Source organism: Corynebacterium sp. AOP36-E1-14, from assembly GCF_052377495.1.
Lineage (GTDB): Bacteria > Actinomycetota > Actinomycetes > Mycobacteriales > Mycobacteriaceae > Corynebacterium.
Window position 1 is genome coordinate 57,672 of the sequence record NZ_JBQSWV010000001.1, and the last position, 113,248, is coordinate 170,919.

Consider the following 113,248-nt stretch of genomic DNA (forward strand, 5'->3'; position numbering starts at 1 on the left):
CGTAGCGGCGCACCACCCCCACGGTGTGGGTGGGTGCCACGTTCCAGCTCTGCGGCGGGAAACCGTCCGGGCCGACCAACCCGACCTGTTCGCCGAGCAGGCCGGACGTGGTCTCCAGCAGGGTCTCGGTGGTACTGAACATCACGTAACGTCCGCACATGACACCGAAACTACCTCCGCTCACCCACCTGCGCCCCGCGGCGTGGGATAATGGCGCCCATGACCGCCGAACTGTGGCCTGCTCCCGTGGCCTCCTCCCCCGTGTCCGCGACCGTGTCCGTCCCCGGGTCGAAGTCGATCACCAACCGCGCCCTCGTCCTCGCCGCGCTGGCGGACGCCCCCAGCGTGATAGGCGGGGCCCTGCGCAGCAGGGACACCGACCTGATGGCCGACGCCCTGCGCGCGATGGGTGCCTCGGTCACCGCCGACGGTGACACGTTCACCGTCGTCCCCGGCGGGCTGCACGGCGCCGAACTGGCGTGCGGCCTGGCGGGCACCGTCCTGCGTTTCCTGCCGCCGGTGGCGGCCCTGGCCGACGGCGAGGTGCTGTTCACCGCCGACGACGCCGCGCAGAAGCGTCCGATGGGCGCCACGCTGGAGTCCCTGGTGGCGCTGGGTGCGGACGTGACCGGGTCCGGCGACCCGGCACGTCCCCTGCCCTTCCGCGTCTCCGGACACGGCGGGCTGCGCGGCGGCGTGGTGGAGATCGACGCCTCGGCGTCCTCCCAGTTCGTCTCCGGGCTGCTGCTGTCCGGGGCGCGGTTCGACGAGGGGGTCACGGTGGTGCACACCGGCACGGCGATCCCAAGCCTGCCGCACGTGGAGATGACCGTGGAGATGCTGCGCGAGGCCGGGGTGCGGGTGGACACGGAGTTCAACCGCTGGACGGTGCACCCCGGGCCGGTGGCGGGACGGCACTGGGCGGTGGAGCCCGACCTGTCCAACGCCACACCGTTCCTGGCCGCCGCGGCCGTCACCGGCGGCACGGTGCGCATCCCGGACTGGCCGGCGACGACCTCCCAGCCCGGCGACCAGTTCCGGGTGATCCTGCAGGACATGGGCGTGGAGGTCGAGCACCACACGCACTCCGGTGTGCTGGAGGTCCGTGGCGACGCGGACACGCCGCTGCAGGGCATCAGCTGGGACCTGCACGACGTCGGCGAGCTCACCCCCACCGTCGCCGCACTGTGCGCGCTGGCGGAGGGCCGCAGCCACCTCTACGGCATCGCCCACCTGCGCGGGCACGAGACCGACCGGCTCGCCGCACTGCAACGCGAACTGTCCTCCCTGGGCTGCGGGGCCACCCAGACCGACGACGGCCTGGTCATCGACCCGCAGCCGTTGACCGGCGGGGTGTGGCACACCTACGCCGACCACCGCATGGCCACCGCCGGCGCGGTGCTCGGCCTGGTCACCGACGACGTGCTCGTGGAGGACATCGCCACCACCGCCAAGACACTGCCAGACTTCGACCTGCGCTGGACGCAGATGGTCGAGGGCTGAGCGCGACGATGGCACGTTCCAGCGGCAGGCGCCACTACGACGAGTCCGACATCCGCGTGCGCCCCGGCAAGGGCACCCGGCCGAGGACGAAGGACCGGCCCGACCACAAGGGTGCGCAGACCGGCATGGTCGTGACCCGTGACCGGGGACGCTGGGGGGTCGTCGTCGACGGGGCGTCGCCGGAGACCCCGCCGGCGATCTGCATGCGCGCCCGCGAGCTGGGACGCACCCCCGTGGTCGTCGGCGACCGGGTCGCCGTGGTCGGCGACACCTCCGGACGCGACGGGACGCTGGCCCGCATCGTCCGGCTGGAGGAGCGCTCCACGGTGCTGCGGCGCACCGCCGACGACACCGACCCCTATGAACGCATCGTGGTGGCCAACGCCGACCAGCTGCTCATCGTCACCGCGGTGGCGGACCCGCCGCCGCGCTCCGGGTTCGTGGAACGCGCGCTGATCGCCGCCTTCGTCGGCGGTCTGCGTCCGGTGCTGTGCCTGACCAAGACGGACCTGGCCGACCCCACGGCCTTCGCCGCCGAGTTCGAGGCGCTGGACGTGGAGGTCATCGTGGGCGGGGTCGACGACCCCCTGGACCCGGTGCTCGACGTGGTCACCGGGCACCTCACCGCCCTGATCGGTCATTCCGGGGTGGGTAAGTCCACCCTGGTCAACCGGATCGTGCCGGACGCCCGCCGCGAGACCGGTGTGGTCTCCGGCGTGGGCAAGGGACGCCACACCTCGACCCAGTCCGTGGCGCTGCGCATCCCCGGGGACACAGGGGACGCCGGGGACGCAGGCTGGATCGTGGACACCCCCGGCATCCGCAGCTTCGGCCTGGCCCACGTTGACCCCGACCAGGTCATCGGCGTGTTCGAGGACCTCGGCGCGGTCATCGAGGACTGCCCGCGCGGTTGCACACACGCCGGTCCGCCCGCCGACCCCGAGTGCGCGCTCGACACCCTGACCGGCGCGAGCGCCCGTCGTGTGGCCGCCGTACGCTCCCTGCTGACCGCGCTGCGCAGCAACAACGAGTGGGAGATGTGACTCGCCGACCTCCTACGGCCGGCCGAAGGACCTGCTGAACATCTGCCCGGACAGCACGAGCTCCTGGGCCGGGGCGAGCCGCTCGCTCTCGTAGGACGCCAGGGTGTCCGGCAGCGTGGCGGCGGTGGCGTCGGCCATGTGGCGGGCCAGCGCCGCGGCGTCGTCCAGGGACGTGGCGAACCCACGGCCGGTCATCGGCGTGGGCACGTGGGCGGCGTCGCCGAGGATCACCATCCGTCCGTTGCGCAGACGGTCCGGCACGTACTCGTTGATGGGGGTGCCGAGGAAGTCGGTGCGCGAGAGGCAGTCCTCGATCGCGGCACGCCACGGGTGCGGCCAGCGCAGACCGGCCTCGCGGACGAGGTCGGCGAGCACGTGCTGGTCGACGTCGTGCCCACGCAGGGTGTGGTGGGTGACGTTGCCGCGCACGGCGCCGGTCTCGCGGAGCACGTGGTTGCGCGAGTTGTCGTACCAGCCCCAGCCCAGGCGCCGCTCCCCCGGCTCGGTGGACCCCTCGGGGCTCGCCAGCGGGTAGCCCAGCAGCAGGTTGTCGCCGCTGTCGCGGATGTCGAGCCCGCCCGGCCACGGGCCCGTGTAGTCCAGGTCGCTCTCCTTGGCCACGCCGAGCCAGAGCACGTAGCCGGCGAACTCGGCGTCCGGACGGTCGGGCGCCACGGAGGCGCGCACCAGGCTCCGGTAGCCGTCGGCGCCGACGAGCAGGTCGCCGGTGTAGGTCTCGCCGTCGTCGGCGCGGGCCCACGCCCGTTCGCCCTCCTGGCCGACCTCCACCGCACGGGTGCGGTGGTGCATGTCCATGGTCGGCAGACCCTCGGCCACCTGGCAGAGTCCCTCGTAGAGGCCCTGCCAGGTGGCCGGGACCTCACCGTGGGCGCGTGCGTCGACCGGGCCCGCCATCCGCACGGCGGCACGCGCCTGCTCCGGCCCGAGGATCGACCTGAGGTCGTCCTCCCTGACCAGCAGGGACGCGCCGGAGGGGCGGATCCTGTCGGCCCGCTCCAGCATCGTCACGTGGTGGCCCTGGCGTGCCAGGGAGATCCCGGTCATCAGACCGGCCAGGGATCCGCCGACGACGACGATCTTCAGCGCCTCCCTGGCCTGCATCGCCCCTGTGTCCGCGTACTTACCGTGCTTGCGTAGCATCGCAGCCTCCTGCGCATTCGTGGTCTCGGCGACCTCCGCTGGCCGCAACCCCCTATTTTATCCCGGCCGGCGGTGACAGGCCCGTGGCCAGCACCGGCGGCTATGCCCCGCTATTTTTGTTTATTCAAAGTTGTGAAGTCTCAAAATTAGCGGTAGCGTGGCGGCATGCGCACAGACACGACAGCACCCTGGGCAGAGCAGGTGAGACAACTGGGCCTCCGGGCGACCCCGGGCCGGATCGCCTCCCTGCAGTACCTGCGGCAGCACCCGCACAGCACGGCGGCCCAGGTGCACGCCGGCATCCGCACGGAGCTCCCCTCGATCTCCATGCAGTCGGTCCACAACGTCGTCAACGATCTGAGCGCACGCGGTCTCCTGCGTCGCATCGACCTGCCCGGCTCGGGCGGCGCACGCTACGAGACCAACCTGGAGGACAACCACCACCACATGCAGTGCGTCGTGTGCGGACGGCTCGAGGACGTCGAGTGCGTCGTCGGCCACGCGCCCTGCCTGACCCCCGCCGAAGGCCACGGGATGCACACCGTGCTGTCGGCGGAGGTCACCTTCCGGGCCATCTGCATGGACTGCGCCCGCACGAACGACCCCGAGAACACCCACAACGAGAACACCCACTCCCCGATCCACACTCAGGAGAAGACCGATGACTGACCCGATTTCCGGTTGCCCCGTCGCCCACGGCGGACAGGACCCACAGGGCGGGCACGCCCCGCAGGAGGCCCAGGCCGAGCGTAACGAGGCCGACGGCGCCCGTCTGCCGCTCCCCACCGAGGGCAACGCCAACCAGAGCTGGTGGCCCAAGCGCCTCAACGTGCGCCTGCTGGCCCACAACCCGCAGGAGGTCCGGCCCACCGACGCCGGCTTCGACTACGCCGAGGCGTTCAAGCAGCTCGACCTCCCCGAGGTGAAGAAGGACATCGAGCACGTCCTGACCACCTCCGAGGACTGGTGGCCCGCCGACTTCGGGCACTACGGTCCGCTGATCATCCGCATGGCCTGGCACTCCGCCGGCACCTACCGCTCCCACGACGGACGCGGCGGTGGCGGCGCCGGTCAGCAGCGCTTCGCACCCCTGAACAGCTGGCCGGACAACGTGGGCCTGGACAAGGCCCGCCGCGTGCTGTGGCCCGTGAAGAAGAAGTACGGCCAGAACCTCTCCTGGGCCGACCTGATGATCCTCGCCGGCAACGTCGCCCTGGAGTCCATGGGCTTCGAGACCTTCGGCTACAGCGGTGGCCGCGAGGACGTGTGGGAGCCGGAGGACGTCTACTGGGGCTCCGAGACCGACTGGCTGGGCACCAACGCCCGCTACGGCGGCACCAACGAGACCACCCGTAAGCTGCAGAAGCCCTTCGGCGCCACCACCATGGGCCTGATCTACGTGAACCCGGAGGGTCCCGAGGGCCACCCGGACCCGGCCGCCGCGGCACACGACATCCGCGACACCTTCGGCCGCATGGGCATGGACGACGAGGAGACCGTGGCGCTCATCGCCGGCGGCCACACCTTCGGCAAGACCCACGGTGCCGCCCCCGACAACGAGGAGAACGTCGGCGCCGACCCCGAGGAGGCTCCGCTGGAGCGTCAGGGCCTGGGCTGGGAGAACCACAACGGCTCCGGCAAGGGCGACGACCAGATCACCTCCGGCCTGGAGGTCACCTGGACCTACCACCCGACCCGCTGGGACAACGAGTTCTTCCACATCCTGTTCGCCTACGAGTGGGAGCTCACCGAGGGCGAGGGCGGCCACTACCACTGGCGCCCCATCGACGGCGGCGGAGCCGACATGGTCCCCATGGCGCACTCCGACGGTCGCCGCGAGCCGCGCATGCTCACCACCGACATCGCGCTGCGCGTCGACCCGGCCTACGAGAAGGTCTCCCGCAAGTTCAAGGACGACCAGGCCGCGCTCAGCGACGCCTTCGCCCGCGCCTGGTTCAAGCTGACCCACCGCGACATGGGCCCGAAGTCCCGCTACATCGGCCCGGAGGTCCCCTCCGAGGACCTCATCTGGCAGGACCCGCTGCCCGAGGCCGAGGGTGAGGCCATCACCTCCTCCGACGCCGAGGCGATCAAGAAGAGCGTGCTGGACTCCGGACTCAGCGTCTCCCAGCTGGTGAAGACCACCTGGGCCGCCGCGTCCACCTTCCGTGGCACGGACTTCCGTGGCGGCGTCAACGGTGCCCGCATCCGCCTGGAGCCGCAGCGCAGCTGGGAGGCCAACGAGCCCCGTCAGCTCGCCGGTGTCCTGGAGGCCCCGGAGAAGATCCAGAAGGACTTCAACGAGGCCAACGCCCCGCGCCACCTGTCCCTGGCCGACCTGATCGTGCTCGCCGGCAACGCCGCCGTCGAGAAGGCCGCCGCGGACGCCGGTGCGGAGATCACCGTGCCCTTCCACGCGGGCCGCGTCGACGCCTCGCAGGAGCAGACCGACGAGCACAACTTCAGCTTCCTGGAGCCCCTGGCCGACGGTTTCCGCAACTACCAGAGCGCCGACCTGGACATCCCCGCCGAGCACCTGCTCGTCGACAAGGCCGACCTGCTGGGCCTGACCGCCCCGCAGATGACCGCCCTCGTCGGTGGCCTGCGCGTCCTCGGTGCGACCTTCGGTGACACCGACCACGGTGTGCTCACCGACCGTCCCGGCGTGCTCAGCACCGACTTCTTCGTCAACCTGCTGAAGCTGGGCAACGACTGGGTCGCCACCGACGCCGACTCCACCGTCTTCGCCTGCACCGACGCCTCCACGGGCGAGCAGAAGTGGACCGGCACCCGCGCCGACCTGGTGTTCGCCTCGAACTCCGAGCTGCGCGCCCAGGCCGAGGTCTACGCCAGCGACGACGCGAAGGAGAAGTTCGTCAAGGACTTCGTCGCCGCCTGGACGAAGGTCACCGAGGCCGACCGCTTCGACCTGCACCGCTAGTCCGACCTGAGTTAGAGACAGACGAGACAAACGAAAGAAGGCCCGTCCGTTCCGGAAAATTCCGGAAGGGCGGGCCTTCCCCGTGCGCCAGGGGCGAGACAGGCGCTACATCAGGTCGACGAGGACCCCGAGCTCGCGGGCGTCGTACCAGCTCATCAGGTTGTCCTCGCAGTCGCCGAGGGTGATCTCTGCGTCCTCGTCACCCAGGTCGGCGGCGTCGACGATCTCGATGGCCGCGGCCGTCGCCGGCTCATTGCCCTCGTCGTCGACGTGGATGGCGGCGAGCTGCTCCACCGACACCAGTGACGGGTCCAACCGGACCACGGACTCACCCTTGTCCGGCTCCGGGGACGCCGCGGCGTCCTCCAGGTCGACCGAGACAACGACGCGACGGTGCGGGAAACGCTCCTCGTCGCCGATGCCGAGCAGACGCAGGGAGGCGCGGGCGGCCTCCAGGAACGCCGCGTAGGACATCTCCTCGTCGTCGCCGGCGGTGTAGTACTCGCGCAGGGCCGGGGTCAGGGCGAAGGCGACGCCGGAGCGCACGGGCATCTGCCCGTCGCGGGCGAGGCCGCCGAGCATGTCGAAGGTCGCGGGGATGAAGACGCGCATCCTAGTAGGTCCCTTCCAGTCCGAGCAGCCCGGAGATCTCCACGATCGCCCGGTCGAACTGCTGGTAGTACACACCGATCAGACCGGACTCCACCGCGCCCTTGACGTTGAGGATCGAGTCGTCGACGAGGATGCAGTCGCTGACGTCGACCTCGAGACGGTCGGCGGTGATCATGAAGATCTCCGGGTCGGGCTTGTCCACGCCGACCTCACCGGACAGCACGACGGTGTCGACGTAACCGGCCTCCTGCCACGTGCGGATCGGGTCCGCACAGGGGCCACCGGGGTCGTTGGAGAGGATCGCCGTTCCGAAACCCGCGTCCTTGGCCGCGGTGAGGACCTTCCGCCACCGGCGGCGGTCCTCCTCCGCTCCGTCGAGGACGCCACAGTAGTCCACAATCAATGCTCGCATACCTCACATTGTGCCACGCCGGGCGCTATCATCGTCGAGCATGGGGGCTCTACCGGGGAACACCGACGCGACGACACCGCCGACACACGGCAGGAGGGCCTACGTCCCCGTGCCCGGGTTGGTGTATCTGCGCCGTCCGGGCCGTCACGCGGTGCCGGTCACGCAGGACGCACCGGCGTCTGAGGCGGCACCGGTGCAGGACGCCGCGTCGCGGCGTCCCGGTTCCGCCGTCAACGCACGGGTCGCCATGCTCGTGGGCGTCTGGCTCGAGGTCGTCGACGGTCGCCGACCGGTCTCCGCGCTACGTAAGGGACCGTTCTCCCCGCGGGTCACCGAGGACCTGCGGGGGAGGATGCGCCAGGCACTCCCCGCTGCGGCACGGGTGTCTGGGGCGTCCGGTGCACCGTCCTCCCCCGCCGTGCCCTCACGTGTGCTGAGCGTGCACCTTCCCCCGACGCACCCCGAGCGCCTCACCTTCACCGCCAGCGTCCTGCACCACGAACGGGTGCGCGCCGTCGTCGGCCACCTGGCCCGCTACGAGGGCAGGTGGCGCGTCGAGACCGTCACGATGGTCTGACCCTGAGGAACTAGCCGCCGATGATGGTCTTCGGCACCGACTTCTGCTGCTCCTGCTCCTGGGAGGTGCGGGTGTCGGCCGGGTCGTCCACGTTCAACGGTCCCTCGGCCTGCTCCGGCTCCTTGGACTTGAGCTGCTTGCGCACCAGGAAGAGCTGACGGATCGTCTCCTCCTTGATGCCGTCGTTCATCCGGCCGAACATGTCGCCGCCCTCGCGCTGGTACTCGACCAGCGGGTCGCGCTGGGCCATGGCGCGCAGCCCGATGCCCTCCTTGAGGTAGTCCATCTCGTAGAGGTGCTCGCGCCACTTCTGGTCCACCACGTTGAGCACCACGCCGCGTTCCATGCCGCGCATCTGCTCGTCGCCGCCGACGGAGGTGACGGACGCCTCCAGCTCGTCGTACAGCTTGTGGGCGTCCTCCTGCAGTGCGCGCAGCAGCTGCGAGGCGGTGAGCTCGCCGGCCGAACCGTACTCCGTGCCGTCGATCAGCTCGGTGGAGGTCACCGACGGACCGTAGAGGGAGTCCAGCGCGGTCCACAGCTCGTCGAGGTCCCAGTCCTCCACGTAGCCCTCGGCGGTCGCGCCGTCGACGTAGGCGGCGAGGGTGTCGTCCATCATGGTGCGCACGTTGGAGGCGATGTCCTCGCCCTCCAGGATCTGGCGGCGCTCACGGTAGATGACCTTGCGCTGCTCGTTGAGGACCTCGTCGTACTTCAGGACGTTCTTGCGCATCTCGAAGTTGGAGTTCTCCACCTGCGACTGCGCGCCCTTGATGGCGTTGGTGACCATCTTCGAGTCGATCGGCATGTCGTCCGGCACGTTCAGCCGGGTCATGAGGTTCTCCATGGTCTGGCCCACGAAGCGGGTCATCAGGTCGTCGCGCATCGACAGGTAGAACCGGGTCTCGCCCGGGTCACCCTGGCGGGCCGAACGGCCACGCAGCTGGTTGTCGATACGACGCGACTCGTGGCGCTCGGTGGCCAGCACGTAAAGACCGCCGACCTCGGAGACCTTCTCGGCCTCCTCCTTCGACTTGGCACGGGCCTTGACGATCTCCTCGTCCCAGGCCTCCTGGTAGGCCTCCGGGTCCTCGACCGGGTCCAGACCGCGCTCACGCAGGGTGAGGTCGCAGATGATGTCCGGGTTACCGCCGAGCACGATGTCGGTACCACGACCGGCCATGTTCGTCGCCACGGTCACGGCCTTGAGCCGACCCGCCTGGGCGACGAACTCCGCCTCCTTCTCGTGCTGCTTGGCGTTGAGCACGTTGTGGCGGATGTGCCGGGCCTGCAGCAGCTTCGACAGGTACTCCGAACGCTCCACCGAGGTGGTGCCGACCAGCACCGGCTGGCCCTTCTCGACACGCTCGGCGATGTCGTCGGCCACGGCCTCGAACTTCGCCTCCTGCGTCTTGTACACCAGGTCGATGTTGTCGTGACGCTGGTTGGGCTTGTTCGTGGGGATCGCCGCCACGTCCAGCTTGTAGATCGACTTCAGCTCCGCGGCCTCGGTCTCGGCCGTACCGGTCATGCCGGCCAGCTTGTCGTACAGGCGGAAGTAGTTCTGCAGGGTCACCGTGGCCAGGGTCTGGTTCTCGTTCTTGATCTCCACACCCTCCTTCGCCTCGATGGCCTGGTGCATGCCCTCGTTGTACCGGCGGCCGTCGAGGATGCGGCCGGTGAACTCGTCGACGATGACGACCTCACCCTTACGCACGATGTAGTCCTTGTCGCGGGTGAACAGCTCCTTGGCCTTGATGGCGTTGTTCAGGTAGCTGACCAGCTGCGAGTGTTCCGGGGAGTAGAGGTTGTCGATGCCGAGCTGGTCCTCGACGAACTCCACACCCTCCTCCTTGACGCCCACGGTCTTCTTCTTCGGGTCGACCTCGTAGTGGATGTCCAGCGTCATCTTCGGCACGATCCGGGCGAAGGCGGTGAACCACTGCGAGGAACCCGACACCGGACCGGAGATGATCAGCGGGGTACGTGCCTCGTCGATGAGGATCGAGTCGACCTCGTCCACGATGGCGTAGTTGTGGCCACGCTGCACCAGGTCGTCCAGCGAGTGCGCCATGTTGTCGCGCAGGTAGTCGAAGCCGAACTCGTTGTTCGTGCCGTAGGTGACGTCCGCGGCGTAGGCCTTGCGACGGTCCGTCGGACGCTTGCCCGACAGGATCACGTCGGTGTCCAGGCCGAGGAACCGGTGGACACGGCCCATCCACTCCGAGTCACGACGGGCGAGGTAGTCGTTCACGGTGACCACGTGCACGCCCTTGCCGGACAGCCCGTTGAGGTAGGCGGGGAGGACACAGGTCAGGGTCTTGCCCTCACCGGTCTTCATCTCGGCGACGTAGCCCCAGTGCAGGGCCGCACCACCCATGACCTGGACCTTGAAGTGCTTCTGGCCCAGCACCCGCCAGGACGCCTCGCGCGCGGTGGCGAAGGCATCCAGCAGGATGTCGTCGAGGCTCTCACCCTTCTCGAGCCGGGCGCGGAACTCAGCGGTCTTACCCTGCAGTTCCTCGTCCGTGAGGGCGGCGTACTCGTCCTCCTTGGCGATGACCTGGTCGGCGACCGCGGACAGTCGCTTGACGGCGCGGCCTTCACCGAGGCGGAGAATCTTCGAAAGTCCTAGCACGTGCTGCTCGTCCCTTACCTTGTGTTGCACCTGTGGGGTCTTGCCTGAGGCACTCGCACGGCATTTTTGCCCGGGCGCGGTGACGCACCCTGCGAGATCAGTCTTTCAGTCTACCTCCGACACCCTGTCTTGCACAGTGCTCCCGTCCGGCGCCCCGGTCACGGGGACGAACGACGGCGGGCACCGCCGGGGTGGAGAACCACCCCGACGGTGCCCGCCGCGTAGGACGTCCCGCTACTCCTGCGGCCCGTCACTGAGGGCGATCAGACCGTAGTCGTAGGCCCGACGACGGTAGACCACCGACGGACGACCCGTCTCCTCGTTGACGAAGAGGTAGAAGTCGTGTCCCACGAGCTCCATCTCGCTGAGCGCGTCGTCCACGCTGATCGGGGTGGCAGGGTGCTCCTTCTCACGCACGACCCGACCGGGCTGGAACTGCTCGGCGTACGGGTCCTCGTCGAACTGGCCCGGGTTGGTGGCGGCCTCGCGCTCCGCCTCCTGGACCAGGTCCGCCGTCGCCTCGCCCACGGAGACCGGTGCACGGTGGCCGGACCGGGCGATCTTGCGGCGGGCCTTGACCTTGCGCAGGGACCTCTCCATCTTGGCGATGGCGGCGTCCAACGCGGCGTAGAACGAGTCCTCCTTCGCCTCCGCACGGGCGATGTGGCCCTTGCCGGAGGCGGTGATCTGGATGCGGTCGGACTCGTCGGTACGACGCGGGTTGCGCTCGTGCTGGAGCTCCACATGGAAGTACGTGAGAGTCGGGTCGAGCCGTTCCACCTTGGCGAGCTTGGCGTTCACCCGCTCGGCGAAGTGCTCAGGGATCTCCACGTTACGGCCGGTGATCTCCACCTGTGCCTCCGGAGCAGCACCCTCTGCCGTGATGTCCTGCTGGTTCTGGACGGTCATACTCATCCTCCCGGTCTCCGAGCCGCCTGCCACCGGTGAACCGGATTGTCCACCGAGCACATTCCTGGCGACATCTTCCCTCCCGATAGTACCGACGATCCGGGGCTCGCGGTGGGCCGTGGGGGCAGCTACGGGGGCAGCGGCTGGACAGCTACGGGGACACCCCCACCTCACGCCTGCGCAAGCACCACCGCCACCGCGGGAACCACCCCGCGGGCGGCCAGCGCGGTGGCGAAACGTGCCACCGTTGCCCCGGTGGTCGTGACGTCGTCGACGATGCACGCGACCGCCCCGGGTGTCCTGAGCAGACGCCCCGCGCGCCGCACGGCGACGTCGTCGATGTGCAGGTTGGACGCGATGTTCGCCTGCCGCTCACCACGTCCCAGCCCCACCGAGTCGCGGGTGCCGGACGCCAGCGTCGCCGTGGCCACGACGTGGGTCCCCCCGCCCAGGTCGCGTGCGGCGACGACGGCGGACCGTTCGACGACGCACCCGCCGCGGTCACGCGCCGCCCGGCGCGTCGTCGGTGCCGGCAGCAGCACCACCGGCGCGAGACGTGGATCGGTGACCAGCCCCCGTGCGACCAGGTGCCGGACGGTGCCGGCGAGCACCGCACCCGCCACCTGCACCGCCTCCGGGCGCAGGTGCTCCTTGGCCGCCAGGACGACCCCGCGGTACGCCCCACCGTAGGGGCCTGCGGCGAAGACCGGCGGCGAGGCCGTGTCCGCCACCCGCGTCGGCTCACCGCGCAACTGCAGCGCGCAGACCCGGCACAACGCCACCCCGGCCACCGCCCGGGGCGTCCCCGCCCTGCCGCAGGCCAGGCAGTCCTCCCGCCACACCAGGCCGGTGAGCTCCCCCAGCAGTTCCCCCATACGCCCCCTACTTCGTCAGGACCGGGACGGCGCGGGCACCCTGCAGCGCCGGCACCTCGCGCCAGAACCTGGCCTCGGAGTCCCCGACGTCGAGCTGCAGCATCGCCCGCGAGTCCAGGATGTACTGGATGCGTCCGGCCGACCCCACCGCCACGACCGGCGCGGTGATGTTCCGGCTCGACAACGGCGTCGCCTCGGACCCGTCGACGGTGACGACCCACACCGGGGCGTCGTTGGCGCGGGTGCCGACCAGCAGCGTCCCGTCCTCGCGCCAGTCCACCGACAGGGCGGTGTCGCCGACGCGCTGACCGACCTCCATCGGCGTGCCGAGCACGATCTCCCCGTCCTCGTCGTGCTGCAGCACGGCGACGAACAGACGGCCGTTGATCAGCATCGCCGTCCGGGTCCCGTCACGCGAGACGGTGAACACGCTGATGCGCGGGTCGTTGATGTCGAGGGCGTCCAGTGAGGAGGTGTCCACCGTGGACTCGTCCATCTGGATGCCCGAGCCGCTGGGCACCAGCCGGTGGACGCGGCGGCCGTCGGCGACCACGTAGAGACTCTGCGAGTCGCCGCTCCACGACGGACGCGACAGCGAGCGCGCGGACATCACCGTGACCGGGTCGCCGCCCACGTCGCCGACGAGCAGCGAGCGCTCACCGTCGCCGCGGCCGCTGACCGCCGCGATGCGTCCGTCCGTCCGGCACGTCGCCGCGGACTCCAGCTCGCCGGAGGACGTCCACCCCGGCAACGTCTCACCGGAGTCGCCGTCGACCTCCACCAGGGCGCCGTCGCGCAGGGCGCGCAGCGGCTCGTCGACCGTCGCCTCCGGGTCGAAGTCCGAGACGTCGGACAGCGTCCACTCCTCCCGGCCGTCGTCGGTGATCGACATACCGTCGGCGAGGATCCGGTACGGACCGCGCACGTCGGACTTCGCCAGCGTCCAGACCAGCTGGGCGGCGAGGACCTCCCGGTCGTCGACGGAGAGGTCCGTGATGCCGGTGACGTCCACGGTGAACGTCCCGTCCTCCTCCACGGCGGCCTGGATACCGTTACCCGAGGGGAACGCCGTCTCCACGGCGTTCTGCAGCTGGTTGCGCGGCCCGCCGGCCAGCAGGGACACCAGGGAGAAGCCGATGTTCTCCTGACGGTTGTAGATCCACCGCCGGTCCGGGACCAGGAAACGCTTCGTGGGGTCGAGGTAGTAGAGGTCGTGGGCCTGGTACGCGCCGACGAAGTCGCTGCGGTCCAGCACCACCCCGTCCGGCAGGTCGGAGAGCCGCCAACCGGTGTCGCCGCGCTCCAGCGTCACCTCCTCCTCGTACGGGCTGTTCTCCGGCTGGTACACGCCGCCGGAACCCAGCCGCCCGACCACGGTGCCCCGCACCACGTAGGTCACCTCGTCGCCGGAGACCCCGCCGGTGGCGTTGAGGTCCAGGCGGTCGAGGATCAGCGTGGAGGTGCTGTCCTCCCAGCCGTCCGCCGCGGAGGCCGTGAGGAACTCCTTGGCCGCCTGCCGGTTGTTCGCCTGGTAGGTCGAGGCGAGGTAGAAGTCCCGCAGCAGCAGGTCCGGCGGCTGCTCCTCCGAGGGGGTGGGCAGGTTGCTGGCGTCCGGCGCCGAGACGTAGGACGACACCGCCTCCGGTGTCGACTCCCCCGGCAACGTCGTGCACGCCACCAGCCCGCCGGCCAACGCCGCCGTGCCCAGCAGCGCCACCACCTGGCGCACCGCGTCAGTTCTTCGCATCGTCTTCACCGTCATCACCTGACTCCTCACCGTCGGGGCCGAACGCCGAGTCCATGTCCTCCGCCTCCTGCAGGGCCGTACGAAGCTCCTCCTCGGTCAGCCCCTCGAAGGCGCTGAGGTCCACGTCCGAGGACCCCACCGAGCCCGCCGTCACGTCGACCGAGTCGAAACGGTCCGCCGGGGCCGGTTCCTCCTGCTCCACCTCGGGAGCCGCGCCGGGAGCAGCGTCGGACGCCACGTCCACGACCCCGGCTTCTCCGGCCTCTGCGGCAACGTCCGTCACCACCATCTCGGTGACCTCCAGCGGCAGCGGCGAGGTGCGGACCTCCTGGCCGGGACGGCGCGGCAAGGTCAGCCGGAAGCAGGCACCCACACCCAGCTCGCCGGTCGCCTCCAGGCGTCCGCCGTTCAGCTGGGCGTCCTCCTTCGCGATCGCCAGCCCCAGGCCGGTACCGCCGGTCTTGCGCTCACGCGAGGGGTCGGAGCGCCAGAACCGGTTGAACACCAGGTCCGCCTCGCCGGGCTTCAGCCCCATCCCGTGGTCCACCACCGTCACCGCCAACGACTCCGCACCGACCCGCATCGTGACACGCACCGGACGTCCCTCGCTGTGGTCGATGGCGTTGGCCAGCAGGTTACGCAGGATACGTTCGACCCGTCGGGAGTCGACCTCCTCCATCACCGGCTCGTCCGGCAGGTCCAGCTGGATCTCGCTGCCGACCTCCTCGGCCAGGGCACGCAGCTGCCCCATCGTGGACTTCACCACGCCACGGACGTCGATGAGCTCACGCGACAGGTTCGCCACACCGGCGTCGTGCCGGGAGATCTCCAGCAGGTCACCGAGCAGCATCTCGAACCGGTCCAGTTCGGCGTTCATCAGCTCCGAGGCCCGCCGGGTCACCGGGTCGAGGTCCTCCGAGTTCGCGTGGATCAGGTCCGCGGCCATACGCACCGTGGTCAACGGGGTGCGCAGCTCGTGTGAGACGTCCGAGGTGAACTGCTGCTGCAGCGAACCGAACTCCTCGAGCTGGCGGATCTGGTACGACAGGTTCTCCGCCATCTCGTTGAAGCTGATCGCCAGACGCGCCACCTCGTCCTGCCCGTCGACCGCCATACGCTCACGCATGTGGCCGGCGGCGAAACGCTCGGCGATGCGCGAGGCGGTGCGCACCGGCACCGTGAGCTGCTGGGAGAACACCCAGGCGATGACCACGAGCAGCACCATGAGCACCACGGCACCGGCGAGCAGGAGCCCGCGCATCAGCGCCATGGTGGACTCCTCGTTGTCCAGCGGCATCACCAGGTACAGCTCCAGGCCCTGGATGTCCGACTCCACCGGGGACCCGATGACCAGGGCCTTGAAGGAGCCGCCGGAACCGTCCACGGTGGTGTACTGCACCGAGACCTGCCCCTGACGCACGAAGTCACGCAGGCTCTCCGGCACCGGGTTGACCTCCGGGCTGGAGATGTCCCCGCCGGTCAGGTCCGAGGCGATGATCACCGGCTCGTAGACCGTGCCGGTGGAGCCCTGCTCCGAGTCCGCGGTGCGGTCACTCAGCGCGGCGCGGGCGTTGTTGATCCTCAACTGCGGCGACGACGCCGAGTCGGTGTTGCGGATCTGCTCCTCGACGATGCTGCGGGCCCGGTCGATCTCGTCGGTGGCGGCGTTGTACTTGGCGTCCAGCAGCTGCTGGCCGACGAAACTGGTCAGCACGAAACCCAACGCCATGATCACCAGCAACGACGAGGCGAAGACACTGCCGATCACCCGCAGCTGGATGGAGGTGCGCCAGCGCTGGGCTAGCTTCTCGGAGAACTTGCGGGCGAACTGCACCGGGCGGCGCAGGAAGATGCGCATCGCCTCGACCACGCCGATGTCGCCGAGCTCGCCGCGAGGCGCACGACGCGGGTCGGCCTCACCGTCGCCGCCCTGGCGGTCGGAGCGGCCGCGGCCGCGGCGTCCGTCCCCGTCCTTCGCGACGGGCAGGACGTCGCGACCCAGGCGGCCGGCCTCGGTCGCGCCGTCGGCGGCGCCGTCGCCGGCCTCGCCGGACTGGCCGGACTGGCCGGGCTGGCCGGGCTGGGCGTCCAGGGCGTCCGGCACCGTCTCGCCGACCTGAGCGTCCAGGGCGCTCTCGGCGTCCTGCGGGTTCCGGGCGCTGTCCCGTGACTTACGTGCCATGGGTCCGGTGTCCTACTCCCCGGTCTTGTAACCGACCCCGCGGACGGTCTGGATGATCGTCGGGTTGTCCGGGTCCTTCTCCACCTTCGAGCGCAACCGCTGGATGTGCACGTTGACCAGGCGGGTGTCGTTGGACTTGCGGTAGCCCCACACCCGCTCCAGCAGCTCCTCGCGGGCGAAGACCTGGCGCGGCCGGGAGGCCAGGGTGGTCAGCAGCTCGAACTCGATCGGGGTCAACGAGATCGGCTTACCGCGACGGATCACCTGGTGGCCGCCGAAGTCGATGGTGAGGTCGGCGACCTTCACCGACTCCGGGACCTCCTCCGGGGTGCGGCGCAACCGCGCGCGCACCCGGGCGACCAGCTCCTTGGGCTTGAACGGCTTGGGGACGTAGTCGTCCGCGCCGGTCTCCAGGCCCAGGACGACGTCCACCGTGTCGGTCTTCGCGGTGAGCATCACGATCGGCACCGCCGAGAACTCCCGCACCGCGCGGCACACGTCGATGCCGCTCATGCCCGGGAGCATGAGGTCGAGCAGGATGAGGTCGGGGTGCTCGTTCTCCGCGGCCTCCACGGCCTGCGGCCCGTCCCCGACGACGACCGTGTCGAAACCCTCGCCCTGCAGGACGATGGTCAGCATCTCCGAGATTGCGGGGTCGTCGTCGACGACGAGAACTTTCTCTGCCATGGGGATCAGTCTGTCACAAACCATCCTGGTTGGTAGCAGGTCCTCCCCCCTCAACGCGCTCCTAGCCGTCGGTGGAGGGGTCCTCGACGAGACCGTCCACCAGGTCACTGACGGCCTGCTGCAGGTCCGCGGGGTCGCCGGAGTTGTCCAGCGTCCACCAGGGCGAGCGCCACTGCGCCGCCGCCAGCGCGCGGTAGGCCGCCAGCGTGCGCGACTGCAGGTCACCGTCGCGTTCATAGGCGTCGGCGGCACGGTCGGCGTCCTGCTCGGCACGCCCGGCGACACGCCCGGAGGCCACCTCGTCGGGCACGTCGACCAGGATCTGCACGTCCGGCACCGGCGCACCCAGCCCGTCGAACTCCAGCTCGTCGACCCAGGCCACGACCTCACTGTCCACGACGTCGGCCTCCACCACCCCCAGGCGGGCGGCGGAGTAGGCAGCGTTGGACGCCACGTAACGGTCCAGCAGCACCACATAGCCCTCGTCGTCGAAGTCCGCGAGCTCCCCGGCGACCTCCGCCCGGTCGAGGGCGAACAGCGTCGCCATGCCGTGGACGGAGTCGACGAGGTCACCCATGCCGCCGTGCAGGGCGGCGGACGCCAGCTGCGCGTGGACGGACTGCTCGTAGCGGGGGAAGGCCAGCTTCGCCACCGGGATCTCCCGGGAGAGCAGCTCAGCCTCCAGGGCGGTGACGCAGGTGTTCTTACCTGCGCCGTCGATGCCCTCGAACGCGATGATCACGGTGGCGGTCCCCTCTAGTAGCGGTAGTGCTCGGGCTTGAACGGACCCTCGACGTCCACGCCGATGTACTCGGCCTGCTCCTTGGTCAGCTTCGTGAGCTGACCGCCGAGGGCCTCGACGTGGATGCGGGCGACCTTCTCGTCCAGGATCTTCGGCAGACGGTAGACCTCGTTGTCGTAGCGGTCGCCGTCGACGAACAGCTCGATCTGGGCGATGGTCTGGTCGGCGAAGGAGTTCGACATCACGAAGCTCGGGTGGCCGGTGGCGTTGCCCAGGTTGAGCAGGCGTCCCTCGGAGAGCACCACGATGCTGACGACCTCTGCGTCGGCGGCGTCGGTACGCGGGAAGGTGAACTCGTCCACCTGGGGCTTGATGGTGGTGCGGCTGACGTCCGTACGGTGCAGCAGCGAGGCCATGTCGATCTCGTTGTCGAAGTGGCCGATGTTGCCGAGCAGGGCGTGGTTCTTCATCTTGCGCATCTGCTCGAAGGTGATGATGCCCAGGTTGCCGGTGGAGGTGATGACGATGTCGGCCTCGCCGATCGCGTCGTCCACGGTGACCACCGGGAAGCCGTCCATCAGTGCCTGCAGGGCGTTGATCGGGTCGGCCTCGGTGACCTTCACCCGGGCACCCTGGCCCTTGAACGCCTCGGCGACGCCCTTGCCCACGTCACCGTAGCCGCAGACGAGCACGGCCTTGCCGCCGACGAGCATGTCGGTGGCACGGTTGATGCCGTCCAGCAGGCTGTGGCGGGTGCCGTAGCGGTTGTCGAACTTGGACTTGGTGACCGCGTCGTTGACGTTCATCGCCGGGAACGGCAGGGTGCCCTGCTCGGCGAAGTGGTAGAGACGGTGCACACCGGTGGTGGTCTCCTCGGTGACGCCCTTGACGGACTTCGCGGCCTCGCTCCAGCGGGAGTCGTCCTCGCCGAAGACGCGGGCGAGCATGCCCAGGAAGGCCTGGTACTCGTCGGAGTCCTCGTCGGTGGGCTCCGGCACGATGCCGTTGCCCTCGAACTCGCTGCCGGTGATGACGGCCATGGTGGCGTCGCCACCGTCGTCGAGGATCATGTTGGGGCGCACGTCGCCCCAGGAGAAGATCTGCTCCAGGCACCACCAGTACTCGTCGAGGGTCTCACCCTTCCACGCGAACACCGGGACGCCCTGCGGGTCCTCCGGGGTGCCGGCGCCGACGACCACGGCGGCGGCCGCCTCGTCCTGCGTGGAGAAGATGTTGCAAGACGCCCACCGGACCTCGGCGCCGAGGGCGGTGAGAGTCTCGATGAGCACGGCGGTCTGCACCGTCATGTGGATCGAGCCGGCGATGCGGGCGCCCGCCAGGGGCTGCTCCTCGCCGTACTCGCGACGCAGCTCCATCAGGCCGGGCATCTCGTACTCGGCGAGGCGGATCTGGTGACGACCCGCCTCCGCGAGGGAGAGGTCCCGGACCTTGAACTGGAGCGGGGTGCCGTTGGCGCCGGTGCCGTCGTGGGTGTCGACGGTCGGTGCGACGAAGTCTGCCATGGGGTGATTGCTCCTCGAAACGTCAGGAATGTACTGGGGTGTACTGGATGGTGGAAGTTGCCGGGCTACCTCCGGTCAACCCTATCCCCCGCAGGCCGTGCCCGGCGCACGGAGGGGTCTGCTGGCCCGGTCGCCGGCCCGGTGTCAGCTGAGTGCTTCGACGACGGTCTCCAGACCGTCCGGCGCCTCATCGCCCGCGGACTCCAGTTCGCGGTCCAGCACCTCGAGGGCGACCTCCTGGAGGTCGTCCGGGCACTGCCCGATGCCCTCACGGATGAAAGGGTGCTCGTCGGCGACGGTGGCCGAGGTAAACGGCGCCCCCGACCAGATGGCGGCCACGGTCGCCGCGCACAGTCCGTTGATGTAGTCGGGGTCCACCCCCCGGCCGGCGGCTCCGCCGGCGTCCGTGTCCAGCGCGAGGGCACAGGCGTCCCTCAGACCCTCGGCAAGCGCCTCCCCCTCCAGGTCGTCGCAGTCAGCGAGGAACTCGGTGTTCGTGTCGTCGGCGAAGACGGTCTCGTCCCAGGTGCTCATGTCTCATTTCCCTCTCGTGGTCGTGTCCTGCCACCGAGCGTAGTCGGCGGCGTCCGGTCGCGACAGACGGACCACCCGCCTCCCCGCGCGGTCGGCGCGGGCGGTGCCCGTGGGTCCGATTTCACGGGCGCTCGGCCGAAAAATCACGATTTCGTCTCGACGTCACGATCCAGGAAAAGCGGCGAACGACCGGCGATTCTCGCGGAGACGCCCATCAAAACCCCACGACAAACACAGGTTCCCGTGAAGTTAGGTAACGTTCGGGTCTTTCATGGCGTTAGATACGGATGATAGGGTTACGGCAGATTGTGATCTAACCGTGACATTCCAGTGCCACGCCATCACGCCACGGACGACGACCCCGGACGGAAGGAGGGACACCGTGGACTACGAGCTCGAACCCGAACGACAGGACGAGGAAGCCTCGGCCACCGACGGCGGGACCACCGAACACCACGAGTCTCTGCTGCGTGACGAAGCCGCGCGGGCCTCGCGCGCCAACCGCATCCTGGGATCCTTCGTCGTCGCCGGCCTGGCCGCCGCCGCGATCCTCGCCGTCGTCACCTGGCAGAACGTGTCCCCGGGTCACGACGACGACCGCGCCGCCGTCGAGGAGGCCGCCGCCGGCGACAACCTGTCGTCGTCCACCTCCCCCTCCGCCCCGACCACGGGGAACTCCGGCACGTCGGAGACCGACCTGCCGGACTACGGGCGCGGCGAGGACGACCCCGCCGGTGACTCACGCGCCGACCTCGCCACCCCGCTGACCGCGGACCGGTACGCACCGCCGAACGCCTGGAGCGGCGACGAGTTCGTGACGCCCCGCGCCACCCCGGACGACGGCGGTACCGACGACTCCGGCGACAGCGGCAACTCCGGAGACGCCGGGGGAACTGACGACCTGGACGACTCCGGGGACACCGGCGACAACGCAGGTGAGGAGACGCCCACGGACGACGGCGGTGTCTCGCAGCTGCCCTCGCTGACCGACCTCCTGCCGTCGCTCAGCAACCTGCCGGACATCCCCGGGGAGACCGACGGGTCCACCACCGGCGAGCCCTCCGAGTCCACCGACACCGGCGAGCCCTCGGAGTCCACTGAAACTCCCGCACCGTCAGAGCCGTCAGAGCCGTCTGAGCCTTCGGGGACGACCGCGCCAGACAACTCCGGGGAGAGCTCCGTCTCCCCCACGAACGAGGGCGCCGGCGACGACAACGACGACGAGGAGACCGGGGACACCACCGGTGGCGACACCGACCAGTCCGACTCGGTCACCGACACCACCGGCCCCACCCCCTAAGACAAACGCCGAGAAAACAGCGCGGCCCGGCCCTTCGAGGACCGGGCCGCGCTGCGTATGTCTGCGGTGTCAGCCGACCGAAGCCACGAAGAACTGGCCGGAGTCACCGGAGGCCACCGGCCGCGCCGTGACATCCGACGACGAGGCCGGCACCCACGCCGCCTGACCAGCAGCGAGCACCACTCCCCGCCCGTCGGCGCCACCGACCTCCACCGAGCCCTCGGTGGCCAGGACGATCGACGGCCCCTGAACGTCCACCGTGGAACCGTCCACCGCCCGCAGGCGGAACTCCGGCACCGGCACGATGAACGTCCCGTCCTCCCGGGGGCGCTGCACCGGGTCCGGGGTCGCGGAGAAGTCCACGACCTTCATCAGCTCCGGCACGTCCACGTGCTTGGTGGTCAGCCCACCGCGAAGCACGTTGTTGGAGTTCGCCATGACCTCCACGCCGGTGCCCTTCAGGTAGGCGTGCAGGTTGCCGGCTGCCAGGAACAACGCCTGCCCCGGTTCCAGGACCACATGGTTGAGCAGCAACGACACGAGGATGCCCGCGTCGCCCGGGTGCTGCTCCGACAGGTCCAGGGCGGCCTGCGCCGGGCCCGCCATCCACGCCTCGGCCGTCCCCTCGTCGACGGCGGCGATGAGTCGACGGCAGGCGTCGAGCACCGCGTCGATCAGCTCCAGCCGCCGCTGCGGCGGCAACGAGATCCACGTGGTCACCAGGGCGCGCAGCCCCTCCGCGTCGCCAGCGACGCCGCTGAGCAGGTCGGTGTAGCGGTCCAGCTCGGGCACGCCCAGGGCGGCCAGCAGCGCGCGGGTGCGCTCCACCGGACGGAAACCGGCGAGCGCCTCGAAGCGGGTCAGGCCGACGAGCAGCTCGGGCTTGTGGTTGTCGTCCTTGTAGTTGCGGCTCGGCGAACCGAGCGGCAGGCCAGCCTCGTTCTCCCGGGCGTAGCCTTCCCGTGCCTGGTCCAGCGTGGGGTGCGCCTGCAGGCTCAGCGCCTGGTCGGCTGCGAGCAACTTGAGCAGGAACGGCAGGCGTCCGCCCGTCGCGCTGTCCCCCAGCTCAGAGTCGGGGTCTGCGGAGATGCGCTGCAGCAGGTCGGCGCTCTCCCCCGGACGCGCACCCGGGAGCGCGCTGGGCGCCTCGGGGTGGGCGCCGTACCAGAGCTCCGCCTCCGGGTGCGGGCTCGGGGACGGCCGTCCCGTGAGCTCGGCGAGCGCGGTCCTCGAACCCCAGGCGTAGTTACGCAGGCTGCCCTCCATCAGGGCGACGCCGGACGTGGACGTGCCGTCGAGGACCTGCTTCGGGGACGTCTCAGGCACGGATCACCGCCAGTGCCTTGTCCACGATCTCCTGGACACGGCCGGTGGTGGCCGCCTCGACGTTGAGCCGCAGCAGCGGTTCGGTGTTCGAGGCACGGATGTTGAACCAGGACCCGTCGGCCAGCTCCACGGTGACGCCGTCGAGGTCGTCGGTGGAGGACGTCTCGTCGGCGAAGGCCTCCACGACGGCGGCGGTGCGCCCGTCCTGGTCGGCGACCTCGGAGTTGATCTCGCCGGACGCCTCGTAGCGGCCGTAGGCCTTCTTCAGCTCGGAGAGCGGACGGTCCTGGCCGCCCAGAGTGGCCAGCACGTGGAGCGCGGCCAGCATGCCGGAGTCGGCGTTGAAGAACTCGGAGAAGTAGTAGTGGGCGGAGTGCTCGCCGCCGAAGACGGCGTTCTCCTCCGCCATCTGCGCCTTGATGAAGGAGTGCCCCACCCGGGTGCGCACCGGGGTGCCGCCGTGCTCGCGGACGATCTCCGGCACCGCCTTCGAGGTGATGAGGTTGTGGATGATCGTGGCACCGGGGTGGTCGGCGAGGTAACGCTCGGCGATGATGCCGCAGATCGCCGACGGGGAGACCGCGTCGCCCCGCTCGTCGACGATGAAGCAGCGGTCGGCGTCGCCGTCGAAGGCCACACCCAGGTCCGCGCCCTGCTCCACGGTGAACTTCTGCAGGTCCACGATGTTCTCCGGGGCCAGCGGGTTGGCCTCGTGGTTCGGGAAGTTGCCGTCGAGCTCGAAGTAGAGGTCCTTGACGGTCACCGGCACCCCGGAGTCCTCGCCGAGGACGGCGGGGACGGTGAGCCCGCCCATGCCGTTGCCGGCGTCCACCGCCACGGTGAGCGGGCGGATGTCCAGCGGCACGAGGTCGTGGAGGAAGGCGGCGTAGTCGGCCAGCACGTCCTTCGTCGTCCCGGCGCCCGCCGCGCCGTCGTAGGACGGGACGCCGGCGACGAGCATGTCGGTGATCTCACCGAGGCCGGTCTTCTGGCCGACTGGGCGTGCGCCGGAACGGCACAGCTTGATGCCGTTGTAGCGCGCGGGGTTGTGGGAGGCGGTGAACATCGCCCCGGGGCAGTCCATGCTGCCGGAGGCGTAGTACAACTCGTCGGTGGAGGTCAGTCCGAGGGAGACGGTGTCGAGCCCCTGGCCCCGGACCCCCTCGGCGAAGGCCTCGGAGAGCTCTGGTGAGCTGTCGCGCATGTCGTGGCCGATGACGACCGTCGCGGCACCCTCCCCCCGCATGAGCAGGCCGAAAGCGGCCCCCGTGTCGCGCACGAGGTCTGCGTCGATACCGTCGCCCACGACGCCACGCACGTCGTACGCCTTGATGACGGAGGCGATGGCCTCCCGGTCTCGCTGTGTCATGTCAACTCTCCTGGTGTTCTTCTCGGATCATTCGCCGTCGTAGCGCACTGCGCGCAGATGACGCTGGGGGGCTCGTCCCGGCAGGTTCCGCCGTGAGGGGTGATGGCCGGACGGTTGCGGGATGTCGGTGCGGCGCACGACCCGGGACACCGGGTGCCGCTGTGCCGACGTGAGCTTGTCGATGGCGCTCTCGACCGGGTAGCCGTTGTCGCTCCCGGACTCGAGTGCCGCGGCGAGGGCCTGCATCTCCTCGTCGGTGAAGTCCTCGTCGGTGATGTCGTCGGCGATGTCGGGGACACCGCCGGCGTACGAGGCCGCCTGCACAGGTTCCTCCGGGAACAGATCCTCCGTGCGCTGCAGCCCCCACCCTTCGGGGACGGTCAGTCTGGAGAGATGACGGTCGCACAGATCCCAGCTGTGCGGATCGTCCCCGGGCTCCAGGGGGTTGACGGTCGCCGTGCGGGCGGCATAGTTGTAGCGCAGGGTGGCGATCGCACGGGACCCGCAGCCGGGCCTGGAACACTGTCGGTAGTCAGTCACGGAGACCATCCTAGTCCCGGAGACCACCGTCGCGCCGGACGAGCCGACCCCGCCTGTCGGACCCGGGGACGCGCCGCGGTCAGGTCTAGGATCGTGGACATGACGCGTCCCTCCACACCCCGGTCCCCCTCCCCGGACCGTTCCGCGCCCCGGGCCCTGGCCAGGGACACCCGCGGGCACGGCCTGCGGGGCGTGCTGATGCCGCGGCTGCCGCGCTACGCCACCCGCGCGGAGCTCTTCGACACCGCGGTGCTGGACGCCTACGCGCCGGTGCTCGAGCAGTTCGGTGACCGGCTGAACGGGCTGGACGTTGCGATCGACCTGGTGCCCCGCATGCGCCTGGAGTCCGCCACCGCCCACTGGTCGGACGAGGTCGCCGCCGACGGTCAGGTGCCCCTGGGCCGGCTGGTCCCCGCCGGCGTGGACGAGACCGGGTCCCCCACCCGTCCCCGACTGATCATCTTCCGGCGGCCCATCGAGCAGCGCTCGGCCGACCGGCTGGAGACCGAGGACTGGCTGCGGTTCGTGATCGCCCGCCTGGTCTCGACCTACCTCAACGTCGAACCCGAGGTCATCGACCCCGGGTTCAGCTGGGAATGAGCGGCAGGGTCGGACTCAGCCGAGCCGCTTCTTGAGACGGCGGCGTTCGCGCTCGGACAGCCCACCCCAGATACCGAAACGCTCGTCGTGCTCGAGTGCGTACTCGAGGCACTCGTCGCGCACGCCGCAGGCCCGGCAGATGCGCTTGGCCTCGCGGGTGGAGCCGCCCTTCTCGGGGAAGAACGCCTCGGGGTCGGTCTGGGCGCAGAGAGCCTGCTCCTGCCAGTCCTGCTCCACCGCGTCGAAGAGGAGGTCGAAGTCCTCCGTCAGATCCGAGAACGCGCTGGGCGTGAAGTCGTCGATTCCGCCGCGGAGCAGGTCGGGGAGTTCCCCTGACGCCCCAGTACCGCCTGCGCGGCTGGAACGGACCTCGTCGCCGTCCACGGCTGCGGACCCCTCTGAGAAGGGACCACGAAAGGCGTCCGCCGGGTTGTCCACCGTTGTCTCCTCACTGAAATCCGCCGTGCCGGTCTTCCACCGGCCTCTTCCTACAGGAAAGATTACACACGGGTAATTCCATAGCGTCAACCTTTCGCTGACGCCGGTAGATCCCATCCGTCACATGAGTCACACGCGTAACGGTATGCGGGCCCCGGAGCGCATTCACAGCGTCCTGACAGACACGACATGGGGAGAATCAGGCGAGGTTAACCACTACATATAGACGTCAGGGGCCGGAATCCGGCCCCTGAGACACAAGATATCGAAATATTTTCGTTCAGCCCGAGCCTGCCCCGTACGGGGGTCAGACGTCGCTGGAGTAACGCAGGCCACCGTCCGGCAGCACGACCCCGGGCCACACCCGGGCACCGCCCTGAAGTTCACAGCGCGCACCGACGACGGCGCCCTCGCCGACCACGGTGTCGCGCAGGTGGGCACGGGCGCCGATCCGGGCGCCGGCGGCGACCACGCAGCGCTCCACCGTCGCGCCCGCCTCGATCTCCACACCGTCGAAGACCACCGAGGTGTCCACGCGGGCACCCGCGCCGATCTCCGCACCGCGGCCGATGACCGTGCCGCCGAGGAGCAGCGCCCCGCCGGCGACGGCGGCGGACTCGTCGACGAGCGCCTCGCCGTTGCGTCCCGCCAGCAGCGGTGACGGGGCGATCCCGCGCACCAGGTCCGAGGACCCGCGCACGAAATCGTCCGGCGTCCCGAGGTCACGCCAGTACGCCTGGTCCACGTGACCGTAGAGGCGACGCCCCTTCACCAGCAGGTCGGGGAAGACGTCACGCTCCACGGAGACCACACGGCCCTCCGGGATGGACTCGATGACGTCGCGCTGGAAGACGTAGCAGCCGGCGTTGATCTGGTCCGTGGGCGGATCCTCCGCCTTCTCCAGGAACGCCTCCACCCGGCCGTCCTCCGCGGTGGGGACGCAGCCGAAGGCGCGCGGGTCGGCGACCCGCAGCAGGTGCAGGCTCACGTCCGCGTCATTGTCCACGTGGGTGCGCAGGACCGCGTTGAGGTCCGTGCCGCCCAGGATGTCGCCGTTGAAGATCATGGCCCGGTCGTGCCGCAGCTTCGACAGCACGTTACGGATGCCGCCGCCGGTGCCGAGGGGAGAGTCCTCGACAACGTACTCGATCTCCAGGCCCATCTCGGAGCCGTCACCGAAGTGCTCCTCGAAGACCTCGGCCTTGAAGGAGGTGCCGAGCACGACGTGGGTCATGCCCGCCTCACGGATCCGGCCGAGCAGGTGCTGCAGGAACGGGTAGCCCGCCACCGGCAGCATCGGCTTCGGGATGGAGTTGGTCAGGGGCCGCAGACGCGTTCCCTTGCCGCCGACGAGGATGACCGCGTCGGTGTTGGCGGCGAGGTCGGAGTTGACGTCCGCAGCGGTCTCAGGGGTCGTGTCAGGGGTCGAGGGTGAGGGATTGTCTCGTTCGTCACTGTTCACCCTTGGGAGGTTATCCGATCGAACGCAGTTCCGCCGTCAACGGCGCGCCCGCTTCGCCAGTGCGACCGCCACGGCCCCCCTGAGCCTCAACCCCGCCCACAGCGCCGCGCGCACCGGCGCCTGCCACCACGCCGACAACCGGTCCGCCTGGAAGCGGTAGGCGCTGTCGTGGTGCGCCGGCAGGGTGATCTCCGGGTGCTTGCCCGCCGAGTGCCCCTTGGCATGGGTGATCTCCGCGGACGGGGTGAACACGTTCTCCCAGCCCGCCCGGGTCAGGCGGTCGCCCAGGTCCACGTCCTCCATGTACATGAAGTAACGCTCGTCGAAGCCGCCCACGGCGTCGAAGGCCTCCCACCGCAGCAGCTGGCACGACCCCGACAGCCAGCCGGACGTACGCTCCCGGTTCATCACCGCGTCCGCCAGGTAGCGGCGGGTGAACGGGTTGCCCTTCCACACCGGTGCCAGCAGCGCGTGGCCGATGCCCGCGCCCAGGGTCGGCACCGAGCGTGCCGAGGGGTACACCGTGCCGTCGACCTCACGGATCAACGGGCCCACCGCCCCGGCACGCGGGTGCCGGCGGGCGGCCTCGACCATGCGGTCGATCGCACCCTCGTCGAAGACCACGTCCGGGTTGGAGATCACCAGGAACTCCCCGTCGATCTCACCGGCCTCCCGGCGCGCCCGCAACGCCTCCACCCCGGCGTTCATCCCGGCGCCGTAGCCGATGTTGCCGCCGGTACGCAGCAGCTCCACGCCCTCGCGGGCGGTCGCCGCCTCAGGGGCCCCGTCGGTCGAGCCGTTGTCGGCCATGACCACGACCGCGCCCTGTCCGGACGCGGCGGGCACGGAGTCCAGGAATCGGGTGAGGTACTCCCCCGGCGAGTAGGTGACGGTGATGACGGCGATCGGTTTCACGGGAGTTCACCCTAGTCGATAACCGGCCCCGAGACCCCGTCGCAACGCATCGCGCCAGTCCGGTGGCGTGCGCCCGGTGCGCGTGGACCATGCCTCCAGGTCCAGGACGGACCACGGGGGACGCGCCGCCGGCGTGGGCCACTCCTGGGTGGTGCACGGGCTCACCCTCGCGGGGTCGTGGCCGGTGCAGCGGAAGACCTCGCGGGCCAGCCCGCACCAGGACACCGGCTCGCCGGAGTTCGTGAGGTTGAGGATCTCGGGCGCGGGGCCGGCGCCTACCTGCTCCCCTGCCAGGGCCCACAGCTCCGCGGCCAGGTCCGCGGCGAACGTCGGACGTCCCACCTGGTCGTCGACGACCTTCGGGTCCACGCCGTTGTCGGCCAGGGTGGCCATCACCGAGACGAAGTCTCGTCCGGGGGCCTCGGGTCCCGACCAGACCCACGAGGTGCGCACCACGGTGCCGCCGGCCTCGAGCACCGCCAGCTCGCCCTCTCGTTTCGTCCGGCCGTACTCGTTGGCCGGCCACATCGGGTCGTCCGGACGCCAGCCTCGTCCTCCCTCGGGCGCGGTGCCGGAGAAGACGTAGTCGGTGGAGACGTGGATGAACCCGACCCCGGCGTCGCGCGCCACCCGGGCGAGTTCGCCGGGGGCGACGGCGTTGACCGCCTCCACGGTGGCGCGGTTCGCGTCGTCCTCCGCGCCGTCCACGTCCGTCCAGGCGGCCGTGTTGATGATCACGTGCGGCGCGTCCCCGTGGGGCGCGCCACCGGCCAGCAGGGCCCCGGCCGTCCCGCGGAAGGCCTCGGTCCCCGCGGTCGAGAGGTCCAGGTCCGCGCGGGACAGACCCACGCCCCCGAGCGCCACGAGACACCGTCCGACCTGGCCCTGTGCACCGGTCACCCATACCGTCACTGTGCGTGAACCTCCTGCGTGCCGGGCGCGGACACCGATGTGCCTGCGGCGTGACCCGGTACTACGATCGGGCACCGACTCTACGCTGGCCGGCCCCTGACCGGCCGCTCGCGCGGGCGCGTGTTCGCGACGTGATCCGGGCAACCACCGTGGTAACTAGTAGAGTCCCCCCTATCTTGTGTACATATCGACGAACCCCGCCGAAAGGTCTGGAATGAGCGACGCTGACAGGTCTCCGCGCAACGACCGTGGAGACGCCCCCCGTCACGGCGGTCGGCACCACCGCCGCGACGAGGTGGCCCCACGGGCCGAGAGGCCCCGTCAGACCGGACAGTCCAGCCAGACCGGGCCGGACGGCCAGCCGCGGCGGGCCCGTCACAGCCGGCCCTCCAACGGCAGGCAGACCGAGGGCACCAATGCAGGACGCTCCTCGCGCACCGTCGCCGGTGCCGCCACCGGCACGGCCGTGGCCGGGCACCGCCAGCTCGGTTCGACACCGGTCAAGGTGGTTCTCGCCCTGCTGTCGGCGATCATGCTCGTCGGCGGAGGCTTCGCCCACGCCTTGTTCGGCAACCTCAACTCCGACATCAGCCAGGCCGGCGGCCTTGACCTCGGCGACCAGGCCGACGGTGCCACAGACATCCTGCTGGTCGGCATCGACTCGCGCACCAACGCCCGCGGCGAGCCCCTGACCCAGGAGCAGATCGACACGCTCCGCGCAGGTGAGGAAGAAACGACCAGTACAGACACGATCATCCTGATCCGCGTGCCCAACGACGGTTCCTCGGCGACGGCCGTGTCCCTCCCCCGCGACACCTACGTCGACGGCGGCTCCGAACTGGGCAACCAGAAGATCAACGCGATCTACGGTCAGACGAAGTTCTACAAGGAGGAGGAGCTCCAGGAGAAGGCTGTCAACTCCGGCGAGACCCCCGACGAGCAGGAGATCGAGAACGAGTCCTCGCAGGCCGGCCGCGAGGCACTCATCAGCACGGTCGCGGACGTCACCGGGATCACCGTCGACCACTACGCCGAGGTCGGTCTGATGGGCTTCGTGAGCCTCACCAACGCCGTCGGCGGGGTCGACGTCTGCCTCAACAACGCCGTCGACGAGCCGCTCTCCGGCGCGAAGTTCCCCGCCGGCGAACAGACGCTGAGCGGGCCGGACGCCCTGAGTTTCGTCCGCCAGCGCCACGACCTCCCCCGCGGCGACCTGGACCGCATCACCCGCCAGCAGGTCTACATGGCGAGCCTGGCCAACAAGGTGCTGAGCACCTCCACGCTGACCAACCCGTCCGCCCTGAGCAAGCTGCGTAAGGCCATCGAGGACTCCGTGGTCCTGGACGAGGGGTGGGACGTGATGGGCCTCGCCACCCAGATGCAGAACCTGACCGGCGGCAACGTGACCTTCCAGACCATCCCGGTGACCAGCATCGACGGCACCAGCGACGACGGGCAGTCGGTGGTGACCATCGACAAGAACCAGGTCCACAGCTTCTTCGACGACCTGCTCGGTGACGACTCCGACAGCGACTCCGAGGATTCCGACGACTCCGACTCCGAGGACTCCGCCAGCGACATCGAGGACTACGAGCCCTCCGAGTCCACCGTCTCGGTCTACAACGCCAGCGGTGTCAGCGGGCTCGCCGCCCGCGTGGGCGACCTGGTCTCCGGCGCCGGCTACGGCATGGGCGAGGTCGGCAATGCCGACGAGACCGGCATCTCCGAGAGCCAGGTCAACGTCGCCGACGAGAACGACCCTGCGGCACGGGGCCTGGCCGACCAGCTCGGCGGGCTGACCGTGGTCGAGGACTCCAGCCTGGAGCCCGGTGAGATCAGGGTGACCCTGGCCGGCACCTACGACGGCCCCGGCACCTCCGAGACCGGTGTCGACGAGCCGCTGCCCGCCGTGGGCGAGTCCGGCTCCTCGGGCGGCTCGGGCAGCTCCGACAACGTGGGCACGCCCGGCGAGGACGCCACCGGTGGCGACGTGCTCGGCGAGAACGAGAGCGCCGAGGGCAGCGATTCCGGTGACTCCGGGACCGTCGGCAACACCGGCACCCCGGAGCAGTCGGACGCCACCAGCGACCGTGGCGCGATCGACGCCGGCGGCGACGGCCCGATGTGCATCAACTGATCCGCCGCCGGCGTCAGTAGCGCCGCGTCCGCACGGTCGGGGCGCAGGACGCCACGGCGTGGGGGATCGCCTCGGCGATACGGCTCGCCGACGTCGGGGCGTGCCCCGCCGGGGTCCGGGCCGACAACTCGGCGGCCACGGCATGCAGCACCACCGCCTGGGGTGCCGGGAAAGCAGCCTTCCACCGGGGACGACGCCCGTCACCGTCGTCCGGCAACGAGGGACGTCCCTGCGCTGCCTTCGCTTCGTCACCGAACATCGCCTCTCTCTCCGCGGCCAGGGCCCCGAGGATCCCGGAGAGCACGTCCCCGGAACCCGGGGTCGCCCCCCAGGACGATCCGGCGTCGATGCAGGACACCGCCCTGCCGTCCGTGACCAGCGTGCGCCGGCCCTTGAGCAGCACCGCGCAGTTCAGCGCATCCGACAGCGCCACGACCGCGCCGATGCGGTCCTCGTCGGGGTCGGGGACCTCGGGGAACACCTCGGCCAGCCGGCGGAACTCTCCGGCGTGCGGGGTCAGCAGCGTGGCCGCCGGGGCCTCGTCGCGCAGGGCCCGCCCCTGCAGCGCGGTGCGCAGGTCCCCACGTCCGGCGAGCAGGGTGATCGCGTCGGCGTCGAGCACCAACGGTTCCGGGCGGCCGAGCAGTTCGGCTAGCTCACCGGCGGCGTCCTCCCCGGTGCCCCTTCCTGGTCCCGCCACCCAGGCCTGCACGCGGCCGGTGCGCGCCACGCCCGGCGACCACACGACCTCGGGGCAGGCCCGGACGACCTCCGCTGCGGCTGTCTGCGCTGCTTCTCCCCCGCCCAGCCCCACGTAACGCACCATCGAGCTGGTCGTGCGTACCGCCGCCGTCGTGGTGAGCACGCCCGCCCCCGGGTACACCGCCGAGCCGGCGCACACTCCGACCACCCCGCCGGAGTACTTGTCGTCGTCGGGGCCGGGCTCGTGCGCACCGTCGGCATGGGCGCGTCCGATCCCGTTAAGCAGCAGGGTTCCGGAGACGTCGTACTCCTCGTCCATGGGGCGTTCGCACCCCGGGGTCACCGCGCGCACGGTGGTCACCGACAGTCTGGCCCTGTCCCGCACGGTCCCGGACAACCCCGCGGAGATCGTCCGCTCCGGATCCAGGCCCGCGTCGGCGAGCAGCACCTGCCCGCAGTAGGCGCTCACCGCGTGCGCCCGGCGCAGCCCACCGAAGGTGACGGTCACGTCGGCGATGACGTGCGCCGGCACCCGGGTCCGCGTCAGCACCGTCAGTCCCGGCATGTTCCACTCCTCGGCACGGGGGTCCGGCGGGTCCTCCACGTCGACCATCGCCGGGGTGGCGCCGGTGTCCGCGGCGATCCCGGAGGGCACGTCCACGGCGAGAACGGGCACGAACCAGGCCGTGGCGTAGGCGAACAGCACCGCCGGCCCCTGCGACAGACCGCCGTCCCCGCCGATGCCGAGCACCCCGTCGACGACCAGCCGGTGGTGCGAGGGACGGCGCCACACACTGTCCACCTCGACCACGGTGCCGCCGGCGGCGAGAAAGGCGTCCAACGCGGGTCGGTGCACCCGCCCGTCGCGTCCGAACAGGACGGCGTCCACCGACCATCCCTCGGCCGCCAGCTCCGCGGCGGCGTACAGGGCGTCGCCGCCGTTGCCGCCGCCACCGGCGGCGACCAGGACCCGGTCGTCGGCGCTGAGCCGGTTGTCGCGGGCGAGCATCACCCGCGCGGCCTGCGCCACGGCCGACGCCGCCGAGCGCATCAGCGCGTCCGGCCCGTCCTGCGCCTCCAGGAGCGGACGCTCCGCGGCGCGGACCTCCCCGACGGTGAACACCTCACCCTGCAGACTGCCCGGGACCTCGTAGTTTCTCGGCGACGCTTCCTGCTGACTCATACCCACACGCTACGGCCCGGTAATGTCTCTTCGCATGGACACCACCGCCGTACCCTCCCCCGCCAAAGTGGAACCTGCCGTGCGCACGCCCTGGCGGACGTGGGTCTCGGTGACCCTGGTCGGGTACGCCGGGGTCATCCTGGCGCTCACCACGCTGAAGTCCTTCTACACCATCGGGCTGCTGTGGAAGCCGGAGAACCAGCGGGTCCGCCAGCTGCGTCTCGTGCCCTTCGGCATCATCGAGGACTCCTCGACCACCTTCGGCTGGGTCTTCGACATCCTCGGCAACCTCGCCCTGTTCGTGCCGCTGGGCATGATGCTGATGGTCCTGTCCTGCCGGTGGAGGTGGACGGTGGGCATCGCCGCCCTGTTCAGCCTGGGCATCGAGGTCTCGCAGTACGTGTTCTCCCTGGGACGCTCGGACGTGACCGACCTGATCTGCAACACCGCCGGTGCCGCCCTCGGCGCCTGGATCGCCTGCTGGTTCGCCTCGCGTCCGGTGTGGTCGAAGAGGTGGCAGACCGTACTCACCGCGGCCGTGGGGCTGGCGGTGCTGGTCTTCGTGGTGCTGGTGATCCTGGGCCCGGCGCTCGGCGACCCGGACAAGGTCGTCGGGTGACCGGACGCTACCGCTAGTGTGGTCGCCATGGATCTGCTGTCCCCCTTCCTCGCGACCGACCCCGCCTCCCCCCGCCTGACGACCTACACGGACGCCGGGCGCATGGAACTCTCCGCCGCCACCCTGGCCAACTGGGCCGCCAAGGGCGGCAACCTCATGGCTGGTGAGCTGGGGCTGGGCCCCGGTGACGTGGTCGTGGTGGACGCACCGGCGGACTGGATGCCCGCCGCCATCGTCGTCGGCTGCTGGCGGGCCGGGGTCGCGGTGTGCTCACCGGACGCGCCCGCCGCGGCATCGGCGGCCGCGGTGGTGACCACGGACCCGGATGCGCATCCCGACACAGACGCCGAGATCCTCCAGCTCTCCACCGACCCCTTCGGACGCGGCGTTGCCGAGGCCGGCGGGGACGTCGACTTCGGGGTCACGGACCTCTCCCCGGAGCTGCGGGTGCAGGGCGACCGCTACGCCGGTCCGGAGACCGGCGGTCGAGACGGCGCAGAGACCGTGCTGCTGCACGCCTCGGACGGTTCGGAGGTGACCGGGGCGCAGCTTCGTGAGCGCGCCGCGCAGCGCTTCGAGGCCGGCACCCGGGCGGTCACCGGCGCGTGGGCGGACACAGACGGCCTGGTCGACACCCTGCTCCCCCTGTTCGTCGGCGGCTCCGTGGTGGCCTCCACCGACGACGCCGCCGAGCGGCTGCGTCACCTCGCCGAAACCGAGCGCGGCACCGTCACTCCGCGGTGATGACGCGGGTGACCAGGTCGCGTGCCTGGTCGAGCGCCTCGTCCTGGTCGCCCAGGAGGAACCCCTGGACCATGTAGGGGGCCATGTACTCGCCGGTCTCCAGGGCGAAGTGCAGGGTGAGGTTCAGTTGGTCGCCCTCCCCGGCGCCTTCGCCCTCCGCCGGCTCCGGGGTGCGCACGATGGTGTAGACCAGCAGGTCACCGGACGGGGTCTCCCCGGCGTCGACGTCGACGAGTTCGGCGTCCGCCTCCTCCAGCGCCGGGCGGATCCCCGAGATCACGTCGTCGCGGTCGACCGGCATCATCTGCCCGTCGAGCGGGGCGAGGGTCACCGCGGCGAAGCTCGACGCCGTGCGGTACCCGAAGGCCACCGTGCCCGGCGCGTCCTCCGGCACGGTGTCCAGTCCCTGCCAGTGCTCCGGAAGGGTCAGTGTGCGGCCGGTGTCCCCGATGCTGATCTCCATGGGGCACACGCTACCGGACGTCGGTGCGCGCGTTGCGCCACAGTCCGAGACCGGTCATGACAACGACCCAGCCCACGAGGATCACGTAGCAGCCGACGGTGCTCACCCCCAGATCGTAGGGGTCGGCGCCGTAGGCCAGCTGTCCCTGACGCAGTCCCGGGGCCAGGGCGGCGACCGGACGCAGCCACTCGTAGTATGCCGTGCCCATGGCGATCATGCCCTCGATGACCATCAGCCAGACGATCGGCAGCGCGACCGCACCGACCTGGCTGCGGATCACCGCGGCCAGACCCACGGACACGGCGGCGAAGACGACGCTGCCCAGCAGGCTCGCACCGAACTGCGCGACGCCGGTGCCGAGCTCCGCGGTCCCGCCGAACACGAGCCCCGCCACCAGGGCCAGCGCCGTACCCACCAGGTAGGTCACGGCGGTGAACACCATCGTGACGACCACCTTCGCCAGGATCCAGAGGGAGCGGTCGGACTGGGTGAGGAACGCCTGGGCGTGCATGTTGTTGCGGATGTCGCCGGCGGTGGTCGCGGCGGCGAAGATGATCGCCACGATCTGGAAGATCATCGCGCCGGCGGAGAGCAACGCCCAGTCCACGACCTGGTCGGGGGCGTCGGCGAAGATCATGAACAGGGCGACCGGGGCGGACAGCGAGCCGACCATCAGGATCGTGTAGACCACCGACGAGCGCATGCTCAGGACCTTGGTGGTCTCCGAGCGCAGGGCGTTGAGCAATGAGGTTGGTGTTGGCATGTCTGTCTAGTTCCTTCCGGTCCGGTATTCCTGGGCCCCGGACGTCGCCTCGAGGAAGCGGGCCTCCAGGTTGTCGTGCTCCACACCCAGTGCGGTGACCGGGATGCCGTTGGTGAGTGCGGTCTCCGCGACGGCGCGACGTACCGTCGCGTCCTTCGCACCGTCGGGGACGGCGACGGTCAGGACGACGTCCTGCGCGCCCGTTCCCGCCCCGGCCTCGAAACCAGCGCTGCGCAGCGCCTCCGCCAGGACCGTCGCGGAGCGCGCGTCCACGGTCTCGACCGACACGCGGCTGCCGCCGGCGAGGAACTCCTCCATGGAGTACTCGCCGATCAGCTCGCCGCGGCCGATGACCACCAGCCGGTCGGCGGTGAGCTGCATCTCCGAGAGCAGGTGCGAGGACACCAGCACCGAGCGTCCCTCCGCGGCCAGCGCGCGGATGGTGTGGCGCATCCAGCTCACGCCCTCCGGGTCGAGGCCGTTGACCGGCTCGTCCAGGATCAGGTGTGCCGGGTCACCGAGCAGTGCGCCGGCCAGGCCGAGGCGCTGCTTCATGCCGAGCGAGTAGCCGCCGACCTTCTTGCCGCCCACCGCGGACAGGCCCACCAGCTCCAGGCAGGCCTCCACCCGGGAGTCGGGGATGCCCGCACCGCGGGCCAGGACGCGCAGGTGCGAGCGTCCGCTGCGCGCGGGGGTGAACCAGGACGCCTCCAGCAGCGCGCCGGCCACCGACGGCTTGTCGGCGACCTTCGCGAACGGTTCCCCGTCGAACAGTGCCTGACCTGCGGTGGGACTGTCCAGCCCCAGCATGCAGCGCATCGACGTCGACTTCCCCGACCCGTTGGGCCCCAGGAAACCGGTGACCGCGGCGTCCGGGACAGTGAACGTCAGGTCCTTCACGGCGTCCTGCCGTCCGTACCTCTTCGTCAAACCTTCTACTGTGATCATGGCTGACAGTCTGCCTCCTGCGACCGTCGTTCGCATCGTGCCACGGTATGAGATCCGCCCCCGTGCCGGTCCTCCAGCTCAGTCCTCCGGCTCAGTCCTCCAGCACGCGCACCGGGTCTACCAGCCCGTTGCTGAAGGCGAAGAGCACGGCGTGGACCCGGTCGCGCGAGTCCGTCTTCGCCAGGATCCGCCCCACGTGCGTCTTCACCGTGGGCAGGGAGACGAACAGCCGCCGGGCGATCTCCGGGTTGGAGTAGCCGCGGGCCACCAGCACGAGGATCTCGAGTTCACGCGGGGTCAGCGGGTCCGGAAGGTCCAGGGCCGCGGCGGCCGCGGCGACGTCCAACGGGGCGGTCTCGGGGTTCGTTTCGGGGGCCGCCCCTCCCCTGACCTGGCGCAACAGCCGCGCCGTCGCCTTCGGCGAGATCACCGCCTCCGCCTCCCCCACCGTGCGCACGGCGTCGATGAGCTCCTCCGGGTCGGCGTCCTTCAGCAGGAAGCCGCTGGCGCCGGCGGTGATCGAGCCCATCACGTACTCGTCGTTGTCGAAGGTGGTCAGCACCACCACCCTGGTCGGCTCACCGGAGGGGCCCGCGACCCCGGCGTCCACGATCTGCTTCGTCGCGGCGATGCCGTCGAGCTCGGGCATCTGCACGTCCATGAGGATCATGTCCACCGGCTGCCGCGTGGCGAGACGGACCGCCTCGGCCCCGTCGACCGCCTGCCAGAGCACACTGATGTCCGGCTGCGAGTCCAGCACCATGCCGAACCCCGCGCGCACCAGCTGCTGGTCGTCGGCCAGTCCGACGGTGATCGTGTGTTCGCTCATGCTCTCCCGTGCTCCTCGTACCTCATACCTTGTGCCCCTGGTGGACAGTGCGCTCAGATGCCGAGCACCACGTCGACCCGCCAACCGCCGACGTACGTCGCCGACGCACCCCATTCTGCCGTGCCCCCGTGGATCCTGGCACGTTCACGCAACCCGACCAGCCCCTGCCCGTCGGACCCGCCACCGTCGATGAGCCCGGTCCCCGGCGCGTTGTCCACGGTGAGGTGGATCTTGCCCGGCACGTTCCAGTCCACGAGCACCCGGGCGCGGGTCGGCCCGGCGTGCTTGAGGATGTTGGTCAGGCACTCCTGCACGGTGCGGTACACCGTGAGACCCGTGGCGACGTCCACGTCGACGGGCACGCCGAGGACCTCGTAGTCCACGGTGAGGCCGGAGCGGCGCGCGTCGTCCACCAGGCCCGGCACCCCTGCCACCCCGGGCAGGGCGGTGGTGTCCCGGGTGGTGTCGCCGGCGCTCCCGGCACCGACACCTGCGCCACCGTCACTGCGCAGGACGCTGAGCAGCTGGCGCATCTGCGCCAGCGCGTCGCGTCCGGTGGCGCTGATCGTGTCGAGCGCCTCGATGGCCTTGGCCGGGTCCTGACGTCCGGCGTAGCGCCCGCCGTCCGCCTGCGCGATGACGGCGGTGAGCGAATGGGCGACGATGTCGTGCATCTCCCGGGCGATACGCGTGCGCTCGGTGACGGCGGCGAGCTCCGCCCGCGCGGCGAGTGACTCCATGCGCTGGTACTGGCGACGCGTGGTCAAGCCCAGCTGCCAGAACAGGCCGATCGAGATCACCGCGAGCAGGGCCAGCACCACACACATCACCAGGAGCTGGACCAGCGGCGGACTGTACTGCTCCACCGCGGGGTCGACGGTGGCCGCCGACGCGCCCCATGCCTTGCCGAGGCCGGACACCACACTGACGACCACCACGGCGACGACCGAGCCTGCGACGAGGAACACCAGCCACATGCGTCGGCGGCGCCGGACGAACGCGGAGACGAACCAGGCCTCGTAGCAGACCACGAGGTAGGCCAGGAGGTAGATGCCGGAGAGGCTGACACCCGCGGCGAGCAGCCCCACGGCGACCATGGCCAGCCCCAGCTCCGCACGCCACCGCTGCACCAGCAGCCCGACGAACACCAGGGTGTAGCCGACCACGAGTATCCAGGCCGGCACCGGACTGCCGAAGGAGAAGGCGTTGCCCGCGTCCAATGCGCCGAACAGGAAGAACACGGCCGACTGGATGACGAGTTGGAGCCACAGGCCCCGGTCGCGCCAGAACGGCCCCCGCTGGGCCTGCGGGGCTCTCGGCGCCCGGGGGCGGGTTGTCACGGCGACTTCCGGCTGTTCCATCACGCTCTCAGATCCTACGGCAGTCCCCACCTGCGACGGATCGTCCTGCGGTATGATTCCCCACCATGGCCGACGTCGAATTCTCGCATGTGGACATCCGGTACCCGGGTGCCGAGTCCCCCACCGTCCCGGACCTCAACCTCGCCATCGGCGACGGCGAGTTCCTCGTGCTCGTCGGGCCGTCCGGCTGCGGAAAGTCGACGATCCTGCGCTCCCTCGCGGGCCTGGAACCCACGAGTGCGGGCGCGGTGACCATCGGCGGGCGCGACGTGACCGGTGTCGAGCCCGGTGACCGGGACATCGCGATGGTCTTCCAGGACTACGCCCTCTACCCCCACATGTCGGTGCGCGAGAACATGGCGTTCGCGCTGACCATCGCCAAGCGGCCCAAGGCCGAGATCGCCGAGCGTGTGCAGCACGCCGCCGACCTGCTCGACCTGGGTGACTACCTCGACCGCAAGCCCAAGGACCTCTCCGGCGGTCAGCGGCAGCGCGTGGCGATGGGCCGGGCGATCGTGCGTGAGCCTCAGGTGTTCCTCATGGACGAGCCGCTGTCGAACCTGGACGCGAAGCTGCGCGTGCAGACCCGCGCCCAGATCGTGAAGCTGCAGCACGACCTGGGCGTGACCACGGTGTACGTGACGCACGACCAGGTGGAGGCGATGACCATGGGCGACCGCGTGGCGGTGCTCAAGGACGGACGGCTGCAGCAGGTCGACACACCGCAGAGGCTCTACAACGAGCCGGTCAACGCCTTCGTCGCCGGGTTCATCGGCTCCCCGGCGATGAACCTGCTCGTCCTGCCCGCCGGGCAGGACGAGCTGGCCGGTCTCGGCGTCCGACGGCCCGACGGGGTCACCGGCGAGCTGCTGGTGGGGGTGCGTCCCGAGCACCTGGTGGTCGGCGCCGGGCAGGACGGTCTCGGCGGCACGGTGTCGCTGGTCGAGGAGCTCGGCGCGGACTCCAACGTCTACGCCGACACCGCGGCCGGCCAGGTGACCGCGAAGTCGCAGGCGCAGGCACCGGAGCTCCCGCGCATCGGGGGGAGCGTCTCGTTCACCCTCACCGACACAGCCCGGGTGCATTTCTTCGACGCGGTGTCCGGTCGGCGGGTGAGCTGACACCCCCGTTGCACCCCGGATCCGGTGCGCAGATACTACACTCAACCGAAGAACCCGCCCGGCGGCGTGCCTCGCACCTCCCGCCACGGTGGGGGTGACGTTTCATCAGTTGAGTTCCGTCGGCGGTGGTCGTGCGGAGCCGTACCTACGTAGAAAGGTTCGGGCCATGGCCAACCTCTCAAAGAAGATCCTGGCCGGTGTCTCGGCCGTCGGGCTCAGCGCAGCGCTGGTGTCCTGCTCCTCCGACGACGGCGGCGACGGGGGGAACGGGGGCAACGGCGGTTCCGACGGTCACGGCCCCATCACCTTCGCGATGGGCAAGAACGACACGGACAAGCTCCGCCCCATCATCGACAAGTGGAACGAGGACAACCCGGACGAGCAGGTCACCCTCCAGGAGCTCGCCGGCGAGGCGGACGCCCAGCGTGACACGCTCGTGCAGTCCCTGCAGGCCGGCGCCTCCGACATCGACGTGATGGCCCTCGATGTGGTCTGGACCGCGCAGTTCGCCGCGCAGGGCTGGCTCGCCCCGCTGCAGGACGACCTCGAGGTCTCCACCGACGGTCTGCTGGAGGCCACCGTGGACTCCGCCACCTACAACGACGTGCTCTACGCGCTGCCGCAGAACACCAACGGCCAGCTGCTGTACCGCAACACCGACATGGTGCCCGAGGCCCCGGAGAACTGGGACGACGTGGTCTCCTCCTGCGAGGAGGTCACCGACGACAACAACGACTGCCTGATCACCCAGCTCAAGCAGTACGAGGGACTCACGGTCTCCACCGCCGGCTTCATGAGCGGCTGGGGCGGCGGCATCCTCGACGAGAACGGCGACGTCACCGTGACCTCGGACGAGTCCCGCGAGGGCCTGCAGGCCCTGGTCGACGCCTACGAGGACGGCACGATCTCCCGCTCCTCCACCGGTGCGACCGAGGAGGAGACCAACCTGAGCTTCACCCAGGGCCAGAACGCCATGGCGATCAACTGGCCGTACATGTACGGCGAGGCCGAGGCCGAGGGCTCCGCCGTCGCCGGCAAGGTCGAGGTCCAGCCGCTCGTCGGCAAGGACGGGGTGGGCGTCTCCACCCTGGGCGGCTACAACAACGGCATCAACGTGAACTCGGAGAACAAGGCCACCGCCCTGGACTTCATGCAGTTCATCATCAGCGAGGAGAACCAGCGTTCCTTCGCCGAGGAGTCCTTCCCGCCGGTGCTGTCCTCCATCTACGACGATGAGTCGCTGATCGAGGAGTTCCCCTACCTCCCGGCCCTGAAGGAGTCGCTGGAGAACGCCGAGCCGCGCCCGGTGTCCCCGTCCTACGACTCGCTGTCCAAGGCGGTCCAGGACAACGCCTACGCCGCCATCACCGGTGGCAAGAGCGTCGAGGACGCGACGAACGACATGGAGTCCGCCATCGCGAACGTGACCGGCTAACCACGGTCCCGCTCTCCTCCCCGCCAGACCCGCAGCGCCCGGTTGCCGTCGCACCCCGTCGACGGCATTCCGGGCGTCGCGTTTTACCGATAAGGTTCACCCTGTGACTTCCGTAACACCCCAGAAGAAGCGTGACCTGCGCGCCGTGTGGCTCGTCGGCCCCAGTCTCGCGCTGCTCGCCGTGGTCATCGGCTACCCGATCCTGCGCGCGGTCTACCTATCCTTCCAGGCCGACCGTCACCTCGACCCGGACACCGGTATGTTCGTCGACGGCGGGTTCGCCGGGCTGGACCACTACCTGTACTGGCTGACGCAGCGGTGTCTGTCCCCCACCGGGGAGGCCACGACCTGTGCGCCGGGCAACCTGGCCACGGACTTCTGGCCGGCGTTGTGGATCACCCTGTTCTTCGTGGTGGTCACCGTCGCCCTGGAGACCGCTCTGGGGCTGTGGATGGCGATCACCATGTCGAAGACCTTCTGGGGACGCAGCCTGCTGCGTGCCGCGGTGCTGATCCCCTGGGCGATCCCCACGGCGGTGACGGCGAAGCTGTGGCAGTTCATCTTCGCCCCGGACGGCATCGTCAACTCCATGTTCGGGCTGAACGTCGCCTGGACCACCGACCCCTGGGCCGCCCGCTTCGCCGTGATCATCGCCGACGTGTGGAAGACCGCCCCGTTCATGGCGCTGCTGATCCTCGCCGGCCTGCAGATGGTCCCCGGCGGGGTCTACGAGGCCGCGCGGGTGGACGGGGCGTCGCGCTGGCAGCAGTTCACCCGCATCACCCTGCCGCTGATCAAGCCGGCGCTGATGGTGGCGGTGCTGTTCCGCACCCTGGACGCGCTGCGCATGTACGACCTGCCGGTGATCATGATCAGCGAGTCGACGAACTCGCCGACCGCGGTGATCAGCCAGCTGGTGATCACCGACACCAAGTCCGGCAACTTCAACTCCGCCTCGGCGGTGTCCACGCTGATCTTCCTGCTCATCTTCGCCGTGGCCTTCGTGATGGTGAAGTTCCTCGGCGCCGACGTCGCCGGCACGCAGAACATGCCGCGCACGGCACGCAGGGGCCTGTTCGGACGCAGACGTGACCCGGACGAACCCCCGGAACCCCGGCACACGACCGGTGACACGACCGGTGACAAGACCCCTGAAGAAACCACGGAGGCCACCCGATGATGAAGGTCGTCCGCAACTACCTGCCCGTGCTCGTCATCCTGGTCTGGGCGCTCGCCCCGTTCTACTGGATGGTGGTCACCGCCTTCCGCGACAAGGCCCACACCTTCTCCACCAACCCGGTGCCCAGCCACCTCACCCTGGACAACTTCAAGGACGCCCTGGCCACCGACGCGGGCAACAACTTCCTGCGCGCCATCGGCAACAGCCTGATCATCGGCGTGGCGACCACCGCCATCGCCCTGGTCGTCGGCGTCTTCACCGCCTACGCCCTGGCACGCGTGGACTTCCGCGGCAAGGGGTTCGTCACCGGCATCATCCTCGCCGCCTCGATGTTCCCCGGCATCGCCCTGGTGACCCCGTTGTTCCAGCTGTTCAGCAACATCGGCTGGATCGGCACCTACCAGGCGTTGATCATCCCGAACATCTCCTTCGTCCTCCCGCTGACCGTCTACACCCTGACGTCCTTCTTCCGTGAGCTGCCGTGGAAGCTCGAGGAGGCCGCCCGGGTGGACGGGGCGTCGCGGGGACTCGCCTTCCGCAAGGTCATCCTGCCGCTCGCCGCCCCGGCGCTGTTCACCACCGCGATCCTGGCGTTCATCGCCACGTGGAACGAGTTCATGCTGGCCAAGCAGCTGTCCACCACGTCGACCGAGCCGGTGACGGTGGCCATCGCCCGCTTCACCGGGGCGAGCGCCTTCCAGTTCCCCTACGCCGCCACGATGGCCGCCGGCGCGCTGGTGACCATCCCGCTGGTGGTCATGGTGCTGGTGTTCCAGCGCCGCATCGTCTCCGGGCTGACCGCCGGTGGCGTGAAGTGACCCCCGACAGTTCCGAGTACCGTCGCCGACGCACCGTCCTGGAGGCGGTCCTCGGATTCCTGGCGTTCTTCTGCGTCCTGGCCCTCGTCCAGGCCGTGTGGAACGTGCTCCAGGACGACCCGGCGGTGTGGCCCGCCCTGCTGCTCGCCGCGCTCCTCCTCGCCACGTGGGCGGTGTGGCGCCGGTGGCGCCGCTACGACTGAAGGACGAAGGACGCCAGCCTTCCCCGCACCGTCTCAGGCCCGCCCCAGCACCCGGTGGATCATCAGCGCCACGTACTCGCGCAGGTACGCCGCCGGCAACGACGGTTTGGGCGTCGGGGCACCCAGCACCACCGCGTCGAAGGGACGCCCGTTGCCACCCCGCTCCTCCTGCAGCATCGCCACGATGCGCTCGGTGCGCATCACGTGGAAGTCCGAGGTGCACACCACGATCGACGGGTGACGCACCCCCTGCCCTGCCAGGAGGTCGAGGCTGAAGTGGAGGTTCTCGGTGGTGTCCGTGGCGTCCCGCTCCTCCAGGATCACCTCGCGCGGGAATCCGCGGGACGCGAGGTAGCGGTGCATCGCCTCCGCCTCGGTGCAGGGCTCGTCCTCCCCCATCCCGCCGGAGACGATCAGCTCCACCGGTGAGCCCGGGTCCGCGTCGGTCAGCGTGCGCCAGGCAGCGGCACCCCGGTCGCACCGGCAGGCCAGCAGTGCACTGACCTTGTCGTGGTGGAGGCCCGCGCCGAGGACGACCACGGCGTCCACACCTGCGCCACCGGAATCCACCGGCACCGGCCGGTGTCGACCCCGCCGCACCTGCCACAGGAACAGCATCATCGAGCCCACCGCGGCGACCCAGAGCACCACCCCGGCGGCACCCAGCACGGTGAGCACGATCAGGGCGTCGTTCACGCCCGGGCCCCAGCTACGCCAGGTGCGCCACGCGGCCGTGGCAAGCACCGCGCTGCCGAGTCCGAGGGTCAGCATCATCGCCGCGGCGACCACGGTGCTCAGATGGAACCAGCCGCGACCGTCGACCCCGGGCAGGGCGTCTCCCATCCACCTGGCGACGACCCACCCCACGCCGGCCACGAGCAGCTGCGAGATCCCCCACGCGATCCACAACGGCACCGGGAAACCGCCGCCGTGGGCGGCGACGATCAGCCACGCCCACATCAACTCGGCGACGAGCAGCACCATCAGCCCGTTGCCGTGCCAGCGCGACCGCGACTTCACCGTCCACGCCGTGGCGGCGACCGCCACCGCGACGAGGACGGTGACCAGCAGCATTCCCGACATTCCGGCGGTTCCTACTCCCCCATCAGCTGCTGCTTGAGACGGTGGTCCTTCTCTAGCACCTCGTCGCGCATGCGCTCCTGGTAGGCGACCATGCCCTCCAGCAGACGGGGATCGGCCACCCCCAGCATGCGCACGGCCAGCAGGCCGGCGTTCTTCGCCCCGTCGATGGACACCGTGGCGGTCGGCACACCGGCCGGCATCTGCACGATGGACAGCAGCGAGTCGAGCCCGTCGAGGTTCTTCAGCGCCCGCGGGATACCGATGACCGGCAGCGGGGTGGCCGCGGCGACCATGCCGGGCAGGTGGGCGGCGCCGCCGGCGCAGGCGATGATCACCTTCACCCCGGTGGTGTGCGCCGCGCGGGCGTAGTCCAGCATCCGCTCGGGGGTGCGGTGGGCGGACACCACACCGATCTCCATGGGTACGCCGAACTCCGCCAGGACCTGCGCGGCAGGCTCCACGGTCGGCCAGTCGGAGTCCGACCCCATCACGATGCCGACCAGCGGGGTCGGCGCCACGTTGTGTTCACTGCTCTCGGTAGTCACGCCGACCGATCCTACCCCGTCAGGCGTCCGTCCAGCGCGCCGTCACCAGGAAGTCGGACGCCAGGCGCGCGTCGCGGCGCAGCGCCTCCACCGCGTCGGCCGCGGCGGCCTGCCCGAAGGGCAACGACATGTTCACGTGCCCGATCTTGCGGCGCGGCCGCCAGTCCTTGCCGTAGAGGTGGATCTTCGCCGTCGGGAAGCGGCGCCACACCTCGTCCATGCGCTCCGGCATCGGCATCTGCGGGTCCGCCTCGTCGTGCCCCAGGACGTTGGCCATCACCGTGGCACCGGTGAGCTGTTCGGTGGAGCCCAGCGGGCGGTCCAGGACGGCGCGCAGGTGCTGCTCGAACTGGCTCGTCACGCAGCCGTCCTGCGTCCAGTGCCCGGTGTTGTGCGGGCGCATGGCCAGCTCGTTGACGATGATCTCCGGCTGACCGGCCTCGTCCTCGGTCTCGAAGAGCTCCACGGCGAGCACACCGGTGACGCCCAGCTCCGCGGCGACCTCGCGGGCCAGGTCGTGGGCCTGGGCCACCACACGCGCCTGGCCGTCCGACGCCACCGGCGCCGGCGACACCGCCAGGTAGCAGATCCCGTCGGCCTGCACCGACTCCACCACCGGCCAGGACGCGACCTCGCCGGACGGGGTGCGCGCCACCATCGCCGACAGTTCGCGCACCAGACGCACCTTCTTCTCCGCCATCAGCGGGACGTCCTGCGCCAGCAGTTCGGCGACGAGGGTGGCGGTCTCCTCACGCGAGCCGGGGAACCACACGCCCTTGCCGTCGTAGCCGCCACGGCGGGCCTTCAGGCACACGGCACCGTCGGTGGCGTCCCAGAAACCGGTGGCGTCCTCCACCGTCTCCACCGCCAGGAACGGCGGCACCGGGGCACCGATCTCGCGCATGCGCTTACGCATCACCAGCTTGTCCTGCGCGTTGATCAGGGCGGACGGCTGGGGCTGGACGTTGACGCCCTCGGCGATCAGGCCCTCGAGGTAGGCGTTCGGCACGTGCTCGTGGTCGAAGGTCACCGCGTCCGCACCGTCCGAGACCGCGCGGACCACGTCCTCCCGCGTGTACTCCCCCAGCCACACGTCCGCCGTCGCCTGCGACGCCGAGGACGCCCCCGAGCCGGCGAGCAGTCGCACGGTGAGCCCCAGCTCGATGCCGGCCTGCTGCATCATCCGGGCCAGCTGGCCGTCACCGATCACGGTGACCAGCGGCATGTCCGGGGAGTGCGCCTCCGGGCGGGCGAGAGTTCGGTCCAGAGTTGGTTCCAGGTTCTTCTGCTCGTCAGTCACGGTGGTTCAGTATAGCGGCCGCGGCAGGTTCACCGGGATGCGGGAACGAACCATGCGGGCGAACCTGCGGGCGTAGGGGACGTCGCGCAGCACCAGCGGACGCCCGCCGCCACGCAGGAACACACGCACCTCCGACTTGTGCGCGCTCACGTCCACGATCTGACCCAACGGCACCTCGCCGACCTGGCTGCGCAGGTGCCCCGTGGCGGTGATGAGCCGACGGTCGGTGAGCATCATCCGGCTGCGGTGGCGGAACAGCAGGTGACGCAGGCACCTCCGCCACGCCAGCCACACCCACAGCACCAGCAACGCCCGGCGCGCCCACAGCGCCGCGGTGGCGGTGGACGCGTCCGACTCGCCGACGAGCAGCGGGACGTCGCCGATGTTGTCCGGCACGTAGCCGACCCACGTGGTCGCCAGCCCGCCGAGGTAGGAGTCGAGCAGGCCCACGACCATCCAGACCAGCCCGGTGATCACGATGAGTTCCAGCACCGGGAACAGCGTGCTGCGCCGCGAGGGGCTGAGCTCGGCGAAAACCTGCTCGTCCGGGGCGAACTGGATCTTCGGCACGACCGCGCCCCCTTACCCTCGTCCGACGGGGCGCAGGTGCACCACGTCACCGGCGGTGACGGTCCGCCGCTCCCCTGCGCCTGTCGCGCCTGTCTCCATGACGAGCCCACCGTGGGCGTCGAGGTCCACGGCCGTGCCGGTGAGCTCCTCGCCGCCCGGCAGCTCGGCGCGCACCCGGGTGCCCAGGGTCGCGGACAGTTCCCGGTAACGCCGACGCAGCCCGTCCAGCGCCGCCCCGCCGGAGCGCCACGCCTCGTCCACGGCCAGGATGCTCCGCAGTTCCGCGGCGGCGACGCGTTCGCGGTCCTCCACCGAGGCCAACGACGCGCCCTGCGTGGTCAGGGAGGTGCCGGCCTCGACACCGGCCTCGTCGAACTCCTCCGGGGTGATCGAGGCGTTCAGCCCGACCCCCACGACCACGGCGACCGGGTTGGTGCTCACCGCCTCGACGAGGATGCCGGCGAGCTTGCGGTAGCCGTGCGGGGTGCGCTCGCCGGGGGCCTCCGGCACGATCACGTCGTTCGGCCACTTGAGCTGCGCGTCCACCCCCACGCTGCGCGCGGCCTCCGCCACGGCCACCCCGACCAGCAGCGGCAGCTCGCCGAAGCGTTCCACCGGCACCTCCCGGGCGGACGGACGCAGCAGGACGCTCATGATCACCTGCGCGCCCGCCGGCGCCGACCACCGACGGCCCAAACGTCCGCGGGCGGTGACCTGCTCCTCGGCCAGGATCACCGAACGGTCGGCGATGTCCGGGTCGGCGCGGTAGGCGTCCGCCAGGTCCGCGTTGGTGGAACCGGTGGTGCCGACCACGGTCAGCGGACCGGCCACCCCCGCCCCGGCGCCGTCCGCCACGAGGCGGGCGAGGCGGGTCGCGTCCAGCGCGGCACGGGAGTTCCCGGGGCCAGAGTTCCCGGGGTCGACGGATTCAGACGGGGCACCTGTCATGGCCACAAGGATAACGCGCCCGCGCCCCGACGGCGGAGTGGGCCGCACCGACCAGGCGGTGAGGACTTCCGGACGGGTTTGCTCCTAGACTGTAGGCCATGACTTCACCCACCCCCGCCCCGCGCCAGGTCGACACGTCTACCACCGCAGGGAAACTCGAGGATCTCCGTATCCGTCTCGAGGAGACGTCCGCCCCGGTCGGCGACGAGGCCGTCGCGGACATCCACGGGTCCGGCCGGCTCACCGCCCGCGAGCGGGTCGACCACCTCCTGGACGACGGATCCTTCGTCGAGATCGACGCCCTGGCACGCCACCGCGCCAACGCCTACGGCATGGACCGCTCGAGGCCGGTGTCCGACGGCGTCGTCACCGGCTACGGCACCGTGGACGGCCGCCAGGTGTGCGTGTTCTCGCAGGACGGCACCGTCTTCGACGGGACCGTGGGCGAGGTGCACGCCGAGAAACTGGTCAAGGTCATGGAGCTGGCGCTGCGCTCCGGTGTGCCGCTGGTGGGCGTGCACGACTCCACCGGCGCGCGGGTGAAGGAGGGCGTGGTGTCGCTGGGCATGGCCGCACGCCTGTACCGGCTGCGCACCAGCATGTCCGGTGTGGTGCCGCAGATCTCGGTGATCGCCGGGCCGACGGCCGGCACCGAGGCGCACCAGCCGGTCCTGGCCGACCTGGTGGTGATGGTGGACGGTTCCTCGTCGCTGTACCTCACCGACCCGGAGATCACCCGCCGTGTCGTCGGTGAGGACGTCACCGCCGACGACCTGGGCTCCGCCGCCGTGCACGCCGCCGTGACGGGCACCTCGCACCACACCGCCGCCGACGACCGCGCCGCCCTCGACTTCGTGCAGGCAGCGCTGTCGCAGCTGCCGTCCAACAACCGCTCGGTGGTGCCCTTCGGCGAGGATTCTTCGGATTCTTCGGATTCTTCGGATTCTTCCGCGACCGACGCCCTGGACGCCGTGATCCCGGACTCCCCGCTGGCCGGCTACGACGTGACCGACGTCCTCGCCGGCATCGTCGACGAGGGGTCCTTCCTGGAGCTGCAGCCCGACTACGCCGGCAACGTGCTGACCGGCTTCGCCCGCGTCGCCGGACGCAGCGTCGGCGTCGTCGCCAGCCAGCCGATGGTGCTCGCCGGCGCGTTGGACGCCGCGGCGTCGCGCAAGGCCGCCCGCTTCGTCCGCACCTGCGACGCCTTCAACCTCCCCCTCGTCTTCGTGGTGGACTCCCCCGGCTTCATGCCCGGCAAGGACGAGGAGCGCGGTGGCCTGCTGCGCAACTCCGCGCCGCTGCTGTACGCCGTGGCGGAGGCCAGCGTGGGCATCGTCACCGTGGTGACGCGCAAGGCCTACGGGACGTCCTACGTGGCCCTGGGCTCGAAGAACATCGGCGCCGACCTCGTCTTCGCCTGGCCGAGCGCCCAGATCTCCAACGCCGACGCCCAGAACACCGTCGCCGCCGTCCACGCCGAGACACTGGCCAAGGCCGAGAAACGCCGCAAGGACGTCGACGCCCTCACCGTGGAGCTCACCGACGAGGTGGAGAAGACCCTGGTCAACCCGTACGCCGCCGCCGAGCGTGGCTACGTCGACGCGGTGATCCCCCCGTCGCAGACCCGCGCCCGGCTCATCGACGGTCTCGGCCTGCTGGAACGCAAGGTCGTCGACAGCCCCGCCCGCAAGCACGGCAACCTGCCGCTGTAGGAGGAGACGAGCATGACAACCCCCACCCCCGCCACCCCGGTGCCCTTCACCGTCGTCAAGGGCCACCCCGACGAGGTCGAGACCGAGGCCATCGCCCGCGCCCTGGCCGTCCTCGTGGCCGAGTCCGCCTCCTCCGGCACCGGCGCCGACCCCCGTGAGATCAACCGGCTGCGCGCCCGCACCACCTCCCGCGGCACCTGGGGAACCCCCACCGAACGCCTCCGCGGCGCGCGGAACTTCAACCCCACCGGCTTCCGTGCCTGAGCGCACTCCTGGGCGCACTCCTGGGCGCACCTTCGTCCTCGCGTCCTCCTCCCCCTCTCGCCTGTCGATCCTGCGCTCCGCCGGCGTCGAGCCGTCCATCCTGGTCCCCGGGGTGGACGAGGACGCCGCCGTCGCCGACCTGCACACACGCGTGGCCTCCCCCACCTCCGCGCAGGTCGTCTGCCACCTCGCGCAGACCAAGTCGCAGGCGGTGCTCACCCAGTACGCCGACCGGCTCGACCCGGGCAGCGTCGTCGTCGCCGCAGACTCCATGCTGCTGCTCGACGGCGAACTGCAGGGCAAGCCCCTGACCGCCGAGCGCACCGTGCAGCGGTGGCGTCAGCAGCGCGGCAGGAGCGCCACCCTGGTCACCGGGCACGCCGTGACCTTCCTGGGTGCAGCCGGCCACGAGACCGTGACCGGCGCCAGCGAGACCGTGGTCCACTTCGCCGACGCGTCCGACCGCGACATCGAGGCCTACGCCGCCACCGGCGAGCCCCTGCAGTGCGCCGGTGCGTTCACCCTCGAGGCCCTGGGCGGCTGGTTCATCGACCGGATCGAGGGCGATCCCTCCAGCGTGATCGGGCTGTCGCTGCCCCTGCTGCGGCGCACCCTCGCCGGCTTCGGGCTGGACGTCTCGGAGTTCTGGAACCGGTAGCTGCTCGCACACTCTCCCCTCCTTGCGCCATCTTGAGCCCTCAGGCCGCCACGGACCCTCCTCGGCGACCTGAGGGCTCAAGGTGCGCCGTTGTCCACCGGGGCCCGTGCCACACACGTCGGGCGCTCCCGGCCATCGTCCCGGTGCGGCGCAGCGAGCTGCCCGACGCACTGTGGCAGTGCACCACGCTGAACGGGCCGGCCCTGGCCGCCGCCGGCAGGGGCAAGGTCGACCAACGCACACTGGAGCGGCTGATGGGACTCAGCGACCCCGGTGCCCGGTCGCCGCAGGAGACCACGCTCCGGCTCGTCGCGAACCCGCTGCTGCCGGAGCCGTTCACCTGGGCCTCACAGGTACGGGTGGACCTGCCCGGACGTTCGACGGTGCTCGACCTCGCCTGCCGTGAACTGAAGGTGGGAGGTATTGCGTGTCGACGCCGCGCTGCTCAACCGGCGCCACGACAATCTCCTCGGACAGCTCACCAAGGCGATCGCACGTACGGCACCGTGAGCCCTCAGGTCGCTCAGAGTGCCCCAGGGCGACCTGGGGGCTCAAGGTGCCGGGGGCCACATCACCCACCGGAATTGTGCGGCGATCGCATTTCGTCGGGCCACGGGCGCTAGACTGCGTGTGACGACATGAAAGGCGGTGCCCTCACCCGTGAGAATCGAACTGGACCCCAGCCCGAATCTTCGGCAGTACGCCCACCCGGGCAAGCTCGTGACGAGCTCCTGGCTGGGCGCGAAACTGGGCGGCCCCGGGTTGAAGGTGGTGGAGTCGGACTCCGACCCCATCCTCTACAACATCGGACACCTGCCCACCGCCATCCGCATCGACCTGCACGATGACCTCGGTGACCCCGTCACCAGGGACTTCCTCGACGGCGAGGCCTTCGCCCGGCTCATGGACGCCAAGGGCATCACCCGGGACGACACGGTGGTGCTCTACGGCAACGACTCCAACCTCTGGGCGAGCTACACGTTCTGGATCTTCGAGCTCTTCGGCCACCCGGACGTGCGCCTGCTCGACGGCGGTCGCGAGGCGTGGATGCAGGACGAACGCGAGACGTCCTACGACGCCCCGCCGGAGCCCACCACCGGTTACCCGGTGGTCGAGCGTGACGACGTCTCCCACCGCATCTTCGTCGACGAGGTGCTCGCCCGCCGCGACGAGGTGCAGCTGGTGGACCTGCGGGATCCGGAGGACTTCATCGGTGCCGTGACCTCCGGGGAGGAGGACGCGCCGGCGACGGTGTGCCGCAACGGGCACATCCCGGGCGCGGTGAACATCCCGCAGCGTGCCACGCTGCACCCCAACCACCGCTTCCGCAAGCGCGGGGAGCTGGACGAGGTGTTCTCCGGGCTCGACGCCGCCGCGTCCACGGTCCCCTACTGCCATGCCGGCGAGAAGGCCGCGCACCTGTGGTTCGTGCTGCACCACCTGCTGGGCTGGGAGGACGTCCGTGCGTACGACGGCTCCTGGGTCGAGTGGGGCAACATGGTGCGCATGCCCATCGCCACCGGCGCCTGAGAGGGCCGTCGACGTCGTTTCTTCCTGTCGCGGGGTGACGTAGTAACGTCGTCACATCGTAGACCCTTGTGTGAGTGTCGTGTGTGACCCGTTTTTGTGAGGAGTGAACGTGCCGGTAGAGACCCGGAAGCTGTCGAAGGTGACGAAGGTGCTGATCGCCAACCGTGGCGAGATCGCCGTCCGGGTGATCCGGGCCGCCCGCGACGAGGGCATCTCCTCCGTCGCGGTGTACGCCGAGCCGGACGCCGACGCACCGTTCGTGCGCATGGCCGACGAGGCCTTCGCCCTCGGCGGCTCCACCCCTGCGGACTCGTACCTGGACATCACCCGCATCGTGGACGCCGCGGTGCGTTCCGGCGCGGACGCCGTCCACCCCGGTTACGGGTTCCTCTCCGAGCGCGCCGACTTCGCCGAGGCCGTGGTGGACGCCGGGCTGACGTGGATCGGCCCCTCGCCGCGCGCCATCGCCGAGCTGGGCGACAAGGTCACCGCCCGCCACTACGCGCAGAGCGTGGACGCCCCGATGGTCCCGGGCACCCGGGAGCCGGTGAAGGACGCCGCGGAGATCGTGGAGTTCGCCGGAAAGCACGGCCTGCCCGTGGCCATCAAGGCGGCGTTCGGCGGCGGTGGACGCGGCATGAAGGTCGCCCACACCGTCGAGGAGATCCCGGAGCTGTTCGACTCCGCCACCCGTGAGGCCGAGAAGGCGTTCGGCCGCGGTGAGTGCTTCGTGGAGCGCTACCTCGACCGCGCCCGGCACGTGGAGTGCCAGGTGCTGGCGGACGCGCACGGCAACTACGTCGTCGCGTCCACCCGTGACTGCTCGCTGCAGCGCCGGTTCCAGAAGCTCGTCGAGGAGGCCCCGGCCCCGTTCCTCACGGCCGAGCAGGACGACCGGCTGCGCAGTTCCGCCAAGGACATCCTGCGCGCCGCCGACTACCAGGGCGCGGGCACCGTGGAGTTCCTCATCGGCTCCGACGGCCTGATCTCCTTCCTGGAGGTCAACACCCGGCTGCAGGTCGAGCACCCCGTCACCGAGCAGGTCACCGGCTGGGACCTGGTGCGTGAACAGTTCCGCATCGCCGAGGGACTGGAGCTGTCGCGCACCAGCGACCCGGAGATCCAGGGCCACTCCATCGAGTTCCGCATCAACGGGGAGGACGCCGCCGCGAACTTCATGCCCGCCCCCGGTGCGCTGACGTCCTACCGTGAGCCATCCGGCCCGGGTGTGCGCGTCGACTCCGGCGTGGAACAGGGTGCGGTCGTCGGCGGCCAGTTCGACTCCATGCTCGCCAAGCTCATCGTCACCGGCGAGGACCGCGACCAGGCGCTGACCCGGGCACGCCGCGCCCTGGACGAGTACGTGGTCGAGGGCCTGCCGACGGTCATCCCCTTCCACCGTGCCGTCCTCGACGACGACGCCTTCACCGGCGACTCCCTCGACGTGTACACCCGCTGGATCGAGGAGGAGTGGGACAACCAGCTGCCGGCCGCCACCGACGCCGAGGCGGAGGCAGGCGCCGACGAGCCCGTGCCGTCCCGCCGCATCGCCGTCGAGGTCGACGGACGCCGCGTCGAGGTCAGCGTCCCAGGTGACCTCGTCGGCACCGGCGGGACGCGTCGCCGCACCCGCAAGAACACCGGACGCCGCGAGGTCAAGGTCTCCGGCGACACCGCGGTCGCCCCCATGCAGGGCACCGTGGTCACCGTCCTGGTCGAGGAGGGTACCGAGGTCGCCGAGGGTGACCCGCTGCTGGTCATCGAGGCGATGAAGATGGAGAACTCCGTCAAGGCGCACAAGGCCGGCACCGTGCAGGAGCTCGGCGTGGCCGCCGGGGACGGTGTCACCAAGTCGCAGCCGCTGCTGAAGATCCTCTGATGGTCGACCGGCTCAGCGGCCTGTTCCGGCCCCGGCAGGGACGGCAGGCGGGACGCGGCTACGTCCTGTCGCTGGACCAGGGAACCACGTCCACCCGCGCCATCGTCTTCGACGCCGCCGGTGCCGTGCACTCCGTCAGCCAGCTGGAACACCGGCAGATCTTCCCCCGTCCCGGATGGGTCGAGCACGACCCGGAGGAGATCCGCCTCAACGCCCGCCGCGTGATCGGCGACACCGTCGCCCGCTCCGACATCGGCACCGAGGACCTCACCGCCCTGGGCATCACCAACCAACGCGAGACCACCGTGGTCTGGGACCGGGAGACCGGCGAGCCCGTCTACAACGCCATCGTCTGGCAGGACAACCGCACCGGCGACTTCTGCTCCCGCCTCGACGCCGAGCACGGCGACCTCTTCCGGGAACGCACCGGGCTGCCGGTGTCCACCTACTTCGCCGGCCCGAAGATCCGCTGGATCCTCGACAACGTCGAGGGTGTGCGTGAGCGTGCCGAACGCGGCGAACTCGCCTTCGGCACCATGGACACCTGGATCATCTGGGAACTCACCCGCCGCTCCCGGCACAACTCCACGAACCGCCGCCACCGCGCCCGGCACATCACCGACGTCACCAACGCCTCGCGGACCATGCTCATGGACCTGCGCACCCAGAAGTGGGACCCGGAGCTGTGCGAGGCGATGGGCGTGCCGATGTCCATGCTGCCGGAGATCGTCAGCTCCTCCGAGCAGGTCGGGCGGGTGCAGCGCTCCGGGCCGGTGCACAACGTGGCCATCGCCGGCATCCTCGGCGACCAGCAGGCCGCCACCTTCGGACAGGCGTGCACCGAACCCGGTGAGGCCAAGTGCACCTACGGCACCGGCAACTTCCTGCTGATGAACACCGGCACCACCCTGGAGACGTCCTCCCACGGGCTGCTGAGCACCGTGGCCTACCGGCTGGGCAACCAGCCCGCCGTGTACGCCCTGGAAGGCTCCGTGGCGGTCACCGGCTCACTGATCCAGTGGCTGCGCGACAACCTCGGGCTGATCAGCTCCTCCTCCGAGGTCGAGGGCCTGGCCCGTAGCGTGGACGACAAAGGCGGCTGCGTGGTCGTGCCGGCGTTCTCCGGACTGCTGGCACCCCGGTGGGAGCCGGACGCCCGCGGCATCATCGCCGGGCTGACCCGCTACGTGACCAAGGCGCACATCGCCCGCGCCGCCCTGGAGGCCACCGCCTTCCAGACCCGCGAGGTCGTCGACGCGATGAACGCCGACTCCGGCGTCCCGCTGACACACCTGCGCGCCGACGGCGGCATGGTGGAGAACACCCTGCTGATGCAGTTCCAGTCCGACCAGCTCGGCGTGCCCGTCACCGTCCCCAAGATCACCGAGACCACCGCGCTCGGCGCCGCCTACGCCGCCGGCCTGGCCACCGGGTTCTTCGCCGACCTCGACGAGATCCGCCGGCTGTGGCAGGAGGAACGCACCTACACCCCCGACGTGCCGGCGTCCGACCGCGACGAGGCCTACGCCCTGTGGAACAAGGCCGTGGAGCGCACCCTCGGCTGGGCCTGATTTTGGGGCCTGACCCTCTGTCCTACACTGGGGACCATGTCACGTGATCCCCGAGACCCCACCGTCCGTATCGGCGACGCCGACCGTGAGGCCGCGCTGTCGGTGCTGGCCGTCCACTTCGCCGACGGCCGGATCACACTGACCGAGTACGACGACCGCTGCCGCGAGGCCGCGGCCGCCCAGACCAGGCACGAGCTCGACGTCCTGTTCCACGACCTGCCCGCACTGCCGAACCAGTCCGGCCAGCCCGGCCAGCCCGGCGGGGCGGTGTCCGTCTACTCCGCCGGCGAACTCGCCGAACAGCACCGCCGTGGCGCACGCCCCCGCGCCGGCATCATGGCGCTGACCACCCTCGGCTCCGTCGCCGGGGCCATCGCCCTGGGCAACGACGCCTCCGCGCTCCTGCTGCTGCTCATCCCCGCGGTCGCGGTACTGCTGTACGTGCTGAAGGTCGGCCCCGAGTCCTGGCACACCCCCAGCCCGGAGGCCCTGGAACGGGCGAGGATGCGCCGGCTGCGCCGCGAACACCGGCTGGCGTTGGAGGAGCAGCAGCACACCCAGCAGCTCGCGCTGGAGGAGCAGAAGGCCCGGCGTAAGATGCGCACCTCGGAGATGACCGGCGACGCCATGGACATGGCGCAGCGCGCGATGAAGGGCGCCGCAGGACGGTTCCGGCCGCGTCGCGGCGAGGGTCCCGGTGACGGTCCCGGTACTACTGGTCCCCGAGGGTGATGAACTGGTCGATGACCCCGGCGAACATCCGGATGCCCACCGGCAGGCACGCCTCGTCCAGCACGATGTTGGGCTGGTGGAGGTCGGGCTTCTCCCCCCGGCCCGTCCACGCGCCCAGGCGCGCCATCGCACCGGGGACGTGCTCCAGGTACCAGCTGAAGTCCTCGCCGCCGGAGGACTGCGGTGCCTCCTGCAGGGCGTGCGGGTCGACGTCCTTCACGGCCTGCGCCATCACGGCGGTGCAGGCGTCGTCGTTGGTCACCGGCGGCACACCCTTGGTGTAGCGGATCTCCGCGGTGGCCCCGGTGGGGGCCAGGATCTGCTCCACGAGCTGGGGGAACAGGGCGTCCAGCTCGCGCCAGACCGTGGGGCTTCCGGTGCGCAGCGTGCCCAGCAGCGTGGCCTCCTGGGGGATGGCGTTGAAGGCGGACCCGCCGTTGACCGCGCCGAAGGTCAGCACGGTGCCGGTCCGCGGGTCCACACGCCTGGACAGGAGGCCGGGCAGCTGGGTGATCAGCAGGCCGACGGCGTAGATCACGTCGGCGGTGAGGTGCGGACGGCTGGTGTGCCCGCCCGCGCCACGCACCACCAGCTCCACCACGTCGGTGGCGGAGGTGATCGCACCGGTGCGCACACCGATCTGCCCGGCGCGCAGCTTCGGCTCGGCGTGCACGGCGAAGATGTGGCTGACGCCCTCGAGGGCACCGGCGCGGATGACGTCGGTCGCCCCACCGTCGAGGACCTCCTCCGCGGGCTGGAAGATGCAGCGTACCCGCTGGGTGAGGCCGTGGTCGCGGTCGTACTCCGCCAGCGCGCAGGCCAGGCCGAGCACCACGGTGGTGTGGATGTCGTGGCCGCAGGCGTGCATCACACCGGTGGTGGTGGAGGCGAAGTCGAGGCCGGTGACCTCGTTGAGTGGAAGGGCGTCGATGTCGGCGCGGAAGGCGATCGCGGGGTCGGCGTCCCGTGTCCCCTGCCCGCCGATGTCGACGGTGACCCCGGTGCCCGGGAGCCGTCGCGGCGACAGGCCTGCGTCGGTGAGCCGGTCGACGATGAACTGCGTGGTCGCGGTCTCGCGGTGGGACAGTTCCGGGTGGGAGTGAAGGTGGCGCCGCCAGCCGATCACCGTGTCGTGGTTGTCGACGGTCCAGGCGGCGACGGCGTCGGCCACCGGGACGGAGTCGGCGGAACCGAGGGTGCTCTCTGAGGCCACTGGGGCGGTGCTCCTTCAAGGTGAAGATCGTGTCGGGATGCTGCGGCGGGACAGCCGTTCCCGGCCATCCTCACCACTCTAGTCACTGTGCCCCTCCTCTCCTACCCCGGGCCACCTGACACCCGCCGCGCCCTATGCTGGGCCGTATGACCGACACGAAGGACACGAACGTCACACCGGACCCGGCCGCGACCGCCCGCCGGGCGGCCACGGAGATCGCGCGCAGGACGGGACGGGACTCCCACGACGTCGCCGTCGTGCTCGGCTCGGGGTGGCGTCCCGCCGCCGACGTGCTGTGCGGCGGGGACGGGGCCGGCGGGGTGACCGAGTTCCCGATGGCCGAGCTGCCCGGTTTCCTGCCGCCCACGGCCGAGGGGCACGGCGGCACGGTGCGCAGCCTGGAGGTCGGCGGGCTGCGCGTCCTGGTGATGCTGGGACGCACCCACGCCTACGAGGGGCACCCGCTGTGGCGGACGGTGCACGCGGTGCGCACCACCGCGGCGTGTGGCGTCCGGCGGCTGGTGCTCACCAACGCCGCCGGCGGGCTCGCCGAGGGCATGGAGGTCGGGGAGCCGGTGCTGATCAGCGACCACCTCAACATGACCGGACGCACCCCGCTGGTGGGCGCGGACTTCGTCAACCTCGTCGACGCCTACTCCCCTGCCCTGCGTGCCCTGGTCCGCGAGCTGCGTCCGGGCACACGCGAGGACGTGTACGCGATGATGCCCGGTCCGCAGTACGAGACGCCGGCGGAGATCCGCATGCTGCGCACCCTCGGCGCCGGGTTGGTCGGCATGTCCACGGTGCACGAGACCGTCGCGGCCCGTGCCGAGGGCCTCGAGGTCCTCGGCCTGTCGTTGGTGACGAACCTGGCGGCCGGCATCACCGGCGAACCGCTCGACCACGAGGAGGTACTCGCCGCGGGTGCCGCGTCCGCGGCGGAGGTCGGCGGGCTGCTGCGCACGCTGCTCGAAAGGCTCTCAGACACAACAGAAACGGAGGCCACACGATGAGCGGCACGTTGAGGTTCGGCACGGCAGGTCTGCGCGCCCCGGTGGGCTCGGGGCCGGACCGGATGAACGTGTCCACGGTGACGCGGGCGACCGGCGGGGTCGCCGCCTGGCTGACAGAGCGGCAGGGGCGGCAGGGGCGACAGGACGGTCCCGTCAGCGTGGCCGTCGGCTACGACTCGCGGTACGGCTCACACGCCATGGCGCGTGCGGCGGCGGAGACCTTCGCCGGGGCGGGGTTCGACGTCACGCTGATCGCCCACCCGGCGCCCACCCCGGTCATCGCGTGGCTGGTGAAGCACCGTGGGCTCGACGCGGGCGTGCAGATCACCGCGAGCCACAACCCGCGCGGCGACAACGGCTACAAGCTCTACCTCGCCGGCGGCTCGCAGCTGGTCAGCCCGGCGGACCGGGAGATCGAGGCGCACATCGACGACCAGCCCTCCGCGCCGGACGTGCCCCGCTCCACCACGGTGTCGCTGGACCTCGGGGCGGTCGACGGCTACGTCTCCGCCGTCGCCGCACCCCTGGCGTCCGGCGAGGGGAAGGTGCTCGCGGCGCGTCGCGACCTGCGGGTCCTCTACACCGCCCTGCACGGGGTGGGTGGCAGCACGCTGGAGGAGTCGTTCCGCAGCGCCGGGTTCAACCGGCCGGACACGGTGGTGCCGCAGCGTTGGCCCGACCCCGAGTTCCCCACCGTCGACTTCCCCAACCCCGAGGAGCCGGGAGCGTGCGACCTGCTGCTGGCGCAGGCGTCCGCCGCGCCGCCCTCGCAACGTCCTGACCTGCTGGTCGCGCTCGACCCGGACGCCGACCGCTGCATGCTCGGCATCCCGGACGCCTCGGCGCCGCTGGGCTACCGGATGCTGCGCGGCGACGAGACCGGTCCGCTGCTCGCGCAGCGGGCGCTGGAGCACAATGGCGCTGAGGGCACTGGCAGCACAGGGAACAAGCCCGTCGTCGCGACGACGGTGGTGTCGTCCTGCCTGCTGGGACGCATCGCCGCGGCCCGCGGCTGGGAGTTCCGCGAGACGATGACCGGGTTCAAGAACCTCGCCCGCGCCGCCGACGATACCGACGGCGAGCTCGCCTACGCCTACGAGGAGGCGATCGGCACCTGCCCGTTCCCGCAGGTCGTGGCCGACAAGGACGGTTTCGCCACCGCGCTGCTCGCCGCCACCTGGGCCGCGGAACTCAAGGCCCACGGCGCCTCACTGCAGGACGAGCTCGACCGGCTCGACGCCGAGTTCGGACCGGTGCGCACAGCGCAGGTCCCGGTACGTTGCGACTCCACGCAGGACGCCGCGACGCTGGTCGCCGACTGGGCGCAGTCGCCGCCGGCGGGTCTGGCGGCCGGTCGGGACGCGCGCGGGACGGACGTCGAACCACTCGACGGCACCAACGCGGCGTCCGGCGTGCGGTTGACCTGGACGTCGGACGACGGCCTGGGGTACCGGGTCATCGCCCGGGCGTCCGGCACGGAGCCGAAGGCGAAGTTCTACCTCCAGGTGGCCGGCGGGACGGACGACGGGACCGCTGCGGTGGAGTCCGCGCTGGCCGGTCTCGCCACCACGGTGCGCCAGGCTGTGCCGGGTAGTTAGCCCCGCGACTAGCTCAGGTCGATGTTGCGGGGGCCGTAGAGCCGGTCGCCGGCGTCGCCGAGGCCGGGGACGATGTAGGCGTTGTCGTCGAGCTCGGGGTCGACAGTGGCGGTGACCAGGCGCTTCACCGGGTAGCCGGAGTCACGCACCGCCTCCACACCCGGCACCGCGGCGACCATGCAGACCACCACGATGTCCGTCGCGCCACGCTCGGCGACCAGGCGCAGACCGTGCAGCAGGGAACCACCGGTGGCGAGCATCGGGTCCACCAGGAACACGGTGCGGTCCGACAGGTCGTCCGGCAGGGCCTCGAGGTAGGGCACGGGCTCGTGGGTCTGCTCGTCGCGCGCCATGCCCAGGAAACCGACCTGCGCGTCGGGGATCATCGAGAGCGCGGGGTCGATCATGCCGAGCCCGGCGCGGATGATCGGCACGACGATCGGCGGATTCGCCAGACGCCGCCCCGTCGCCATCGCCACGGGGGTCTCCACGGAGAACTCCTCGGTCGGCAGGTCGCGGGACGCCTCGTAGACCAGCATCGCGCCGAGGTCGGCGAGTGCGCCGCGGAAGGCGACGTTGTCGGTGCGGGCGTCGCGCATGATCGTCAGCCGTGAGGCGGCCAGCGGGTGGTCGACCTGCACGACCTCCATCCCGCTCGACGCCGTGCCGGACGCACCGGTCTGCCTGGTTCGCTGTGAATCCTCCATACCCTCCAAAATAGCCCACGGTGCGGGGAACCTCCGAGCCCGCCGGCGAGTCTCTCTCACCATGGCACCCGCACACGAGTCCCCGACCCACGCAGCGACCGGCCTGGTGGCGGACGTGGAGGCACTGACCTCCGCCGCGTCCCGCGCCGATCGTGTCGCCGACCTGCTCACCACCGGTGCGTCCGGCGATGGCCCGGCCGTCCCGCCCGTGCTCCCGGCCCTCGTCCCGCAGGCCGCGGGGCTGGTCGCCGCGCTGCAGCGCGCCCGCGGGCGGCAGGCGGACGCCCTGGCGGGGTTCTCCGGTTTCTACCGTGCCAGCGCCTCCTCGCTGACGACCACCGCGGTGGACCTGGCGGCCGGCGAGGCCGGCTCCGCGGCGGCCTTCTCGGGCACCTGGCAGGGGCCCGGGGCATGACCGACCTGCTCAGCCTCGTCGAACCCGTGCGCCGGCTCGTGCCAACGGCGGCGTCCGCCGGCAACCACCCGCTCGCCGCCCTGCTGGTGGACGCCGGCACGTCCGACCTGGCCGGCCAGCTGGCGAACCAGCTCCCCGGGCTGGTGGACGCCGCGCTGCGCGGCACCGCGGGCAGCGTCGCCGTCGACCGGCTCACCGGGGCAGGCACCGACACCACCGAGATCCTCCGCCTGGCCGGGGAGGTCGAGGCCGTGGCGCAGGAGGCGACGGCGGCGACCGGACGCGCGGCGGCGGACATCACGCTCATCGTCGAGCAGTGCATCCGACAGATCATGGTGGCGGTCGTCGGTGCCCCGCTCTCCCCCGGCGCCCCCGCCGCCGCGCTGCAGATCGCCTGCCTGCACCTCGCCCGCGCCCAGGAACGCCTGGACCTCCTCGGTGCCGAGCTCGCCGAACTCACCACCCGCGTCGACGTCACCGACGCCGCGCTACCCACGGTGCCGCCGTCACCGGACGCCCCGGCGTCCGCGACATCGGCGTCGCCTGGGTCCCCGGGGTCCCCACCGCCGGAGGTGGCCGTCGGCGCCGAAGCGTCCGACGTATCCGACGTGTCCGACGTGGCAGGCGCACCCACCCCGCAGGCCGCGGCGGCCGTGGAGGCGGCGAAGTCCGCGATCGGCACGCCCTACGTGTGGGGAGGCACGTCACCGGCCACCGGCGTGGACTGCAGCGGACTGACCCAGTGGGCCTACGGGCAGGCCGGGGTCGACATCCCGCGCACCGCCGACCAGCAGGCCGTCGGCACCCCCGTGGGCGCCGACGACCTCGCCCCCGGCGACCTCGTGGTGTGGGACGGCCACGTCGCCATGGTCACCGGCGACGGGCAGATGATCGAGGCCGGCGACCCGGTGCAGGTCAACCCCGTACGCACCGAGAACATCGGCATGGGTTTCCTCGGCTTCTACCGGCCGACCGCCTGAGGAGGGTGAGACCACGATGACCCACGACAACACGGGCAGGGGCCGGCTGGGCCGACGGTCGCAGCGCCGGGGCCTGGCCAGGATCGTCACCACGCCGGCCAGCGCCGAATACAACGTCGAGCAGTTCCTCGGCGAACCACCGCCGACCGTGCCACCGGTGCTGAAGGCGGAGCTGTTCACCTCCACCGGTGCACACGGTGGTCCGGTCATCGACCCGGGCCACGCTTCCCGCTAAAATCTGTCGTCATGGCAGACAACGGAATCGTCACCCTCGAGCTCGAGACCACCGCCGGCACGTACTACACGCTGTGGGCCCCAGGCTGGGTGTCGCGCGGCGAACAGTGGCAGGCGTTCCTCGGCGACGAGTCCGGGGTCTTCGCGTTCAACTCGCCGGCGGAACTGCTGGCCTGCATCACCTCGACGTCCGCCCACGACCTGGCGGACCACCCCGCCTGGGCGTCCTTCATGGACGGCGCGGAAGCGCGCGTGACCCCGCGCAAGGGCGGACGGATCAGCTTCGTCGAACTCCCCAACAACCTGGCCGGCCGTCCGTCCTTCGAGAACACCCGGACGGTGGCCAACGCCTTCCAGGTGCTGCGCTCGCTCGGCGTCGTGTGCGGCATCAACCGCATCAACCGGTGGTTCCACTCCTACTCCGTGCTGTCCAACGTCAGCCGCGGCCAGGACCACTACGCCGGGGAGAACGGGCTGGCCGAGTGGTCGAGCGTGGGACTGACCGTGCGTGACAACTGGGTCGAGCTCACCGACGACGTCGACGAGGCACTGGTCACCCCGGATCTCGGGGAGGACGCCGAGGCGCTCGTCGCCGACGCGCAGGCGCGCATCGACGCCGCCGCCGAGAAGGAGGAGGCCGGAGAGAAGGCAGGGGCGGACGAGAAGGCCGACGAGGAGATCGCTGGCACCGCAGGTGCTGCAGGTGCCGCGGCAGGCTCGGACGAGGAAGGCGCAGACGAGGACGCGGCCGACCCGTACGACGCCACCCCCTGGGGCCGGGCGGGCATCGACCCGATCCGGATCACGGTCGACGGGACCACGGTCTACACCCTGCGCTGCTACGTGGGCGACCGCTCCCCGGTGTTCCTGGGTCACCGCGGGGAGATCAACACCTTCCCGTCCTCCCGGTCACTGGTGCGCTGGATCGTCGACGCACGCGACCACGACCTCGCGGAGATGGAGACCTGGGGCGACCTGGTGACCCTGGCCAACGCCGGGGAGCTGGAGGTGGAGGTCCACCCGTCGAACGTCTACGGGTTCACCGGGCTGCGCTCCGACATCACCGAGGGTATCGAGGCCGTCGACACCGAGCAGCTGGGCCGGGCGTACGAGCTGTTGGCCGACGCCGCCGACTGGGCGCAGGACGACGGGGTCAACAAGGTGCTCCTCGCCTACCCGCGTCTGCAGGACTACATCGCCTACATGCTGGGGTCCCCCTCCGCGGCGACCCCGACGCCCCCCTTCGACGAGGAGGCGAACGGGTGGACGCGTCTGGAGGAGAACCTGACCGGCCGTTTCACCAAGTTCTGACGGTTCTGAGACTTCTGAGGCCCGGGAAACTTTCTCGCGCAGAACCCTTGACGAACACCTTTTCGAACATTACTGTTAGTTGGCAGATAGAAGATTCATGTAGGGCGGGCCAACGGAACACATGATCGAGAGGGGCGGCGGGGATGTCGGAGACGGAACCACCTGCAGGTCTGGTCGGGTCGACCACCGACCTGTGCGAGGCGCTGGACCGGCTCGATTCCGCGGTGCAGGACGTCATCGCCCACGGCCCCGAGACCTGGTCGAGGATGGACGAGTCCTCCCGGCTGCAGGCCGTGCAGAAGCTCGAACGGGCCAGGAAGAAGCTGGCCCTGGCCGATTCCTCATTCATCTCCGCCCACGAGGCGGACCTCCCCGCCGGACCACAGCGACGTGCCCGTGCACTGAGCGAGATCCTCAACACGACGCTGCGGGACGCGAAGACCCGTCTCACCGGCTGGTCCCGCACCGCCGAACGGCCGGACCCGTGGGGGCCGGACCCCACCGCGCCGCACGTCGAGCACATGCCGCACCTGACAGAACTGGTCGGTGAAGGCCTCCTCGACGCCGCCGGGGTGGAGAAAGTCGACCGTCAGATCCGGGCGCTGCCGGCCGCGATCCAGCCGGAGATCACGCGCATCGCCGACGAACCCGTCGCCGACCTCGCCAGGAAGCAGGGGCCGGACATCCTCGACTCCTTACGCAACTTCCTCCTGGACCTCGTCGGGGCCGACGAGCCCTACACCGAGAAGGACCACCGCAGGATGAGGTCGCTGACGCTCGGGCGGCAGGGCGTGGACGGGATGACACCGATCCGCGGCACCCTGACCCCGCACCTCGCGGCGTCGATGCAGCGTCTCATGGCGGACCACGCCAAGACCGGCGACCTCCTGGACGAGGACGCCGCCGCCGAGGACGACCGCACCCCGGAGCAGCGGCGTCACGACGCGCTCGCCGCCGCCGTCCACGCCGGTTACGGCCCCGGACGGGCCCTGAACCCCGGCCGCGGTGCGACGACCATCGTCGCGGTCATGCCGGTCGAACAGCTGATCGCACGGACCGGCACAGCGCTGACGGACGTGGGCGTGCACGTCCCCGCCGCGACGTTGCTGGAGGACACCGACCGCCTGGAGACCTGCCTGCAGGTTCTCGGCGTGGACGGCCGCACGCTGTGCTTCGGCCGCTCCCGCAGACTGGGGAGCCTGGACCAGTACCTCGCCCTCGTCGGCGAGGAGGGCATCAGTTCGGCACCGGGCACCGACAGCGCCCCCGCGCACTGCCACGTCCACCACATCGACGGGTGGAGCGCCGGCGGCGCGACCGACCTCGACAACCTGACGTTGGTCTCACCCGCCATGCACGCCCGGGTGGACGACTCCCGCACCAACCCGGACCGGTGGTGGACCGTCACCGCCGAAGACGGCACAGGGCGCCGGGTCATCTGGACACCGCCCGTCGGCGAGGACCCGACACGGACCGCCGTACACAACGACCACCCCACGGTGCGCCGCCACCCCGGTGCCGCGAGGCGCCGCCTCTACCGTGATCAACTGCGCAAGAGGACGGGAGAGAAGAAACCGGGGAGCAACGGGAGCAAGGACAAGGACACGACGACCAGCGGGGATCCGCCGTGACGCCTCAGCACGGGCTGGAGTAGGAGGTGTCCCCGTCCAGCAGCCGGGCGTTGCTCCCCGGGGTCGCCGCAGCGGCAGCGCACAACGCCTCCCGGTCGTCGCCGTAGTCGACGACGACCGGGTGGACCGTCGTGCCGTCCACGCCCGGCCTCAGGGAGGGACAGTGCCCGGGCTCCAGCAACACCGCCCCCGGGTTGGCCGCGACCGCGCCGTCCACCTCCGAACGGAAGGTGGGGCTATTCCCCATCACCGAGGAGACGATGAGCACCCCACGGCCGTCGCACGCCAATCCGTCGTCCGGCTCCGACTGGGGTTCCGGCTGGGGTTCCGGCTCAGACTCAGACGGGGACTCCGGCTGGGTTCGGGTTTCGGCCTGCCCGGCGGTGACCGTGACGGTCTCGGTGTCCTGCGTCGCGTCCGGGGAGGACGTCTCCGACGCCTGTTCAGACTCCGGCGAGCGTTGCACCGAGGTCAGCTCGAGGGCGGCGTCGTCCGCGGCAGTCGCGTCCTCCCCCGAACGCGCAGACCACAGTGTCAACGCCAGCACGAGCGCGGCGACCAGCACCAGGATGCCGACGACACCGGCGATGATACCGACGATAATCCACGGGCTCTGCCGCCCGCCGGGAGTCACGACCGGACTTCCCCACGTGCCGCCGACCAGGGGTAGGACGAGCGCAGCGCGAAGTACGCCCCCAGCGCCAGCAGCAGGATGCCGGCGACGAGCACCACGTACTCCCCCGGGCCCGTCGTCGTGCGGACGGAATCGAGCAGGGCCCGCAGGATCTCAGCGTCCTGCCCGCTGGGTCCGCCGTCGGTCGAGAAGAGTTCGTCGTCGACCCCCAGTGCCGTGACCAGCCCGTAGACCGCGTACCCGATGAAACCTGCTCCGCAGACGGCGACCACCACCGAAGCGATACGACGCAGCGCGGTGAATCCGATGAGCACGGCCGCAGCCAGGACGAGGAGAAGCAGACCACAGGCCAGCGACAGGAGCGTCGCGTCCACCCAGGTCTCCTGCAGCCCGATCGAGTGGAACGCACCGGTGACCGTACCGAAGCCGGAGATGGTGAACACCATGTCGGAGTCCTCAGCGCCGGTCGAGCCGGTCGCCCCGGCCGTGGCCGCGGTGATCACGGTCCTGCCCCAGGGCAGGGCGAGTCCGACTACCGCCAGCAGGGCGAGTACACCCGTCGCCGCGGCGACGACCAGGTGGTGGGTCGCCAACGCGTGGGCCTGGCCGAGCGCCACCCGCCCCTTCGACGGGGTCGCCGTCGCGTCCTGCGTGCCGGTGTCCGTCAAGCTACTGCTCCGAACGGTTGTCGGGCGCCACGATCTTGCGCACGCCCCAGATGATCTCGTTGATGCTGACCCAGGCGGCGACGTGCGCGAGGGTGAACAGCGTGGCCTTCATCACCGACAGCCCGGCGTTCACGTCGCTGGCTCCGGCGGTCAGCAGGACGATGAGCGGGTAGATCATGCCGACGACGATGACCGCCAGCAGCGAGAGGTACAGCTTCGACTCGCTGCGGGACCGCGACCCGACGCCCCAGGTGCTCGTGTCGAGCTGCGGGGTCTGGCGCTGCGCCTGTCCCTGTGCCTGACCTGGTGCCTGACCCGGCGCCTGCTGGAACTGGTTGTTCGGTGCGGCGTGCTGCGGCCCGCGGTAGCCACCGGGCACAGAGGACGCAGCGGGCTGCTGCCACGAGTTCGGCGCCGGCGCGTCCTGCGCATCCTGGTTGTCCGGGTCGTCCTGATAGTCGGGGGCGTCCTGCACGGTCTCCGTGGGGGACTCGCCCAGATCCGGGGCGTCCTGGCCGATCAGCGGTTCCTGCTCCGACACGACAGGATTCTCCCGCGTGACGTCCGGGTCGACACCCTGCCCGACGAGGTCGTATCCGCCGGACACGTTCGGCGACTGCGTGTCCGCGAGGTCGTGCAGCCACCGGATGTTGACGACGTCGTCCTGCGGCCCGTTGAGGGCGGCCTCGTAGAGGTCGCGCTTGTACGGGTCTCCGAGGATCGCCCTGGCGGTCTGCATCTGGTCTACCTCGGGCGAGTCACCGCTGAATCCCCGACCGCGCAGGTCGGACAGGCGGGAGTCGAGGACCTCCGCGATCTCCCGCGGCGGCATGTCCTTGTCGAGCTGAAGTTCGGTGTACAGGTCGTAGTTCGCCATGGGAGTCCTTGTCTCTATCGGCCGTTTCTGGTCCGTCACTGGACCGTCTCTGGTCCGTCTCTGGGGCGTTCAGGGGCACTCTAATACATCAGTCTGGCAATCGAATACCTGGAATCGAATACCTGGAATCCGGTGAGCCCTCACCTCTCCAGCCGATCAGCATACGGGCATGCCCTGGATGACGTCGAGCGCCGAGGACGCCTCGTCCACGGCCTCCCCGGTCAGCAGCATGGCGTACCGGGTACGGTCCGCGGACTCCGGGAACACCGACATCGCCCCACCGGTCTCGGCGGCATCGACCGTCCTGATCCGGCATCCGTCGTACTCGAACGGTGCAGCCCCCTCGGCGGGGACGTAGGACGCCCGGACCTCCTCGCTGCCGAAGTCGACGACGGCCATGGTCAGTCCGTCGCCGCGGCAGGTCACGCGGGCCTGTTCCTCGCCGCGGGGCTCGCCGCTGTCGCAGGTCATCCCCTGCCATCCGCTCTGCCCCTGCCGCTCAGGCAGGAGTGAGGGGAAGGCGTTGACGATCCTGGCGTCGTCGGCGTCCCACGCCGGCGTCACGACGTGGCGGTATCCCAGGAACCCGCCGACGCCGACCACCGCCAGCAGCGCGAGGACGCCGAGCACGACGACGGGCGTGCGCGCCGCGTTGCGCCGGACGGACGCCCCGGACGCAGCCGGCGACGGCGCCGCCGCCCAGTTCACCGGCACCTCGCGCGTCGGCGCGTCCTGCCGGTTGGCGGAGACAGGGGCGGCGGGAGCGGCAGGGTCGGCGAGCGCGTCGAGGAACGCCACGGCGGTCGGGTACCGGCGCCCGGGGTCGTTGTCCAGCGCCCGGCGCAGCACCGCGGTGAGGTGCGGGGCGGCCGGGCCGTCCTGCGGTGCCAGCGCGTCCGGGGTGAGCGTGGGCAGTGTCCGCTCGCCCCGCCACGCGGCCGTGGACATCGTGTCGCGGAACGCGGTGAGGGTGAGCATCTCCAGGGCGATCAGCGCGAGTGCGTAGCGGTCGGTCGCCGCACTGTAGTCCACCTTGTGTGCGCCGTAGGTGGTGGCCATGGTGAAGATCTCCGGGGCCATGTACTTCTCCGTGCCGATCACCATGCCGGTGGAGGTCACCCGGGTGTCGTCGCCGGCGATGCTGATGCCGAAGTCGGTGAGCAGTGCCGTCGTGCCCACGCTGCCGTGCGGGTCGCGGGGAAGCAGGATGTTCGCCGGTTTGAGGTCGCGGTGCACCACCGGCGGCGAGCGGTGGTGGATGTGGTCCAGGGCCTCGGCGACGGGACGCAGGATGCGGCACGCCTCGTCGACGCTGAAGCGCCGTCCGGTGCCGCGACGTTCCTCCAGCGCCTCGGCGAGGTCACCGCCGTCGACGTAGTCCATGACGAAGTAGGCGGCCGTACCGGTGGTCGACGTCGCGTCTGCGGAGTCGGCGTAGTGGATGTTGACCACCGAGGTGTGGCGGATCGTGGCCAGCGTCCTCATCTCCGCGAGGAACCGCTGGTAGCCGTCACCGGCGCCGGGCCCGCCTGGCCCGACGATCTCCGGACGGATCGCCTTCACCGCCACCCAGCGGTGCAGCCCCCGGTCGTAGGCGCGGTAGACGTGCCCCATGCCGCCCCGGCCGACCGGGGTGAGGTCGGTGAGGTTGTGCCGGGACTCGAGCTCGGCGGCGAGACCGGCGGGACCGGCTGGACCGTCCGCGCCGGTCTCTCCCCAGCCGCTCACCCGGCGTCCTCGGAGCTCCAGGTGAAGTCGCGGGAGGACACCTCGTCGCCGCTGCCGTCGATGACCCGGACGCCCGACCCGGTGAGTTCCACGCGGGAACCGTTGCCGTCGAGGGAGCGGGTCACCCACCGTCCCGCGCTGACGCGGCCCATGTCGATGTCGTACTCGGCGGACCGGTCGTTGTAGAAGCCCCGGTAGTAGAGGTCGCCGCGCTCCCCGACACGGCAGACCACCGCGTAGTCCTCGCCGTTGGTCCCGGCGTAGACCCACTCGTCGCTGGAGTTGCAGGACGCCGCGCTCACGCCGCGCCATCCCCGCGGGCTCAGGTCCGACGGGGTGCCGGGTGAGCTAGTGGTGGTCGGCGTGCTGGAGGTGGTCGGTGCGCTGGACGTGCTGGGCTCCGGCGACCGGACGGACGTCGGGGTCTCGCTCGTCTCGCTCGTCACCTCCGGCTCGGGGACGGCGGTGAACTGCAGCGGGGAGCCGCCGTCGTCGGACGCGTCGTCGGTGGTGTTGTTCCAGGCCAGCATGCCTGCGACGGCGAGCCCGACGACCACGACGACCGCGACGACCGCGACCACGGCCGCCACGATGATGCCGGTGGCGAGCCCACCTGCGCGGCCTGACTTACCTGTGTTCCCTGTGTTCCCTGTGTTCCCGGCACCGGGTTCCTGCCGCCAGGGGTTGCCGCCGGGCGCAGGCGTGCCCCAGTCGTTGTTCCCCACTCCGTCTCCTCCGTGTCTTCGCGGTCCTCTCGCCAGCCTCCGTGTCCGGGGACCGTTCAGTGTTGTTTCCTGAGAGACCAGTAGTTTTCCTGAGCATACCTGGCCAATGCAAGGCGCCTGGTCGGGGCATTGCCGTTGCGGACGGAGAATCCGGTCACCCCGCTGTTCCCGAGGGCCTTGGAGAGGTAGTCGATCTTGGTGTTCACCTTCTTCTGCGACCATCCCAGGGTCTGCTCCAGGTCCCTCACGGTCGGCACCTCGGACAGGTCCGTCCCGGGACGGCGGACCAGGGGGTCGGCGAGGGCGCACAGGAGGCGGACCTGTTCCTCGTTGAAGATCAGCTCCCCGACGGTCAGGGGCGCCCCGGCGGCGGGGCCCGTGGCGGACGTCCCGGCTGGCGGACGCAGCGTCGCGGCGACGGTGAGGTCGAGTTCGTAGGTGGTCACCGAGGTGGCGAAGACGACCGCGGACTCCCCCAGCGGCAGCGGCAGGCTCGCCCCGCGTCCCAGACGGATCTGGCTGAAGGAGTTCCTCGCCCGCGGCTGGATGTTGGCCGCCAGGCGTCCGCCGAGGTTGGTGATCATCCAGGTGCCGTCGGAGTCCCAGACCTGCAGGAAACGGCGGTGCATGAACTCGTCGTCGGAGCCGAGGGGGAACTCCGCGGCGCGGCCGAGGGTGATCGACTGACCGGGGTTGAGCGCGATCCGGTGGCCGATCTGGTCGTCGATGAGGACCTGGCCGGGCAGCAGGCTGGGAAACGTCATACCGACATGGTCCTACCGTTCGAGCTCGTGCGCCAGGGAATCAAGTTCCCCGCCACCGGCCATCTCCAGGGTGAGCTGCTCGAGGGTGACCTCGTCGCGTGCGGCGTCGAGCACGCTGCCACCCAGGTTCAGCAGGACGAAATGGTCCCCCACCAGGTACGCGTGGTGCGGGTTGTGGGTGATCAGGATGACCCCGACGCCCTCGTCGCGGGCGGCGGCGATGAACTTCAGCACCATGCCGGACTGTTTCACGCCGAGGGCGGCGGTCGGTTCGTCGAGGATCAGGACGCGCGCACCGAAGTACAGGGCGCGCGCGATGGCGACCACCTGGCGCTGGCCTCCGGACAGCGAGGCGATCGGCACCGAGACGTCCTTCAGGTCGACGCCCATGCGCTGCAGGCGCTCGGCGGTGATCTCGCGCATCTGCGCCTCGCGCAGGACGCCGAAGCGTCCGGTCATCTCCTGGCCGAGGAAGAAGTTGCGCCACACGGGCATCTGCCCGACGACGGCGAGGTCCTGGTAGACGGTCGCGATGCCGTGGTCCAGTGCGTCGCGCGGTTTGGCGAAGTTCACGGGCTCTCCGTCGACGAGGATCTCGCCGTCGGTGGGGCCGTGCAGTCCGGCGAGCGTCTTGATCAGGGTTGACTTGCCCGCACCGTTGTCGCCGAGGACGCAGGTGACGCTGCCTTCCCGCACGGACAGGTTGATGTCGTCGAGGGCGCGGAAGGAGCCGTAGCTCTTGCCGACGCCGCGGAGCTCGATTACGGGGGCGGTCTCAGGGTTGGTCACTGTCGGGCCTCCGAGTACTTCGAGAAGGAGTTGTTGGCGAGCACGGCGAGGAGCAGCACTCCGCCGAGGAAGAACTTGAACCAGTCGGGGTTCCAGCCGGCGTAGACGATGCCCTGGTTGGTCATGCCGAAGATCAGGGCGCCGATGGCGGTACCCACGGCGGTGCCCTTGCCGCCAGTCATCGCGCACCCGCCGACGACGGCGGCGATGATGTAGAGGAACTCGTTGCCCACACCCTGACCGGCCTGGATGGAGTCGAACTGGTAGAGGTTGTGCTGGCCGACGAACCAGCAGGACGCGGCGACGGTCATGAACAGGATGATCTTCACCCGGTCGACGGGAACGCCCACGGCGCGGGCGGCGTCCTTGTTCCCGCCGACGGCGAAGATCCAGTTGCCGAACCGGGTCTTGAACAGCACCCAGCTGGCCACCGCGACGAACAGCAGCCACCAGAACACGGTGACCTGCACGGTCACGCCGAAGACGTGGACCGAGCCGGCGAAGAGGCGGCGGCAGAACTCGTAGCCCTGCATGTCGGAGATCACCGGGGTGGCGACCTGGTCGTTGACCAGTTTCGTGACCGCGAGGTTGAGCCCCTGCAGCATGAGGAAGGTGGCCAGGGTGATCAGGAAGCTGGGGATGCCCGTGCGGGTGACCATCCACCCGTTGAAGAAGCCGATGGCCAGGGCGATGAGCAGTGCCAGCAGCGAGCCGACCCAGGTCTGCAGGTGGAAGTTGTAGGCGATCATCGTGGCCGCCAGTGCCGTGGTGGTCACCGCGACGCCGGTCGACAGGTCGAACTCGTCACCGATCATCAGCAGGCCCACGGCCAGCGCCACGATGCCCAGCGTGGAGGACGTGTAGAGCACGGTGGCGACCGCGTCCAGGGAGCGGAAGCTCGGGGCGACGACGAGGAAGAGGATGAAGATCGCCACCGCGCCGATGAGGCTGGCGAACTCGGGGCGGCGCAGCAGGGAGGTCAGTCGGGTCCCGATCATCGCAGGCCCTCCTTCGCGGCGTCGGCGATGGTGTCGATGTTGGATTCGTCCACGAAGCTCGGACCGGTGTACACCGGACGCCCGCCGCCGACAGTGGTGCCGTTGCGCTTGGCCAGCCACAGGGCATCGACGGCCATGTAGCCCTGCAGGTAGGGCTGCTGGTCGACGGCGAAGCTGACCCGTCCGTCGCGGATCGCGGGGACGAGCTCGGCGTTGGTGTCGAAGGTGCCGATGTTGACGTCCGCGCCGGTGGCCTCGGCCGCGTCGGCGACGACGAGGGAGACCGGTGTGACCAGGCCCATGACCCAGTCGATGGAGTTGTCCTGGGCGAGCTTGGACTGCACGGTGGACTTCACCGAGGTGAGGTCCTGGCCGTTGACGTAGAGGATCTCCACGGAGCCGTCGGTGAGGCCCTCGTCGATGCCGGCGCAGCGGGCCTCCTGGGAGGAGTTGCCCTGTTCATGGACCACGCACAGGGTCTTCTTCGCCCCCTCCTCCTGGAGACGTTCACCGGCCTTCTGGCCTGCGACGGCCTCGTCCTGACCGAAGAAGCCGGTGAGTCCGTAGCGCTCGTAGTCCTCCATGCCGGCGTTGAGGCCGACGACGGGGATGCCCGCGTCCACGGCGCGCTGGGCGGCCGGACCGATGGCGTTGGCGTTGGGCATGGTCAGCGCGATGCCGTCGACGTCGGAGTCGATGGCGGACTGCACCAGGCTGGCCTGGTTCGGCGCCTGCGGGTCCGAGCTGTAGCGCAGCTCGATGTTGTCCTTCTTGGCGGCGTCCTCCGCGCCCTTGCGCACGAGGTCCCAGTAGGTGTCGCCGGGGGCACCGTGGCTGACCATGGAGACCACGTAGCGCGGGGTGTCGACGGTGCCGCCGCCTCCCTCCCCGTCCGAGGCACGGGGTGCGCCACCGGTGGCGGAGCAGCCGGCGACGGCGAGTGCTGTGGTCAGTCCGACGGTCGCGGTGGCGGCGGTCAGGACGGTGCGGAGCCGCTTCTTGAAAGTCACAATGCGCTAGTCAATGCCTCTGAAGCGGTTAAGTCAAACCGGCTGACCTGCAGCTTTACCGATACAGTTGATCGGTTCAGGTGGCTCTACCTGCGGTGGGGCGAGCCGGTCCCCCTTTCCCCGCCCGACCCGACCACTCCGCCGCCACCTCGAGCCCTCAGGTCGATTCCCAGGCCCCGCGACGACCTGAGGGCTCAAGGTGGGAGCAGACTCCCGCCGCGCCCACCGTGTCCTGGGTTACAGCTACCCTGAAACCATGGATCCCCTCCCCGACCGCATCACCGACGAGCGCCGCCACCGCCTCAACGACGCCCTCACGTTGGCCGTGGGACAGGGACGGATCGACCTGACCGAGTTCTCCGAACTCAGCGACGCGGTCTGGTCCACCACCGACGTCGAGCGCTTCGACCGGCTCGAGGCCCTGGTGACCGGGAACGACGGACACCGCGACGTCGAGGAACTCGCCGCCAAGGCAGCGGCCCCGGTCCCCGACTTCCCCACCGTCGGGCCCCCTCCGGGCGTCCCCCAGGTGAACTCCCCCTCGCAGAACCTGTGGTTCGGCGACCTCGAACGCAGCGGCAACATGCAGCTCGCCGAGCAGGAGAAGCTCTTCCTGCTGTTCGGGGACGTCCGGCTCGACCTGCGTGAGGCGTCCCTCTCCGCCCCGACGACACATCTGCACGTCACCTCGATCTTCGGCGACGTGAAGCTCACCGTCCCACCCGGCATCCGGGTGGAGAACCGGATGTCGCTGGTCTTCGGCGACGTCAAGGCCGACCAGGGGCCGCGGCTCAGCCCGGGCGCACCCGTGGTCGTCCTCACCGGGCACGCCACCTGCGGTGACCTGAAGATCACCGTCGCCGAACCCGGCGTCCCCCTGAAGAAGAGCTGGTGGGACTGGCTGACCGGCTAGCTCTCGGTCGTGCCTTCTGTGCCTTCTTCGTCATCCTCGTCGTCGAGGCTCAGACCCAGCTCCGCGAGCTCGGCCCGCAGGTTCTCCATCGACAGCTGGACCTCCTCGACGCCGGCGCCGGCACCCGCACCATGCGCGTGGCCGTGGTCGTACTCGTCGTGCAGCCCGGTGAGCCCCGCGGCATCCCCCTCGCCACCGCCCAGGGTGCGGCCGATCTCAGCGTAGGCCGGGTAGATCACGTCCTGCTCCAGCATGGCGCGCAGCGGCTGGTCGCAGAAGGCGTTGTCCAGGGCGTTGGTCGTCATCTCCAGGAACTGCCAGTACTCCAGGCCGAAGTTCTCGGCCAGCGCGATCATCTCGCCGCTCATCGTGCAGCCGGAGACCAGCCGGTTGTCGGTGTTGACCGTGCAGGTGAAGCCCAGTTCGTAGAGCAGGTTGAACGGGTGCTCGGCGATGGTGTCGCACACACCGGTCTGCGTGTTCGAGGTCGGGCAGATCTCCAGGGGGATGCGCCGGTCACGCACGAACCTGGAGACCTCGCCGAGCGCGATACCGCTCATGGAGGCGTCGAAGTCCTCGTAGATGCGCACACCGTGGCCGATGCGCACGGCACCCTGACGCAGGCCGTCGGCGATGGACTCCACGCCGGCCGCCTCACCGGCGTGGACGGTGACGGGCACGAGGTTCTCGCGCAGGATACGGAACGCCTCGACGTGGTTCGACGGCGGGAAACCGTCCTCCGCACCGGCGATGTCGAAGCCCACGACGTAGCCGTCCGCGGGGCTGTCCACACCGTGGTTGTCGACGGTGAGCTGGGCGATCTCCGCGGCACGGTCGGCGTGGCGCATGGCGCACAGCAGCAGCCGGGCGTGGATGGTGCCGCCGCGCTCGGCGACGGCGCGCTCACCGGCCCGCGCACCTTCCACGGTGGCGTCGACGACGTCCTGCAGGCTGAGCCCCTTGGCCTGGTGCTGTTCGGGGGCGAAGCGCAGCTCGGCGTAGCAGACACCGTCTGCGGCGAGGTCCTCGACGGCCTCGCGGGTCACCCGGACCAGGGAGTCACGGGTCTGCATCACGGCGGTGGTGTGGTCGAAGGTGGTGAGGTAGGTGGGCAGGTCGCCGGAGTTGGCGGCGTCGAAGAACCACTTCTCCAGCTCGCCGGCGTCGGTGGTCGGCAGTCCCTCGTAGCCGGTCTCCGCGGCGATGTCGATGATGGTCTGCGGCCGCAGTCCGCCGTCGAGGTGGTCGTGGAGCACGACCTTGGGCAGCCGGCGGATCACGTCCGGGTCCACGGTGGCCTGCTGGGCTTCCTGGGATTCCTGGGATTCACTGTCTCGGGGGTCAGTCATGGTGACCCAGGATAGCCCCGCGCAGTCACGATGTCCGTGCCCGGCCCCGCTGGCGATAGAATAGGTGCCCGATGAACGCACACACTCTCCCCCGCCGCCGCTCCCTCACGGCCACCGTCCTCACCGCGTCGTTGGCGGTCAGCCTCGCCGGTCCGCTCGCCGCCCCCGCCTTCGCGGAGACCGGACTCAACGGCGTGGAGAAGGACGACTGGCTGCCGTTGACCGCCGACCCGGGCGCCCCGTTGCCGCCGGACCGTTTCCTCGACACGGACCGCTGCCCCTTCGCCGCGGAGCTCCCCCCGGCGTTCGACGCCGACGCACTGCCGGACGAGGGGCAGGACGCCCCGGCGCCGATCACGGTGGAGCGTCCGGACCCCGGCGGCGAGGCGCTCGACACGTGCGGCCCGGTCTCCGCACCGGGCCTGGACATGCCGGAGCGGCTCAGCCTGGGCAGCTACATGGTGTACGACGTCGACTCCGGCGACGTGCTGGCCACCAAGGACCCCTACGGGCTGTACCGTCCGGCGTCGATCATCAAGGCGTTGCTGCTGATGACCGCGCTGGACAACCTCGACATGGACCAGGTCGTCCCGGTCAGTGACGAGGCCGTGGCCGTGGACGGTTCCCAGGTGGGTGTGGGCCCGGGCGGACGCTACACCGCCCGTGAGCTGCTGCTGGGCCTGGCGATGCGTTCCGGCAACGACGCCGCGATCGCGCTCGCCGAGGCCATGGGCGGCCAGGAGGCCACGGTGGCGAAGATGCAGGAGCTGGCCGATTCGTTGGGCACGCAGGCCACCCGCGTGGTCACCGTGCACGGGCTCGACAGCCCCGGGGTGCAGACCACCGCCTACGACATGGCCCTGATCTACCGCGAGGTCTTCCAGCGGGAGGACGCCCGCGCGATCCTCGGCCAGGAGACCATGGACTTCCCCGGCTACGACGACATGGAGGGTTTCGAGCTCTCCAGCGACAACGAGATGCTGTTCAACTACCCGGGCACGATCGGCGGCAAGACCGGCTTCACCGACAACGCCCGCCACACCTTCTCGGTCGCCGCGGAACGCGACGGACGCACCCTCGGCGTGGTGCTGCTGAACTCCACGATCGCCGCAGGACGCCCCGCGGAGCAGGCCAGCGCCATTCTCGACGCCGCCTTCGCCGCCCCGGCCGACGCGTCCATCGGCACGCTCGACGCACCGGAGGAGGAACCCGCCCCGCAGGAGACCGCCGCGCAGGACGCCACGGCGCAGGACGCGTCCGATGCCTCTGACTCCCCCGACGGCGTGGACGTGCGTGCGATCGCCGGCGTCGGCATCGCCGTCCTGCTGCTCGGCGTGCTCGCCGCGGGCGCGGCGCGCTTCCGGCGCCGCTGAACGCGGCAGGAACCTACCGGCGGCGTCGGGCCCGGCCGAGCAGGCCGGCCGCGGCCGCACCGACGGCGGTGCCGATCCCGACCATCCCGACGGGGCTGAGGGAACGCGCCCCGGGCCGCACCTCCTGGCGCACGCGGATGACCGCGGCGGGCGGTGCGTCCGGCACCATCTCCGCCAGCGCCTCCGGGGTGGTCGCGGTCCAGGCGGCGAGGTAGAGCGTGACCCGCCAGACCAGGTAGAGCACGACCATCACACCGATGACCGGGCCGAAGGCCGCGCCCGCCGGGTTGGACAGCGCGTTGGAGAAGATCATCGTGGCCACCTGCTTGATGACCTCGAAGGCCACCGCCCCGATCACCGCGGCACGGGCCGCCGCCGGGCGCGGGACGCGGTACCGCGGCAGGTAGAGCATCAGCCAGAAGAAGACGATCCAGTTGGCGATCAGCGCCACGACCAGGGCCACCAGCCAGGTGATGAACCTGATGCCGGGGACGTCGCCCAGCCCGATGGCGTCCAGCGCACTCGTGGTGAAACCGCCGCCGCCGATCGCGGTCACGGCGAACGCCACCGCCAGCGCGATGAGCAGGCCGAACAGGCCGACCAGGTCGCTGATCTTGCCCTTGAGGAAGTTCTCCGCCTTGCCGGGGACCTTCCACATCTCGGAGACACCCATGCGCAGGTTGGCCATCCACCCCAGCCCGGTCCACAGGGCCAGCACGAGGCCGATGCCGAACACGCTGCCACGTTGGTCGATCGCCTGGGTGATGATGTCGTTGATCGTGTCGCCGAGCTCACCGCCCGCCGACTCGGTCACGGTGTCCATGATCTCGTCGAGCAGTTCCTCGTTGCCGGCCACGACCATCGCCACGGTCGCGAAGACCAGCATGATCAGCGGGAAGATCGACAGGACCGAGAAGTAGGTGATGCCGGCGGCGAAGTGGTTGCCACCCTGGTCGGTGTAGCGCTCGTTCATGCGCATCACGTGGTCGAACCACGGCCACTTGTCCCGGTAGCGGTCGATCGCCCCCGGGGAGTCGTCCGTGGACCGTTCGATGCCGTGGTCGTCCAACTTATCCCGGTCGGAGGCGGTGATCGTGCGAGCCATCGGAAGGACTCCTCTTGTGTATGTCTCTTGGTCTTGTGTATGTCTCTTGGTCGTCGGTATTAAAGGTCGTACCCGTGGCACCACACTAGTTCATGGCCAGCGACGTGGACCCCTACCTCAGCAACCCCATCTTCCCGTACACGTCGGCGACCACGGACTCGGCGACGACGCCGGCCTTCTGGGCTCCCCGGTCGAGGATGCGCTGCAGCTCGGCGGGGTCGGCCATGTACTCGTCGTAGCGGGCCTTCAGCGGGGTGGTGAACGCCGTGAGTGCCTCGGCGGTGTCGACCTTCAGCGCACCGTACTGCGCCCCGGCCGCCTGGTAGTCGGCGACGATGTCGTCCACGCTGCGCCGCGTGAGGGCGGACTGGATCACCAGCAGGTTGGACACACCGGGCTTGTTCTCCCGGTCGAAGCGGATCTCGCCGTCGGTGTCCGTCACCGCGGACCTGATCCGCTTGGCGGAGGTCTTCGGGTCGTCGAGCAGGTTGACCAGGCCCTTGGGGTTGTCGCCGGACTTGCTCATCTTCGCCGTGGGGTCCTGCAGGTCGTAGATCTTCGCCGCACCCTCCGGGATGAACCCGTCCGGCACCACGAACGTCTCGCCGAAGCGGGCGTTGAAGCGCTCGGCCAGGTTGCGGGTCAGTTCCAGGTGCTGGCGCTGGTCCTCGCCCACGGGCACGAGCTGCGGGCGGTAGAGCAGGATGTCCGCGGCCATGAGCATCGGGTACATGAACAGGCCGGCGGAGGTGCGCTCGGCACCACGCTTGGCGGACTTGTCCTTGAACTGGGTCATCCGCGAGGCCTCGCCGAAGCCGGTGAGGCAGGTCAGCACCCACGCCAGCTCGGCGTGCTGGGGCACCTGGGACTGCACGAAGATCGTGGACTTCTCCGGGTCGATGCCCAGCGCCAGCAGCTGCGCCACCCCGGCGAGCGTGCGCTCGCGCAGTTCGGTGGGGTCCTGGTCCACGGTGATGGCGTGGAGGTTGGGGATGAAGTAGAAGGCGTCGTACCCGTCCTGCAGGTCGATCCACTGCCGGACCGCCCCGAGGTAGTTCCCGAGGTGGTAGGAGTCCGCCGTGGGCTGGATGCCGGACAGGACGCGCTTGATCTGTGCTTCATCGCTCATGGCAGCACATGTTACCCGCGCACTTTGGCGATCCGTAGCAGTGCCTCCGCATCCGGGTCCCCCACTCCCAGCGGACGGCCCCGCGGGTACACCGCGCGCAGCATCCGACGGAAGGTCACGCCGGTCACGGGGACCGCCACGAGCTCGCCGGACGCCAGTTGCGCCGACACCGCCCGCGCGGCGATCACCGTCGGCTCCCCCATCCCGGTCACCGCGGCGCGTTGCGCGGCCAGGGAACCGAACTCCCCGGCGGGTTCGGCCAGCGGGCCCAGGGCCGCCTCCACGATCTCGCGGCTGCCCGAGCCCTGCTCCCGGGTGATCAGCGGGGTGCGGCGCAGCTGCCCCGCGGTCACCCCCGTCCCGGCCCACGGGTGTGTCGGCGGGACGACGAGGATGAGGTCGTCCACCCCGACGACGTCGGACGCCAGGCCGTGCGAGACCTCCGCGCCCTCGACGAAGCCCAGGACGCACTCCCCTCCCGCCACCGCCTCGCACACCTCGGCGCTGTTGCGCGAGCGCAACAGCAGGCGCACCGCCGGGTTCTCCCGGTGGAAGCGTGCGGCCCACGTCGGGAAGTACAGTTCGGCGACGGTGTTCGACACCGCCACGGGCAGTGAGCGCACCGCGTCCGGACGCGTCGTCGCCGCGACCGTGCGGGAGAACTCGCCCGCCGCGCCGAGCAGGTCGCGGGCGGCGTCCAGCACGGTCCTGCCCCGCTCCGTGGGCTCCGATCCCCCCACCCCGCGGCGGAAGACCACCACGCCGAGCGTCTTCTCCGCCGCGGCCACCCGGGCGCTGACCGTCTGCTGGCTCAGCCCCAGGTCACGCGCCGCGGCGGCGATGCTGCGGTGCTCGTCGACGGCGACGAGGGTGGCGATCTGGTCGACCGGCGGGACGTGGGGGTACATATGGTCACTGTACCCCGTTCCACCTGCACCGTTATCCCCGGTCCGCGTCCGCCCCGGCTACGGTCGGCAACCATGACCACCGCGACGCCCCTCCCCGCACCCGGCCCCGCCTGGGGCGGGGCGCTGATGGGAGTCTCCGTCACCGCGTCGATGGTCGGGGTCCACGTCGGGAGTGTCGCGGGCGGTGTCGTGACCGTCGTCGCCGTCCTTGTCGCCGTCGTGCTGCTCAGCGGGGGCCGAAGCTGGCGGACCACCGACCTGCCGGCCTGGTCGACGGTGACGATGGGTGTCCTGGCCCTCGGCTCCGCCGCCGACTCCACCCTCGGGTTCACCACGGTCCACCTGGTCACCTGGCTGGTCGGGACCGTCGCCGCCGTCGTCGTGTTCGTTCCGCAGACCCTGGCCCTGGTGCGCGGCAGACTGCCCCGCACGTTCCCGGCGGCGTTACCCCTGGTCACCCCGATGGTGGCCGCCACCAACGCCGCCCAGCTGGGCCACCCGCTGCCCGGTACGCTCTGTTTCGTGGCGTCGCTGCTGACCGGCGTCCCCGCCCTCTGTCTCGTCTACCTCACCGCAGGACGGCACCCGGAACCGCCGGCCGCGGCCACGGCGTGGATCCCCCTCGGCATCGTCGGTCAGAGCGCCACCGCCGCCCTGCTGCTCGCCGGGTGCACGGTCTACGCCGGTGCCGTCCTCGCCCTGGGGGTCCCCGCCGCACTGTGGGCCCTGCGGGTCCACTGGGGGACGCTGCTGCGGACCCCGCCGGCCACGTCCCTCGCCACCTACGGCCCCGCCTGGTGGTCCTGCACCTTCCCCGTCGGCACCTGCAGCCTGGGCACCCACCACCTGTCCCTCGCCACCGGTGCCGCCTGGCTGGACGGGGTCAGCGCCGTGCTGCTCGCACTGCTCGTGCTGCACGTCGCCCTCGCCACGGCGGGACTGGCAGGTCAGCTGTACGTGACCAGCACCGGCGAGTGGTCGCTCCAGCGCAGGTCGTAGTGCTCCGCCCGGTCCACCCAGGCGGCCTCGACGCGGTCCATCAGGTCGGACGTCGCGGCCTGGTAGTCGATGCGCCAGCCGGCGCCCGTGTCGAAGGCCTTGCCACGCCACGTCCACCACGAGTACGGGCCGTCCTCGTCCGGGTGGAGCCGACGCAGGGCGTCGAACCAGCGCGGTTCCTGCGCCGCCTGCGGCGCCGCCCCGGCGGGGACGTACTCCACCGCGCCGACGTAGTCGGACGGCTGACCCGCCGGGTTGCCGGTGCGTCCTGCGTCGGTGGGGTCGCCGACCTGCGTCGCCCCGTCGGGGAAGGTGCCGAACACCGAGTCCATGAACGCGCGTTCGGACGGCAGGAACCCGGACTTCTTCCGGTTGGGACGCCAGTTCTTCAGGTCCTGACGCCGGTGGCAGATGTTCCAGTCCCCGCCCACGACCATCTGCGGGTGTACCGCGGCCTGCTGCTCCAGGTAGGGGCCGAAGACGTCGAGGAAGCGGAACTTCTCGTCCTGCTTCGCGGTCCCCTCCGCGCCGGACGGCAGGTAGACGCTGGCCACGCGCAGGCCGGCGGTGGTGGCCTCGATGTAGCGTCCGGCGTCGTCGAACTCGGTGCTGAAGCCCTCCCCGAAACCGACCTGCACGTCCTCGATCGCATGGCGCGACAGGACGGCGACCCCGGCGCGTCCCTTCGCCGCGGCTTCCGCCTGCACCAGATGCCAGCCGGCCTCCAGTGCCGGGGCCAGCGCCTTCTGCGTCTGCTCCGGGGTGGCGCGCACCTCCTGCAGCAGCACCACCTCCGCCGGGGTGGACTCCAGCCACGGCAGGATCCCATGGTTGTCCTCGTTGCGGACCTTCGCGGCGGCACGGATGCCGTTGACGTTGACGGTGGCGACTGTGATGCTCATGCCCTAGACACTAGCGGGCGGTGTCCCGGCACGACGGCGCAGGAGGTAGGTCGGCACGAAGACCGCGATACCGCACAACGCCATGCCCATGCCCGCCAACGCCGGTGCCGAGTAGGAGTACCCGGCGCTGATCACCGCGCCACCGACGGCCGCACCGGCGGCGTTGGCCAGGTTCAGCGCGGAGTGGTTCATCGAGGCGGCGAGGTTCTGCGCGTCCCCGGCGACGTCCATCAGACGGGTCTGCAGGTTGATCGTCATCACCGAGCCGGACATGGCGATCAGCCCGAAGTTCACGATGGCCAGCCAGGCGACCGAGCTCGTGAAGTAGAACGCGCCGAGCATGACCACCATGGCCACCAGGGAGCCGAAGATCGTGCCCTCCACGTTGACGTCCGACAGCCGGCCGCCCACGTAGGTGCCGGCGACCATGCCCACGCCGTAGACCATGAGCACCAGCCACATGAAGCTCTCCGGGAAGCCCGCGCGCTCGGTCATCGTCCAGGAGATGTAGGTGTATACGCAGAACATGCCGCCGAAGCCGACCGTGCCGAGCAGCAGCGTGAGCATCACCTGCGGGTTCACCAGGGCACTGAGCTCGGTCGCCGGACGCGTCGCCGGCATCATCGTCATGTGCGGCAGCGAGTACCACAGGCCGACCAGGGTGACCAGGCCGATCACCGCGACCAGGGCGAAGGCGGCGTTCCAGCCGAGCTGCTGGCCGATCCACTGTGCGGCGGGCACGCCGGCGACGGTGGCCACCGACAGCCCCATCGACACCTGCGCCACCGCACGGCCGCGCTTGCCCGGGTCCGCCATGGACGCGCCGATCAGCGCGGCGGCGGCGAAGTAGGCGCCGTGCGGGATGCCGGCGATGAACCTCGACAGCATCAGCAGCCCGTAGGAGCCGGCGAGCACGCTGAGCGCGTTGCCCACGGTGAACGCCGCCATGAGGATCAGCACCAGCCGACGCCGCGGCATCGACCCGGTCAGCGCCGTGATCACCGGGGCGCCGACGACCACACCCAGGGCGTAGGCGGTGATGACGTGCCCGGCGGTGGCCTCGGAGATGGAGAAGTCGTCGGCGATGTAGTTCAGCAGACCCATCGCGACGAACTCGGTGGTGCCGATGCCGAACCCGCCGAGGGCGAGCATGAGGATCGCGATGGGGCGCCGGCGGCGCCCCATCTCCGTCTGCCGTGGCAGCGGACGACGGTGCGGACGCGGCAGGTCGGTGAGCCGCTTCAGGCGCGACGGCGCGGTGTCGGTTTCGGTCACGGGTGGCTCCTCGGTCAGTAGTTCACGGTCACAGTCAATGATCAACCCGTATCGATTCAGATATATTCCAGGCGTCTGTCGGGGAGATTTCACTGATACCGAGATAACGGTCTCTCCCCGGGTGTAGGGTATCGGGCGCCTTCTTTCGTCCCGGAGCCAACCCTCGCCCGCCGACGCGACCGGCATTGCCGTATCATCGCGATGGTAGATGCCCGGGCGGAACCTTTCCACAGGAAGGACCCGCGGGGCAGTTCACTGAGATAACGAGACGACATTACGCAGGTGCGCCCCGTCGGCGTCCCTCACGAGGGGACGGCCGACCGGCCGCGGCACCAGCCGGTGACCACCGGCGTGACTATCGAAGAGGGAGACACCGGCCCATGGCCAAGATCATCTACACGCGAACCGACGAAGCACCACTGCTCGCGACCTACTCGCTGAAGCCCGTCATCGAGGCCTTCGCCTCCACCACCGGCGTGGCCGTGGAGACCCGGGACATCTCCCTGGCCGCCCGCATCCTCTCGGCGTTCGACGACGTCCTGCCGGAGAACCAGCGTGTCCACGACGCCCTCGCCGAGCTCGGCGAGCTCACCAAGCAGCCGGACGCCAACATCATCAAGCTGCCGAACATCTCGGCGTCCGTCCCGCAGCTCAAGGCCGCCGTCGCCGAGCTGCAGGCCCACGGTTACGACCTGCCCGACTACCCGGACGAGCCGTCCACCGACGAGGAGAAGGACGCCCGCGCCCGCTACGACTCCGTCAAGGGCTCCGCGGTCAACCCGGTGCTGCGCGAGGGCAACTCCGACCGCCGTGCCCCCAAGGCGGTCAAGAACTTCGCCCGCAAGCACCCGCACCGTATGGGCGAGTGGTCGGCCGACTCGAAGACGAACGTCGCGACCATGTCGGACGGCGACTTCCGCCACAACGAGCAGTCCGTGGTCATCGACGGCGACGACACCCTCACCATCCGCCTCGTCGGTGACGACGGCGAGACCACCGTCCTGAAGGACGGCCTGAAGGTGCTCGACAAGGAGATCGTCGACACGACCGTCCTGCGCGCCACGGACCTCGACGCCTTCCTCAAGGCGCAGGTCGCCCGCGCCAAGGAGGAGGGCATCCTCTTCTCCGCACACCTGAAGGCCACGATGATGAAGGTCTCCGACCCGATCATCTTCGGCCACGTGGTGCGCGCCTTCTTCTCCGACGTCTTCGACACCTACGGCGAGACGCTCTTCGCCAAGGGCCTCAACGGCGAGAACGGCCTCGCGGCCATCTACTCCGGCCTCGAGGACTACGCCGACGAGATCGGCGCCGACCTGGCCGCCGAGATCCGCGCCGCCTTCGACAAGGGCCTGGCGGACGGCCCGGACCTGGCCATGGTCAACTCGCACAAGGGCATCACCGGCCTGCACGTGCCGTCCGACATCATCGTCGACGCCTCCATGCCGGCGATGATCCGCAGCGGCGGCCACATGTGGAACAAGGACGACGCGGAGCAGGACGCCCTCGCCGTCATCCCGGACTCCTCCTACGCCGGCGTGTTCCAGACCGTGATCGAGGACTGCCGGAAGAACGGCGCCTTCGACCCGACCACGATGGGCACCGTGCCCAACGTGGGCCTGATGGCGCAGAAGGCCGAGGAGTACGGCTCCCACGACAAGACCTTCAAGATCGCCACCGCCGGCACCGTCGAGGTCGTCGACTCCTCCGGTGAGGTGCTCATGTCTCACACCGTCGCCCCCGGCGACGTGTGGCGTGCCTGCCAGGCCAAGGACGTGCCGATCCGCGACTGGGTGAAGCTGGCCGTGAGCCGTGCCCGCGACACCGGTGCCCCGGCCGTGTTCTGGCTCGACCCGGAGCGCGCCCACGACCGCAACATGACCGCCAAGGTCGAGGAGTACCTCAAGGACACCGACCTGGTCGGCGACATCGAGGGCCTGGACCTGCGCATCCTCTCCCCGGTGGACGCCTGCCAGCTGTCCGTGGACCGCATCCGCGCCGGCGAGGACACCATCTCGGTCTCCGGCAACGTGCTGCGTGACTACCTCACCGACCTCTTCCCCATCATGGAGCTGGGCACCAGCGCCAAGATGCTGTCCATCGTGCCGCTGATCGCCGGTGGCGGGCTGTTCGAGACCGGTGCCGGCGGATCCGCACCGAAGCACGTCCAGCAGCTCATCGAGGAGGACTACCTGCGCTGGGACTCCCTGGGCGAGTTCCTGGCCCTGGCCGAGTCGCTGCGTAAGCTCGCCGAGACCGACAACAACCCGCGCACCCCGATCCTGGCGGACGCGCTGGACGCGGCGACGGAGCGCATCCTCAACGAGGACCTCTCCCCCGCCCGTGTCGTCGGCGAGATCGACAACCGCGGCAGCCACTACTGGCTGGCACGCTACTGGGCGCTGAACCTGTCGAAGCAGACGGACGACGCCGAGCTCGCCGAGATCTTCGCCCCCGTCGCCGAGGAGCTCGAGGCCAAGTACGAGACCGTCAAGAAGGAGATGCGTGGCGGCCAGGGGTCCTCAGCGGACCTCGGCGGCTACTACTGGCTCGACGAGGAGAAGACCACGAAGGTCATGCGCCCGTCCGCCACCTTCAACGCGGTCATCGACGGGCTCACCGCCCGCAACGCCTGATCCGCGCGGCTCCCCTTCACTGAACAGCTCGGTCTACCGGTGACAATGTGCTGACCTGCACATTTCGCCGAAAGTAGACCGAGCTGTTTGCTGCCTGGACGGTGGTGGGTTATCGTGTTCCCAGCGAAACGACACCTCTGACCCCCGAAGGGACCACCACACTCATGAGCACCAGGTACGACAACTCCGACTCCGCCTCCTGGGGATTCGCCTCCCGCGCCGTCCACGCCGGGCAGACCGTGGACTCCGACACCGGAGCCCGCAACCAGCCGATCTACCTCACCACCTCCTACGTCTTCGACTCCGCCGAGCACGCCAAGCAGCGCTTCGCCCTCGAGGACCTCGGCCCGGTGTACAGCCGGCTGACCAACCCCACCCAGGAGGCCCTGGAGAACCGCATCGGTTCCCTGGAGGGCGGCGTGCACGCCGTGGCCTTCGCCTCGGGCCAGGCCGCCGAGACCGCCGCGATCCTCAACCTCGCCGGCGCCGGTGACCACATCGTGACCTCCCCGCGCCTCTACGGCGGCACGGAGACCCTCTTCGGCGTCACCTTCGCCCGCCTGGGCATCGAGGTCACCTTCGTCGAGGACCCGGACGACCTGGACTCCTGGCAGGCCGCCGTGCAGCCGAACACCAAGGCCTTCTACGGCGAGACCTTCGCCAACCCGCAGGCCGACGTCCTCGACATCCCGGCCGTCGCCGAGGTCGCACACCGCAACAACGTGCCGCTGATCGTCGACAACACCGTCGCCACCGCCGCGCTGGTGCGCCCCCTGGAGCTCGGCGCGGACGTCGTCGTCGCCTCGCTGACGAAGTTCTACACCGGCAACGGCTCCGGCCTCGGCGGCATCCTCGTCGACGGCGGGTCCTTCGACTGGACCGTCGAGCGCGACGGCGAGCCGGTCTTCCCGTCCTTCGTCACCCCGGACCCCGCCTACCACGGCCTGAAGTACGCCGACCTCGGTGCCGCCGCCTTCGGCCTGAAGGCCCGCGTGGGCCTGCTGCGCGACACCGGCGCCGCACTGTCCGCCTTCAACGCCTGGGTCACCATCCAGGGCCTGGACACCCTCGCCCTGCGCGTGCGCAAGCACAACGAGAACGCCGAGATCGTCGCCGGCTCCCTCGCCGAGAACGCCGCCGTCGCCACGGTGAACTACGCCGGGCTGCCGGACTCCCCCTGGTACGCCACCAAGGAGAAGCTGGGCCTGGAGTACACCGGCTCGGTGCTGTCCTTCGACCTCGCCGTCGACGACGTGTGGTCCGACGAGGCCCGCGAGAAGGCCTGGGCCTTCATCGACGCCCTGAAGCTGCACTCCAACCTGGCCAACGTCGGCGACGTGCGCTCGCTGGTCGTGCACCCGGCGACCACCACGCACTCCCAGTCGGACCAGAAGGGCCTGGCCCGCGCGGGCGTGAACCTCGCCACCGTCCGGCTCTCGGTGGGCATCGAGGACATCGAGGACATCCTCGCCGACCTGCAGCTCGGCTTCGACGCGATCAGCTGAGGCCACCGCACATGAGCATCGACCCCCGGTCCCTGCCCGCCTCCCACTCCTCGGCGACCGTCCCCATCGGGACGTTCACCACCGAGGCGGGCGTGGACGTCCCCGGCGCCGAGCTGCGCCTGTTCGCCTGGTACGAGGGCACCGCCGAGGAGGCGGTGGCGCGCCCGGTGATCGTCATCGAGCACGCCCTGACCGCCGACGGCGACGCCGACGACTGGTGGTCGGGCATCATCGGCCCGGGGCAGGCGCTCGACACCGAACGCTACCTGGTGCTCTGCGCGAACTGCCTCGGCGGCTGCCAGGGCTCCACGGGACCGTCCTCGGCGCACCCGGACGGCGGGGCCTGGGGGTCCCGCTTCCCCGCACTGTCGATCCGCGACCTCGTCGCCGCGGAGAAGACGCTGCTCATCGACGTACTGGGGGTGCGCCGTATCCGCGGCGTCGTCGGTGCGTCCATGGGCGGGGCCCGCGTGCTGGAGTGGACGTTCATGTACCCGGAGGTCGTGGAGGCCGCCCTGCCCGTCGCCGTCTCGGCGCGGGCCTCGGCCTGGCAGATCGGCATCCAGTCGGCGCAGATCCGCTTCATCACCGCCGACCCCTGCTGGCAGGACGGCGACTACCACGGCTCCGGCCGCATCCCCTCCCACGGTCTCGGCCAGGCCCGCCGCATCGCGCACCTGACCTACCGTGGTGAGCTCGAGCTCGACGAGCGCTTCTCCACCGAACCGCAGCCCGGCGAGAACCCCTACGGCCCCTACAACTCCCCCACGGAGCGATTCGCCGTGGAGAGCTACCTCGACCGGCAGGCCGAGAAGCTGGAGGCCCGGTTCGACGCCGGCAGCTACGTGATCCTCACCGACGCCCTGAACCGCCACGACGTGGGACGCGGGCGCGGCGGCATGAACGCGGTGCTGGGCTCCTCCCAGGTGCCGACGATGGTCGCCGGCATCGACACCGACATCCTGTACCCCTACCACCAGCAGGAGCACCTCTCCCGCAACCTCGGGGACTTCATCGGACTGTCGAAGATCACCTCCCCCACCGGTCACGACGGCTTCCTCACCGAGACCCGTCAGATGACCATGATCCTGGACAAGTTCCTCACGAAGGCCGCGCTGCTCGCGCAGCGCTGAGCCCGCCTACCCCGCCGCGGCGGTCGCCCGGGCGTACACCGTCTCGCCCACGCTGGCGGGCCCGAGCCCCAGCGTGCGGGCGTCGCCGCGGGTGATCTGCGCGGTGAACTCCTCGCCGTCGGCGGCGTCGGTGAGTTCCACGCGCACCTCGAAGCCGAGCACGGCGACGCGTCGGACCACGGCCTCGCGCACCCCGGTGGCGGCGATCTCGTTGCCGGGCACCTCCGGGTCGGCGTTGCGTCCGAGCCGGATGTCGTGGGGACGTACCGTCGCACCGTCCAGCGTGGTGACGTGGCCCAGGAAGGACTGCACGAAGGGGGTCTCCGGGGCGTCGTAGAGGGCGGTGGGGGTGCCGACCTGCTCGATGCGTCCGTCACCCATCACGGCGATGCGGTCGGCGACGTCGAGCGCCTCCTCCTGGTCGTGGGTGACCAGCACCGTGGTGACGGTGAACTCCTCGTGCATGTGGCGCAGCCAGGTGCGCAGGTCCTCACGCACCTTGGCGTCGAGCGCGCCGAAGGGCTCGTCGAGCAGCAGGACGCCCGGGTTCGGCGCCAGGGCACGCGCCAGCGCCATGCGCTGCCGCTGGCCGCCGGACAGCTGCGAGGGGTAGCGCGTGTGGTAGCCGGCCAGGCCGACGATCTCCAGCAGCTCGTCGACACGGGCGTCGATCTCCTTGCGCGGACGCTTGCGTACGGACAGGCCGAAGGCCACGTTGTCGCGCACGGTCATGTGCTTGAAGGCGGCGTAGTGCTGGAAGACGAACCCGATGCCGCGGTCCTGCGGCGACAGCCGGGTCACGTCGGCACCGTCGATCACGACGGCACCGGAGTCGGGGTGTTCCAGCCCGGCGATGGTGCGCAGCAGGGTGGACTTTCCGGAGCCGGACGGGCCGAGCAGGGCGGTCAGCGAGCCTTCGGGGATCTCCAGGGAGACGTCGTCGAGGGCGGTGAAGTCGCCGTAGGTCTTCACGGCGTGGGAGACGGAGATGGTCATCTAGGAAACCTTCTTCTTCTGCAGCAGGGTCATGACGACCAGGACGATCACGGAGACGATCATCAGCAGGGTCGCCGCGGCGTAGGCGCCGTAGACGTTGTTGTCGTCGAGGTAGCGGGAGTGCACGAGCAGGGTCAGGGTCTGTCCGCCGCCGGCGAACCCGGAGGCGACCATGATCACCGCGCCGAACTCGCCGAGGGCGCGGGCGACGGTGAGCACCACGCCGTAGGACAGGCCCCAGCGGATCGACGGCAGGGTGATCCGTCGGAAGGTCTGCCAGGAGGACGCGCCCAGCGTGGACGCCGCCTGCTCCTGTTCGGTGCCGATCTCACGCAGCACCGGTTCGACCTCCCGGACGATGAACGGCAGGGTGACGAACACGGTGGCCAGCACCATGCCGGGCAGCCCGAAGATCACCCGGAAGCCGAGGTCCTCGACACCGCCGAACCAGCCGTCGGTGCCCCACAGCATGATCAGGGCCACGCCCACGATCACCGGCGACACCGCGAAGGGCAGGTCCACGACGGCCTGGACGACGGACTTGCCGGGGAAGCGTCCCCGCACCAGTCCGAGGGCGACGACGATGCCGAAGACCACGTTGAGCGGCACGGTGATCACCACGATGAGCAGCGAGGTCTGCAGCGCCGACACCGCCGCCGGGGTGGTGATCCACTCCCAGAACTGGCCGACGCCGGGTTGCACCGTGCGCCACAGGATCGTGCCGACGGGCAGCGCGACGAGCACGGCCAGGTACACCAGCGCGAGGGTGCGCAGTGTCAGGACACTTCTCTTGGACTGGTTCATGCGTCCTGCTCCTTCCGGGAGCTGCGGTCCCCGACGAGGCGGAGGACGAGGAGTACGACGAAGGTGATCACCAGCAGCGCCACCGACACCGCGGCGGCGGCCGCCGGGACGTCCGACTCGATCTGTTCCTGGATGTACTGGGAGGCGACCTGGGTCTCACCGGGGATGTTGCCGCCGATGAGCACCACGGAGCCGTACTCGCCGATCGCGCGGGCGAAGGCCAGGCCGGTGCCGGACAGCACCGCCGGCCACAGGGCCGGCAGGATGATGCGGCGGAAGATCGTGGCGTTGGACGCCCCGAGCGAGGCGGCGGCCTCCTCCACGTCGTGGTCGAGTTCGATGAGCACGGGCTGCACCGAGCGCACCACGAAGGGCAGCGTGACGAACGCCAGGGCGATCACGAGGGCCGGCTGGGTGGCGTTGATCGTGATGTTCATCGGGCTGTCCGGCCCGTACAGGCTGAGCAGCACCAGGGAGGCCACGATGGTGGGCAGGGCGAACGGCAGGTCGATGACCGCGTCCACGATGCGCCGGCCGGGGAAGTCGTCGCGTACCAGCACCCAGGCGATCAGGGTGCCGGTGACCATGTTGATCACCGCCACGGCCAGGGACACCTTCGCGGTGACCCAGAGGGTCTGGCGTGCGCCCTCGGAACTGACCGCCTCCCAGAACCCGCCGATCCCGCCGGAGAACGCCTCCGTGGTAAGCGCGACCAGGGGCAGCAGCACGATGACGGACAGCCAGAGTGTGGCGGTGCCCATGCTGAGTTTGGTCGTCCTGTCGCTCATGGTCACACCGCCTGGTAGATCGTGGTGATGGCGCCGCTGTCCTCGCCGCTGCCGGGTTTCGCCCGCTTGAACAGGACCTGGTCGACCAGGTCCCAGTCCGCCGCGGTGCCCTCGGGGTCGAGGTCCGGGTCGAGCTCGCGGAAGGCCGCGGCGAGTTCGTCGACGGTGTGCACCGTGTCCAGCTCGCGGAAGGCGTCACGCTGCCCGGCCGGAAGGGAGTCGATGACGTCGGTGGTGTCGTCGAAGAGGTCGGGTCCGGGCCGGAAACCCTCCGCCGCCCACAGCTTCTCCGCCTCGGGGGTGAACAGGTAGTCGCGGAACTCGGTGGCCTTGGCAAGGTCGCCGTCCGGGTCGTCGGAGGTGTCGACGAGGGCGACGGGGTTCTCGATGCGGAAGGTGTCGTCCGGCACGGTGTAGTCGATGCGACCGCCGTTGCGGTCCAGCTCGATGGCCTCGTTCTCGTAGGACAGCAGGACGTCGCCCTGCCCGCTCTCGAAGGCGGAGGTGGCCTCGCGTCCGGACTTCGGACGCACGGTGAAGTGCGCCCCGACCAGCTGGGTGAGCTTGTCGAGCGCCTCCGAGTGGGCGGTGCCGGTGTCGGCGCCGCCGTCGAGGGCCTGGAAGAACCAGCTGGCGTAGGGGGCCAGCAGGTTCCACTTCGCCGAGCCGGAGCTCGCGGGGTTCGGACTGATGACCTCGACCCCGGGTTCCAGCAGGTCGTCCCAGTTCTCCAGGCCCAGCGGGTTGCCCTCGCGGGTGACGAAGGAGACCACGGAGCCGAAGGGGACGGACTTCCCGGACTCGTCGCCGGGGACGTCCTCACGCCAGTCGTCGGCCACCTGGCCGGCGTCGACGAGACGTGTCACGTCCGGCTCGACGGAGAAGTTCACGATGTCGGTCGGCAGGTGGCGGGCAACCTTGCGCGACTGGTCGCCGGAGGCGCCGTAGCTCTCGGCGAAGCCGGTGTCCGCGCCCTCGGGCGTGCCGCGGAAGCCGCGGATCACGGCCTCGAAACCGGGCTTGGGGACGGCGTAGGCGACGAGGTTCAACCGCTCGTCGCCGGACGAGACGTCCACGACCCCCGGGTCGTCGACGGTTCCGCCGGGCAGTGCGAACACCCCGGCGACGGCCACCAGGCCGACACCGACGAGTACCGCCCCCAGGCTGGGTTTGAACGCCACGTGGTTTTCCTCTCCTCCGCACAGACTGCTCTGTCTACTACGCAGGAGACACTATCGCCCCACCTCCGGACCCCCGCAGCGTTCCATTCACCACGAATGGAATCACCCGTCCAGTGCGGTGAACTCCGGTACCACGTGCTCGGCCAGCTCCCCCAGCACTTCCGCCACCGGTCGCCCACCCCCGGCGAGGTGCAGCGACACGTGGTTGACCCCCATCGCCCGCTGGGACGCCAGGATCTCCAGCAACCCGCGCCGACCCGTGCGGTACCCGAAGTCGCGCCCCTCGACCGGCAGGTCGGCGTCCTGCGACAACTCCAGCCACATCGACTCGGCGAAGGGTTTGAACCGCTCGCCGCAGGACGCCCGCCAGCGGTCCACCATCACCTTCTGCTGCGGCAGCGACCGGTGGTAGGTCAGCCACCCGTCGCCGTGGGCGGCGTTGTAGTCCATGTTCTGCTGGCACGACCCCGTCGGCAGCACCGGCACCGCGCCGCCGGACGGCGTGGGCACCACGTCCGCACCCGCCATGCGCCCGCGCGACCAGTGCACCGGACGCCCCGTCGGCGCCCACGCCGCGCGCAGCACCTCCAGGTTCTCGCGGAACAGCGCGGCGCGCTCCCCCTTCTCCAGGCCGAAGGCCGGGAACTCCTCGGGGCGGTCCCCGCTGGCCACACCCATGAGGAAGCGTCCCGCGCTGAGCCGGTCGAGCCCGGCCGAGCGCTTCGCCAGCAGCAGCGGGTGCGCCAGCGGCAACACCACCGCCGCCGTCCCCAACGCGATCCGGTCGGTGTGCGCGGCGAGCCAGGTCAGGTACATGAACGGGTCGTGGACCTGGCCGACGTCACCGAAGGTCTCGACCCGCAGCGGGATGTCGCGCGCCCACACCGCGGCGACGCCGGCGTCCTCCGCCAGCCGGACGAGGTCCACCTGCGCCGCGACGTCCTGCAGGTCCGGGCCGGTCGCCCCGAGCGGCAGGGTCAGTCCCAGGGTCATCTCCCCCTCGGCGAAGGTCCTGGCGAAACCGGGCTTCACGACTAGCTGCCCAGCGCGTCCACGGACACCGCCACCAGCAGCATCGCCGCCCCCACCGCGGCACAGAACAGCGAGTCGAACTTGCGCGAGCGTACCGACAGCACGCCCAGGATCTCCCCGTCCACGATCCAGCGCAGTGCGGCGAGCACCAGCATGCCGGTGCCCACCGTCACCGTGCCACGACGCCAGCGGTCGGCCACCAGGAACACCAGCCCCACCACCATCACCAGCACGAACCCCACGACCAGCAGCATCTGCACCGTCTGGTTGAGCCGCGAGTGCGGCACCCGCGCATCGTGCGGGTTGCGCAGCAACGTCCGGCGCTCGGCCGGGGTCAGCTCGACGAGGTCGGCCTTGTCGGATTCTGCAGTGTCGGTGGTGTCGGGAGCGTCGCTCACACCAGTCGCTCCGCCCGTTCCACCACGTTGTGGACCAGGAAGGCGCGGGTCAGCGGGCCGACGCCGCCGGGGTTCGGCGAGACGGCACCTGCCACACCCCACACGTCCGGGTGCACGTCGCCGGCGAGCTTGCCGTCCACGCGCGAGACTCCGACGTCCAGCACCGCGGCGCCGGGCTTCACCATGTCCGCGGTGAGCATGTGCGGCTTACCGGCGGCGGCGACGATGATATCGGCGTCCCGGGTCTCCTTGGCGAGGTCCTTCGTCCCGGTGTGGCACAGCACCACGGTGGAGTTCTCCGTCCGACGGGTGAGCATCAGGCCGATGGGACGGCCCACGGTCACACCACGGCCGATGACCACGGTCTTCGCCCCGTCGAGCTCCACGCCGAAGCGACGCAGCAACGCGATCGCCCCGTTGGGCGTGCAGGGCAGCGGCGCCGGCTCCATCAGCACGAGCTTGCCGAGGTTCACCGGGTGCAGGCCGTCGGCGTCCTTCGCCGGGTCGATGCGCTCGAGCACCGCGTTCTCGTCCAGGTGCTTCGGCAGCGGCAGCTGCACGATGTAGCCGGTACACGCCGGGTCGGCGTTGAGCTCGTCGATCACGGCGTTGAGCTCCTCCTGCGAGACGTCCGCAGGCAGGTCGCGCCGGATGCTGTTCACCCCGATCTGCTCGCAGTCGCGGTGCTTCATCTTCACGTAGGAGTGGCTCCCCGGATCGTCGCCGACGAGGACGGTGGCCAGCCCCGGCGTGACCCCCTTCTCCTTCAGCGCCGCCACGCGGCGGGTGAGGTCCTCGACGATCTCGTCGCGGTACAGTTTGCCGTCAAGCTTGGTCGCATCAGTCACCGCACCATTATGGCACCCTCAGCGTCCGCCCGGGAACCCCGCCTGCCGCCACGCCTCGTAGGCGGCGACGGACGCCGCGTTCGACAGGTTCATGCTGCGCCGTCCCTCCTGCATCGGGATGCGCACCTGCCGGGTGATCCGTGGGTCCGCGAGCGCCTCGTCCGTCAGGCCGGTGGGCTCGGTGCCGAAGAGCAGGACGTCCCCCGGTTCGTAGTCGACGTCGGTGTACCAGGTGTCGGCGTGGGCGGTGAAGGCGAAGACCCGCGCGCCTGCGGCGCCGGCGAGTTCGTCCAGCGCCGCGTCCAACGACGGGTGCACCTGCACGTCGGCGAGGTCGTGGTAGTCCAGCCCGGCGCGCCTGAGGTGCTTGTCGTCGAAGTTGAAGCCCAGCGGCTCGGCCAGGTGCAGCGAGGCACCGGTGCCGGCGCACAGGCGGATCGCTGCCCCGGTGTTGCCGGGGATAGCCGGGTGCTCGAAGAGGATGCGGCAGTACGGGGTGTTCTCGCTCACTGCTCCCACCAGGCCTTCAGCGTGTCGGTGAACCAGGACAGGTCGTGGACCCCGGCCATCTCCCGGGCCGAATGCATCGACAGCAGCGGGATACCGACGTCGACGGTGGGGATGCCGAGCCGGGTGGCGGTGATCGGCCCGATGGTCGAGCCACAGGGGACGTCGTTGTGGCCGGCGAAGACCTGGTCGGGGGCCCCGGCGGCACGGCATGCCGCGCGCCACGCCGCGGAGGTGGCGGCGTCGGAGGCGTAGCGCTGGTTGGCGTTGACCTTCAGCACCGGGCCGCCGTTGACGACGGGGCGGTTGACCGCGTCGTGCTTGCCCGCGTAGTTCGGGTGCACGGAGTGGGCGGCGTCGGCGGAGACGCAGGACGACCGGGCGAACATCGCCCGGGTACCCTCCACGTCCGCCCCCAGCGCCGTGGAGGTCCGCGTCAGCACGTCCTCGAGCACGGGTCCGGCCGCGCCACTCGTCGTCGCGCTGCCGACCTCCTCGTGGTCGAAGGCTGCGAGCACCGGGACGACCCCGTCGACGTCCTCCGCCGAGAGGAAGGCCTCCAGGGAGGTGAAGACGCTGCTGAGGTTGTCCATGCGCCCGGCGGCGATGAAGTCACCGCGTGCACCGAAGACCTCGCCGCGCTGGGCGTCGACGGTGATCAGGTCGTGGGCGAGGATGTCGTCGGCGTGCACGTCGGGCACGTCGAGCGCACCGGCGACGACCTCGCCGATCGTCGGCGAGCCGTCACCGACGGCGAACACCGGCTGCATGTGCTGCTGCCGGTCGAGGGTGAAGCCGCTGTTCACGCTGCGGTCCAGGTGGATGGCCAGGTGCGGGACGCGCAGCACCGGGGCGGTGCGCACCAGGTGCTCGCTGCCGTCGGCGAGGACGACCCGTCCGGCGAGCCGCAGTTCGCGGTCCAGCCAGGCGGGCAGGATGGCCCCGCCGTAGACCTCGACGGCGGCCTGACGCCACCCTCCGGGCCCGACGATGTCGCCGACGGGCTTGAGTTTCAGCCCCGGGGAGTCCGTGTGGGAGCCGACGATGCGGAACCTGTCGGCCGTCCCCTCGGGGACGCGCCAGGCCAGCACCGCCCCACCGCGCACGATGTAGTGCCCGCCGGGTGAGGCGTCCCACGTCTCCTTCTCGTCCTGCCGGTGGAAGCCGGCGGCGGCGAGCCGGGACGCCACCTCGGCGGCCGCGTGGTAGCTGCTGGGGGACGCGTCAATGAAGTCAATAAAGTCGAGATAGTCGGCGGTGCCTGTCATGGCCACCAGTAAACCACCCGTCACGGACACCGACACCGTCGGCCCTGCAGTAAGACGAACATGTGTTCGATCGATTCGCCTTTCCGTCGTTTCATGTCCGGGGCCCTTGATAGCGTGATCGACATGACGGACACCACACCACCGCCACCACGTCACGGCTTCCGGGAGGACGCCCACTTCCTTCGCCAACTCGACATCGTCGCCAACGAGCTCATGGGGGACCTCGGCCACCGCCCCCACTGGTCGGTCGAGGTCGACACCTCCCCCGCCGTGAGCGCGACCCGCCGCATGAACGTGGCAATGCTCGACCTCGCCCGCGCCTCCACCCCGCTGGACGACGCGGACGTCACCGAGCACTACTCACGCCTGCAGGCGCAGACCTCCATCACCCGCGGACGTGCGGAGACCTTCTGCGACGTCGGGCTGCTCTGCCTGCGCATGCCGCGTCTGTCCGTGCACCTGGGCCGCGGCATGCTCGGCTACGACCATCTGCGTGTCCTGGCCCGTGCCGCCGACGGCGTCGCTCAGGACGACCCCGCACTCCTCGCCGAGGTGGAGACGGCACTGATCAAGGTACTCACCCCGCGACGCGACGAGCAGGCCATGCCCGGTCCCCGCACGCTGTACAACCGGATCGCCAAGGCCATCGACGACGTCGACGAGCTCGCCCGCCCCCTGGACCCGAACGCCGCACCCACCACCGCCGAGCGGCCGCGGCGTCAGGTCAACGTGGACACCTACGACCAGGAGACCACGGCGATCACCGCCGTCCTGCCCGCCGTCGAGGCCGAGGAGTTCCTCACCGTGCTCGACGCGGTCTGCCGGGACCAGGGGTGTTCCCGCGCGGACGCGATGATGCACCTGGCCCGCGGCACCGCGGAGGTGAAGGTCACGCTCAACCTCTACCGCGACATCGACGGCGCCACCGCCGCCACCGACTCCGGCCACTGGCTGGACGCGATGGCCACCGAGCAGTTCATGGAGCGCGTCACCCACCTGCGCGTCGCCGGGCACGACCAGGTGGAGTCCTACGTCCCCACCGCCCAGATCCGCACCTTCGTCCGCGGCCGCGACGGCACCTGCCGCTTCCCGGGCTGCGACGTCGCCGCACCGAACTGCGACCTCGACCACGTGCGGCGCTACGACCACGACGACCCCGCCGCCGGCGGACCCACCGACACCCGCAACCTGCAGTGCCTGTGCCGCGCCCACCACCTGCTCAAGACCCTGGGCTGGTGGGACCCGACCATCGCCGGCGACGGGACGGTGATGTGGACCAGCGTCGACGACGGCCACACCCTCGTCACCGAACCCTCCGGCCCGCTCGCCGGCTACGCACGCACCACCTTCGCCGAGCGGGCGTCGCGGCGCTACGCCGTGGTCCGGGAGCACAACACCGGCGGGTTCCACGACGACGGGGCGGAGGTGCCGTTCTGACACCGGAGGGTATAACGGACGCATGAACTTCTCACCTCCCCTGTCCCCGACCGTGCTCGAGGAGCTGCGCGACTCCGCCGTCGGCGACCGGGCGCGGCGCATCGCGCGCAACGCCGTCACCGCCGCCGACGTCAACGCCGTCGCGCTCAACCGAGACGCCGTCACCGCCCTGGACCCCACCACGGAGGTCAAGCTCGACCGCCTCGGCGTCTCCGACCAGAAGCAGTCGGGACGCTGCTGGATGTTCGCCGCCTACAACGTCTTCCGCCACCGCGTGGCGGAGGACCTCGGGGTGAAGGAGTTCGAGTTCTCCCACACCTACCTGCAGTTCTTCGACAAGATCGAGAAGTCGAACCATGTGCTGCGCTCTCTGGAGCGGCAGTTCCGCGACGGCGTCACCGACCTCGACGACCGCACCGTCGCCGCCCTGCTGCAGGGCGCGGCGTCCGACGGCGGGCAGTGGAACTACTTCACCAACCTCGTCGCGAAGTACGGCGCCGTGCCGTCCTACGCCATGCCCGAGACCTTCGCCTCCGGGCGCACCCCGCAGCTGGACGGACGCCTGCGCACCGTCCTGCGCCGCGGGGCGTTGCGCCTGCGCGACGCCGTCCTGGCCGGTGAGGCCGCCGAGCCGGTGATCGAGAAGACGCTGGACGACGCCTACCGCGTCACCGCCATCCACCTCGGCGTGCCGCCCACGGAGTTCACCTGGCAGTACCGCGACTCCGACAACGGCTTCCACCGCGGCGGCACCTACACCCCGCTGCAGTTCGCCGCCGAGATGCTGCCCGATGACCTAGACAGCTACGTCAGCGTGGTGCACGATCCGCGCCACGAGGCGGGCCGGGCGTTCAGCATCACCCACGAGAACAACATGTGGGACACCCCGGACTTCAGCTACGTCACCGCCGGCGTCGACACGCTGCGCCGGCTGGTGAAGGACAGCCTCGACGCCGGGGAACCGGTGTGGTTCGCCTGCGACGTCAACCGTCAGTTCGTCGCCACCGCCGGGGTGTGGGACGCCGACCTGCTCGAACTCGACGCCCTCTACGGCACCGACTCCGCCACCACCAAAGCCGAGCAGATGGACACCGCCGAATCCCGGCTGACCCACGGCATGGTGTTCACCGGCTACGACCGCTCGCCCTCCGGCGAGGTGCGCTGGCGTGTGGAGAACTCCTGGGGCACCAAGAGCCACGCCCAGCACACCGAACTCGCCGGCGGCGGCTACGGCACCATGGCCGACAGCTGGTTCGCCGACAACGTCTTCCAGGTCGTCGTTCCGCGCCGGCGCCTCACGGACGACCTGCCCGACGACCTGACAGACGCTGTCGCCGCACTCGACCGCGGCGACACGACCGACCTTCCGAGCTGGGATGCGATGGCCTGATGACTACTACCGCAACAACCTCCGCCGCACTCGACCCTGCACGTCTGGCCGCCCTCGGCGACGACCTGCGCGCCGACGCGTCCTTCCGCATGGCGCGCAACGCCGCGACCGCCACGAACGTGGAGACCGTCACCCTCGACCGCGACGTCCTGTCCACCACGGACAGCTCCACCTCGGTGAAGCTGGACTCCTGGGCCGTCGCCGACCAGAAGAAGTCCGGGCGCTGCTGGATCTTCGCCGGGCTCAACGCCCTGCGCGGCGACGTCATGGAGACCACGGGCGTCAAGGACCTCGAACTCTCCCAGACCTACCTGCACTACTGGGACAAGCTGGAGAAGGCCAACCACTTCCTCGGCGCCATGGCCGGGCTCGCCGACCGTGACGTCGAGGACCGGACCGTGCAGCACCTGCTCGCCGACCCCGTGGAGGACGGCGGGCAGTGGAACATGTTCGTCGCCCTCGTCGACAAGTACGGTGCGGTGCCGAAGTACGCCATGCCCGAGACCCGGTCGTCCTCCGACACCCGGGCGATGAACCGCGACCTGTCGACCGCGCTGCGTGCCGGGGCGTCCCGCATGCGCGCGGACGGAACGGACGTCACCAGCGTCCACCGCGAGACCCTCGCCGACGTGCACCGCATCCTCACCGTGCACCTGGGCACCCCGCCGCAGCGGTTCGTCTGGCAGTACCGCGACGCCAAGGGCGAGTTCCACCGCGTCGGCGAGCTCACGCCCCGCCAGTTCGCCGACCGCTACCTGCCCGGCGACCTCGACGGGTACGTGTGCGTGGTCGACGACCCCCGGGCGTCCTCCCCGAAGGGGGAGCTTTTCACCGTGGACCAGCTCGGCAACGTCGTCGGCGGCGCGCCGGTGACCTACCTCAACGCACCCGTCGACGTGATCAAGGCCGCCGCCCTGGAGGCGCTGCAGGACGGCACACCGGTGTGGTTCGGCTGCGACACCGCAGCCCAGTCGCACCGTGAGCGCGGCGTCTGGGACGCCCACCTGCACGACTACGAGGGCTTCTACGGTGTGGACCTGGACCTCACCAAGGAGCAGCGCCTGCTCACCGGCGAGTCCCAGATGACCCACGCCATGGTCCTCACCGGCGTGGACGTCGACGAGGCGGGTCGTCCCGTGCGCTGGCGCGTGGAGAACTCCTGGGGCCCGAAGGCCGCGGAGAAGGGCTTCTGGACGATGAACGACAACTGGTTCGACCAGTACGTCTTCGAGATCGCCGTGCACCGCGACCGCCTGCCGCAGCAGTACCGCGAGGCGTTGGACGACACCCCGCACGTCCTGCCCGCCTGGGACCCGATGGGCGCACTGGCAGGTCAGGGCAGCTAGGTCAGCTGGTGGCCGGAGAGGAAGGCCCACACCTCGGTCGTCGCGTCGAGTGAGTAGGACGTGGCCTCGGCGGAGTCCGACGCCGCGCCGGACTCCCCGGACGCGTCGCCGGGCCAGGTGTGCCCGCCGTCGCCGACACGCAGGTGCACCACCGAGGTGCCCGGTGAACACATCGGCCACTGCTGACGACGCACGTCGCCCGCCAGCGCCGTGGTCACCGGCGTGCTCTGGCAGTGGTTCATCGCCGCGACGTCCTCCACCAGGTCACGGGCGGCCATGTAGACCCCGCCGTGGCGGGAACCGCCCTGGTAGTTGATCGTCTCATCCTTCGTGCCGTGGATCTCGAGGAAGGACGGGGCGCGCCCGGCGTCCTCCACGCAGTTCGTGCGCGTCCCGCTGTAGTACGCGCCGGCGACGGAGGCGACCGCGGCGAAGAGGCGCGGCTCGCGGCAGGCCAGCTTCGCCACCATGCCACCGCCGTTGGACATGCCCGCGGCGTAGATGCGCGAACGGTCCACGTTGTAGGTGGTGTTCAGCGCGGCGAGCATGTCGCGGGTGAAACGGACGTCCTCCCCGTCCTTCGTCCGCGAGTACGGCGCGCCCTCCCAGGAGTCGCCCACGCCCTGCATCGAGACGGTGATCACCTCCATCTCGTCGAAACCGGAGTAGTTGTGGAAGCCCTGGGCGGTCTCCCGGTACCCGTGGTAGGCCAGCAGGACCGGGTAGGACTTCTCCGGGTCGTAGTCGGCAGGCACCGACAGGATGCCCTCGCGCGTGCGGTTGCCGCTGCTCAGGGTGATCTTCTTCGAGTTGCCGGGGGCCGGGCCATCCAACCGGGGGCCGTTGCCGAGCTCCGCCTCCGCGGCGGTGGGCACGATGCTCTCCGAGGCGGCGACCGCGTTCTCCCGCGCCGTCTGCTCCCGGTAGCTCTCCAGCGCAGCGTTGTTCTCGCCCGCCGGGGCGTGCCCGACCCACACCAGGGCGCCGACCATCACCGTGGCGGTGAGGACGGCAAGGGACCTGGTGATCCGGCGGCGCACCGGACGGGCCTCGTCGACCTGATCCGACAGTGGTTCAGGGACGGGGCCCGCGGTCCGCTGGACCGGGGCGGGGTCGCCGGGCTGCTGCGGAGTGGACTGATTCACTCCCCCATTTCTACTGGTCAGGACGCACGGAATCAACCAGGCCACGCCGTCGGGTGACCACCGTCACTGCAAAAACTTTGAACTTCACAACGAAAGGTTTCTTCCGTTATAGGCTCAACCGCATGACGCACTTCACGAGAAGGATCCTGAGTTGCACGGTCGCGGTCTCCACCGCCCTGACCGTCGGACTGTCCGGTGCCGTCGCACAGGACCTGAGCTGGCCGCCGCCGTCCGGCGAACCCACCGCCACCGACTCCGACCCGTTCTACCTCCCGCCGCAGGACCTGCCCGCCGACCCCGGCGAGGTCATCCGTTCCCAGGACGCACCCCAGCTGCTGGACACCCTGGGCGGGACGGCCGAGAAGATCCTGTACACCTCCACCACCGAGGACGGTGAGCGCGTCGCCACCAGCGGCGTGGTCCTCGAGGCCACCGGCGACTGGCAGGGCGACGGCCCCGCCCCCACCCTGGTCTACTCCCCCGGCACCCGCGGCTCCGGCGACATCTGCGCCCCCTCGCGCAGCACGCAGCAGCTCTTCGGCTTCGACCCCGGCAACGCCGCACTGAACCTCAACTACGAGTACCCCTTCCATGCCGCGGCCAGCGCGCTGGGCATGAACGTGGTCGTCGTCGACCTCATCGGCCTGGGCACCCCGGGCCAGCACACCTACGTCAACAACCCCGAACAGGGACAGGCCACCCTGGACGGGGCGCGTGCCGGACTGGCCCAGCTCGGCCTGCCGGACGACTCCCCCGTCGGCTTCTTCGGCTACTCCCAGGGCGGCGGCGCCGCGGCCGCGGCCGCGGAGATGGCGTCGTCCTACGCCCCGGACCTCAACGTCAAGGGCACGTTCGCCGGCGCCCCGCCCGCCGACCTGCTCGAGGTGGTCAACGCGGTGGACCGGCACGCCATCGTCGGCGTCCTCGGCTACGCCCTCAACGGCGCGCTGGAACGCCACCCCGAACTCGCCGGCCTGACCGACGAGTACTTCAACGAGCGCGGGATGGAGTTCCTCGCCGACACGAAGGACCGGTGCATCGGCGACACGGTCGCGCGGTGGGGGCTGACCGACACCCGCACCCTGACCACCGACGGCCGCTCCTTCGGCGAGATCGCCCGCGACGACGACCGGCTGCGCTCGGTACTGGAGAGCTACAAGCTGGCCAGCACCTACACCGACGTCAACGCGCCGATCATGATCACCAACGGCATCAACGACGACACCATCCCATGGCAGCAGGCGCGCGACACCGCCGCGCGCTACTGCGACGCCGGCGGCACCGTCCAGTTCACCACCGACCCGCTGCCGTCGATCCTGCCGAAGTTCGCGGTGAACCACGCCGTGCCGATGCTCACCAACGCCGGCCCGGCGATGAGCTACATGGTCGACCGCTTCAACGACCGGCCCGCGCCGGACAACTGCGGGGAGTTCTAGGTTTCGTCCCCCTGCCGGACGATACCGGCTACGCTCGTCCCCGGGGCCGGGACGACAAGGGGATCCGGGCAGCACACACGACACAGGGGGAACAGCCGGCATGACGGTACCTGCATCACCTACATCACCAGCACAGTTCAGCAGTCTCGACGCGTCCGCCATGGTCGGCGCGGTGTCCGCGGCACCGCCGTCGGGGTGGCGGCGGCTGGTCCACCGGGTCTCCGGCGGCCGGGTGAACCCGGGCGAGTCGCCGGGCCAGACCGAGCAGCGGGAGGTCGGCGAGCGCATCAGCACACCGTTACGCGGTGACTACCGGATCGCCGTGCTCAGCCTGAAGGGTGGCGTCGGCAAGACGACGACGACCGTCGCCCTGGGCGGGGTGTTCGCCTCGCTGCGCGGCGACCGGGTCATCGCGGTGGACGCCAACCCAGACCTCGGCACCCTGGCCCGCCGGGTCGTGGAGGACACCGTCGAGGCCCCCACCCCGACCGTCCGGGACCTGCTCGACCTGCCGGACGCCTCCCGCTACCCGCAGGTCCGCTCCTGCACCAGCCAGGCGTCGAGCCGTCTGGAGGTGATCGGGTCGGACCGGGACCCGGCGGTCTCCGAGGCCTTCAGCGAGTCCGACTACCGCCGGGCGGTGGACGTGCTGCAGCACCACTACAACATCATCCTCACGGACTGCGGGACAGGGTTGATGCACTCGGCGATGTCCGGGGTGCTGGACCTGGCGCACATGCTGGTGCTGGTCACCTCGCCGGCGTTGGACGGGGCGAAGTCGGCGGAGGCCACACTGGACTGGCTGGACCACCACGGCCACGGGGACCTGGTGGCCAATGCGGTGGTCGTGGTGTCCGGCGCGCACCCGGGGCAGGCGGCGGTGGACCCGGAGGTGCTGTCCGCGCACTTCTCCGCGCGTACCCGGGCGGTGCGTGGCGTGCCCTTCGACCGGCACCTCTCCGAGGGCGGGGTCGTGGACCTGGACCGGCTGGCCCCGGCGACGTTCCGCGCCTACCGCGAGCTCGCGGCGACGGTGGCGGAGGACTTCGGGGCCTGGCACCGGCACGCTGCACTATAAGTCAGCGGAAGTCGCGCGAGGCACTGGCCAGGGCCTCGGCCGCCTCGAGGGGCGAGAGGTCGTCGGCGGCGACGGTCACCGCACCGCCGGCGTTCTGGGCGATGCCGCGGACCATCAGCATCCGGGAGGTCATGGCGACCTTGCGTCGGGCGCGCCACAGTCCCGGCGACACCATCACGTTGACCAGGCCGGTCTCGTCCTCCATGCCCAGGAACGTGACCCCGCCGGCGGTCATCGGACGCTGGCGGTGGGTGACCACGCCGGCGACGAGGATGCGCCGGCCGTCCTCCACACCCAGCAGGGAGGACGCCGGGACCACCGGGAAGTTCCCCGGCCAGGCGTCCAGCCTGGCACGCAGCAGGCGCACGGGGTGACCGTCGGACGTGACGCCGGTGGCGGAGACGTCCGCCGCGGCGAGTTCGAAGGCGCTCATCCCCGGCAGCGCCGGAGTGGAGACCGTGGAGGTGCCCGGCAGCATCCCGGCGCGTTCGGTCGCCGCCACGCCCGCCGCCCACTGTGCCTGACGGCGGGTGAGCCCCAGGCTGTCGCACGCCCCCGCCCGGGCCAGGGCGGAGACCTGGTCGACGGTGAGGCCGGCCTCGCGGGAGAGGTCGGCGACCGCGGCGAAGGGCGCGTCCCGGGCGTCCCGCGCGGCGACGAGACGTCCGGCGACGTCCTTCCCGATGCCCTTGACCGACCCGAGGCCGAGGCGGATGTCGCCGTCCTCCACGGTGGCCTCGACCTGGGAGGCGTTGACGTCGACCGGGCGCACGCCCACGCCGTGACGTCGGGCGTCGGAGACCAGCGACTGCGGCGAGTAGAACCCCATCGGCTGGGCGCGCAGCAGCGCCACGCAGAACTCCGCGGGGTGGTGGCACTTGAACCAGGCGGAGAAGTACACCAGCGAGGCGAAGGACTGCGCGTGGGACTCCGGGAAACCGTAGGACGCGAAGGCGATGACCTTGCGCCACAGCTGTTCGGCCAGTTCCGCGTCGATGCCGTGCAGGTCGCGCGCACCGTCGATGAAGCGGGCGTGCATCTGCTCCATGCGCTCCGGGGAACGTTTCGACCCCATCGCCCGACGCAGCGCGTCCGCCTCGGCGGGGCTGAAGCCGGCGACGGTGACGGCCATCTGCATCAGCTGCTCCTGGAACAGCGGGATGCCGAGCGTGCGCTTCAGGACCGGCTCCAGGCTGGGGTGGTCGTAGGTGACCTCCTCCTCCCCGTTGCGCCGGCGGATGAACGGGTGCACGGAACCGCCCTGGATCGGCCCCGGACGGATCAGCGCGACCTCGACGACCAGGTCGTAGAAGGTGCGGGGACGCAGCCGGGGCAGGGTGGCGAGCTGGGCGCGGGACTCGACCTGGAAGACGCCCACCGCGTCGGCGCGGGCGAGCATGGCGAAGACCTCCGGGTCGGTGGGCTGCAGGTGCCACAGCTCCACCCGGGTGCCGGTGGTCTCCTCCACCAGGTCGACGGCGTGGTGCAGGGCCTCGAGCATGCCGAGGCCGAGCAGGTCGAACTTCACCAGGCCCACGTCGGCGCAGTCGTCCTTGTCCCACTGCACCACCGAGCGGTCGTCCATGCGGGCCCACTCGGTGGGGACCACCTCGGAGATGGCCCGGTCGCAGATGACCATGCCGCCGGAGTGGATGCCCAGGTGACGGGGCTGCCCGGTGAGCCGGGAGGTGAGCTCGCGCACCGGGTCGGGCGGGTCCTCCAGGCCGCGCGACCAGGCGTCCACCCGGCCGGGGTCGTGGCCGAGGGCGCGGGCGGCGTCGCGCAGCGCCCCCTTGGAGCGGTAGGTGATGACGTTGGCGACCTGGGCGGCGTTGTCCCGGCCGTAGCGGCGGTAGACGTCCTGGATGGCCTCCTCCCTGCGGCCGGACTCGATGTCGAGGTCGATGTCCGGCGGGCCGTCGCGCTCCGGGGAGAGGAACCGTTCGAAGAGCAGGTCGGCGGCGACGGCGTCGACGTTGGTGATGCCCAGGGCGAAGCACACCGCGGAGTTCGCCGCCGAGCCGCGCCCCTGGCAGAAGATGCCGCTGGTGTGGCAGAAGTCCACGATGCCGTGGACGATGAGGAAGTAGCCGGGGAAGCCGAGTTCCTCGATGATCCCGAGTTCGTGGTCGATGACCTCCCAGGCCCGCGGGTGGTCCTGCGCGGTGCCGTAGCGGTGCCGGGCGCCGCGGTGGGTCAGCTCCCGCAGCCAGCTCATCTCGGTGTGCCCGTCGGGGACGGGGAAGTGCGGCAGCCGCGGGGCGATGAGGTTGAGGGTGAAGGCGCAGTCGGCCCCGACGCGGGCGCTGGCGGCGACGGCGTCGCGCAGCCACCCGCAGTCGCCGGCGAGGGTGAGCATCTCCTCGCCGGAGTGCAGCCACGTCCCGCCGAGCGGGTGGGTGTGCGGGGTGGCGGTCAGGACGTCCTCCCGGTCGTGCAGGGCGTGCTTCGCCCCCGCCAGCCGTGCCTGGGCGGGTGTGGCACAGGTCGCCGCGGAGGAGACGACCTCGGTGAGGCCGTGGTCCAGGGCGAGGTCGTGCAGGGCCTCGTTGCGGTCCACGTCCGAGGGGCTCATCGTCTGGCCGAGCTCCACGAGGCAGGCGTCCGGCCCGAAGGCCCCGACGATCTCCGTGGCGTGGTGCAGGTGGTGGTGGTCGAGCAGGACGTACCAGTGCCCGTCCGCCGCGGCGGCGACGTCAGTGAGCGGCGGGTAGTCGGCGCTGTCCTTCTCCCGGCGCGCCATGCGGGCGTCGGTGATCACGTGGGAGAGCCGGCGGTAGCCGTCCTGCCCGCGGCACAGGACGGTCAGCGGTGCCACGTCGGTGCCGAAGACGGAGAGCTCCGCGCCGAAGACGGTCGCCAGCCCCGCCTCCGCGGCGGCGGTGGCGAGCCGGGCGGCACCGTAGAGTCCGTCGCGGTCGAGCACCGCCAGGGCGGTGAGGCCCAGGTCGACGGCCGCGTCGACGTACTCGGCGGGGTCGCTGGCGCCGTGGAGGAAGTTGTAGGACCCGGCGGCGTGCAGTTCGGCGAAGGGTACGGTGGCTGCGCAGGACGCGCCGGCGGTGCGTGCGCCGTCCCGCCAGAGCGTCTCGCGGCCACCCTCCCCCACGCCGACGGCGTGCAGCGGGGCGGTGTCGGTGCCGGAGAGGATGCGCTCCAGGCGCGACCAGCTGAGCGCCCTACCGTTACTGAACATGTGTTCGATACTAGCGGAGGGTCCGGACGTGGGAAACTGGTGTACATGAACAGCAATGATCCCCAAGACCCCAACGATCTCAGCCAGGTCGGTACGCGGCTGCGCGCCACGCGCCAACAGCTCTCGATGACGATCGCCGAGGCCGCCGAGGCGACGGGGATCTCGCGGAGCACCCTGTCGCGCCTGGAGAACGGCGGACGCCGGCCCACCCTGGAACTGCTCATGCCGCTGGCACGGCTGTACCGGGTGGCGTTGGACGACCTGGTCGGTGCACCGCAGACCGGCGACCCGCGCATCGACATCCGGCCGCTGTACCGCGGCGGGGCGGTGCACCTGCGCCTCGGCGGCGACGGGGAGAAGGGGGTGACCGCCTTCAAGCACGTGATCCCGGGTGTCGCCGCAGGTCGCCGCCCGGAGTCCGCGCCCCGGCAGCACAGCCATCCGGGGCGCGAGTGGGTGTTCGTGCTGGCCGGTACGTTGCGCCTGGTCCTGGACGGCAGCGAGTACCTGATCGAGCCCGGCGAGGTCGCGGAGTTCGAGTGCACGGTGCCCCACTGGTTCGGTGCCGGCGGGGAGACGGCGGTGGAGTACCTCGGGCTCAGCAGCCCCGGCGGGGAGAAGGTCCACCTCACGCCGAAGACGTGACCGGTCGTAACTAGACAGAGCGGTCCATCCTGCTGTACTACTACTAGCATTGCGCGAAACCCCGCATCCCCCTTTTGACGTCCCCAGGAGGACCCCTTGATCACGCGTCTGAAGAAAGTCGCCGCCCTCGGCACCGTCGCCGTCGTCTCCGCCGTAGGCCTGACCGCCTGCATGAGCGACGACAGTGACGCCGACACCATCACCATCGGCTCCACCGAGGCCAACGAGAGCCAGTGGAAGGCCTTCCAGCAGAAGGCTGAGGAGGAGGGCGTGAACGTCGAGGTGAAGTCGATCACCGAGTACGCACAGCAGAACCCGGCCCTGTCCAACGGCGACCTGGACGTGAACCAGTTCCAGCACATCCAGTACCTGGCCGAGTACAACGTCTCCGCCGACGACGACCTGGTGCCCTTCGGTTCCTCGCAGATCTTCCCGATGGGCGTCTACTCGAAGAACCTCAACACCGTCGAGGAACTTGAGGAGGCAGGCGAGGTGATCATTCCGAACGACAGCACCAACGGCGGCCGGGCGATCCTCGTCCTCGCCCAGAACGGACTGGTCACCCTCAAGGACGACGACGTCCTGGCACCGCGCCCCGCGGACATCGACGAAGAGAAGTCCAAGGTCAAGGTCACGGCGGTTGATCCCGGCCAGACCGCCGTCGCCTACAACGACGGACAGGCCTCCTTCATCAACAACAACTACCTCGACTCAGCCGGGGTGAACGCGAACGACGCGGTGATCACCGACGACCCCGAGGCACCCGAGGCACAGCAGTACATCAACGTCTGGGTAACCACCCAGGAGAACAAGGACAACGAGGACTTCCAGAAGCTCGTCGAAATCTGGCACTCCGACGAGGTCCAGGAGGCCGTGCAGAACGACACCGACGGCACCGCCATCGAGGTCGAGAAGACCCCGGAAGAGCTCCAGGAGATCCTCGCCGACACCCAGCAGAAGTTCCGTGATCAGGGCACCTCGGATGAGTAACGGCACCGCCGTCGAGTTCCGCAACGTCGGCAAGGTCTTCACCCAGGGCAAGAACCGGATCACCGCCCTGGAGGACGTGTCGATCACCGTGCCGTCCGGCTCGATCGTGGGCATCATCGGCTACTCCGGTGCCGGCAAGTCCACGCTCGTGCGCCAGATCAACGGACTCGACAAACCGACGAGCGGCCAGGTACTGCTCGACGGCCGGGACATCGTCCCGCTCAAGGAGAGTGAACTGCGCAAGATCCGCCGCGACATCGGCATGATCTTCCAGCAGTTCAACCTGCTGAGCTCGCGCACCGTGGCCGGCAACATCGCCTACCCGTTGAAGCTGCAGGGCATGCCCAAGGCCGAGCGGGAGGCACGGGTCACCGAGCTCCTCGACTTCGTCGGACTGTCCGACAAGGGCCGTTCCTACCCCGAGCAGCTCTCCGGCGGGCAGAAGCAACGCGTGGGCATCGCCCGCGCGCTGGCGACGAACCCGTCGCTGCTGCTCGCAGACGAGGCGACGTCCGCCCTGGACCCCACCACCACTCGCGAAGTACTGGAACTGCTGCGCAAGGTCAACGAGGACCTCGGCATCACCATCGTGGTGATCACCCACGAGATGGAGGTCGTGCGCACCATCGGCGACCGGGTGGTCGTCATGGAAAACGGACATGTGGTCGAGCACGGCAGCGTCTACGAGGTTTTCTCCCACCCGAAGACGGACGTGGCGGCGAACTTCGTGGCCACCTCCCTGCGCAACACCCCCGACATGGTCGAGGCCGAGGCGCTGCAGCACGAGTCTGGCCGGCTGTTCACCGTGACCATGAAGGAGGGCGCGGGCTTCTTCCACGCCATCTCCGAGGTCGAACGGGCCGGCGTCAGTGTGAACATCGTCCACGGTGGCGTGACCACCCTGCAGAACCACTCCTTCGGACGGCTCACCGTGCAGATGACCCCGAAGGACGCCGCCGGCGAACAGGCCGTGGAGACCTTCTACCGCGACCTGTCCGCCACGACCGAGATCGAGGAGATCCAATGAGCACCACAGACACCCTCCTCCTCGCGAAGGACACCGACTGGGAGTTCCTGTCCCCCATCTACCAGGACGCCATCGTCGAGACGCTGTACATGGCGATCTGGGGCCTGGCCATCGGTGGGCTCGCCGGGCTGGTCCTGGGCGTCCTGCTCTTCACCACCCGCAGTGGTGGCGTCCTGGCCAACCGGCCGGTGTTCTGGGTCCTGAACATCCTGGTCAACATCGTCCGGCCGATCCCGTTCATCATCCTGCTGACGGCCCTGGGGCCGTTGACGAAGATCATCACCGGATCGATCCTGGGCATCAACGCCGCGACTTTCGCGATCATCATCGCGGCATCCTTCGGCGCCGCACGCATCGTGGAGCAGAACCTGGTGTCGATCGACCCCGGCGTGATCGAGGCTGCACGCGCCATGGGTGCCGGCCCGTTCCGGATCATCTTCACCGTGATCATCCCCGAGGCTCTCGGCCCGCTGATCCTGGGTGGGACGTTCATGTTCATCGCGATCGTCGACATGTCCGCGATGGCCGGCTACATCGGCGCCGGTGGACTGGGAGACTTCGCTATCCAGTACGGCTACCGTGCCTTCGACAACAACGTGACTTATGTCGCGCTGGTCACGATCATCGTGATCGTCCAGGCCGCGCAGCTGTTCGGCAACTGGCTCGCCCGGCGGGTCATGCGCCGTTAACCCACGCTGACCTGTACCGCACTGTGCCGCGCGTCACCCTCGGGGTTACGGCGCGGTCACGGCAAGGTCACATTCCGGTCATATTCGGAAGTATTTTGCCATTAGCCGTGCCTTTCCCCCGCACGCCCGGTAATCTCTCTGGTCGTGAGTAGAACCGAAGACACCCGCCGCAACGGACCCACCGTCGCCTCCGGCGTCGCCGCCCTGGTGTGCGGGTGTCTCTGCGTCTCCCTCACCGCCTGCAGCAGCGGTGGTGCGGACGACGACAACGAGTTCAACCCCGTGAGCGCCAGCACCAGCTCCCCGCAGTTCTCCGCCCCCGGCGCCGAACTGGCCTCCCCGGTCCCCCGCTCCTCGAGCGAGTCCGGCCCCCTGTCCGGGGCCCAGCCCCTGGACGTCCTCCCCGAGGAGGGCACGCGGATGACGGTCAGTGAGGTCCGTGCCGCCAGCCACGGCACGTTCGAACGCGTCGTCATCGAGCTGGACGGTGAGGGGTCCCCCGGCTGGTTCGTCACCACGGACGACGCCCCCACCGCCGACGGCTCCGGCGCCCCGATCGACTACGACGGCGAGACCGCCCTGGTCATCGACGTCCGCGGCCTGGAGATGTCGCCGGGCGGCGACGACACGCCGGTCAAGAAGATCGGCACCGAGCTGATCGAGTCCGTCGAGGCGAAGGGCGTCTTCGAGGGGATGCAGCGCATCGTCGTCGGCATCGACGAGGACGACCCGGACTTCACCCTCAACATCCTGGACTCGCCCACCCGCATCGTGGTGGACATCCTCAAGTCCGACTAGTTCACGGCCGCCACGTCGGCGGCGACCCAGGACCTGCCCTCCTTGGGACGGTCCCCGCAGGACGAGACGACCGGGTGGCACGTCCGAGACTCCAGGGTGACGATCCAGGAGCCGGCGTCCCCGGTGACCCGCACGGCAGGAGCACTTCCCTTGTCGCCCTTGTGTCCCTTGTGCTTCTTGCCGCCGAGCCCGTGGGCCGCGGCAGCCTCCCGCACCGCGTACTCGTAGTCGCGGACGGGCTGGAAGTAGCCCTGCCGGTGCAGTGCCCTGAGCTCCTCGCGACGTCCGGCGGCCTTCATCTCGATCCGCTCGGTGATCAGCTCCCCCGCCCGACGCCGCAGGTCCGGGTCGACGGCCGCGTGCGCGGCGGCGTAGGCGTCCTGCTCGGCGTTTTGGGCGACAGGCGTAACGGGAACGGTGTACTTCTCCACGCTCAGCTCACCCAGCCGGGCGGGCGTCCCCCGCGCGGCGAGGAGTTCGGCGACCGCCAGTTCGGCGACCTGGCCGTGGGTGTCGAAGGTGCCGCGCCCGCGGTTGCCGGCGACGGGCACCTCGCCGCGGGCGGCGGTGTCCAGCATCGCCGAGGCGCCGGGGACGTCCAGCCCGCCGAAGGAGTAGTTGTGCGGCAGCAGGATCATCGACGGGGCGAAGCGGTGGCCCTTGGTGTGCGAGGACTCCCAGACGGTCTCGCCGCCGTGCCCGTCCGCCAGCGCCGCGGCCATGGGACGACCCTTCACCGCACAGCAGGTGTCCCGCTTACCGTGGGTGCAGACCAGCAGGAGCGGATGGTCGACCCGGGTGGCGCCGGGCACCGAACCCGGGGTGGACAGGTCCACGTCCAGCAGTCCACGCACCCCACCGGTGACCTCGAGACGTTCGAGGGTGGGCGGGGTCGCCCCGGCGTCGGCGACGAAGACCACGCTCGTGTCCGCCCCACCCGGCTGCCCCGTCTGTCCGCTGCGGCCGGGACGGCGGATGAACTGCAGTTGCGCGTGGTGGCGTTTGAGCCAGCGCTTCACCTCGCCGGCGAGCTCCTTGCCCAGCGCCTCGCCGTCGAGGATGTCCTTGCCCCACCCCTGCGGGTACTCGACGGCGACGATCAGCCGCCCCGTCTTCGCGGTTCCGGGAAGGGGTTCCCGGGTGATGTCGGAACACAGTCCCGACCGGGGGTTCCGTGTGGTGGGCATACCCCTGATCCTAGTACGTCGCCTCGATCCGCCACGACCTCCCACGGCAGACCAGGAGGAACGCCGAGGGCTCGTCGGTGGCGACCTGGAGCCTGGCGTAGCGGCGGGCCGACGCCCCCTGCGACCACCACATCTCGTCCACCGGCCACGGCCCGGCCCACCCGGTCAGCCGGTGGACCCTGCCGCCCCACCGCATCGACACCGGCACCGAGCTCATCAGCCCGCGTCCGGTGACCCACACCTGGGAACCCTCGCCGTCGAGCAGGTGCACGGCGGACGCCGGATGCCCCG

Annotated in this window: 106 protein-coding genes (2 of these 106 only partly in view); 45 read left to right on the plus strand and 61 right to left on the minus strand. The window is 70.4% G+C overall.

All coding sequences use genetic code 11. The features are described 5' to 3' along the window. On the minus strand, positions 1-160 hold the beginning of the coding sequence (locus ACT3TD_RS00235; protein ID WP_444614725.1) for an SOS response-associated peptidase. It extends 491 nt beyond the left edge of the window; only the first 160 of its 651 coding nucleotides appear in the window; it begins with the start codon at positions 158-160; its stop codon lies off the left edge, out of view. A 50-nt stretch (positions 161-210) separates the two neighbouring features. Here ACT3TD_RS00235 and aroA point away from each other — a divergent pair, with 50 nt between their 5' ends. Both aroA and rsgA read left to right on the plus strand, forming a co-directional pair. Beyond that, positions 211-1,503 carry a 3-phosphoshikimate 1-carboxyvinyltransferase gene (gene aroA / locus ACT3TD_RS00240; protein WP_441579237.1) on the plus strand — a complete coding sequence of 431 codons (1,293 nt, stop codon included), beginning with the start codon at positions 211-213 and terminating at the stop codon, positions 1,501-1,503. Between the two features lie 8 nt (positions 1,504-1,511). Further along, entirely contained in the window at positions 1,512-2,546 is a 1,035-nt protein-coding gene (gene rsgA, locus ACT3TD_RS00245) for a ribosome small subunit-dependent GTPase A (RefSeq protein WP_301443430.1), read from the plus strand. Between the two features lie 12 nt (positions 2,547-2,558). Here rsgA and ACT3TD_RS00250 read toward each other — a convergent pair whose 3' ends face one another. Continuing rightward, positions 2,559-3,707 (minus strand): FAD-dependent monooxygenase, encoded by a 1,149-nt coding sequence (locus tag ACT3TD_RS00250; protein ID WP_441579238.1) that lies wholly within the window; start codon positions 3,705-3,707, stop codon positions 2,559-2,561. Between the two features lie 165 nt (positions 3,708-3,872). Here ACT3TD_RS00250 and ACT3TD_RS00255 point away from each other — a divergent pair, with 165 nt between their 5' ends. Beyond that, on the plus strand, positions 3,873-4,376 hold the full coding sequence (locus tag ACT3TD_RS00255) for a Fur family transcriptional regulator (protein WP_301443432.1): 504 nt from the start codon (positions 3,873-3,875) through the stop codon (positions 4,374-4,376). Further along, entirely contained in the window at positions 4,369-6,648 is a 2,280-nt protein-coding gene (gene katG / locus ACT3TD_RS00260) for a catalase/peroxidase HPI (protein ID WP_444637931.1), read from the plus strand. Before ACT3TD_RS00255 ends, katG begins: the two co-directional genes overlap by 8 nt. A gap of 105 nt (positions 6,649-6,753) precedes the next feature. On the opposite strand, the gene ACT3TD_RS00265 is transcribed toward katG, so the two are convergent. Beyond that, positions 6,754-7,260, minus strand: a complete 507-nt coding sequence (locus ACT3TD_RS00265) for a DUF6912 family protein (protein WP_301443950.1) — start codon at positions 7,258-7,260, stop codon at positions 6,754-6,756. A 1-nt stretch (position 7,261) separates the two neighbouring features. Beyond that, a complete protein-coding gene (locus tag ACT3TD_RS00270) occupies positions 7,262-7,672 on the minus strand; it encodes an HAD family hydrolase (RefSeq protein WP_444614727.1) in 411 nt (136 codons plus the stop codon). 40 nt (positions 7,673-7,712) lie between these two features. Here ACT3TD_RS00270 and ACT3TD_RS00275 point away from each other — a divergent pair, with 40 nt between their 5' ends. Continuing rightward, positions 7,713-8,249: an Rv3235 family protein gene (locus tag ACT3TD_RS00275; protein ID WP_441579240.1), complete on the plus strand. Its 537-nt coding sequence runs from the start codon at positions 7,713-7,715 to the stop codon at positions 8,247-8,249. Between the two features lie 10 nt (positions 8,250-8,259). Here the strand turns inward: ACT3TD_RS00275 and secA are convergent, their stop codons facing one another. From secA to ACT3TD_RS00320, 9 genes are all read right to left on the minus strand, one after another. Then, positions 8,260-10,887 (minus strand): preprotein translocase subunit SecA, encoded by a 2,628-nt coding sequence (gene secA / locus ACT3TD_RS00280; protein WP_444614728.1) that lies wholly within the window; start codon positions 10,885-10,887, stop codon positions 8,260-8,262. Between the two features lie 234 nt (positions 10,888-11,121). Beyond that, complete coding sequence (hpf, locus tag ACT3TD_RS00285; protein ID WP_301444048.1) at positions 11,122-11,796, minus strand: ribosome hibernation-promoting factor, HPF/YfiA family; 675 nt, start codon at positions 11,794-11,796, stop codon at positions 11,122-11,124. Between the two features lie 170 nt (positions 11,797-11,966). Next, a complete protein-coding gene (locus ACT3TD_RS00290) occupies positions 11,967-12,671 on the minus strand; it encodes a ComF family protein (RefSeq protein ID WP_444614729.1) in 705 nt (234 codons plus the stop codon). Between the two features lie 7 nt (positions 12,672-12,678). Beyond that, on the minus strand, positions 12,679-14,418 hold the full coding sequence (gene lpqB / locus ACT3TD_RS00295; RefSeq protein WP_444614730.1) for an MtrAB system accessory lipoprotein LpqB: 1,740 nt from the start codon (positions 14,416-14,418) through the stop codon (positions 12,679-12,681). After that, the gene (gene mtrB, locus ACT3TD_RS00300; protein ID WP_444614748.1) at positions 14,405-16,276 is read right to left on the minus strand and encodes an MtrAB system histidine kinase MtrB; all 1,872 of its coding nucleotides are present in this window, start codon (positions 16,274-16,276) and stop codon (positions 14,405-14,407) included. Before mtrB ends, lpqB begins: the two co-directional genes overlap by 14 nt. A 336-nt stretch (positions 16,277-16,612) precedes the next feature. Further along, on the minus strand, positions 16,613-17,287 hold the full coding sequence (mtrA, locus tag ACT3TD_RS00305) for an MtrAB system response regulator MtrA (protein WP_444614731.1): 675 nt from the start codon (positions 17,285-17,287) through the stop codon (positions 16,613-16,615). 61 nt (positions 17,288-17,348) lie between these two features. Continuing rightward, entirely contained in the window at positions 17,349-18,029 is a 681-nt protein-coding gene (locus ACT3TD_RS00310; RefSeq protein ID WP_441578762.1) for a dTMP kinase, read from the minus strand. Between the two features lie 14 nt (positions 18,030-18,043). Then, complete coding sequence (ahcY, locus tag ACT3TD_RS00315) at positions 18,044-19,552, minus strand: adenosylhomocysteinase (RefSeq protein ID WP_441578763.1); 1,509 nt, start codon at positions 19,550-19,552, stop codon at positions 18,044-18,046. A 144-nt stretch (positions 19,553-19,696) separates the two neighbouring features. Next, positions 19,697-20,086 carry a DUF4259 domain-containing protein gene (locus ACT3TD_RS00320; protein WP_301444231.1) on the minus strand — a complete coding sequence of 130 codons (390 nt, stop codon included), beginning with the start codon at positions 20,084-20,086 and terminating at the stop codon, positions 19,697-19,699. A gap of 382 nt (positions 20,087-20,468) precedes the next feature. On the opposite strand from ACT3TD_RS00320, the gene ACT3TD_RS00325 reads away from it, so the two are divergent. Next, positions 20,469-21,386 carry a hypothetical protein gene (locus ACT3TD_RS00325; protein ID WP_441578764.1) on the plus strand — a complete coding sequence of 306 codons (918 nt, stop codon included), beginning with the start codon at positions 20,469-20,471 and terminating at the stop codon, positions 21,384-21,386. Positions 21,387-21,455: 69 nt separating this feature from the next. Here ACT3TD_RS00325 and manA read toward each other — a convergent pair whose 3' ends face one another. The 3 genes from manA to ACT3TD_RS00340 are packed head-to-tail and all read right to left on the minus strand — an operon-like array spanning position 21,456 to position 24,630. Then, positions 21,456-22,652, minus strand: a complete 1,197-nt coding sequence (gene manA / locus ACT3TD_RS00330) for a mannose-6-phosphate isomerase, class I (protein WP_441578787.1) — start codon at positions 22,650-22,652, stop codon at positions 21,456-21,458. 52 nt (positions 22,653-22,704) lie between these two features. Next, entirely contained in the window at positions 22,705-24,081 is a 1,377-nt protein-coding gene (locus ACT3TD_RS00335; protein ID WP_441578765.1) for a phosphomannomutase/phosphoglucomutase, read from the minus strand. Positions 24,082-24,108: 27 nt separating this feature from the next. Then, a complete protein-coding gene (locus ACT3TD_RS00340; RefSeq protein WP_441578766.1) occupies positions 24,109-24,630 on the minus strand; it encodes a DUF3499 family protein in 522 nt (173 codons plus the stop codon). Between the two features lie 90 nt (positions 24,631-24,720). On the opposite strand from ACT3TD_RS00340, the gene ACT3TD_RS00345 reads away from it, so the two are divergent. After that, entirely contained in the window at positions 24,721-25,221 is a 501-nt protein-coding gene (locus tag ACT3TD_RS00345; protein WP_441578767.1) for a metallopeptidase family protein, read from the plus strand. 15 nt (positions 25,222-25,236) lie between these two features. Here the strand turns inward: ACT3TD_RS00345 and ACT3TD_RS00350 are convergent, their stop codons facing one another. From ACT3TD_RS00350 to ACT3TD_RS00365, 4 genes are all read right to left on the minus strand, one after another. Further along, on the minus strand, positions 25,237-25,539 hold the full coding sequence (locus ACT3TD_RS00350; protein WP_301443796.1) for a WhiB family transcriptional regulator: 303 nt from the start codon (positions 25,537-25,539) through the stop codon (positions 25,237-25,239). Positions 25,540-25,966: 427 nt separating this feature from the next. Beyond that, the gene (locus ACT3TD_RS00355) at positions 25,967-27,016 is read right to left on the minus strand and encodes an NDP-sugar synthase (RefSeq protein ID WP_301443797.1); all 1,050 of its coding nucleotides are present in this window, start codon (positions 27,014-27,016) and stop codon (positions 25,967-25,969) included. A 141-nt stretch (positions 27,017-27,157) separates the two neighbouring features. Further along, complete coding sequence (locus tag ACT3TD_RS00360; RefSeq protein WP_301443793.1) at positions 27,158-28,036, minus strand: glycosyltransferase family 2 protein; 879 nt, start codon at positions 28,034-28,036, stop codon at positions 27,158-27,160. 6 nt (positions 28,037-28,042) lie between these two features. Next, positions 28,043-28,936, minus strand: coding sequence for an SDR family oxidoreductase (locus ACT3TD_RS00365; protein WP_444614733.1), 894 nt, complete (start codon positions 28,934-28,936; stop codon positions 28,043-28,045). A gap of 226 nt (positions 28,937-29,162) precedes the next feature. On the opposite strand from ACT3TD_RS00365, the gene ACT3TD_RS00370 reads away from it, so the two are divergent. Continuing rightward, complete coding sequence (locus ACT3TD_RS00370; RefSeq protein ID WP_444614734.1) at positions 29,163-31,085, plus strand: LCP family protein; 1,923 nt, start codon at positions 29,163-29,165, stop codon at positions 31,083-31,085. A 13-nt stretch (positions 31,086-31,098) separates the two neighbouring features. On the opposite strand, the gene ACT3TD_RS00375 is transcribed toward ACT3TD_RS00370, so the two are convergent. Beyond that, positions 31,099-32,970: a bifunctional ADP-dependent NAD(P)H-hydrate dehydratase/NAD(P)H-hydrate epimerase gene (locus ACT3TD_RS00375; protein WP_444614735.1), complete on the minus strand. Its 1,872-nt coding sequence runs from the start codon at positions 32,968-32,970 to the stop codon at positions 31,099-31,101. Positions 32,971-33,004: 34 nt separating this feature from the next. Between ACT3TD_RS00375 and ACT3TD_RS00380 the strand changes: the two genes are divergently transcribed. Together ACT3TD_RS00380 and ACT3TD_RS00385 are read left to right on the plus strand one after the other, a co-directional pair. After that, complete coding sequence (locus ACT3TD_RS00380; protein ID WP_301444286.1) at positions 33,005-33,589, plus strand: VanZ family protein; 585 nt, start codon at positions 33,005-33,007, stop codon at positions 33,587-33,589. A 27-nt stretch (positions 33,590-33,616) separates the two neighbouring features. Continuing rightward, on the plus strand, positions 33,617-34,333 hold the full coding sequence (locus tag ACT3TD_RS00385; RefSeq protein WP_441578772.1) for a TIGR03089 family protein: 717 nt from the start codon (positions 33,617-33,619) through the stop codon (positions 34,331-34,333). Here the strand turns inward: ACT3TD_RS00385 and ACT3TD_RS00390 are convergent. The 5 genes from ACT3TD_RS00390 to ACT3TD_RS00410 all read right to left on the minus strand — a co-directional run bounded on the left by ACT3TD_RS00390 (position 34,320) and on the right by ACT3TD_RS00410 (position 38,697). After that, positions 34,320-34,796, minus strand: coding sequence for a hypothetical protein (locus ACT3TD_RS00390; RefSeq protein ID WP_301442588.1), 477 nt, complete (start codon positions 34,794-34,796; stop codon positions 34,320-34,322). The two genes, ACT3TD_RS00385 and ACT3TD_RS00390, sit on opposite strands and share 14 nt — an antisense overlap. Positions 34,797-34,806: 10 nt before the next feature. After that, positions 34,807-35,559, minus strand: a complete 753-nt coding sequence (locus ACT3TD_RS00395) for an ABC transporter permease (protein ID WP_444614737.1) — start codon at positions 35,557-35,559, stop codon at positions 34,807-34,809. Between the two features lie 6 nt (positions 35,560-35,565). Next, positions 35,566-36,507 carry an ABC transporter ATP-binding protein gene (locus tag ACT3TD_RS00400; protein WP_301442590.1) on the minus strand — a complete coding sequence of 314 codons (942 nt, stop codon included), beginning with the start codon at positions 36,505-36,507 and terminating at the stop codon, positions 35,566-35,568. Positions 36,508-36,598: 91 nt separating this feature from the next. Then, positions 36,599-37,336 carry a response regulator gene (locus ACT3TD_RS00405; RefSeq protein WP_301442591.1) on the minus strand — a complete coding sequence of 246 codons (738 nt, stop codon included), beginning with the start codon at positions 37,334-37,336 and terminating at the stop codon, positions 36,599-36,601. Positions 37,337-37,389: 53 nt separating this feature from the next. Next, entirely contained in the window at positions 37,390-38,697 is a 1,308-nt protein-coding gene (locus tag ACT3TD_RS00410) for a sensor histidine kinase (RefSeq protein WP_444614738.1), read from the minus strand. A gap of 65 nt (positions 38,698-38,762) precedes the next feature. On the opposite strand from ACT3TD_RS00410, the gene ACT3TD_RS00415 reads away from it, so the two are divergent. From ACT3TD_RS00415 to ACT3TD_RS00435, 5 genes are all read left to right on the plus strand, one after another. Beyond that, entirely contained in the window at positions 38,763-39,818 is a 1,056-nt protein-coding gene (locus ACT3TD_RS00415) for an ABC transporter ATP-binding protein (protein ID WP_444614739.1), read from the plus strand. 166 nt (positions 39,819-39,984) lie between these two features. Beyond that, entirely contained in the window at positions 39,985-41,253 is a 1,269-nt protein-coding gene (locus ACT3TD_RS00420) for an ABC transporter substrate-binding protein (protein WP_301442594.1), read from the plus strand. A 103-nt stretch (positions 41,254-41,356) separates the two neighbouring features. Beyond that, a complete protein-coding gene (locus tag ACT3TD_RS00425; RefSeq protein WP_441578776.1) occupies positions 41,357-42,433 on the plus strand; it encodes a carbohydrate ABC transporter permease in 1,077 nt (358 codons plus the stop codon). After that, positions 42,433-43,251 (plus strand): carbohydrate ABC transporter permease, encoded by an 819-nt coding sequence (locus ACT3TD_RS00430; protein ID WP_301442601.1) that lies wholly within the window; start codon positions 42,433-42,435, stop codon positions 43,249-43,251. Before ACT3TD_RS00425 ends, ACT3TD_RS00430 begins: the two co-directional genes overlap by 1 nt. After that, complete coding sequence (locus ACT3TD_RS00435; RefSeq protein ID WP_444614740.1) at positions 43,248-43,454, plus strand: hypothetical protein; 207 nt, start codon at positions 43,248-43,250, stop codon at positions 43,452-43,454. The genes ACT3TD_RS00430 and ACT3TD_RS00435 overlap by 4 nt, the downstream gene beginning before the upstream one ends. Positions 43,455-43,487: 33 nt before the next feature. Here the strand turns inward: ACT3TD_RS00435 and ACT3TD_RS00440 are convergent, their stop codons facing one another. The 5 genes from ACT3TD_RS00440 to ACT3TD_RS00460 form a co-directional block, all read right to left on the minus strand. Then, positions 43,488-44,537: a YdcF family protein gene (locus ACT3TD_RS00440; RefSeq protein WP_441578777.1), complete on the minus strand. Its 1,050-nt coding sequence runs from the start codon at positions 44,535-44,537 to the stop codon at positions 43,488-43,490. Between the two features lie 11 nt (positions 44,538-44,548). Next, complete coding sequence (gene purE / locus ACT3TD_RS00445) at positions 44,549-45,025, minus strand: 5-(carboxyamino)imidazole ribonucleotide mutase (RefSeq protein ID WP_075811356.1); 477 nt, start codon at positions 45,023-45,025, stop codon at positions 44,549-44,551. Between the two features lie 76 nt (positions 45,026-45,101). Next, positions 45,102-46,307 (minus strand): 5-(carboxyamino)imidazole ribonucleotide synthase, encoded by a 1,206-nt coding sequence (locus ACT3TD_RS00450; RefSeq protein ID WP_441578789.1) that lies wholly within the window; start codon positions 46,305-46,307, stop codon positions 45,102-45,104. A gap of 81 nt (positions 46,308-46,388) precedes the next feature. Next, entirely contained in the window at positions 46,389-46,952 is a 564-nt protein-coding gene (locus ACT3TD_RS00455; RefSeq protein ID WP_301442598.1) for a PH domain-containing protein, read from the minus strand. Positions 46,953-46,964: 12 nt separating this feature from the next. Next, positions 46,965-47,900 (minus strand): biotin--[acetyl-CoA-carboxylase] ligase, encoded by a 936-nt coding sequence (locus ACT3TD_RS00460; protein ID WP_301442599.1) that lies wholly within the window; start codon positions 47,898-47,900, stop codon positions 46,965-46,967. A 98-nt stretch (positions 47,901-47,998) separates the two neighbouring features. Between ACT3TD_RS00460 and ACT3TD_RS00465 the strand changes: the two genes are divergently transcribed. The 7 genes from ACT3TD_RS00465 to ACT3TD_RS00495 all read left to right on the plus strand — a co-directional run bounded on the left by ACT3TD_RS00465 (position 47,999) and on the right by ACT3TD_RS00495 (position 56,249). Next, on the plus strand, positions 47,999-49,615 hold the full coding sequence (locus tag ACT3TD_RS00465; RefSeq protein WP_444614741.1) for an acyl-CoA carboxylase subunit beta: 1,617 nt from the start codon (positions 47,999-48,001) through the stop codon (positions 49,613-49,615). A gap of 12 nt (positions 49,616-49,627) precedes the next feature. After that, positions 49,628-49,879 carry an acetyl-CoA carboxylase subunit gene (locus ACT3TD_RS00470; protein ID WP_301442750.1) on the plus strand — a complete coding sequence of 84 codons (252 nt, stop codon included), beginning with the start codon at positions 49,628-49,630 and terminating at the stop codon, positions 49,877-49,879. Further along, positions 49,872-50,537 carry a Maf family protein gene (locus ACT3TD_RS00475; protein ID WP_301442751.1) on the plus strand — a complete coding sequence of 222 codons (666 nt, stop codon included), beginning with the start codon at positions 49,872-49,874 and terminating at the stop codon, positions 50,535-50,537. The genes ACT3TD_RS00470 and ACT3TD_RS00475 overlap by 8 nt, the downstream gene beginning before the upstream one ends. A gap of 660 nt (positions 50,538-51,197) precedes the next feature. Beyond that, positions 51,198-52,067 carry a sulfurtransferase gene (locus tag ACT3TD_RS00480; RefSeq protein WP_301442752.1) on the plus strand — a complete coding sequence of 290 codons (870 nt, stop codon included), beginning with the start codon at positions 51,198-51,200 and terminating at the stop codon, positions 52,065-52,067. Between the two features lie 109 nt (positions 52,068-52,176). After that, a complete protein-coding gene (locus ACT3TD_RS00485) occupies positions 52,177-53,946 on the plus strand; it encodes an acetyl/propionyl/methylcrotonyl-CoA carboxylase subunit alpha (RefSeq protein WP_367620300.1) in 1,770 nt (589 codons plus the stop codon). Next, complete coding sequence (gene glpK, locus ACT3TD_RS00490; RefSeq protein WP_301442754.1) at positions 53,946-55,517, plus strand: glycerol kinase GlpK; 1,572 nt, start codon at positions 53,946-53,948, stop codon at positions 55,515-55,517. Before ACT3TD_RS00485 ends, glpK begins: the two co-directional genes overlap by 1 nt. A gap of 36 nt (positions 55,518-55,553) precedes the next feature. Then, positions 55,554-56,249 (plus strand): DUF1707 SHOCT-like domain-containing protein, encoded by a 696-nt coding sequence (locus tag ACT3TD_RS00495; RefSeq protein ID WP_301442755.1) that lies wholly within the window; start codon positions 55,554-55,556, stop codon positions 56,247-56,249. Here the strand turns inward: ACT3TD_RS00495 and ACT3TD_RS00500 are convergent. Continuing rightward, positions 56,230-57,462 (minus strand): amidohydrolase, encoded by a 1,233-nt coding sequence (locus ACT3TD_RS00500; RefSeq protein WP_441578781.1) that lies wholly within the window; start codon positions 57,460-57,462, stop codon positions 56,230-56,232. The genes ACT3TD_RS00495 and ACT3TD_RS00500 overlap by 20 nt on opposite strands. Positions 57,463-57,608: 146 nt before the next feature. Between ACT3TD_RS00500 and ACT3TD_RS00505 the strand changes: the two genes are divergently transcribed. Together ACT3TD_RS00505 and ACT3TD_RS00510 are read left to right on the plus strand one after the other, a co-directional pair. Continuing rightward, complete coding sequence (locus ACT3TD_RS00505) at positions 57,609-58,475, plus strand: purine-nucleoside phosphorylase (RefSeq protein ID WP_301442756.1); 867 nt, start codon at positions 57,609-57,611, stop codon at positions 58,473-58,475. Then, positions 58,472-60,073 carry a phospho-sugar mutase gene (locus ACT3TD_RS00510; protein ID WP_444614742.1) on the plus strand — a complete coding sequence of 534 codons (1,602 nt, stop codon included), beginning with the start codon at positions 58,472-58,474 and terminating at the stop codon, positions 60,071-60,073. Before ACT3TD_RS00505 ends, ACT3TD_RS00510 begins: the two co-directional genes overlap by 4 nt. 8 nt (positions 60,074-60,081) lie before the next feature. Here ACT3TD_RS00510 and upp read toward each other — a convergent pair whose 3' ends face one another. Continuing rightward, positions 60,082-60,723, minus strand: coding sequence for a uracil phosphoribosyltransferase (gene upp / locus ACT3TD_RS00515; RefSeq protein ID WP_301442760.1), 642 nt, complete (start codon positions 60,721-60,723; stop codon positions 60,082-60,084). Between the two features lie 118 nt (positions 60,724-60,841). Here upp and ACT3TD_RS00520 point away from each other — a divergent pair, with 118 nt between their 5' ends. The 5 genes from ACT3TD_RS00520 (at position 60,842) to ACT3TD_RS00540 (ending at position 65,351) form a co-directional block, all read left to right on the plus strand. Further along, positions 60,842-61,195 (plus strand): hypothetical protein, encoded by a 354-nt coding sequence (locus tag ACT3TD_RS00520; RefSeq protein ID WP_301442758.1) that lies wholly within the window; start codon positions 60,842-60,844, stop codon positions 61,193-61,195. Next, positions 61,192-62,175 carry a C40 family peptidase gene (locus tag ACT3TD_RS00525; RefSeq protein ID WP_441578782.1) on the plus strand — a complete coding sequence of 328 codons (984 nt, stop codon included), beginning with the start codon at positions 61,192-61,194 and terminating at the stop codon, positions 62,173-62,175. The genes ACT3TD_RS00520 and ACT3TD_RS00525 overlap by 4 nt, the downstream gene beginning before the upstream one ends. A gap of 16 nt (positions 62,176-62,191) precedes the next feature. Further along, positions 62,192-62,410 (plus strand): hypothetical protein, encoded by a 219-nt coding sequence (locus ACT3TD_RS00530; protein ID WP_301442868.1) that lies wholly within the window; start codon positions 62,192-62,194, stop codon positions 62,408-62,410. Between the two features lie 11 nt (positions 62,411-62,421). Beyond that, positions 62,422-63,720: a hypothetical protein gene (locus tag ACT3TD_RS00535; protein ID WP_301442867.1), complete on the plus strand. Its 1,299-nt coding sequence runs from the start codon at positions 62,422-62,424 to the stop codon at positions 63,718-63,720. A 143-nt stretch (positions 63,721-63,863) separates the two neighbouring features. Further along, complete coding sequence (locus ACT3TD_RS00540) at positions 63,864-65,351, plus strand: HNH endonuclease signature motif containing protein (RefSeq protein ID WP_301442866.1); 1,488 nt, start codon at positions 63,864-63,866, stop codon at positions 65,349-65,351. A gap of 4 nt (positions 65,352-65,355) precedes the next feature. On the opposite strand, the gene ACT3TD_RS00545 is transcribed toward ACT3TD_RS00540, so the two are convergent. The 9 genes from ACT3TD_RS00545 to ACT3TD_RS00585 all read right to left on the minus strand — a co-directional run bounded on the left by ACT3TD_RS00545 (position 65,356) and on the right by ACT3TD_RS00585 (position 73,514). Next, positions 65,356-65,985 carry a hypothetical protein gene (locus tag ACT3TD_RS00545; RefSeq protein WP_301442865.1) on the minus strand — a complete coding sequence of 210 codons (630 nt, stop codon included), beginning with the start codon at positions 65,983-65,985 and terminating at the stop codon, positions 65,356-65,358. Beyond that, complete coding sequence (locus tag ACT3TD_RS00550; protein ID WP_441578783.1) at positions 65,982-66,653, minus strand: hypothetical protein; 672 nt, start codon at positions 66,651-66,653, stop codon at positions 65,982-65,984. The genes ACT3TD_RS00545 and ACT3TD_RS00550 overlap by 4 nt, the downstream gene beginning before the upstream one ends. 1 nt (position 66,654) lies before the next feature. After that, complete coding sequence (locus ACT3TD_RS00555) at positions 66,655-67,530, minus strand: hypothetical protein (RefSeq protein WP_301442863.1); 876 nt, start codon at positions 67,528-67,530, stop codon at positions 66,655-66,657. A 156-nt stretch (positions 67,531-67,686) separates the two neighbouring features. Continuing rightward, positions 67,687-69,258: a serine/threonine-protein kinase gene (locus tag ACT3TD_RS00560; RefSeq protein WP_301442862.1), complete on the minus strand. Its 1,572-nt coding sequence runs from the start codon at positions 69,256-69,258 to the stop codon at positions 67,687-67,689. Continuing rightward, complete coding sequence (locus ACT3TD_RS00565) at positions 69,255-69,983, minus strand: hypothetical protein (protein ID WP_441578784.1); 729 nt, start codon at positions 69,981-69,983, stop codon at positions 69,255-69,257. Before ACT3TD_RS00565 ends, ACT3TD_RS00560 begins: the two co-directional genes overlap by 4 nt. 56 nt (positions 69,984-70,039) lie before the next feature. Then, complete coding sequence (locus tag ACT3TD_RS00570; RefSeq protein WP_301442860.1) at positions 70,040-70,747, minus strand: hypothetical protein; 708 nt, start codon at positions 70,745-70,747, stop codon at positions 70,040-70,042. Between the two features lie 12 nt (positions 70,748-70,759). Then, positions 70,760-71,536: an ATP-binding cassette domain-containing protein gene (locus tag ACT3TD_RS00575; protein ID WP_301442859.1), complete on the minus strand. Its 777-nt coding sequence runs from the start codon at positions 71,534-71,536 to the stop codon at positions 70,760-70,762. Continuing rightward, a complete protein-coding gene (locus ACT3TD_RS00580) occupies positions 71,533-72,534 on the minus strand; it encodes an ABC transporter permease (protein WP_301442858.1) in 1,002 nt (333 codons plus the stop codon). The genes ACT3TD_RS00575 and ACT3TD_RS00580 overlap by 4 nt, the downstream gene beginning before the upstream one ends. Then, positions 72,531-73,514 (minus strand): substrate-binding domain-containing protein, encoded by a 984-nt coding sequence (locus ACT3TD_RS00585; RefSeq protein ID WP_441578790.1) that lies wholly within the window; start codon positions 73,512-73,514, stop codon positions 72,531-72,533. The genes ACT3TD_RS00580 and ACT3TD_RS00585 overlap by 4 nt, the downstream gene beginning before the upstream one ends. A 286-nt stretch (positions 73,515-73,800) precedes the next feature. On the opposite strand from ACT3TD_RS00585, the gene ACT3TD_RS00590 reads away from it, so the two are divergent. Continuing rightward, positions 73,801-74,457 carry a LiaF domain-containing protein gene (locus tag ACT3TD_RS00590; protein ID WP_441578785.1) on the plus strand — a complete coding sequence of 219 codons (657 nt, stop codon included), beginning with the start codon at positions 73,801-73,803 and terminating at the stop codon, positions 74,455-74,457. Here ACT3TD_RS00590 and ACT3TD_RS00595 read toward each other — a convergent pair. Next, entirely contained in the window at positions 74,454-75,806 is a 1,353-nt protein-coding gene (locus tag ACT3TD_RS00595; RefSeq protein ID WP_301442486.1) for an adenosine deaminase, read from the minus strand. The two genes, ACT3TD_RS00590 and ACT3TD_RS00595, sit on opposite strands and share 4 nt — an antisense overlap. Positions 75,807-75,877: 71 nt before the next feature. On the opposite strand from ACT3TD_RS00595, the gene ACT3TD_RS00600 reads away from it, so the two are divergent. Next, positions 75,878-77,179: a D-alanyl-D-alanine carboxypeptidase family protein gene (locus ACT3TD_RS00600; protein ID WP_301442485.1), complete on the plus strand. Its 1,302-nt coding sequence runs from the start codon at positions 75,878-75,880 to the stop codon at positions 77,177-77,179. Between the two features lie 13 nt (positions 77,180-77,192). Here the strand turns inward: ACT3TD_RS00600 and ACT3TD_RS00605 are convergent, their stop codons facing one another. The 3 genes from ACT3TD_RS00605 to ACT3TD_RS00615 all read right to left on the minus strand — a co-directional run bounded on the left by ACT3TD_RS00605 (position 77,193) and on the right by ACT3TD_RS00615 (position 80,321). After that, complete coding sequence (locus tag ACT3TD_RS00605; RefSeq protein WP_301442484.1) at positions 77,193-78,284, minus strand: YhjD/YihY/BrkB family envelope integrity protein; 1,092 nt, start codon at positions 78,282-78,284, stop codon at positions 77,193-77,195. Positions 78,285-78,396: 112 nt separating this feature from the next. Next, positions 78,397-79,413, minus strand: a complete 1,017-nt coding sequence (gene trpS, locus ACT3TD_RS00610) for a tryptophan--tRNA ligase (protein ID WP_444614743.1) — start codon at positions 79,411-79,413, stop codon at positions 78,397-78,399. Between the two features lie 11 nt (positions 79,414-79,424). Next, positions 79,425-80,321 (minus strand): LysR family transcriptional regulator, encoded by an 897-nt coding sequence (locus tag ACT3TD_RS00615; RefSeq protein ID WP_301442482.1) that lies wholly within the window; start codon positions 80,319-80,321, stop codon positions 79,425-79,427. Positions 80,322-80,393: 72 nt separating this feature from the next. Here ACT3TD_RS00615 and ACT3TD_RS00620 point away from each other — a divergent pair, with 72 nt between their 5' ends. Continuing rightward, entirely contained in the window at positions 80,394-81,320 is a 927-nt protein-coding gene (locus ACT3TD_RS00620; RefSeq protein WP_441579703.1) for an SLAC1 family transporter, read from the plus strand. On the opposite strand, the gene ACT3TD_RS00625 is transcribed toward ACT3TD_RS00620, so the two are convergent. Both ACT3TD_RS00625 and ACT3TD_RS00630 read right to left on the minus strand, forming a co-directional pair. Beyond that, positions 81,269-82,222: an exodeoxyribonuclease III gene (locus ACT3TD_RS00625; protein ID WP_301442480.1), complete on the minus strand. Its 954-nt coding sequence runs from the start codon at positions 82,220-82,222 to the stop codon at positions 81,269-81,271. The two genes, ACT3TD_RS00620 and ACT3TD_RS00625, sit on opposite strands and share 52 nt — an antisense overlap. A gap of 3 nt (positions 82,223-82,225) precedes the next feature. Beyond that, complete coding sequence (locus ACT3TD_RS00630) at positions 82,226-83,407, minus strand: MFS transporter (protein WP_301442488.1); 1,182 nt, start codon at positions 83,405-83,407, stop codon at positions 82,226-82,228. 470 nt (positions 83,408-83,877) lie between these two features. Here ACT3TD_RS00630 and ACT3TD_RS00635 point away from each other — a divergent pair, with 470 nt between their 5' ends. From ACT3TD_RS00635 to metX, 3 genes are all read left to right on the plus strand, one after another. Continuing rightward, positions 83,878-86,133, plus strand: coding sequence for an NADP-dependent isocitrate dehydrogenase (locus tag ACT3TD_RS00635; protein ID WP_441579702.1), 2,256 nt, complete (start codon positions 83,878-83,880; stop codon positions 86,131-86,133). Positions 86,134-86,297: 164 nt separating this feature from the next. Continuing rightward, positions 86,298-87,638 carry an O-acetylhomoserine/O-acetylserine sulfhydrylase gene (locus ACT3TD_RS00640; RefSeq protein WP_301442478.1) on the plus strand — a complete coding sequence of 447 codons (1,341 nt, stop codon included), beginning with the start codon at positions 86,298-86,300 and terminating at the stop codon, positions 87,636-87,638. 11 nt (positions 87,639-87,649) lie between these two features. After that, positions 87,650-88,771, plus strand: a complete 1,122-nt coding sequence (gene metX / locus ACT3TD_RS00645; RefSeq protein ID WP_441579701.1) for a homoserine O-acetyltransferase MetX — start codon at positions 87,650-87,652, stop codon at positions 88,769-88,771. Positions 88,772-88,777: 6 nt separating this feature from the next. Here the strand turns inward: metX and ACT3TD_RS00650 are convergent, their stop codons facing one another. The 9 genes from ACT3TD_RS00650 to ACT3TD_RS00690 all read right to left on the minus strand — a co-directional run bounded on the left by ACT3TD_RS00650 (position 88,778) and on the right by ACT3TD_RS00690 (position 96,593). After that, complete coding sequence (locus tag ACT3TD_RS00650; RefSeq protein ID WP_301442476.1) at positions 88,778-89,767, minus strand: sulfate/molybdate ABC transporter ATP-binding protein; 990 nt, start codon at positions 89,765-89,767, stop codon at positions 88,778-88,780. Continuing rightward, entirely contained in the window at positions 89,768-90,571 is an 804-nt protein-coding gene (locus tag ACT3TD_RS00655; protein ID WP_441582309.1) for a sulfate ABC transporter permease, read from the minus strand. Further along, on the minus strand, positions 90,568-91,359 hold the full coding sequence (cysT, locus tag ACT3TD_RS00660) for a sulfate ABC transporter permease subunit CysT (protein ID WP_441579107.1): 792 nt from the start codon (positions 91,357-91,359) through the stop codon (positions 90,568-90,570). Before cysT ends, ACT3TD_RS00655 begins: the two co-directional genes overlap by 4 nt. A 2-nt stretch (positions 91,360-91,361) precedes the next feature. After that, positions 91,362-92,540, minus strand: a complete 1,179-nt coding sequence (locus ACT3TD_RS00665; RefSeq protein WP_301442844.1) for an extracellular solute-binding protein — start codon at positions 92,538-92,540, stop codon at positions 91,362-91,364. Between the two features lie 102 nt (positions 92,541-92,642). Then, positions 92,643-93,572, minus strand: a complete 930-nt coding sequence (locus tag ACT3TD_RS00670) for a TIGR03571 family LLM class oxidoreductase (RefSeq protein WP_301442843.1) — start codon at positions 93,570-93,572, stop codon at positions 92,643-92,645. 2 nt (positions 93,573-93,574) lie between these two features. Then, positions 93,575-93,970, minus strand: coding sequence for a DUF3017 domain-containing protein (locus ACT3TD_RS00675; RefSeq protein ID WP_301442842.1), 396 nt, complete (start codon positions 93,968-93,970; stop codon positions 93,575-93,577). After that, positions 93,967-94,818, minus strand: a complete 852-nt coding sequence (locus tag ACT3TD_RS00680; protein WP_301442841.1) for a bifunctional methylenetetrahydrofolate dehydrogenase/methenyltetrahydrofolate cyclohydrolase — start codon at positions 94,816-94,818, stop codon at positions 93,967-93,969. The genes ACT3TD_RS00675 and ACT3TD_RS00680 overlap by 4 nt, the downstream gene beginning before the upstream one ends. An 18-nt stretch (positions 94,819-94,836) precedes the next feature. Beyond that, positions 94,837-95,328, minus strand: coding sequence for a tRNA (cytidine(34)-2'-O)-methyltransferase (locus tag ACT3TD_RS00685; protein ID WP_441579106.1), 492 nt, complete (start codon positions 95,326-95,328; stop codon positions 94,837-94,839). Then, positions 95,325-96,593 carry a M18 family aminopeptidase gene (locus ACT3TD_RS00690; protein ID WP_441579105.1) on the minus strand — a complete coding sequence of 423 codons (1,269 nt, stop codon included), beginning with the start codon at positions 96,591-96,593 and terminating at the stop codon, positions 95,325-95,327. The genes ACT3TD_RS00685 and ACT3TD_RS00690 overlap by 4 nt, the downstream gene beginning before the upstream one ends. 123 nt (positions 96,594-96,716) lie before the next feature. On the opposite strand from ACT3TD_RS00690, the gene ACT3TD_RS00695 reads away from it, so the two are divergent. The 3 genes from ACT3TD_RS00695 to ACT3TD_RS00705 are packed head-to-tail and all read left to right on the plus strand — an operon-like array spanning position 96,717 to position 100,766. Further along, positions 96,717-98,030, plus strand: coding sequence for an HNH endonuclease signature motif containing protein (locus tag ACT3TD_RS00695; RefSeq protein ID WP_301442838.1), 1,314 nt, complete (start codon positions 96,717-96,719; stop codon positions 98,028-98,030). Between the two features lie 22 nt (positions 98,031-98,052). Continuing rightward, positions 98,053-99,420, plus strand: a complete 1,368-nt coding sequence (locus ACT3TD_RS00700) for an aminopeptidase C (RefSeq protein ID WP_444637932.1) — start codon at positions 98,053-98,055, stop codon at positions 99,418-99,420. Beyond that, positions 99,420-100,766 carry a C1 family peptidase gene (locus tag ACT3TD_RS00705; protein ID WP_301442836.1) on the plus strand — a complete coding sequence of 449 codons (1,347 nt, stop codon included), beginning with the start codon at positions 99,420-99,422 and terminating at the stop codon, positions 100,764-100,766. The genes ACT3TD_RS00700 and ACT3TD_RS00705 overlap by 1 nt, the downstream gene beginning before the upstream one ends. Here the strand turns inward: ACT3TD_RS00705 and ACT3TD_RS00710 are convergent. Next, on the minus strand, positions 100,763-101,911 hold the full coding sequence (locus ACT3TD_RS00710; RefSeq protein ID WP_441579103.1) for an alpha/beta hydrolase family esterase: 1,149 nt from the start codon (positions 101,909-101,911) through the stop codon (positions 100,763-100,765). The two genes, ACT3TD_RS00705 and ACT3TD_RS00710, sit on opposite strands and share 4 nt — an antisense overlap. 122 nt (positions 101,912-102,033) lie before the next feature. Between ACT3TD_RS00710 and ACT3TD_RS00715 the strand changes: the two genes are divergently transcribed. After that, complete coding sequence (locus tag ACT3TD_RS00715) at positions 102,034-103,347, plus strand: lipase family protein (protein ID WP_441579102.1); 1,314 nt, start codon at positions 102,034-102,036, stop codon at positions 103,345-103,347. 100 nt (positions 103,348-103,447) lie between these two features. After that, a complete protein-coding gene (locus ACT3TD_RS00720; protein ID WP_301443195.1) occupies positions 103,448-104,425 on the plus strand; it encodes a MinD/ParA family ATP-binding protein in 978 nt (325 codons plus the stop codon). A 1-nt stretch (position 104,426) separates the two neighbouring features. On the opposite strand, the gene ACT3TD_RS00725 is transcribed toward ACT3TD_RS00720, so the two are convergent. Next, positions 104,427-107,621, minus strand: a complete 3,195-nt coding sequence (locus ACT3TD_RS00725) for an error-prone DNA polymerase (RefSeq protein ID WP_441579101.1) — start codon at positions 107,619-107,621, stop codon at positions 104,427-104,429. Between the two features lie 45 nt (positions 107,622-107,666). Between ACT3TD_RS00725 and ACT3TD_RS00730 the strand changes: the two genes are divergently transcribed. From ACT3TD_RS00730 to ACT3TD_RS00750, 5 genes are all read left to right on the plus strand, one after another. Then, complete coding sequence (locus tag ACT3TD_RS00730) at positions 107,667-108,266, plus strand: helix-turn-helix domain-containing protein (protein WP_301443197.1); 600 nt, start codon at positions 107,667-107,669, stop codon at positions 108,264-108,266. Between the two features lie 96 nt (positions 108,267-108,362). Beyond that, a complete protein-coding gene (locus ACT3TD_RS00735) occupies positions 108,363-109,256 on the plus strand; it encodes a MetQ/NlpA family ABC transporter substrate-binding protein (RefSeq protein ID WP_444614744.1) in 894 nt (297 codons plus the stop codon). Then, positions 109,249-110,283 carry a methionine ABC transporter ATP-binding protein gene (locus tag ACT3TD_RS00740; protein WP_444637934.1) on the plus strand — a complete coding sequence of 345 codons (1,035 nt, stop codon included), beginning with the start codon at positions 109,249-109,251 and terminating at the stop codon, positions 110,281-110,283. Before ACT3TD_RS00735 ends, ACT3TD_RS00740 begins: the two co-directional genes overlap by 8 nt. Then, a complete protein-coding gene (locus ACT3TD_RS00745) occupies positions 110,280-110,972 on the plus strand; it encodes a methionine ABC transporter permease (RefSeq protein WP_301443199.1) in 693 nt (230 codons plus the stop codon). The genes ACT3TD_RS00740 and ACT3TD_RS00745 overlap by 4 nt, the downstream gene beginning before the upstream one ends. A gap of 144 nt (positions 110,973-111,116) precedes the next feature. Then, complete coding sequence (locus ACT3TD_RS00750; protein ID WP_444614970.1) at positions 111,117-111,770, plus strand: AMIN-like domain-containing (lipo)protein; 654 nt, start codon at positions 111,117-111,119, stop codon at positions 111,768-111,770. Here the strand turns inward: ACT3TD_RS00750 and ACT3TD_RS00755 are convergent. Both ACT3TD_RS00755 and ACT3TD_RS00760 read right to left on the minus strand, forming a co-directional pair. Next, positions 111,767-112,957: a sucrase ferredoxin gene (locus ACT3TD_RS00755; protein ID WP_301442918.1), complete on the minus strand. Its 1,191-nt coding sequence runs from the start codon at positions 112,955-112,957 to the stop codon at positions 111,767-111,769. The genes ACT3TD_RS00750 and ACT3TD_RS00755 overlap by 4 nt on opposite strands. 10 nt (positions 112,958-112,967) lie before the next feature. Continuing rightward, positions 112,968-113,248: the end of a Y-family DNA polymerase gene (locus ACT3TD_RS00760; RefSeq protein ID WP_301442919.1), read on the minus strand. It continues 1,348 nt past the right edge of the window; only the last 281 of its 1,629 coding nucleotides appear in the window; the start codon falls outside the window, past its right edge; it ends in the stop codon at positions 112,968-112,970.

Bases quoted from the DNA above. Each gene is read 5' to 3' on its own strand.
- ACT3TD_RS00725 (WP_441579101.1), bottom strand. From the start codon at position 107,621: ATGTTCAGTAACGGTAGGGCGCTCAGCTGGTCGCGCCTGGAGCGCATC.
- ACT3TD_RS00530 (WP_301442868.1), top strand. From the start codon at position 62,192: ATGACCCACGACAACACGGGCAGGGGCCGGCTGGGCCGACGGTCGCAG.
- ACT3TD_RS00465 (WP_444614741.1), top strand. From the start codon at position 47,999: ATGACTTCACCCACCCCCGCCCCGCGCCAGGTCGACACGTCTACCACC.
- ACT3TD_RS00400 (WP_301442590.1), bottom strand. From the start codon at position 36,507: ATGATCACAGTAGAAGGTTTGACGAAGAGGTACGGACGGCAGGACGCC.
- manA (WP_441578787.1), bottom strand. From the start codon at position 22,652: ATGGAGGGCAGCCTGCGTAACTACGCCTGGGGTTCGAGGACCGCGCTC.
- ACT3TD_RS00740 (WP_444637934.1), top strand. From the start codon at position 109,249: ATGAGTAACGGCACCGCCGTCGAGTTCCGCAACGTCGGCAAGGTCTTC.
- ACT3TD_RS00335 (WP_441578765.1), bottom strand. From the start codon at position 24,081: ATGACACAGCGAGACCGGGAGGCCATCGCCTCCGTCATCAAGGCGTAC.
- ACT3TD_RS00415 (WP_444614739.1), top strand. From the start codon at position 38,763: ATGGCCGACGTCGAATTCTCGCATGTGGACATCCGGTACCCGGGTGCC.
- glpK (WP_301442754.1), top strand. From the start codon at position 53,946: ATGGTCGACCGGCTCAGCGGCCTGTTCCGGCCCCGGCAGGGACGGCAG.
- hpf (WP_301444048.1), bottom strand. From the start codon at position 11,796: ATGACCGTCCAGAACCAGCAGGACATCACGGCAGAGGGTGCTGCTCCG.
- ACT3TD_RS00720 (WP_301443195.1), top strand. From the start codon at position 103,448: ATGACGGTACCTGCATCACCTACATCACCAGCACAGTTCAGCAGTCTC.
- ACT3TD_RS00700 (WP_444637932.1), top strand. From the start codon at position 98,053: ATGAACTTCTCACCTCCCCTGTCCCCGACCGTGCTCGAGGAGCTGCGC.
- ACT3TD_RS00450 (WP_441578789.1), bottom strand. From the start codon at position 46,307: ATGCCGCTGGTCACCGTGATCGGTGACGGCCAGCTGGCCCGGATGATG.
- ACT3TD_RS00705 (WP_301442836.1), top strand. From the start codon at position 99,420: ATGACTACTACCGCAACAACCTCCGCCGCACTCGACCCTGCACGTCTG.
- ACT3TD_RS00440 (WP_441578777.1), bottom strand. From the start codon at position 44,537: ATGTCGGGAATGCTGCTGGTCACCGTCCTCGTCGCGGTGGCGGTCGCC.
- ACT3TD_RS00510 (WP_444614742.1), top strand. From the start codon at position 58,472: ATGAGCGGCACGTTGAGGTTCGGCACGGCAGGTCTGCGCGCCCCGGTG.
- ACT3TD_RS00345 (WP_441578767.1), top strand. From the start codon at position 24,721: ATGACGCGTCCCTCCACACCCCGGTCCCCCTCCCCGGACCGTTCCGCG.
- ACT3TD_RS00375 (WP_444614735.1), bottom strand. From the start codon at position 32,970: ATGAGTCAGCAGGAAGCGTCGCCGAGAAACTACGAGGTCCCGGGCAGT.
- ACT3TD_RS00615 (WP_301442482.1), bottom strand. From the start codon at position 80,321: ATGTACCCCCACGTCCCGCCGGTCGACCAGATCGCCACCCTCGTCGCC.
- ACT3TD_RS00380 (WP_301444286.1), top strand. From the start codon at position 33,005: ATGGACACCACCGCCGTACCCTCCCCCGCCAAAGTGGAACCTGCCGTG.
- ACT3TD_RS00630 (WP_301442488.1), bottom strand. From the start codon at position 83,407: ATGGGGCGCCGCCGGCGCCCCATCGCGATCCTCATGCTCGCCCTCGGC.
- ACT3TD_RS00505 (WP_301442756.1), top strand. From the start codon at position 57,609: ATGACCGACACGAAGGACACGAACGTCACACCGGACCCGGCCGCGACC.
- ACT3TD_RS00290 (WP_444614729.1), bottom strand. From the start codon at position 12,671: ATGGGGGAACTGCTGGGGGAGCTCACCGGCCTGGTGTGGCGGGAGGAC.
- ACT3TD_RS00255 (WP_301443432.1), top strand. From the start codon at position 3,873: ATGCGCACAGACACGACAGCACCCTGGGCAGAGCAGGTGAGACAACTG.
- mtrA (WP_444614731.1), bottom strand. From the start codon at position 17,287: ATGGCAGAGAAAGTTCTCGTCGTCGACGACGACCCCGCAATCTCGGAG.
- ACT3TD_RS00390 (WP_301442588.1), bottom strand. From the start codon at position 34,796: ATGGAGATCAGCATCGGGGACACCGGCCGCACACTGACCCTTCCGGAG.
- ACT3TD_RS00755 (WP_301442918.1), bottom strand. From the start codon at position 112,957: ATGCCCACCACACGGAACCCCCGGTCGGGACTGTGTTCCGACATCACC.
- ACT3TD_RS00405 (WP_301442591.1), bottom strand. From the start codon at position 37,336: ATGAGCGAACACACGATCACCGTCGGACTGGCCGACGACCAGCAGCTG.
- ACT3TD_RS00320 (WP_301444231.1), bottom strand. From the start codon at position 20,086: ATGAGCACCTGGGACGAGACCGTCTTCGCCGACGACACGAACACCGAG.
- ACT3TD_RS00625 (WP_301442480.1), bottom strand. From the start codon at position 82,222: ATGAGCATCACAGTCGCCACCGTCAACGTCAACGGCATCCGTGCCGCC.
- ACT3TD_RS00420 (WP_301442594.1), top strand. From the start codon at position 39,985: ATGGCCAACCTCTCAAAGAAGATCCTGGCCGGTGTCTCGGCCGTCGGG.
- aroA (WP_441579237.1), top strand. From the start codon at position 211: ATGGCGCCCATGACCGCCGAACTGTGGCCTGCTCCCGTGGCCTCCTCC.
- rsgA (WP_301443430.1), top strand. From the start codon at position 1,512: ATGGCACGTTCCAGCGGCAGGCGCCACTACGACGAGTCCGACATCCGC.
- ACT3TD_RS00270 (WP_444614727.1), bottom strand. From the start codon at position 7,672: ATGCGAGCATTGATTGTGGACTACTGTGGCGTCCTCGACGGAGCGGAG.
- mtrB (WP_444614748.1), bottom strand. From the start codon at position 16,276: ATGCGCATCTTCCTGCGCCGCCCGGTGCAGTTCGCCCGCAAGTTCTCC.
- ACT3TD_RS00410 (WP_444614738.1), bottom strand. From the start codon at position 38,697: ATGGAACAGCCGGAAGTCGCCGTGACAACCCGCCCCCGGGCGCCGAGA.
- ACT3TD_RS00470 (WP_301442750.1), top strand. From the start codon at position 49,628: ATGACAACCCCCACCCCCGCCACCCCGGTGCCCTTCACCGTCGTCAAG.
- ACT3TD_RS00540 (WP_301442866.1), top strand. From the start codon at position 63,864: ATGTCGGAGACGGAACCACCTGCAGGTCTGGTCGGGTCGACCACCGAC.
- ACT3TD_RS00385 (WP_441578772.1), top strand. From the start codon at position 33,617: ATGGATCTGCTGTCCCCCTTCCTCGCGACCGACCCCGCCTCCCCCCGC.
- metX (WP_441579701.1), top strand. From the start codon at position 87,650: ATGAGCATCGACCCCCGGTCCCTGCCCGCCTCCCACTCCTCGGCGACC.
- ahcY (WP_441578763.1), bottom strand. From the start codon at position 19,552: ATGGCAGACTTCGTCGCACCGACCGTCGACACCCACGACGGCACCGGC.
- ACT3TD_RS00460 (WP_301442599.1), bottom strand. From the start codon at position 47,900: ATGACAGGTGCCCCGTCTGAATCCGTCGACCCCGGGAACTCTGGCCCC.
- ACT3TD_RS00595 (WP_301442486.1), bottom strand. From the start codon at position 75,806: ATGACTGACCCCCGAGACAGTGAATCCCAGGAATCCCAGGAAGCCCAG.
- ACT3TD_RS00250 (WP_441579238.1), bottom strand. From the start codon at position 3,707: ATGCTACGCAAGCACGGTAAGTACGCGGACACAGGGGCGATGCAGGCC.
- ACT3TD_RS00715 (WP_441579102.1), top strand. From the start codon at position 102,034: ATGACGCACTTCACGAGAAGGATCCTGAGTTGCACGGTCGCGGTCTCC.
- ACT3TD_RS00265 (WP_301443950.1), bottom strand. From the start codon at position 7,260: ATGCGCGTCTTCATCCCCGCGACCTTCGACATGCTCGGCGGCCTCGCC.
- ACT3TD_RS00580 (WP_301442858.1), bottom strand. From the start codon at position 72,534: ATGATCGGGACCCGACTGACCTCCCTGCTGCGCCGCCCCGAGTTCGCC.
- ACT3TD_RS00520 (WP_301442758.1), top strand. From the start codon at position 60,842: ATGGCACCCGCACACGAGTCCCCGACCCACGCAGCGACCGGCCTGGTG.
- ACT3TD_RS00655 (WP_441582309.1), bottom strand. From the start codon at position 90,571: ATGAACCAGTCCAAGAGAAGTGTCCTGACACTGCGCACCCTCGCGCTG.
- ACT3TD_RS00600 (WP_301442485.1), top strand. From the start codon at position 75,878: ATGAACGCACACACTCTCCCCCGCCGCCGCTCCCTCACGGCCACCGTC.
- ACT3TD_RS00535 (WP_301442867.1), top strand. From the start codon at position 62,422: ATGGCAGACAACGGAATCGTCACCCTCGAGCTCGAGACCACCGCCGGC.
- ACT3TD_RS00635 (WP_441579702.1), top strand. From the start codon at position 83,878: ATGGCCAAGATCATCTACACGCGAACCGACGAAGCACCACTGCTCGCG.
- ACT3TD_RS00620 (WP_441579703.1), top strand. From the start codon at position 80,394: ATGACCACCGCGACGCCCCTCCCCGCACCCGGCCCCGCCTGGGGCGGG.
- ACT3TD_RS00730 (WP_301443197.1), top strand. From the start codon at position 107,667: ATGAACAGCAATGATCCCCAAGACCCCAACGATCTCAGCCAGGTCGGT.
- ACT3TD_RS00745 (WP_301443199.1), top strand. From the start codon at position 110,280: ATGAGCACCACAGACACCCTCCTCCTCGCGAAGGACACCGACTGGGAG.
- purE (WP_075811356.1), bottom strand. From the start codon at position 45,025: ATGGGGTCGGACTCCGACTGGCCGACCGTGGAGCCTGCCGCGCAGGTC.
- ACT3TD_RS00495 (WP_301442755.1), top strand. From the start codon at position 55,554: ATGTCACGTGATCCCCGAGACCCCACCGTCCGTATCGGCGACGCCGAC.
- ACT3TD_RS00695 (WP_301442838.1), top strand. From the start codon at position 96,717: ATGACGGACACCACACCACCGCCACCACGTCACGGCTTCCGGGAGGAC.
- trpS (WP_444614743.1), bottom strand. From the start codon at position 79,413: ATGAGCGATGAAGCACAGATCAAGCGCGTCCTGTCCGGCATCCAGCCC.
- lpqB (WP_444614730.1), bottom strand. From the start codon at position 14,418: ATGCGAAGAACTGACGCGGTGCGCCAGGTGGTGGCGCTGCTGGGCACG.
- ACT3TD_RS00340 (WP_441578766.1), bottom strand. From the start codon at position 24,630: ATGGTCTCCGTGACTGACTACCGACAGTGTTCCAGGCCCGGCTGCGGG.
- ACT3TD_RS00370 (WP_444614734.1), top strand. From the start codon at position 29,163: ATGAGCGACGCTGACAGGTCTCCGCGCAACGACCGTGGAGACGCCCCC.
- ACT3TD_RS00605 (WP_301442484.1), bottom strand. From the start codon at position 78,284: ATGGCTCGCACGATCACCGCCTCCGACCGGGATAAGTTGGACGACCAC.
- ACT3TD_RS00395 (WP_444614737.1), bottom strand. From the start codon at position 35,559: ATGCCAACACCAACCTCATTGCTCAACGCCCTGCGCTCGGAGACCACC.
- ACT3TD_RS00590 (WP_441578785.1), top strand. From the start codon at position 73,801: ATGGATCCCCTCCCCGACCGCATCACCGACGAGCGCCGCCACCGCCTC.
- ACT3TD_RS00555 (WP_301442863.1), bottom strand. From the start codon at position 67,530: ATGGCGAACTACGACCTGTACACCGAACTTCAGCTCGACAAGGACATG.
- ACT3TD_RS00275 (WP_441579240.1), top strand. From the start codon at position 7,713: ATGGGGGCTCTACCGGGGAACACCGACGCGACGACACCGCCGACACAC.
- ACT3TD_RS00430 (WP_301442601.1), top strand. From the start codon at position 42,433: ATGAAGGTCGTCCGCAACTACCTGCCCGTGCTCGTCATCCTGGTCTGG.
- ACT3TD_RS00640 (WP_301442478.1), top strand. From the start codon at position 86,298: ATGAGCACCAGGTACGACAACTCCGACTCCGCCTCCTGGGGATTCGCC.
- katG (WP_444637931.1), top strand. From the start codon at position 4,369: ATGACTGACCCGATTTCCGGTTGCCCCGTCGCCCACGGCGGACAGGAC.
- ACT3TD_RS00525 (WP_441578782.1), top strand. From the start codon at position 61,192: ATGACCGACCTGCTCAGCCTCGTCGAACCCGTGCGCCGGCTCGTGCCA.
- ACT3TD_RS00570 (WP_301442860.1), bottom strand. From the start codon at position 70,747: ATGACGTTTCCCAGCCTGCTGCCCGGCCAGGTCCTCATCGACGACCAG.
- ACT3TD_RS00690 (WP_441579105.1), bottom strand. From the start codon at position 96,593: ATGACAGGCACCGCCGACTATCTCGACTTTATTGACTTCATTGACGCG.
- upp (WP_301442760.1), bottom strand. From the start codon at position 60,723: ATGGAGGTCGTGCAGGTCGACCACCCGCTGGCCGCCTCACGGCTGACG.
- ACT3TD_RS00650 (WP_301442476.1), bottom strand. From the start codon at position 89,767: ATGACCATCTCCGTCTCCCACGCCGTGAAGACCTACGGCGACTTCACC.
- cysT (WP_441579107.1), bottom strand. From the start codon at position 91,359: ATGAGCGACAGGACGACCAAACTCAGCATGGGCACCGCCACACTCTGG.